Raw genomic sequence first — 115,343 nt, forward strand, 5'->3', positions numbered from 1 at the left:
GCAGTTCGAGCGCATGCTCTTCCTCGATCGTTGCGCGGTCGGCCGGGTCCGGCACGATCACGGTTTCGCGCAGATTTTCGGTGGTTTGGCCGGCATTGCGGAGAATCTCCGCCTGCAGCTGCTCGAGCCGGTTCTTGAAGAAAGCGAGCTGATCGTCGTTCATGTAATCCTTGTCGCTCATCTTCAGGATTTCGGCTTCAGTCAAGAGTCGTTTCGTCGTCATCTGGCTTGCTTCTTCAATGTGAGGCAAACGGTGAGATTTGCCCGCACTTTCGTGTTGCCCGCAAAGGCGCTTCAAAGACACTTCGAAGACGCTCAATTCTCGCGCCGGCGAACACGGACGATGGGCTGTCGTGACGCCGAAGCGCCGATGCGGGGCCGAACTCCTCTGGAAACCGATCTACAGATACAGATACTCCCGAGGCGATGCTCCGTTGCAGCGCGCGTTATGAGCCAGCGTGCCTGCCGGCATATCGGCGTGTTACCCGGATAAGATCTTCCGGCGCCGTCGCTGCCCGGCACGTTTGCGCGCTGACCGGGCGATTCATTCTGTTTCTCCAGCGGGGCTGTATTGTAACTGAATCACAACGCAGCCCCGCAATCCGTGGCAATCACTGTCACGACCCCGGATATCGTCAAAATATAACGCGGCAATCGTTAAAAAGCGATGGTCCTGCGTACGTTAGACCGCAGGATCTTCACGTGATTCAGGGCGCCGCTTCCCTATCTACTCCATACTCCGCGCCTCAGGTCCGGGGCGCCGCGCGAACGCGTGTTACCGCACACAAGCGGCACACGAGCTCAGGCAACGTCAGGCAAGGCACGCGTCCAGCCCATCGGTGATCAGATCCTGCGGCAGCTCGATACCGATGAAGACCATCTTGTTGGTCTTCTTCTCGGCCGGTTGCCACTTTGATGCAAGATCGCTGCCCATCATCTGATGCACGCCCTGGAACACGACCTTGCGATCGACGCCCTTCATATACAGCACGCCCTTGTAGCGCAGCAGCCGCTCGCCGTAGATTTGCAGAATACCGCCAAGGAAGTCTTCCAGCTTGTTCGGATCGAACGGCCGATCGCTGCGATACACGAACGATTTGATCTTGTCGTCGTGATGCGCGTGGTGATGGTTATGGTGAGCATGGCTGTGATCGTGGCCTTCGTGATCGCAATGGCCGTGCTCATGGTCGCAGTTTGCGTGGTCATGATCATGTTCGTGCGCATGATCGTGCGCATGATCGTGATCGTGTTCGTCTTCGGCGAGGAAGTCCGGGTCGATCTCGAGCTTCGCGTTCAGGTTGAAGCCGCGCAGGTCGAAAATTTCCTTGATATCGGCGTCGCCAAAGTTCACAACCTTGATCGCGGCCTTCGGATTCATATGCAGCACGCGGTGCCGCAGGTCGTCGAGCGTTGCTTCATCGACCAGATCGGACTTCGTGATGAAGAGCCGGTCAGCGAAGCCGACCTGGCGTTGCACGACCTCGTGCTCGTTGAGCTGATGATTCGCATGCTTCGCGTCGACCAGCGTGATGATCGCGTCGAGCAGGAATTCGTCGGCGATGCTGTCGTCCATGAAAAACGTCTGCGCGACCGGACCCGGATTCGCGAGGCCGGTGGTCTCGATCACGACGCGCTCGAAATCGAGCTTGCCGGCCTGCTTTTGCGCGGCGAGGTCCGCGAGCACGCGTGCGAGGTCGCCGCGGATCGTGCAGCAGATGCAGCCATTGCTCATCTGGATGATCTGCTCATTGGACTCCTGCACGAGAATCTCGTTATCGATGTTCTCTTCGCCGAACTCGTTTTCGATTACGGCGATCTTCATGCCGTGCTGCTCGTTCAGGATGCGCTTGAGCAGCGTCGTTTTACCGCTGCCGAGAAAGCCGGTGAGGATTGTGACGGGGATCATGTTGGTCGCCATATCGTGTCGCCTGTGCTGTTTGTGCGTGGTTCCATCTGATTGAATGAGGCCCACACGTGAATCGGGGGCGGGAACCCGCCGGCCGCGGCGGGGCGGTATCGAGCCGAATATTGAAGCATATCTGCGAGGATGCTGCCGCGCGCCGGTCTGAAACGGAATGCTGGACAACGCGGGTGCCGGCCTGAGTTCGCCAGGAACTACCCCGGCCCGACCCGGCCCGGCGCCCCTGACCGGGGCCGCCGTCACTCGCCTGCCGAAAACACCCAGAACTATGGGCGATCACGCAATTTGCAACAATAGGCCTTTCAGGTATTCACCTTCCGGGAAGGCCGTCAGCAACGGATGGTCGACGCCGGCGCCCAGCCGCTTGAGAATCCGGGCGTCGACACGCGCATCGGCTGCCGCGCCGGCGACGATCTTCTGGAACAGATCAGCATCGATCGCGCCTGAGCACGAATACGTGAACAGCAGCCCGCCCGGGCGCAGCAGCCGGAAGCCGCTCAGGTTGATGTCCTTGTACGCGCGCGCCGCACGGTCGACGTGTTCGCGCGACGGCGCGAACTTCGGCGGGTCGAGCACGATCAGGTCGAAACGTTCGCCGTCGTCGGCCAGGCGCCGCAGCGTCTTGAACGCATCGGCGTCGAGCCAGGCCGCCCGCTGCGCGTCGAAGCCGTTCGCGACGACGTTCTGCTGCGCGAGCGCCAGTGCTTCCCCGGACGAATCGATTGACACGACCCGCTTTGCGCCGCCCTTGAGCGCCGCGAGCGAAAACCCGCCGGTGTAGCAGAAGCAGTTCAGCACGTCGCGCTCATGCGCGAACTGCTGGACAAGCGCGCGGTTGTCACGTTGATCGACATAGAAGCCTGTTTTGTGCCCGTTGTGCACGTCGACGTGGTAGCGCACGCCGTTTTCGTTCGCGATCAGCGTATCCGGCGGCGCGTCGCCAGCGAGCACACCGGTTACCGGCTCGAGGCCTTCCTTGTCGCGAATCGACACGTCGGAGCGCTCATAGATGTTCGGGCAGCCGGTTGCACTGGTCAGCGCGGCGACGATCGCATCCTTCCACGCCTCGACGCCCGCCGCCATAAACTGGCAGACCAGCTGGCCGCGCGCGTCATGATCGTCGGCGATGTAGTAGTCGACGATCAAGCCAGGCAAGCCGTCCGCTTCGCCGAAAATCAGCCGTACCGCGCCGGTATCGCGCACCATCGCCTGCCGGTGCGCGAGCGCGCGCTGCACGCGGCGCTTGAAGAATGCATGGTCGATCGGTTCGGCTTCGTCGAAGCTCCACACACGGGCGCGAATCTGCGAATGCGGGCTCCACGCCGCGCGTGCGAGGAAGCGCCCGTCGTGTGAGCGCACCAGCACCGTGGCGCCAATGCCCGGCTTGCCGTCGACGCGGTCGATCGCGTTCGCGTAGACCCACGGGTGGCGGCGCAACAGCGATTTTTCCTTCGACGGTTTAAGCGTGACGGTATTCATGAGGTTGAGTATTCAGCAGAACAATGTACCTGCGAAGCGCGTGCGAATCGCTCAGGAGTGGTCAGACTGGTGGACACGTTGCGCGCGTGATCCGCTTGCGATGCAGGCTATTGCACGCGCCCGTTGCCGAAGTGCGCCATGTTTTTTGACGTTGGCGTCACCGCGCTATTCCCGCTTTTTCGCACGCGGGTGCGTCTGATCGTAAACCTGCGCGAGATGCTGGAAATCGAGCGCCGTATAGATTTGCGTCGCCGTGATGCTGGCATGGCCGAGCAGTTCCTGCACCGCGCGCAAATCGCCGCTCGATTGCAGCACGTGGGTGGCAAACGAGTGGCGCAGCACGTGCGGATGCACGTTCGCCGGAATGCCTGCAATAAGCGCCGCGCGCTTCACGCGCTCGCGCACGACATTGGGCGACATCCGCTTGCCTCGCGCGGACAGGAACAGCGGGTGCGGATCGAGCTTGACGAACTCGCCGCGCACCGCGAGCCATGCGCGCAACGCATCGAGCGCCTTGCTGCCGACTGGCACGATGCGCCTGCGATTGCCCTTGCCGAGCACTTCGACTTCCGCCGCATCGAGCTTGAGCCATCCCGCGGAACGATAGCCATCGGCCTCGGCGAAATGAACGTCGAGGCCGACCAGTTCCGCAAGGCGCAAGCCCGACGAATAGAACAGTTCGAGCATCGCGTGATCGCGCAGGCCTTCGGTGTTCGCCTCGGCCGGTGTTTCCATCAGCTTGTGCGTATCGTCGACCGACAGCGCCTTCGGCAGCGTTTTCGCCTGCTTCGGCGCACGCACGGTCGCGACCGGGTTCGCCGGCAATTCGACGTGTCCCGCGAGCCAGCGATAGAACGCGCGCCATGCCGATAAGCGGTGCGCAATCGAGCGCGCGGTCAGCCCGCCCGCATGCGCGCGCGCGACCGCGCCGCGAATATCGATTGCGGTCAGGCTTTCGAGCGGACGGCCGTTCGCGAGCTTGTTCAACTCATCGAGTTCATGCGTGTAGCCGCGCAGCGAATGCGCGGACAGCCGCCGCTCATGTTCGAGGCTCGATAGGTACGCGGCGATCGGATCGGCGAGCGTCACGATACGAACCTTCGCTCAGCGCGCGGGCGGCGAGTCATCGGCGCGGATGAACGCACGGCCGGCGCGCGATCAGCGCGGCAGCAGCCGGCTTAACGCCGCGCTGGCGAGCGTGCCGATCTGCATGAGGAAGTCGGTCGCCATGCCGTCGTGAAAGCGCCGCGGGTCGGTTGAGCCCATCACGAGCAGGCCGAATACATTGCCGGTTTCGTCCCGTTCAGGGTCGCGCAGTGCGATCAGCGAGATCGATTCGATCGTGTCGCTGCCGGCGCCATTCGTGCTGTTTGCGCCGCTTGTGCTGCTCGTGCCGTTATGCGCTTCGACCGCGTCCGACGCTTCACCCGGCGCCGCCGTTACCACAGGCCCGAGCCACTGCGCGGCCTCGAAGCCCGTATTTGCGCCGCAATACGGCGTCGCAAGGCTGCCAGCGAAGAGTCGCACTTCCTCGCCGACCTGGCGCGTAAAGTCCGCTTGCTGATACTGCTCCGCGACATCCCATACGCGCAGCGCGGTCTGCGGCACGTCGAATACGTCGCGCAAGCCGTGCGAGATCGCGCGCGGCAGCGCGTACGGATCGCGCTCGGCCATCACGCGCGCAGTCCAGCGGTTGAACTTTGCCGAGATGCTGTCGTTTTCGTGGCCGTAGCGAAGCAGTTCGGCGAGGCGCCGCTCGAGCAGTTTGTTCTTGTCGCGCAGCATTTCCATCTGCCGCTCCTGCAACGACACCGCGGCCTTGCCGTGCGGGTTCGCCAGACGGATGGTGGCGAGCAGTTCCGCGTGATCCGCAAAGAATTCGGGGTTGGCGAGCAGGTAGTCGGCGACTTCGCGATCGTTCATGGTTTTTGCCAAAAAGCCGCGCAACGCTCGTCGCCGCGCGGCGGTCAAGGTAATCAGTCGGCGAGCTCGATCTCGCCTTCAAACACAGTCGTGGCCGGGCCGGACATCAGCAGCGGCTCGTTGCCGCCTCGCCACGTGATGGTCAGCATGCCGCCGTGAGTGTGCACGCGGACCGTTGAATCGAGCAAGCCGCGCCGGATGCCCGCGGCCACCGCCGCGCATGCGCCGGTGCCGCACGCGAGCGTCTCGCCGGCGCCGCGCTCGTAGACGCGCAGTTTGATTTCGTTGCGCGATACGACTTGCATGAAGCCCGCGTTCACGCGCTCCGGAAAGCGCGGATGCGTTTCGACGACCGGGCCGTCCGCTGCGACCGGAAATGATTCGACATCGTCGACCACCTGCACCGCATGCGGATTGCCCATCGATACCACCGACACCCAGCGCGTCGCGCCGTTGACGTCGATCGGCCACAGCGTATCGGCGCCGTCGCGGCGGCCTTCGAGTTCGCCGTCAGGGCCGTTCGTATCGAACGGCACGCGGGCCGGCTCGAACACCGGCGCGCCCATGTCGACGACCACTTCGCCGTTTTCCTGCATCGTCAACGTGATGACGCCCTTTTGCACCTGCACGCGCACGCTGCGCTGGTCGGTAAGGCCGGTATCGCGTACGAATTTGACGAAGCAGCGTGCGCCGTTGCCGCAGTGCTCGACCTCACCGCCATCGCAATTGAAGATGCGATAGCGGAAATCGACACCGTCGACGGTCGGTTTTTCGACCAGCAGCAGTTGGTCCGCGCCGACGCCGAAATGCCGGTTCGCGAGCGCGCGTACCTGCGCAGGGTTCAGCGTAAGGGGATGCGTATAGCCGTCGAGCACGACGAAGTCGTTGCCCGCGCCATGCATCTTGGTGAATTTGAGTTTCATGCCGCTATTGTAAGTGACTGCGAAAGCGCCGCCGTATGCCGTGCAGCGCAGTGACCACGGCGCGCCGCCGGGCGGGCAGCTGCGTTTGCGGTTCAGTATGCGTTCTGGCAGCGTCGTCGCCTGTCGCGATCGCCGCCGCCGGACGACACCCGAACCTCCTGCTCAGTAAAAGCCGGGTTCGCCGGGCGGGCGCGTCTTGAAGCGCTTGTGCACCCAGTAATACTGCTCGGGAATGTGCGGAATCTGCTCTTCGAGAAACGCATTCATACGGCGCGCGTCGACTTCATCGTCGCCGGTCGGGTAGTTGTCCCACGGCTTGAAGACTCTGAGCCGGTAGCCTTTGTAATTCGGCAACACTTCACCGATAAACGGCACCACCTGCGCTCGCCCGACCTTCGCCAGACGTCCCACAGCGGTAAGCGTACAGGTCGGCACGCCGAAAAACGGCACGAACGTCGAATTGCGCATGCCGTAGTCCATGTCGGCGCCGAGCATCACCGGCTTGCGCTCGCGCAGCCACCGCAGCACGATGCGCGCGCTGTCCGCGCGGCTTGCCATTTCCGCGTCGAAACGGCCGCGCGCCGCTTTTGCGACCGCTTCGAGCTCCGGATTCGACATCGGCTGATACAGCGACCCGCACGGCCGCCGCAGCGAATAGTTGAGGAAGATCGAGCCCGCCTCGATGCCGACAAAATGGAAGCCGAGAAAGAGCGTGGGCGGGAGATTCGGGTCGGTCAGGTCGATTTCGCTATCGAGCTGCACCAGTTTTTCGAGTTTTTTCGCGGAGCCGAACCACTGGACGCTGCGCTCGAGATAGCTGCGAATCGCGTGCCGGAAGTGCTTTTGCGCGACGTCTTCGCGAACCTCGTCGCTCCAGTCCGGAAAACACAGCTTCAGGTTGACATGGACGATGCGGCGGCGCCGGCTTGGGATCTGGTAAAGCAGCCAGCCGAGGCCGTCGCCGAGCCGCGCGACGAGCCCGTATGGCAAAAGCGCGAAGAACTTCAGCAGCCCGATGGCCAGTTTCGGCCCGAGGCGGCTCAGCATGCATTTCCTCGACGCGAACCTGCAACGGGGCGCGCGCGGCGCGACCGGGCGAATGACGGGGCCAACAGCGGATAGGAATGCAGCACGCGTGGTTACTCTGTGACGATTGGAAGAAGTCGCTATAATAAGGGCTTCGCCGAGTTAATAGACAACTTGCGGGGCGAAGCCGGAGCGTTTTGTTTCACAGCGCGACCGGTAAGGAAATCCGCTAAAGCGTCGCCGCTTCAGGCTCTGGAAGTTGGCTACGTGAAACTCAAACCGTAACCACATAACAAGGAGTCTGCAACGTGGCAAACGACTATTTCTTCACCTCCGAATCCGTTTCCGAAGGCCATCCGGACAAGGTCGCGGACCAGATCTCGGACGCAATTCTCGACGCGATCTTCGCGCAGGACAAATACTCGCGCGTAGCGGCGGAAACGCTGTGCAACACCGGCCTCGTCGTGCTGGCAGGTGAAATCACGACGACCGCCAACGTCGACTACATCCAGGTTGCGCGCGAAACCATCAAGCGCATCGGCTACGACAACACCGACTACGGTATCGACTACAAAGGCTGCGCGGTGCTCGTCGCATACGACAAGCAGTCGCCGGATATCGCGCAAGGTGTCGATCGCGCGCACGACAACAACCTCGATCAGGGCGCGGGCGACCAGGGCCTGATGTTCGGCTATGCGTGCGACGAAACGCCCGAACTGATGCCGCTGCCGATCCACCTGTCGCACCGTCTCGTCGAACGTCAGGCGAATCTGCGCCGCGATGGCCGTTTGCCCTGGCTGCGTCCGGATGCGAAGTCACAGGTCACGATCCGCTACGTCGACGGCAAGCCGCATTCGATCGACACCGTTGTGCTGTCCACGCAGCACGCGCCGGAAATCGAACTGTCGACGCTGCGCGAAGCGGTGATTGAAGAAATCATCAAGCCGACGCTGCCGGCCGATCTGATCAAAGGCGATATCAAGTTCCTCGTGAACCCGACCGGCCGCTTCGTGATCGGTGGTCCGCAGGGCGATTGCGGTCTGACGGGCCGCAAGATCATCGTCGATACGTACGGCGGCGCGGCACCGCACGGCGGCGGCGCGTTCTCGGGCAAGGATCCGTCGAAGGTCGACCGCTCGGCCGCGTATGCGGGTCGTTATGTCGCGAAGAACATCGTTGCCGCGGGCCTCGCGTCGCGTGCGCTGATTCAGGTTTCCTACGCGATCGGCGTTGCGCAGCCGACTTCGGTGATGGTCAATACGTTCGGTACGGGCCGTGTGTCGGACGCGACGATCCAGCGTCTCGTGCTCGAGCACTTCGATCTGCGTCCGAAGGGCATCGTGCAGATGCTCGACCTGTTGCGCCCGATCTACGAGAAGACGGCCGCTTATGGTCACTTCGGCCGCGAAGAGCCGGAATTTACGTGGGAAGCGACCGACAAGGCACTCGCGCTGGCCGAAGCCGCTGGTACGGAGCCGGTTGTCGCGATCGCCTGACGAAGAACCGGCGGCTTCAGCGTTTCGCATAGCGCTGCGGCGTGACGCGAAGCGAGCAATCGCTGTTCAAGGGTTCACCCAACGTTCACGCTTTTTTTGCACCCTGCAGGCGCGCCGCGTTTGCAGGGTGTTTTCGTTTACGGCGCAACGGTGCGAACCGCGCGCCGGACGAACCGAATCGAATCGATTCGAAATGAAGTGAACGACTGTGAACGTGTGGAGCTAGCGTGCGAATGCAAACCAGCCGGTACTGGTCGTCGACGTGCGCCGCGGCTTACGGCTCATGCCGCGTGCGACGTTCAGAGCGCGCACGGGGTTCAACGCGCCTGCCGTACCTGCGACGCGCAATGGCATCGGACGACGCAGCAATAGCGTACGCAACGAAAAGCGGCGCGATGCGCGTTGCATTTTCAATGATGAGAAAAAAGTACGAAACCACGCGCGGACGCCGTCGACGGGACGCGCGTCGCGCCATTGTTCGGTGAGCGCGCGCGTGCGCGCCGTGTGGTGGCGCAGTGCGCGCACGACACGGCCACGTGCCGGACGTGAGGCAGTCAATGCTGCGCGAGTGAGTCGAGTGCTCAGGAATGTGTGCATGGCGTGTGTTTTTTCAGGCGGTGTGATGCGCGCACGGTTAGTGCAGCAATCGTGCCAGCGTTCTGATGCAATGGCGGGCTCGTGTGCCCCGGTCGCAATAGCCTGACGAATGACGGAAGACCACGCAGACGGCGATGTCAAGCCGCGCGCGCAACTGATAAGCGATGATTGCAATCGACATCCATGCAGGCTACACGCGATCGATGACGCCCGGAAGTCGGGTTTTTACCCTTGCGATCAAAGTCGTTGACCCATATTTCGCCGTGCTTTCGTATGTTTCGCCTCGCGCATGGATCGCGCCCTTTGCGATTGTCAGGACCGAAGTTGTGCATGATTGCATCCGCATCGTGCGGCATGCGCTGATCCGATACTGCCGGCATGATCAGGTGCGTTTTACAATCGAACTTCGGCAGTCGAACGCAATCGGAAATATTCATGTCCGTCCAATCGAAGAAAGAACAGGTGGAAGTCCTGCGCGAACAGGGCTTCGTTATCGTGCCCGGCGTTTTGTCGCCCGAGCGCTGCGGCGAACTGAAGCAGATCGCGCAACGGCAGTTGCAGGAAGCGTCCGCGCCGATCGAATTCGAGGCGGATTTGCGCTACCCAGGTGCGCCCGATTCAAAGTACGCACCCGGCGGTCACACGGTGCGCCGCTTACTCGATGCGTATGCGCGCGATGCGCACTTTCGCGAATGGGCGACGTCGCCGGATATTCGCAGCTGGATGGAGTTGTACTTCGGCGAAGAGCCGCGTCTTTCGCGCGCGCATCACAACTGCATGATGACCAAGCACCCCGCGTACGGCAGCCTCACCGGCTGGCATCGCGACGTGCGTTACTGGTCGTTCGAGCGCGACGATCTGGTGTCGGTGTGGTTCGCACTGGGTCAGGAGACTGTCGATAACGGCGCGCTGTGGTTTGTGCCGGGTTCTCATACCGCCGCGCTCACATCCGAACGTTTCGACGACGCGAAATTTTTCCGCTCCGATCTGCCCGAAAACCAGGCATTGATCCAGACTGCGGTGTCGCCGGAATTGAATGCCGGAGATGTCGTGTTCTTCCACTGCAACACGCTGCATTCGGCGGGTAAGAATCTGACCAATGACGTGAAATTTTCGCTCGTGTTCACGTACCACGGTGCGAGCAATGTGCCATTGCCCGGCTCGCGCTCGGCGTCGAAACCCGAAGTAGCATTCTGAGCTGCGACGGCGCGTGCGCTGTTTGCCATCGCATGCCAGCCGCGCCGGCGGCCGATCGAGCGCACGTGCGACGCGACGGACAACCGGCAACCTCAAAACCGCGACAAACGACGGCAAACCACCGCAAACGACCAACCATTCCGCTAGCGCCGGCCCGACATCGTGAGGCCGACCAGCCCGGCAATGGTCGCAACCACACCGCCCGCCAGCAGAAAGATCGTCTTATTGGTTGGCGCGCCGGTGAACACCCGCGATACGTCGTTGCTAAACGAGTGAAACGACTGTCCGCCAAAATACAGCAGCACGACGCCGCCGACGAGCAACGCGACTGATATCGCTCTGGTCATTGCAAAGTCCTCCCGGTTGTTAATTTGCCGCCGCAGTGTAGGGGAGCGACGCGAACGCGTCCATTCCCCGCGATCCCGCAGTGTGGGCTGCCGCCGGACTCGTGTGCAGCGCTCACGCCGATTCGCTACCATAACGAACCTGGCGCATTCGTCGTACGAACTTTCGTACGAATAGGTGCAATGCGCGTGTAGCGCGCCGCAAAAGCAATGCCGCGCTCACTTCCCGCAGTTCCCCCCGCGGTTTCCACCGAGTATCAAGGATTCGAGCCATGGCTTACGAAGCAGCTTCAGCACGCTATTCCGACATGCAGTACCGCGTTTGCGGCAAGTCCGGCCTCAAGCTGCCGGCGTTGTCGCTCGGTCTGTGGCACAACTTCGGCGACACTACGCCGCTTTCGACGCAACGCGAAATTCTGCGTACCGCGTTTGACCTCGGCATCACGCACTTCGACCTCGCGAACAACTACGGGCCGCCGTATGGCAGCGCTGAAATTAACTTCGGCCGCCTGCTCAAGGAAGATTTCAAGCCTTACCGCGATGAACTGCTGATCTCGTCGAAGGCCGGCTGGGATATGTGGCCGGGCCCATACGGCCAGGGCGGCGGCTCACGCAAGTACGTGCTCGCGAGTCTCGATCAGAGCCTGCAGAGGATGGGCCTCGACTACGTCGATATCTTCTACTCGCATCGCTTCGACGCGGATACGCCGCTCGAAGAAACCGCTGGCGCGCTCGCCAGCGCGGTGCAGCAGGGCAAGGCGCTGTATATCGGCATCTCTTCGTATTCAGCGGCCAAGACGCGCGAGATGGTCAATCTGTTGCGCGAGTACAAGGTGCCGCTGCTGATCCATCAGCCGGCGTACAACATGCTGAACCGCTGGATCGAGCACGAACTGCTCGATACGCTCGAAGCAGCCGGCGCCGGCACGATCGCGTTCACGCCGCTCGCGCAAGGTTTGCTGACCGGCAAGTATCTGACCGGTGTGCCGGCGGACGCGCGCATCAACAAGGCGGGCGGTAGCTCGTTCAGTCAGCAGCATCTGAGCGCGCAAAACACCGAGCATGTGCGCAAGCTGAACGAGATTGCGCAGCGTCGCGGCCAGAGCCTCGCGCAAATGGCGCTTGCCTGGGCGTTGCGCGATCCGCGCGTGACATCCGTGCTGATCGGCGCGAGCAAACCCGAGCAGGTGCGCGAGAACGTCGGCGCGCTCGCCAAGCTGTCGTTCACGAAAGATGAACTGGCGGAAATCGATCGGCACGCGATCGAGGGTGGAGTCAATCTGTGGGAGAAACCGTCGACCGATCAGCGAGTCTGAGCGCGACACGCTCAGATCGTCCGATCATCGGAGCCGCCGGAAGGCGGCTTTTTGCCTTCTGAAGAGCGCTTGCGCCGCTATACCAGCGCAGGCAGACCTTCGACCAGCACCACCGCGAATACGACGCCTAGCAGCGCGCCCAAGACGCGTAGCGAGTTGTGCTTGAGCGCCGAGTTGCAGGGCAAAGCGCCAAGAAAAAGCGCGCCGGCTAGCGCCATCGGGATGACCAGGATGAAATCACTGATCGTGAAATAGGTCATGTTCGTCTCCTTCTCTATTACTTGTCGAGCGGTCGCGAGGTCGTTCCTGTTCTTATCATGCGACCGCAACGCTCGAATTGAGTATAGGTGAGGATGCGGATGCCAAAAGCGCGTGCAGGTGCGGGAAACACCTGTTGATGTTGACGGGAGAGTCAGGCTGCGCGGGGCTGAGCGGGGTTTCGGAGGGGTCTTCGCAAGGTCGCGAAAAGCGTAACGCCTGCTTGCAACCAGCTTTCGGATATGCGCGTTGACGCGCGTTCGACGCGCGTTCGACGCGCGTTCGACGCGCGTTCGACGCGCGTTCGACGCGCGTTCGACGCGCGCGGCGCGATCGGTCGGCACTCGCTTACGCCGCGCCGACAGCATCTTGCGATGCAGGCCAGCTACACAGGTCTGCCGTTACCCGCGCGGTGCTTCCGCTGAGCTGGCGGCCGGTTTATCGTCCGCATCGGGCGGATGGACAATCTGCTCGTCGGTCGGCAACTGCGATACATCCCAGCCGCCGCCGAGCGCCTTGATCAGCGCGACGCTCGCGGCCATCCGGCGGCGCGCGATGGTGACCGCCTGCACTTCGTTCGTCAGCGCCGTGGTTTGCGCGACGACCACGTCGAGATAGGTGATCGCGCCGTTCTTGTAGCGGTCGTTGAGGATCGCGAGCGAGCGTTGTGCGGCCGCGACCGCTTCATCCTGCGCCGTCGCTTCCTGCTCGAGTACGCGCAACGCGGCAAGGTTGTCTTCGACCTGGCCGAACGCGTCCAGCACCGTTTGCCGATACTGCGCGACGCTCTGGTCGTAATTCGCTTGCGCCTGCGCTTTCTGCGCCGAACGCGCGCCGAAGTCGAGCAACGTGCCCGCGATCGTCGGCCCAAGCGACCAGAAGCGGCTCGGTGCCAGCAGCCACTGACTGTAGTCGGTGGCTTCGAGACCGCCGGTCACCGAAAGCAGCAGGTTCGGGAAAAAGGCTGCGGTCGCGACACCGATCTGCGCGTTGGTGTCGACCATTTGCCGTTCCGCCGACGCGATATCCGGGCGTCGCTCGAGTAGCGTCGACGGCACGCCCGCCGGCGCGACCACCGGCACCGCAACGAGCGGGGCGATCGGCAGCGAGAACGTCGCGGGTGGCTGGCCCGACAGAATGGCGATCGCGTGCTCGAGTTGTGCCCGCTGCACGCCAAGGTCGATGCGCTGTGCCTGCGTGGTGCGCAATTGCGTTTGCGCCTGCGCGACGTCCGCGTCGGTCGCGATACCGCCGTTCAGCCGGTTCTGCGTGAGTTCGACCGCGTCCTTGTACGCCTGGATCGTATCGTCGAGCAGTTGCTGTTCGCGGTCGATCCCGCGCAGTTCGAAATAGTCGGTCGCGAGTTCGGCCTGCATCGACAGCAGGATGCTCTGCACGTCGGCGGCGCTCGCCTGCGCATTGGCCTTCGCGCCTTCGACACTGCGCGACACGCGGCCCCAAAGGTCGGGCTCCCACGTCGCGTCGGCGCTGACCAGATAGTCGCTTAGCGTGCGCCCCGCGTTCGATTTGAACTTGATGTTCGACGACGATTTTGCACGCGAATAGTCGCCGGAGTACGTGACAACGGGGAAGAATTGCGAGCGGAATCCCGCGACGGCCGCGCGCGCCGAACGGAAGCTGGCTTCCGCTGCCTTCACGTTCTGGTTGGCCTTGGCGACCTGCTCTTCGAGCGCATTCAGTGCGGGGTCCTGATAAACCTCCCACCATGCGCCGCGTAAATGCGTATCGGCAGGCTCGGCGGGCTTCCAGCCGGTGCCCTCGAGTTCCTTGTAAGTGGCGGGCGTCGGCGCGCTCGGGCGCACGTAGTCGGGCCCGACTGCGCATGCATTCAACAGCATGGCGGCCGCGATTGCCGCGGCGGCGCTCGTCGGCCGTGCACGCAGGACCGAACCGATGAACGAGCCCGCGCCTTCGCTGGTACGAACGGCTGCAGTGGCAAGCGTAGCGAATGCGCGCGGGCACGAACGAACAGGACGCATGCGCACTACCCCGCCGCCGGTGCTTGTGCGTTGGCAGCGCCACTTGCGGCACCACCCGCCGCACCGCTCGCTGGCTTCGCGCCACCGGCCTTCGTTTGCACGATGCGCACCGGCGCACCGTCGACGATCGAGTCCTGCGGATTCAGAATGACCTGCTCGTTGCCCGCGAGACCGGACGCGATCGCGACCCGCGTGCCGTAGTCGGTGCCAAGCGACACCTTCACGAGCCTCACGCGCTGCTGTTCGTCGACGATCGCGACTTTCACGCCGTCCGGGCGGAACAGCAGCGCGTTGCCGGGCAGCGTGAACGGCGTCGCCTGCGCACTCAGTGCGAAGTGGACCTGCGCATACGCGCCGGGCAACAGTTCACCGTTACGGTTATCGACCGCGACTTCTACCAGCATCGTTCGCTGCGTCGGATCCACCGCGCCCGACGTGCGCGCGACGGTGCCCGGGTAATGCTTGCCAGGTGTTTCGGTGAGTGTCAGATAAGCGGCTTCGTTCGGATGGATCTGCTGCGAATACGCTTGCGGCACATTCACGTACACGCGCAGCCGGTCCGCCTGCGCGACATGAAACAGTTCCTTCGCCGGGCCACCCGCGCTGCCCGCATCGATCAGCGCGCCCACATCGACGTTGCGCGCGGTCACAATGCCATCGAATGGCGCATAGACCTTCTGGAACGATTGTGTTTTTTCGAGCCGCGCGACGTTAAAGCGCGCCGCATCGAGCGTGCCCTTCTTCGCCAGCATGTCGCCGACTTTCTCATCGGTCTCCTGCTTCGACACCGACTTGTTCTTCAGCATGTCGGTCCAACGGTCCGCCGTTGTTTTCGCGAGCTCGTAGTTCGCCTGCGCATTGGTGACGTCCGCGCGCGCGGCACGCAATTGATCGTCGACTTCCGGTGTATCGATCTCGGCGAGCAGTTGCCCTGCCTTCACGTGGGTGCCGATGTCGGCGTACCACTTCTTCAGGTAGCCATTCGTGCGTGCGTAGATCGGCGTGTCGAGATAGGCCTGCACGTTGCCCGGCAGCACGAGGTCGAGTGTCGCATTCGATTTTTGCGGATGCACGACCTCGACGGTCAACTTCGCCGCATGCTCGGCGTCGCGCTCGAGCGTCGCATGCGCATCGTGGCGCGACCAGATGCCTTGCACCGCCAGCGCCAGCACGACGATGACCGCGAGCACGGCGATCCAGCGCCCGCGTTTCGTTGCCGCCGCGGGCGTGGCGCCGCGGGTGACCGCGGATTCATCAACAGGCTTTCCTTCCATCAATGCTCCATCATCAACGGTCAGGCGCTGGCGCGCATCACGGTTTAGGAACGACATGCCCGGCGGCGCGATGCCGCCGGTCGGCAAGCCGCCGGTAAATCATCGAAAACACGACGGGTACGAACACCAGCGTCGCGAGCGTGCCGATCGTGAGACCGCCGATCACCGCGCGACCGAGCGGCGCATTCTGCTCGCCGCCTTCGCCCAGACCGATCGCCATCGGCACCATGCCGATCACCATCGCCAGCGCGGTCATCAGCACCGGACGAAAGCGCGTGAAGCCGGCCTCGATGGCGGCCCGCACCGCATCGCCATGCAGCAGCAGTTGCTCGCGCGCGAAGCTGACCACCAGAATCGAGTTGGCGGTCGCGATGCCGATACACATGATCGCGCCGGTCAGCGCTGGAATAGACAGCGTTGTATGCGTGAGGAACAGTATCCAGACGATGCCCGCCAGTGCGCCGGGCAGCGCGGTAATGATGATGAACGGATCGAGCCACGACTGGAAGTTCACGACAATCAGCAGATAGACGAGCACGATCGCGAAGACGAGCCCGGCGAACAGGCCGCTAAACGAGTCGTTCATCGTCTGCACCTGGCCGCGCACGCGGATTGACGACGCATGAGGTAGATCGGCTTTGGACGCTTCGATAATTTTGTTGATGTCGTCGGACACCGCGCCGAGGTCGCGGCCGTCGGCGGTGCCGTAAATATCGATCGTGGTCTGCGCGTTGTAGTGCGTGAGCACCGCGTTGCCGGCTTCGCGCCGCATCGTCGACAGCGCGCCAAGAATGTTCGTGTGGCCGTTCGCGTTGAGCGGAATATTGGCGAGCGACTGCAGCGAGTCCATCGTGTACTGCGGCGCTTCGGTAATCACGTTGTAGCTGACGCCATTGCGCGGATTGAGCCAGAACGTCGGGGTAGTCTGCTGGCTGCCGGACAGCGTGATCAGCAGATTGCGCGCGACGTCGCTTTGCGTGAAGCCGGCCTGTTGTGCGCGCGTGCGGTCGACGTCGATAAAGATGCGCGGCAGGTCCGCCGGCTGCTGGATGCGCGCATCGGCGAGACCGGGCACGTTGCGCAGCTTGTTCAGCAAATTGGCCGCAAACACCCGATTGGCTTGCACATCGCGCCCGACAATCTGGATATCGATCGGCGACGGGCTGCCGAAGTTCAGCGTCTGGCTGACGATATCAGCCGGCAGGAACGAGAACTGGACGCCTGGAAACTCGTCGGTCAGCGTGCGACGCAATGTGCGCACGTAGTCGGCGGTCGGACGATGGTCTTCGTTCAGCGTGATCAGCACATCCGAGTCCGACGTGCCGATCGTGCCGGTGTTGCTGTACGACAGGTTGATGCCCGACACCGGCAAGCCGATATTGTCGATGATCGAGTGCAACTCGTTGGCCGGAATGAGCTGGCGAATTCGCGCATCGACGCGATCGGTGACGACCGCGGTTTCCTCGACGCGCATACCGGTTTTCGCGCGCAGATGCAGCGCGATCGTGCCCGCGTCGACCGATGGGAAAAAGTCGCGGCCAAGGAACGGGATCAACAGCAACGACAGCAAACAGCAAATGAGAAACCCGGCGACAAACACGCCGGGTTTTGCAACGCGTGCAACCAGGAACCGCCGGTAGCGCTCACGCAAGTTCGCAAAGCCGCGCTCGAATGCGAGATGCACACGCATGAACGGATTGCGCGTCGGTGTGCGCGTGTGATGCAGGTCGGCCGGCCGATGGTGAGAGCGCAGCAAGTACTTCGCCAGCGTCGGCACCAGCGTGCGCGAGAAGAAATACGACGCGAGCATCGCGAACACGACCGCTTCGGCAAGCGGGATGAACAGATAATGCGCGACGCCCGACAGCAGGAACATCGGCACGAACACGATGCAGATCGACAGCGTCGATACCAGTGTCGGCACCGCGATCTGCTGTGCGCCGTCCAGAATGGCCTGTTCGAGATTCTTGCCCTGCTCGAGCTGGTGGCTGATGTTTTCGATCGCCACTGTCGCATCGTCGACCAATATCCCGACCGCAAGTGCGAGCCCGCCGAGCGTCATGATGTTGATCGTCTCGCCGAGCGCCGATAGTGCAATGATCGACGTGATCATCGACAGCGGAATCGAGATCGCGATGATCAGCGTCGCACGCCAGTTGCCGAGAAACAGCAGGATCATCAAACCGGTCAGGCACGCGGCAATCAGCGCTTCGCGCAACACGCCCTGCACCGATGCGCGGACGAACAGCGACTGATCGGCGACCGGATCGATTTTCAGCGACGCGGGCACGAGGTTGCGCAGATCCGGCATCATGTTCTTGATGTCGTTGACAATCTCCAGCGTCGACGTATTGCCGCTTTTGTTGATGGTCAACAGCGATGCGCGCTGGCCGTTCACGCGCACGATATTGGTTTGCGGCTGGAAACCGTCGCGTACATGCGCGACGTCGCGAATATAGATGGTGCCGTTCGCGGTCGTTTTGATCGGAATGTTGTTCAGGCCCGCCAGTGAATCGGGGCTCGCGTTCAGCTGCACTGAATATTCCGTCGAGCCGATTTTCGCGGTACCGGTCGGCACGATCAGGTTCTGCGCGGTGATCGAGTTCACCACGTCTATCGGCGACAGATTGCGTTCCTGCAGCTTGCGCGAATCGATGTCGATCATGATCTGACGCTGCTTGCCGCCGTACGGCAGCGGCACCGACGCGCCCGGCACGGTCGCAAGTTCGGTCTTCAGGAAGTTATTACCGAAGTCGTACAGTTCCTGCTCGGTGAGCGAAGGAGACGACAACGCGAGCCGCAGAATCGGCACGGTCGACGCGTTGTAGCGCAGGATGTTCGGCGGCGTGATGCCCGGCGGTAGTGAACGCAGTTGCGATTGCGAGAGCGCGGTGACTTGCGCGAGCGCTTCCTGAATGTTTGCGTGCGGCTGGAAAAAGATCTTTACGACGGCCACGCCATATAGCGAAGTCGATTCGATGTGCTCGATATCGTTGACCGTCGTCGACAAGCCGCGCTCGTAGTTGAGCACGATGCGCTTTTCCATCTCGTCGGCGGGCAGCCCCTGGAACGTCCAGATCACCGACAGCACCGGGATGTCGATGTTCGGGAAGATGTCCGTGGGCGTACGCAGGATGGTCAGCGGCCCGACGATAAGCAGCAGCAGCGCGAGAACGACAAACGTATACGGGCGCCGCAGCGCGAGGCGAACAATCCACATGTACGGTGCGGTCCGTTTGGGCCGAAAAGGACGACGCCGCCGACGGCGGCGGGCGTGTGCGCAATTGTGGCTGCAGACCACCGCGCGCGACAGGAATATAACGCGTATCGTAGTCTACATGTCCAATTCTGAGAGTTACCCTGCGAACGGTTTATGATGGGCTGTTTACTGCACGTTACAGTTAGCGTTTCGTAAGTCGATTCGATCGAAACAGCGGTACATATGCCTCTTTCTTCGGCTTTTGACAGTGCGGGCAAAATGGTAACAATGCGTTTGCCGCGTGATGAAGATCGGGTGCGTGCACAACTTTTCGACCGAGGCGGCGTTTTTTTATTGTCACATTGACCGGCGCAGTGCTCCCAAGCCGGCAGACGCAGAACGGGGAAATATCATGCAAGTCGGTTCTATTGTCCGATCCGTGCATATCGCTGTGCCTGCGGGCGCACGCGGGATCGTCATGCGCATTCTCGGCGACATGGCGATGGTGGCGTGGTATGCCGGTGAGCCCGGCACGTCGCCGCAACTGAACACGGAACCTTTTTTCCTTGAAGATCTGATCGACACGGGAGAACTGGTGCGCCCGGCGGGCGCGCCGCTGCATTGAGCGCGACTTGGCGGCTTCGGTCGCCCTTTGCGCGTCGCGCGCGTCCTCACCTCTGCTTTCAGGTTCGTGTTCCGCATCGGCGCTACGAACGCTCGTGTTTGACGGCGGCGCGGCGCACAATGCGGGCATGAACGAAGACACTCAAGACCTCGCGGACGGCGCCGCCGTCCCGTTCGCCCGGCTGACGCCGGAATGCATGCTCGACGCGATCGACAGCGTGCTGGCTAGCGCCGGCGCGCGTACCGACGGCCGCATGCTGCCGCTCAACAGCTACGAGAACCGCGTCTATCAGGTCGGCATCGAAGATGCCGCGCCGCTCGTCGCGAAGTTCTATCGGCCGCAACGCTGGTCAGACGCCGCGATCCTCGAAGAACATGCATTCGTCGCGGAGCTTGCCGCGCGCGAAATTCCCGCCGTGCCGGCGCGCGTGTACGAAGGCCGCACGCTGCACTCATTCGAAGGTTTTCGCTTTGCGCTGTTCGAGCGGCGCGGCGGCCGCGCGCCTGAACTCGAGCAACGCGACACACTCGAGTGGCTCGGGCGCTTTATCGGCCGGATTCACGCGGTCGGTCGAACCCAACGCTACGCGGAGCGGCCCACGCTCGACATCGCGACATTCGGCTACGAGTCGCGCGACTTTTTGCTGACGCAACGCTTTGTGCCGGAAGACCTGCGCGAAGCGTGGCTCACCGTGGTGAACCTCGCGCTCGAGGGCGTCGAGCGGGCGTTCGAGCGTGCGGGAGAGATCGCGCCGCTGCGCATGCACGGCGATTGCCATCCGAGCAACGTGCTGTGGACCGATGCAGGCCCGCATTTCGTCGATTTCGATGACAGCCGGATGGGGCCCGCCGTGCAGGATTTATGGCTGTTGTTGCCGGGTGAGCGCGGCGACGCATCGCGTGCGTTGACTGATCTGTTGGCCGGCTACGAGGATTTCTGCGAATTCGAGCCGCGCGAGTTGCATCTGATTGAGGCGCTTCGTACGCTGCGGCTGATTCACTACTCGGCGTGGCTCGCGCGGCGTTGGAACGACCCGGCGTTTCCGGTTGCGTTTCCGTGGTTCAACACGCAGCGTTACTGGGAAGACCGCATTCTCGAACTGCGCGAGCAGATCGGCGCGATGCAGGAAGGGCCCCTGTGGCCGGTTTGATCTGTGTCGCGCGACCCGCTCCGCGGCGCGTTCGACTCACGGCGCCTCGGCGATGACCTTCTTCGCGCTCCGGGACGCGGCGCCACGCGCACCACTTCCGGTGGCGCTCGAAGCACTTGCAGCACCCGAGGCGCTCGCGGCGCCTGCCGCACCTGCGCGCGCGACGCCCGGCAGCGTCGATTTGACGATGACCTCCGCGCGCACGTCGCGGCCGATCGTCTCGATGCCTGCGCGCATCTGCGCAAACTCGTCCGGTGAGCACACTTCGCTAGTAAAGCGCGTACTGCCGTCGCGCGTCATGGTGACGACATTGGCGTCGGGATCGTAGTGATAGGTCGAGCGGAAATCGACGAAGCGGTCTTCGGTGTGCGCGGCCTCCGGCATGTCGAGCACGCGGAAATTGGCGGGCAGTACGATGCGCGCGCGCTCGTGGAGCTCGACGTTACGGCAGACGAAGGGCTGCGTGCGCTGCCGCTCGCCGAGCCAGTACCGGGCATCGGACTGAAAGCCGCCGACGAAGCTCGTCAACGCGGGAATCGATGCGGCCGCGCCGGGCATCACGAAGTCGTCGAGCGAGCCTTTCATCGTGATGATCAGAGGGCCGCTGGCGGCGTTGAGTGCGTTAGTCGACAACGTCGCGTTACCGGTCAGGTTGGCCGCGCGCAACTCGCCCTGAATCGCTTCTTCACGCTGCGCGGGTGTTTGCAGGCGCAGCATCGTGCGCCCTTGCTCGGCGGCCCAGCCGGTCGCTTGCAGACGGTAGACGAAATTCGCCGAGCCGTCGGCCGCGATGGTGATCGACAGGTCGGTGTTGCGCACCATCGACGCGGTTGCTGGCGTGCGGCCGAGTACGCCCTGATCGACGAGGACCGTGGGCCGGTCCATATCGGTCGACGGCAGATAGCCGAATTCGACGTTCGGCGCGGTCGAGTCCGCATAGAGCTGCAGGTCCGGCAGCCACGTGATGACGTGATTCACCACGCCGAAACCGGGCACCGACGGCAGCGTATAAACGGTGCCGCTGTTGATCAGCGCCGGCTCGTTGTGTATGCCGACCGCACTGAGCAGCGCGCCGTATAGCGCGACATGGTCCTTGCAGTCGCCATAGCGCAGCGCGAGGATATCGACCGCGCGATGCGGCACGACCGCGCCACGTCCGACGTTGACGGCCACGTAGCGGATGTTCTTGCGGACCCAGTCGTACAGCGTTTTCGCTTTGGCTTGCGGCGTGCTGTCCTTGTCGGTCAGCGTGCGCGCGAGACCGACGATGGCCGGGTCCGATGCGCTCGGGTCGACCGCCGACGACTTATACGTGGCCGCAAAGGCCGCGTAATCGCGGAAGGTCGACACCATCAGCCGGTCGCCATAGCTGACGTATGAAATCGAGCCGTATTCGAGTCGTCCGAAGCGCGCCTTGTCGTAGCGGAACTCATAGCGTGTGCGTCCGTCGCGGGTGCGGGGCGGCTCTTTGACGAAGCCGCGGGCGTCCGCGTAGAGCGGCATGTCGGCGGGCAAATCGTAGATCAGGCGGAAGTTGTGGGTTGGCGCGAGATCGGGCGGCGTGAAATCGCTGAACGAGCCGGGCACGATCGGCACCTGCTGCGTCTTCCGGTACTTCAGGTGAATGCGGGCGCCGGGTTCCACCGCAGGAAACACGATGACCTTTTCGAGGATGTCCTGAAACATCGGTGCGTCGAACGAGCGCGCCTCCTGCACGTCGTGAATCTGCCCGGGCTGCACGTCGTGGCGCACGCCGTCGGCGCCGATTGTGTATGCGTCGATCACGTCGACGCTCGCCATGTTGCGGTTGAACCAGATGTAATGTTGCGCGACGCGCGCGACGCCGGCCTCGGTGTTCACGCGCAGCGTCAGTTCGTCGAGCTTCACATACGAGCCGTCGGCGTTGACGGTGAACGTTTGGGTCTCCTGCTCGTTCGTGTACGGTTCGACGGGATTGGTCGGGCCGACCGCGGAACGCGACACCGGCTCGTTCGCGATGCGTTCGGTTACGCCACGGGCGCCGGCATCGGCGCGGGGACCGTCAGCGTCGCCGCTGGCGCCAGTGGCCCAGCTACCCGCGGCGCCGGCGCCGGCGGTCCAGAGGCTGGCCGCGATAAAGACGAGCACGAGAGGACGCATGGGATCGTACGCGAGCGCGCTGACGGATTGCGGGTTGAGCGGACTTCACACTTAAAAGGCCCACAAATCGGTTGTCAAGCGGGGAACGTACGTAGCCATCACATAGACTGATGCGATGCTTAATGCATGCCGACTGCCTGCGACCGGCAGTCTTCGCTATGACCTGGCGCTCAGCACGCCGAAGTTGCTGATCTTCACTTCCCCTTCAGGAAAACGCGCGACGAGTTCCAGCTCACCGCCGAGACCACGAATGTGGTCGCGCAGCGTCGAGATGTACATATCAGTGCGCTGCTCGACCTTCGCAATGCTCGGCTGCTTCACGTGCAGCACGACTGCCAGCTCTTCCTGCGACATGCCTCGAGCCCGGCGCAGCTCGTTCAATGCCATTTCGGCCATCAGACGGTTCGCCTTGTCATTGGAGCGGGCTTGAGACTCGGGCGACATCCTCGCCCGCAGTTCAGCAAATTTCCTGGCCATGTTCGACTTCCTCCAAGTTCGATTGCGCGAGATGCTCGCGATACAGCGCGTCGGCGCCGGGGACATTCCGCTCGTACCAGCGAGCGTCGCCGGTCTTGTCGCCGCCCATCAGCAAAATGGCGGTGCGGGTGGGGTCGAACGCATACAGCACGCGCAACGGCCTGCCGTCATGCTGGACGCGCAACTCACGCATATTTCCGTAACTCGAGCCCTTGACCTGACTCGAATGCGGATGCCGCAAGTACGGACCGTGCGCCTCGAGCAGCCGTACGGATGCCGCGACTGACTCCTGTTCCGATTCACTCAAATCAGCCCACCAGTCACCGAACGTGTCGGTGTATTCGACGTCCCAGTTCATAAAAATATAGCCCCTGAAGAATATTCCGTCAATGGAATGATTGACCGGAATACTCACGCGCAACGGTCCCGTTGCAGAGAGGCTCATGCTAGGGACGTTGCGATCAAAGAGGCAGTCAGCCGAATGGCTAACGTTGAGCGGAAGCGGAAGGGAAAACGGAAAAGAAGATGACCGGCCGCGGCATCTCGCGCGGCCGGATCGAATCGCGCGTTACGCGTCGCGTGTGCTGAATTCGGCAGGCATGCCGCACACCTCACCGCCGTTTGCGGCGATTTCACGTGCGGCCTTCGCGCCTTCGACTTGCAGCAGCGTTGGCAGTGATACGCCATTCTTCGCCGCCGTGACTTCGGCGAGAATCGACACCGCGATTTCAGGTGGCGTGCGGCTGCCGATATAGATACCGACCGGACCATGCAAGCGCGCGAGTTCGGTATCCGTCAGATCGAATTCCTTCAGCCGTTCGCGGCGCGCCGCATTGTTGCGCCGCGAGCCGAGCGCACCGACGTAAAACGCCGGCGTCTTCAGTGCTTCCATCAGCGCGAGGTCGTCGAGCTTCGGATCGTGCGTCAGCGCGATCACGGCGCAGCGTTCGTCGAGCTTCATCTCGAGCACGGTGTCGTCGGGCATCGTGCGCACGATTTTCGTACCCGCCACGTTCCACTCGTCCGTGTATTCTTCGCGCGGGTCGCAAACCGTGACCTGATAGTCGAGCCCGACCGCGATATTGCACAGGTAGCGCGAAAGTTGCCCGGCGCCGATTACCAGCATCCGGTAACGCGGCCCATGAATGGTCAGCAGGCGCAGGTCGTTGAAGTCGACACCGTCGGTGGCTTGCGCGGCGCCGTAGTGAACCGCGCCGGTCGTCATGTCGAGCGTGCGCGCGACAAGCCGCCCGTCCTCGACCGCGTGGCACAGCTCGGCGATGCCGCTTTGCTTGCTGAGCGGCTCGAGCACCAGCTGGATCGTGCCGCCGCACGGCAAACCGAAACGGTGCGCTTCTTCGGCGGAGATGCCGTACTTCACGGCTTCAGGATGCGTCTGCTCGATGCCGTGACGGCGAACCCGATCGATCAGATCGTCTTCGATGCAGCCGCCTGATACCGAGCCTACCACCAGCCCATCGTCGCGCACGGCGAGCATCGCGCCTTCCGGCCGCGGCGATGAGCCCCACGTCTTGACGACCGTGACCAGCAACGCACGGTGACCTTCGTCGAGCCAGCGCGCACTGGATTTCAGGACTTCGAGATCCACGCTGTCCATGATTTCTTCCTCTTCGGTTCGGCGCCTTCGGATGAGGCTTCCGTTGCGCCGGTCTGTTCGTCTGCCTGCTTGTCGGATGTCGACGAGGCATCGCTTTCAGCGGCCGCGGCGCCTTCGCCGCCCCCCATCACCTGCGCGCTGAAGCGCTTGAAAAATTCGCCGGCGAGCTTGCGTGCCGCGCCGTCGACGAGCCGCGAGCCGATCTGCGCGAGCTTACCGCCCACTTGCGCGCTCGCCGTGTAGGTAAGCATGGTCGCGTCGTCGCCATCCGGCTCGAGCTTTACATGCGTGTTGCCTTTGCCGAAGCCCGCTGCGCCCCCCTGGCCTTCAAACACAATCGTATACGTATGGGGCGCGGCGATGTCGGTCAGCAGCATACGCCCTTTGAAGCGCGCCTTCACGGGACCGACCGAAGCTGTCAGCGACACCGTGTACGCGTTTTCGCCGTCCGCATCGATGCTGTCGCAACCAGGAATCGACAAGCGCAATATTTCGGTGTCGTTCAACGCTTCCCATGCACGCTGTTGCGAGATGGGCAGCTTATAACTTTCTGTCAGTTCCATTGCGTGCCTCCTGCGGGGATCGTTGTAGGTGATGCGCGGCGAGGAGCCGGCGCTGTCGTGTCGCCGTCATGTCGCCGACATGCGCGCGAGCTGCGCCAGATCGCGTCCAAATGCGCTCAGACTGTCGAGATTATGAACCGGCCGGTGCGCGTCCACATGCGGCAGGATCGCCTGTACGCCGCGCGCTTTCGGCGCGAACTCGCTATAGCGTAGCAGCGGATTGAGCCAGACGATGCGGTGTGCGAAGCGCCGCAGACGGGCCATTTCAGCGGCTAGAAGGTCGATCGCTTCGTGATCGAGGCCGTCGGTGACGAGCAGCACCGTTGCCCTGCCGGTCAGCACGCGGCGTGCCCAGCGCCGGTTGAATTCGGCGAGCGCCGCGCCGATCCGCGTGCCGCCGGACCAGTCGACCACCTGGTCCGCAAGCGCTGCGATCGCCACATCCGGGTCGCGCTCACGCAATGCGCGCGTCGCATTCGTCAGACGGGTGCCGAATAAAAACACTTGCAGCCGTTCGCGCGATTGCAGCAACGCGTGGCAGAAGTACAGCACGGCGCGTGAGTAGCTGCTCATCGAGCCGGAAATGTCGAGCAGCAACACGAGCGGCGGTTTGCGCTCCACCGCGGCGCGATATTTCCATACCGTCCAGTCGCCGCCTGCTCGCACCGCGTGGCGCGCGCTCGCGCGCAGGTCGGCGTGCGTGCCGCGCGATGCGGCTTTCAGCCGGCGTGTGCGTTCCATCGCGAGCGGCAGCCGGTGACTGCGAATGATATGGCGCAGCGTGCGCCATTCGTCGGCCGTCAGCGTATCGAAGTCGCGGTGACGCAGCCGTTCTTCGGCGCTGAACGTCACGTGTGCGTGCAGCTCGTGCTGTTCCATCGGCGGTGCGTGGCGCTCGCGATGCTGTGCGGGTGGACGTGCGGCGAGCGCGTCGGCGAGGCGGTTGTTGCGTTTGGGCGGCGGCATCGTAGTGCCCACTTTCGGCAGCAGTAGCGCGCGCATCTTGCCTGACCAGTCGGGGTCGCGCCAGAACAGGTCGAAGGCGGCGTCGAACAGATCCCGTTCGTCAGGTGCGCGCACGAGCAGTGCAGCGAGCGCAGCGTGCACGTCGTCGCGGCGGGCGACGCCGATGCAGTGCAGCGCTTCGAGCGCATCGACCGCCTGCGCGGGGGACATCGGCAGACCTGCGGCGCGCAAGAGGCGCACGAAGTGCACGACGTTGCGAGCGAGCATCGGGAACGCTTCGATGCGGGACAGGCTCGTGGTCCCGACCGCGGCGTTCACGAACCGCGCCGGGTCTTGCATGCCGCCGCTCGTGGCGCGCCCGGTGGTCGCGGCGGCATCCTTGTCCGGCGTCGTGTCCATCGGCGTCACTCCGCTGCGGCGAGGCATTGCGCGATCTGTTGCGGGTCCATTCGCGCAAGATCGTCCTGATACTTCAGCAGCACCCCCAACGTATCCTGCACTGACTGCGGATCGAGTTCGACAACGCTCAGCGCGGCCAGCGCGCGACACCAGTCGATCGTTTCGGCGATGCCCGGCGCCTTGAACAGGTCCATGCCGCGCAACTGATGCACGAAGCCCACCGCGTGCCGCTGCAGCGCGTCACTGGTTTGCGGTGCGCGCGCGGCGACGATCGCGAGTTCGCGCTCGCGTTCCGGGTAGCCAATCCACTGGTACAGGCAGCGGCGCTTCAGCGCATCGTGCACTTCGCGCGTGCGGTTCGACGTCATCACGACGAGCGGCCGCTGCTGCGCGCGCACGGTGCCGTACTCCGGAATCGACACCTGAAAGTCGGACAGCAGCTCGAGCAGGAACGCTTCGAACGGTTCGTCCGCGCGGTCGATTTCATCGATCAGCAGCACGCGACGCGCGCCGGGGTGATGCTCGTCAGGCATCAGCGCTTGCAGCAGAGGGCGCTTCAGCAGGAATTCGCTACGGTATAGCGTGTCATTGCCGGGCTTTTCGCCGGCGGCTTCGGCGACACGCAGCGCCATGATCTGTCGCGGGTAGTCCCATTCGTATAGCGCGCTCGCGGTATCGAGGCCCTCGTAACACTGCAACCTCAGTAGCGACGTGCCGAGCATGCCGGCCGCGGCTTTCGCGAGTTCGGTCTTGCCGACGCCGGGCTCGCCTTCGACGAACAGCGGGCGCTCCATCCGCAGCGCGAGAAACAGTGCGGTCGCGAGCTCCCGGCTCGCAAAGTAGTCCTGGTCGGTGAGTTGCGCGAGTGTGTCGTCGATCGAAGCGGGTTGCATGGTTTTTTCGGGCTCGCGTGCGCTCGGTGCGGAAACGGAACGGCCCGGACGCGCCGAGCCATGCATCGGCAGACGGTCGGGCGCGAGCTTGCAGCCCGCGCCTCGCCCGCGTCTAACCCTTCGCCCGTTCCACCGCCCGCGCGGCCAGGATCGGAATCAGATGTGCACGATATTCTGCGCTCGCGTGCAGATCCGTGTTGAGGCCGTCCGCCGACACTGTCACCGCGCGGGCCGCCGCCGGTGAGAAGTCGGTCGATAGTGCCTGCTCGAGTTCAGTCACACGAAACACCGACGGCGCCGCGCCGGTCACCGCGACCCGCACGCCGCTCGCCTGCTTCGCGACGAACACGCCGACGAGCGCGAAGTGCGACGCCGGGTTCCTGAACTTTTCATAGGCCGCGCGTTCCGCAAGCGGAAACTCGACCGAGACGATCAGCTCGTCGGGCGCGAGCGCCGTCTCATACATGCCGACGAAAAAGTCTTCGGCGGCAATCCGGCGTCGATCGGTGACGACGGTGGCGCCGAGGCCGAGCACCGCGGCGGGATAGCACGCGGCCGGATCGTCATTTGCGAGCGAGCCGCCGATCGTGCCAAGCGCGCGCACCTGGCGATCGCCGATATGCGCGGCAAGGTCGGCGAGCGCAGGCAGCGCGCGGCGCACGTCGGCATGGCTTGCGACGTCCGCATGACAGACCGCGGCGCCGATCGATAGCGTGTTGCCGTCCGCGCGGATTTCCTTTAACGCCGGAATGCGCGTGACGTCGATCAGCTTCGAAGGCTGTGCGAGGCGCAAGCGCATCGTCGGCAGCAGGCTCTGGCCGCCGGCCAGGAATTTCGCTTCGCTGTCCGCGGCGAGTGCCGACACCGCGGTTTTCGGATCGGCCGCGCGTTGATAGTCGAACGTGTACATGTGGGCTCCTCCGCTCAGGCGCGTTGTGAAGGTTGTGCGGCTTCTATCGCGGACCAGATCCGATGCGGCGTCGCCGGCATCTGCAGGTCGGTCACGCCAAGCGGCGCTAGTGCATCGATGATGGCGTTGATCACCGCCGGCGGCGAGCCGATCGCGCCCGCTTCGCCGCAGCCTTTCACGCCAAGCGGATTGTGTGTGCAGGGCGTGCCCTTCGCGGTCTCCACGGTGAAGTCCGGCAGATCGGACGCATGCGGCATCGCATAGTCCATATACGAGCCCGACAGTAGCTGACCGGTTTCGTTGTCGTACACGCAGCGCTCGAGCATCGCCTGGCCGATCCCTTGCCCGAGCCCGCCATGCACCTGCCCTTCGACGATCATCGGATTGATCACGTTGCCGAAATCGTCGACCGCGGTGAAGCGTTCGATCCGCGTCTCCCCTGTGTCGACGTCGACCTCGACTTCGCAGATATACGCACCGGCCGGATACGTGAAGTTGGTCGGATCGTAGAACGCGCTTTCGTCGAGTCCGGGTTCGAGCTTGTCGAGCGGATAGTTGTGCGGCACATAAGCGGCGAGCGACACGTCGGTGAAGGTCTTCGTGCGATCGGTGCCGGCCACGCGGAACGTGCCGTCCTTGAACTCGATATCGTCAGGCGACGCTTCGAGCAGATGCGCGGCGATCTTCTTCGCTTTCGCTTCGATCTTGTCGAGCGCTTTCATGATGGCCGAGCCGCCGACCGCGATCGAGCGCGACCCGTAGGTGCCCATGCCGAACGGAATCCGGCCGGTGTCGCCGTGCACGACTTCGACGTTGTCGATCGATATGCCGAGCCGGTCCGCGACCACCTGCGCGAAGGTCGTCTCATGGCCCTGGCCATGGCTGTGCGAGCCGGTGAACACGGTGACCGAGCCGGTCGGATGCACGCGGATCTCACCGGCTTCGAACAGGCCCGCGCGCGCACCGAGCGCGCCGGCGACGTTCGACGGCGCGAGTCCGCATGCTTCGATGTAGCACGAGAAGCCGAGGCCGCGCCGCTTGCCTTTCTGTTCCGATGCTTGCCTGCGCGCGGCGAACCCTTCGACGTCCGCAAGCTGGATCGCGCGCGCGAGAAGCGTTTCGTAGTCGCCGGTGTCGTACGTGAGGCCGACCGGCGTCGCATACGGGAACGAACGGATAAAGTTGCGGCGGCGCAGTTCGGCCGGATTCACATTCAGTTCGCGCGCGGCCGTCTCGACCAGACGTTCGACCACATAGGTCGCTTCGGGGCGGCCTGCGCCGCGATACGCGTCGACCGGCACGGTATTCGTGAACACGGCTTTCACTTCAGCGTAGATCGCGGGCGTCGCGTATTGGCCCGCGAGCAGCGTCGCGTATAGCACCGTCGGCACGCTCGACGCAAACGTCGACAGATACGCGCCCATATTCGCGATCGTATGAACGCGCATTGCGAGGAACTTGCCGTCCTTGTCCATCGCGAGTTCGGCCTTCGTCACGTGGTCGCGGCCGTGTGCGTCGGACAGGAACGCCTCGGAGCGCTCCGCAGTCCATTTGACCGGGCGCCGGACCTTCTTTGACGCCCATGTCACCGCGACGTCCTCCGCATACAGGAAGATCTTCGAACCGAAGCCGCCGCCGACGTCCGGCGCGATCACACGCACCTTCGACTCCGGCAGCGCGAGCACGAACGCTGCCATCAGCAGCCGCTCGACGTGCGGATTCTGGTTGGCAACGTACACGGTATAGCTGTCGTCGTGCGGCGACCACGCGGCGTTCACCGCGCGCGGCTCGATCGCATTCGGCACGAGCCGGTTGTTGACGATGTCGAGGGTTGTCACGTGCGCGGCTTTCGCAAAGGCCGCGTCGGTCGCCGCCTTGTCGCCATGGCCCCACGTGAAGCAGGTGTTGTCCGGTACTTCTTCGTGCACAGCCGGCTGGCCGGCATCCGCGGCATGCGCGGTGTCGACGTTTGCCGGCAGTTCGTCGTAGTCGACTTCGATCAGTTCGAGCGCGTCCTTCGCCGCGTTGATCGAGTCGGCGATTACCAGCGCCACCTGGTCGCCGACATGGCGCACCTTCGTATGCGCGATCACCGGATGCGGCGGTTCGTTCATCGGCTTGCCGTCGACGCTGTGGATCAGCCAGCCGCACGGCAGACCGCCGACCTTGTCCGCCGCGAGGTCCGCGCCGGTGAAGATCGCGACGACGCCGGGCGACTGCTTCGCCGCGGTCGTATCGATGCTTTTGATGCGCGCATGCGCGTGAGGCGAGCGCAGGAACACCGCATACGACTGCTGCGGCAATGTCACATCGTCGGTGTATTGGCCGTTGCCGGTCAGAAAACGCGCGTCTTCCTTGCGTTTGACGGAGGCGCCAATCATGCGATGGGTTTCGGGTGCGTTCATTGTCGGGCTCCTCAGGCAGTGGCCTTGGCGGCGTTTTGCGTGGAACCCGCGCCGGCCTGCATCGCGGCCGCGCCCTCTACGATCGCTTTGACGATGTTGTGATAGCCCGTGCAGCGGCACAGATTGCCGTCGAGTTGCGCGCGCACGTCGGCTTCGCTCAGTTGCGGGTGCGTCGCGACCAGTGCGGTCGCGCTCATCACCATGCCAGGCGTGCAGAACCCGCATTGCAGCCCGTGACAATCCTTGAACGCGGCCTGCATCGGATGCAGTTCGCCGTTCTTCGACAGTCCTTCGATGGTCGTGATGTCCGCGCTATCGGCCTGCGCCGCGAGCATGTTGCACGATTTGATCGCGCGGCCGTTCAGGTGGATCGTGCACGCGCCGCACTGCGCGGTATCGCAGCCGATGTGCGTGCCGGTCAGCCGCAGCTGATCGCGCAAAAATTGAACAAGTAGTGTATTAGGCTCGACGTTCGCGGTAACGGGCGCGCCGTTCACCGTCAGACTGATGCTGATCGCCATGAACTGTCTCCTTTGCGACCGGAGTTAGCGCTTTAGCGCTCACTCCGGTCCCACGCCGTATTGCTCCCGGTTGGCGCTTTGGCGCTTACCAGGACTTATGCGGCGGTCGACCGGAGTTAGCGCTTCACCGCTTACTCCGCTGCCATGCGGGTGGGGATTGAGACCGGCACGAGCCCACATTCACTACCTACCGCCTGCCTGCTGAGGGTCCGGCTCGGTTGGTGCTATTAGTGATTTGCGACGCGAAAAGTAAAGCACAAATCTCCCGGGGCGGCTATCGGGGGAAATCGTCGCGGTCCTGAAGAAGGCGCGGTTCGAGCGCTCGAACGGGTGACGGGCGCAGCATGAGAACGGCGCGCCGCTTCACGCTGCGCGCCGTTCTCACGGGTATGAAATGGATTGAAAAGGAGCGTCTGCGCGCGTTGTCCGCTTTAGTGCGGATGCACACCATGCGCGAGTTTCGAGCGGCGGCGTGAGTAACCGAAATAGATCGCGAGGCCAATCGCGATCCAGACCACGAACGCGGCCCACGTGACGCCTTCGAGGTTCACCATCAGGAACAGACATGACGCGACGGCGAGCGCCGGCACGACCGGCACGCCAGGGCAGCGGAACGCGCGCGGCAACTCCGGGTGCGTGCGGCGCAGGATCAGCACCGCGATCGATACCATCGAAAACGCCGACAGCGTGCCGATGTTGATCAGCTCGGCGAGCACATCGAGCGGCACCAGCGCACCGATCGTGCCGAAGAAGAGCCCGCAGATCCAGGTTGTCAGGAATGGCGTGGCGAAGCGCGGATGCACGCGCGACAGCGCGGCGGGCAGCAAGCCGTCGCGCGACATCGCGAAGATGATGCGGGTCTGGCCGTATGCCATCACGAGAATCACGGTCAGCATGCCGAGCACGGCGCCGAGGTCGATCAGGCCCGCGACCCAGTTCTGTCCGGCCTCCTGCAATGCAAAGGACACCGGATGCGAGATATGCGCAAACCTGGCGGACGGCACGATGCCGGTGACGACCGCGGCAACCGCGACGTACAGCACCGCGCACACGCCCAGTGACGCGATGATGCCGATCGGCAGATCGCGTTTCGGATTCTTGACTTCCTCCGCCGCCGACGATACCGAATCGAAGCCGATAAACGCAAAGAACATCACCGCGGCCGCGCCGAACACGCCCGGCCAGCCATTGGGCATGAACGGGTGCCAGTTCGCCGGTGTGACGTGGAACACGCCGACTGCGATCACCAGCAGCACGACGATCACCTTGATCGCAACCATCAGATTATTCACGCGCGTCGACTCGCGCACGCCGATCGACAGCAGCGTGGTGATGGCCATCATCACGAGGAACGCGGGCAGGTTGAACAGTGTGACGTGGCCGGGCAGCGCGCCCGGCGCCGCGGTTAGCGCGACCGGCAGCGAAATGCCGAAGCCCGCGAGCAGCGACTGCAGATAGCCGGACCAGCCGACTGATACCGCTGACGTAGCCAGTCCGTATTCGAGCATCAGGTCCCAGCCGATGATCCACGCGGCGAGCTCGCCCAACGTCGCATAAGAGTACGTATAGATCGAGCCGGCGACGGGAATCGTCGAGGCGAACTCCGCGTACGCGAGCGCCGCGAAGCCGCACGCGATCGCGGCGATCAGGAACGAGATCATCAGCGCCGGGCCGGCCTGAACCGCGCCGGTGCCGGTCAGCACGAAGATGCCGGTGCCGATAATGGCGCCGACACCGAGGAATGTGAGATCAAGCGCACCGAGCGCTTTCTTGAGGCCGGCGCTTTGCGCGCCGGCGATCATATGCTCGACGCTTTTCTTGCGGAATACAGACATTAACGAAGGGTCTCCAGTGCAGCGAGTCGACCCGAGCGGGCGCGTCAGCACGCGCTCCGGTCCGACGCCAGGCAAGTGCGCGCGGCGCGCGCAGACTGCCGGGGAACCTTCGATTTTAGCTGATGCGCAATAGGTGATTTCGCGATGACTTCCGAGCGCTCAGCAGAACCTTCGGAATGCAGACCGGGACCGATGCGAGGCTTCGCGCGGGAGCGGGACGTCGCGCAAGGCCTCAGGCGGTCATCGCGGGATTCAGATCGACGAGCCGGTTCGTCATCACGTAGAAGGTGAGCTCCGCGTTGTTGCGCAGCTTCATTTTTTCAAGCAGCCGCGTGCGATACACGCTAACCGTCTTCACCGACAGTGACAGCGCAACTGCGATATCGGTGAGCCGCTTGCCGGACGCGAGCATGCACAGCGTCTGATATTCGCGGTCGGACAGCTTTTCGTGCGGCATCTGCTCGCCGTCGAACGACACGTAGTTCGCGAGCGCTTCGGCCATCGCCGGGCTCACGTACTTGCGGCCCGCGGCGACCTGCTGGATCGCGGCTATCATCTGCGCGGCGTCGATCGTCTTCGACAGATAGCCGGCGGCGCCCGCCTTCAGCGCGCGAACCGCGTACTGGTCTTCGCGATACATCGAAAACATCAGCACCGGCACGCGCGGCACCTTGCGCTTCAGGCGTTTGAGCACCTCGACGCCATTCAGGTCGGGCAACGAGATGTCCAGCAGGACCACGTCGTACGGGTGCCGGCTGGCCTGCATCAGCGCTTCCGCGCCAGTCTGGGCCTCCGCGACTTCATGTGCGACACCGCGGTCAAGCAGCAACTGGCGCACGCCCTGGCGAACCACGGCGTGATCTTCGGCGAGGAGGATGCGCAGGTTCATCGTCGCGTCGTGATCATTCATCAGCGTGCGGCGCGGCGCCGCACGTTGGGTTGGGGGGTGGACAGCAGCGCGCGCCATGCGAATCGCGCGTGAATCGCGGTGCCCGGTCGTGCGTTTCGCGCGTTCGGTGTGGGCTGCTGCGGCCGGCACGCATTCGCGACGCTGAGCTCGCCATCGAATGCTTCGCAGCGTGCGCGCATGCCGGACAGACCGAAGCGTTGTTCACGCTGACGGGATGTGCGCTTCAGGCCAATCCCGTCGTCGGCGACGACCAGAATCAGATGTTCGGCGTCGGTCTCGAGCCGCACGTCCGCGCCCGATGCGCGGGCATGCTTTGCGACATTGTTCAAGGCTTCCTGCGCGACGCGGAAAACCGCCAGTGCGGCATCGCCTGGCAGGCGCGTCAAACGTGCGTCGGCGGCGCACACGAAGCTCGTGCGCAGGCCGGTGCGCGCCGCGAAGCTGCCGGTCCATTGCGACAGCGTGTGCACGATCCCGCTGTCGAGCGCCGGCGGATGAAGCTCGTCGATCACCTCGCGCGTCGCGCTGGCGACCGCATCGAGCGAGCGCCTGGCGACTGCGAGCGACGCCGCGCATTGCGGCGGCGCACCGGCGGGCAGCCAGGTATCGATATTGGCAAGTGCAAAGCGCGCTGCGGTGAGTTCGGCGCCGGCGTTGTCGTGCAGTTCCTGCGCGAGATGGCAGCGCGCCGCTTCGTGCGCATGGGCGACCTCAGTCGCCAGTTCGCGCACGCGGGCGCGCAGCCGCTCAATTTCGGCGAGTTCGGCTGACAGCGGGGCGAGGTCAACCGCGCGGCGCAGGGCAGCATCCGCGCCGGCCGGTCGCGTGCCGGCAAGGTGTCGCGATGCGGCGCGCGCATCGTCGGCATCGCCTGCGATCGAGTCAGGCGTGTGTGCGCCGATCAGTACCACGGTCGACGTATCCATGCTTTCCCTGTCAGAAAATTGCCTGGCCGGCGAACCGGCTGTGTGTCGACAATGCAAATACAGAAAAACGCATGCGAACCCTTGGCCTCCCAGACGTGTCCGGCTCCGGCTTTGCCTTGACGGACAATCGCTACGCGGGGGCGTAACGAAATTTACATTCGGTAACAACTCGACGACATCCCGATCGTAGGTGCCGTGTAGGGGTACTGCGCCGCGATCATATCCTAAAAAAAGAAAAATATGCAGGCACAGCAAGGCCTGGCGCGTAAATTCCACCCTTCAAATCCCATTTCCCAGGGCGAGATTTGTAGGAAAAATGCTTACAGGTCATAGACGTTCCGGTGTGTCAATTTGTAACGTTTGCCCGTGCGGCATGACACAGCAGCACATCATGCGTTTTGGTTTATCCAAATTGCATGATGCATAAAGCAAATAGAAGGGAAAAGGCGTGGACGTAAAAAAAGACCGGGAATGTCCCGGTCTTGTTGTTTTTACGTCGAGTGCGGCGCGGTAGCTGCAGGCGCGGGCTTGACGAATATCAGCCGACGAACGCCTTTTCGACCACGTAGTGGCCCGGCGCATTGTTGCTGCCTTCTTCGAAGCCCAGGTTGTCGAGCAGCTCGCGCGTGTCGCGCAGCATATGCGGGCTGCCGCACAGCATCACGCGGTCATTGTCCTTCGAGAAGTGCGGCAGATCGAGGTCCGCGAACAGCTTCTGCGTTTCGATCAGCTCGGTAATCCGGCCGCGGTTCTCGAACGCTTCGCGCGTGACCGTCGGGTAGTACACGAGCTTGTCGCGGATCAGCTCGCCAATGTGCTCGTGCGCCGGCAGATGGTCGGTGATGTATTCCTTGTACGCGAGTTCGTCGACGAAGCGGCACGTATGCGTGAGCACGACCTTGTCGTAGCGGTCATAGACGTCCGGGTCCTTGATGATCGACATAAACGGCGCGAGGCCCGTGCCGGTCGACAGCAGCCACAGCGTTTTGCCCGGCAGCAGATTGTCGGCCATCAGCGTGCCGGTCGGCTTCTTGCCGATCAGCACCGGGTCGCCAACCTTAAGATGCTGTAGACGCGATGTGAGCGGGCCGTCCTGCACCTTGATGCTGAGGAACTCGAGATTCTCTTCGTAGTTCGCGCTTGCCATGCTGTAAGCGCGGATCAACGGCTTGCCGTCCACCTCGAGGCCTACCATCGTGAACTGGCCGTTTTCGAAGCGGAACGACGCATCGCGCGTGCAGGTAAAGCTGAAAAGCGTATCGGTCCAGTGGTGGACGCTCAGGACGGTTTGTGTATTCAGGTTGCTCATGGCTTCTTGGATGAGGCAGAAACTGCGACGGCCTGATCGAAACTGAACGGCCGACACGGCGGCGCGCGACCCCCTGATCGTTATAACGGGGACATGCCGCGCAGGAAAATAATGCGTAATCCGCTATTTTACCGCGATACCGATTCGCAGGCCGGCGGATGGTCACGGTGCTACCGCGACCGGTGCGCGGCGGCGACGGCCACAACACTTACGGTGCGGTCGCACGGACCTGGTGCGGGGATCGCGGCGACGCGCTGACGCATGAAGCGCACCGCCCGGTATGCGCGATGACAGCCGCGAACGCGTGCTTGCCGGACAGGCGGCGCGCGCAACGCTACGCGCTGCTGCCGCGCGGATTCGAACGGCGGACCGCGTTCGGCGCTGCGGCGCTGACCGCATGCGCACCGACTCGGCCAACGGGTCACGCGATGATACCGAAACCGGCCGCGCGCCGGTGTATTGACCCTGCTCGCGGAACTGGAACCAGGAGCGGCAGCCCCGGACCGAAACCACTCTCGCGACTGGGGAAAGATGACCGCGCGTGCGCGAGTCGATCGCCGTTGCGTCGCCCGGCTTTCGTTTCGCCTAGCGGTCAGCCGCGAGTTTCGCGCCGAGACCGATCAGCGCCGCGCCGCAGAGCGCGTCGAACGGCCTGCGCAGTTTCCGGTATCCGCGCTGCGTGCGCTCGGTGCCGAACATCAACGCGACGCTGCCGTACCACCCGGCCGACAGCAACGAGATCATCGCGATCACGATCGCGCAGAACCAGACTGGCGCGTGTGCCGGCATCATCGTCGCGAACACGCTGGTCCAGAATGCGCAGGACTTCGGATTGGTCAGGCAGGTGACGAGCCCGGCGCGCCATGCGCGAAAGTGAGCGCCGGCATCGTCCGCTAAACGCATCGACGGCGTTGCCGATGTTGCGGGCGTGATGCTGTCACCGCTGCGCGCGAAGCTCGAACGCAGCAGCCTGAAGCCGAACCAGACGAGATACAGCGCGCCGGCGATGCGAATGCCGTTGTACACCCAATCGATTCTTTGCAGCACTGTCGCGAATCCGAGCATCGCCAGTGTTGCCCAGATGGTCGACGCGGTTCCGACACCGAGCGCGGACGCCGCGCCAAGCCGGCGCCGCCCGGCCAGCGATAGTTGCGTGATCATGAAAAAATTGGGACCCGGGCTCATCGCCGCGAGCATATAGACGACCGCAATCTGCAGCAGGACGGGAAGATAGGGATGGCTATGCATTCTGAACAAGGGTGCGCCAGAAAGATCGGCAAATGTGCGATCTTACCTGTCCCGCGCGCCGTTCAGTCCGCCTTCTAGTCCGTGGTTTGGGCCGCCGGTGAGTCCGCGGTTTAGTCCGCGGTTTAGTCGATACGCAGTCGTGCCATATAAGGCAAGTGATCGGAAAGCCACGCGGTTTCCTGCGCCGGCTGGATCCACTCGACCGGTTTCATTCCGCGTACGAACATTTTGTCCAATGCCAGTGCCGGTGAAAACGCCGGAAAGGTGCGGCCCGATTCGCCGAGTAACGTCGCAACCTCATGCAGGCCGAGTTCGGCGAACAGCGGCACCGAATCGTTACGCCAGTCGTTGAAGTCGCCGGCGAGCACGAGCGGTCCGTCGGGCGCTTCCTTTACGATCCAGTGCGCGATCCATTGCATCTGCCGCAGACGCGCCTGCCGTGTCAGCGCGAGGTGCGCGCATAGCAATGTGACCGAGTGTCCGGCGAACGTCGCGCGCGCGACGAGCAGGCCGCGCCGCTCGAACCGGTGCGCGGAAATATCCCAGCGCCCGCCGAGGTCCAGCGGATGCGGCGACAGGATCGCATTGCCATGCCGCCACGACGGTTTGAACACGTTCGGGCCGAGTGCAATCTGCATCTCGAGCGCGCGCGCGATTTCGGTCGCCTGGCAATGCCAGATGTCGTCGGTGGGTTCGCCGAGCGGCGCGCCGAAGTTGCTTGCCAGCACCGGCGCCGGCATCCGGCGCGCCATCGCTTCCTGCAGGAAATACGCGTCGGCGTGCGTCGACTGCACCCAGCGCTGCATCGCTTGCCACGCCTGAAATCCGAGCGGCGAGCGGCCTTTGTGCAGATTCCAGCTCACCGCGATGAAGTCGCGGTCAGGCAGCGCGATGGTGGGCCCGGGCTCACCCTGCTTGTCCTGCTGTTTCGCGTCGATCTGTTCGGAATCGCCTCGCCGCGCAGTTTCGCGTATCAATTCTTCGGGGTTTCGCATGCCGCGTTGTCCACGTTGTTCATTGCTGTGCCGGGGTGTTGGCGACGCTCGCGCTTACGCGATAGACGAGTTGCGGATCCTTGTCGATGATCTGCCAGGATGCCCAATCGCCGGGCGGCGCCCGGAGGCCCGGATGGCTCGCACTGACCTGGCGGGGTTGCGGCGGCAGCTTGCAGCCGCTTGGCGACGTGCGCTGCGGGCCGGCGTCCTCGAGCGTTTCCTGCGCATCGACCGCGAGCGTGACGCCGCTCGCGTCCGCCACGATCGGCGTGACCGTCACGGTGCGCTGCAGATCGATGCTGCCCGCCGGCTGATCCTTGCAGCCGACGTCGTGCTGGACGACATGATGATGCGTGTCCGTGCGCGCCTGGCCGACGGTCGTGGTGCCGTCGAATGCGTCGATCTGCTCGCCGTTCTGCATCACCTGCAACTTCCATTGCACGACCGGCGCGGTCGTGCCGGACTGCTGCGCGAACGCGAACAGCGGCGTCAATAGCAGTGCGGCGGGCACTACGGCGGCGATGCGGGCTTTCCACATGAACGAAGTCTCCGGAATCATTGCGGCCGCGCTTGTCCGACAGCCAATCATCTTACGCCTGATGTCAAGAACTTCTCTGACCCCGGATCCACACCCGGGTTCAGCAACAATATCTGACAGATTGTGACGCAGTCACGCGCAATCAAGCGGTATTAGCAGCAACCCCTTAGCGCTGCTGGCTTGCAAGCCTGTTGTGCATCGTTACACTGAAATCGGACCGGCGCAGTCGGGCGCCGTGCGCAACAACGAGCAATACGAGCATGACGGGGTGAGCGATGACAACGGCGATGGTCAAACAGGAGATCGCGGTAGCGTCTTTCAGCAAGGTGTACGACCTTGAGCAGGTCGAAACCGCGCTCAACGATCTCAGCGACGGCGCGAACGAAGCGCTGCGCGCGACGTACGAAAAGATGCTGAAGGTCGGCAACCTGCGCTTTTGCGTGAAGCCAAACCGGATGCCGTCGATCGACGATCTGATCGATACCTTGCCGAACTTCGCGGAGCCGCTCGATGACGTGCGCAAGCAGGTTGCGCTGTGCATCGAAACGGACGACCGGCTCGAGCTGATGCCGATTCTCCTGCTCGGCGACCCCGGCATCGGCAAGACGCATTTTGCGAAGCAACTGGCGCGCTTGCTCGGCACGTCTTATCACTACGTTGCAATGGGCGCGCTCACGGCGGGATGGATTCTGTCGGGCGCGTCATCGCAGTGGAAAAACGCGAAGCCGGGCAAGGTGTTCGACGCGCTGGTGCACGGCAGCTATGCCAACCCGGTGATCGCGGTCGACGAAATCGACAAGGCAAGCGGCGATTCGCAATACGACCCGCTCGGTGCACTGTACGCATTGCTCGAACACGATACCGCGCAGACATTTATCGACGAATTCGCGGAGATTCCGATCAACGCCGGCCACGTCATCTGGATCGCGACCGCGAATGACGCGCGCGCGATTCCCGAGCCGATCCTGAACCGGATGAACATCTACGAAATTCCTGCGCCGGACCGGGACGGCGCGCGCCGCATCGCGCAGTCGATCTACGACGAGATTCGCGGCGCGCACGGCTGGGGCCTGCGTTTTCCCGCATGCCTGTCCGAGCCGGCGCTCGACCAGCTGCAGCGCGCATCACCCCGCGAGATGCGGCGCGCGATTCTGAATGGATTCGGCGCGGCGCGCATCGACGGTCGCGACGCAATCGACGCGGGCGATATCCGGCTCGATTACCAGACGCGGCGCAAGCCGATCGGGTTCTGAACAGTCACGAAGCGTCGACCGGAAAAGCGAATGAAAGACGGGATAGAGGCTTGATCTGCAACGGTAAATTCCCTTTATTGGCGTGAGAGGGCGATAGCGAAGCGTTTGCACGCAAGCATGGGTGCGCAAACGATTGCCGTTGGCGGTGACGCTGCTGATTCAAATCTTCGCGCGCGATAAATTATCCAATTAGTCGGCTTTCCCACACATCGACGGCATCGACGGCGTACACTCCATCGACGCGGTACGCGTTGAAGATCGCCATGCCCGCAGCCTTTCCGGCTTCGGGCATTTGCGTCTCTGGAGCCGTCGTACAATTTTGCAGTGTGTGCATGAGGCGTGCGACGGCGCAGGGAATCGGCAGGTATCGGCAGTACCCGGTCGACCGTACGAAATCTTCATCTTCACCGGGTGGACGAGACAGAACGCGGTGCATCGCAGGCCGCGTCAATGGACATGGATCAAATCGAATGTGTGGTGGTCGGCGCGGGCGTGATCGGTCTCGCTATCGCGCGCGCGTTGGCAGCGCGCGGGCGCGAAGTGATCGTGCTCGAAGCGGCCGAGGCGATCGGCGTCGGAACGAGCTCGCGCAATAGCGAGGTCATTCATGCAGGCATCTACTATCCGCGCGGCTCGCAAAAGGCCGCGCTGTGCGTGCGCGGCCGCGAACTGCTGTATGAATACTGCGCGGCGCGCGGGGTGCCGCATCAGCGTTGCGGAAAGCTGCTCGTCGCGACCGCGCGCAACCAGATTCCGCAACTCGAAAGCATCCTCGCGCGCGGCCGCGAAAATGGCGTGCTCGACCTGATGCGGATCAGCGGCGCGGAAGCACAGGAACTCGAGCCCGCGCTTCAATGTGTCGACGCGGTGTTTTCACCGCAAACGGGCATCGTCGATAGCCATCAGTTGATGCTCGCGCTGCAAGGCGATGCCGAACGCGACGGCGCCGTGATCGCGTTTCATGCGCCGGTCGAATCGATCGAGGCGTCGAATGGGCGCTTTACCGTGAAGGTCGGTGGCGCTGCGCCGACCACGATCGGCACAGCGTGCGTGATCAACAGCGCGGGGCTTCACGCGAATGCACTTGCGCGCAAGATTCGCGGCCTGAATCCTCGTTACGTGCCGCCGCTTTATCTCGCGCGCGGCAATTACTTCAGCATGTCGGGCCGCGCGCCGTTCAGTCGGCTCATTTATCCGATGCCGAACGAGGCGGGTCTTGGCGTGCATCTGACGATTGACCTCGGCGGCCAGCCGCGCTTCGGCCCTGACGTCGAATGGGTGGATGCGATCAACTATGACGTCGATCCGCGCCGCGCCGACTCGTTCTACGCGGCCATTCGCGCGTACTGGCCGGCGCTGCCCGATCACGCGCTGCAGCCCGCGTACGCCGGCATCCGGCCGAAGCTGTCGGGTCCCGGCGAGCCAGCCGCCGATTTCCTGATCCAGGGCGCGGCGGCGCACGGCGTGCGCGGGCTCGTGAACCTGTTCGGGATCGAGTCACCTGGGCTGACCGCGTCGCTTGCGATCGCGCAGCGCGTGTGCGAGCTCGCGGGGCGCGCGTAACGGGCGACTGCGTCCAAGTGTCGCAGGCTGCGCGGTAACGGGAAACCGCGCGGGAGCACTGCGTGCAGAACCGCACCGCGAGGCGCGCGGAGCACGGCGCGGGAAACTGCGCGGAAAAACTGTGTGGAAAATTGCGGCGCAACTTCGGATGCAACGTCGACGCAACCACGGCGCACGTGCGCATCCGACCTTGCGGATTCGCTTATGACCGGCATCGAAGACGCACGCCGGCCAGCTTCGTTGCTATGCTTGGGCACCGCTGTCGATAGAACGGCGGACCCGTCAAGACAAAACGGAGCGAGTCCCCATGAAATCTTCCCCATCCCGTCGTACGTTTCTGATCACGAGTATCGGTGCTGTCTCGGCACTGGCGTTATCGCGCGAGGCGCTGGCCGACGCACCGAAGGTCGCCGAAAGCGACCCGACCGCGCAAGCGCTGGGCTACAAGCTGGATGCAACGCAGGTCGATAAGGCCAAGTTCGCCAGGTACGCAGCCGGTCAAGACTGCGGCAACTGCAGTTTCTACCAGGGCAAGGCCACCGACGCATTCGCGCCCTGCCCGATGTTTGCCGGCAAGCAGGTGGCGGCGAAGGGCTGGTGCAGCGCGTATAACAAGAAAGCGTAAGAGACAGGAAAGCGTAAGAGACAGGAAAGCGTAAGAGACAGGAAAGCGTAAAGGGGCGGCGTTGCCCGGTGGGTATCCATCGATAGTCGGCCGGTTACGCGCTGACTGACCGATGCATCGAGAAGAGTCCGCCGCGTGGCGTGCGGCGGACTTTCTTTATCTGAAAGCGCCGGGGATGATCGAAAGCGTTCACCGTCTCGCGAACATGCGAGTACGCGCCCGGGCGCACCATCGCGTGCTACTCGCGAGCGTGCATCAGCGGCGGCCGCCGGTTGAACCAGGGTCGCGCCGCTTCGAGTTGCGCGGCAAGCCGCAATAACGTCGCTTCGCCGCCATTGCGCGTCGCGAATTGCACGCCGATCGGCAATCCGCGCGTGTTCCAGTAGAGCGGCACCGACATCGCCGGCTGTCCGGTCAGATTGAACAGTTCCGTGCAGCCGGCCCAGGCAAATGCCTTGTCGGCCGTTTCGTTCAACAGTTTTTTCATCAATGCTTCGATGCGAAGCGTGCTGACCACGCGCATTTGCAACGTTTCGAATGCGCTCGGCTGCATCTCGCCGATCTTGATCGGCGCGGAGGCCAGCGTCGCGCACAGCAACACGTCGTAGCGGTTCAGCAGATCGGTGAGTTTCGCGGTCAGCTTGCGCTGCTCGTCGAGCGCATCCGGTAGCGCGCGTTCGCCGAATTTGCGGCCGATGTGCGCCATCGTCCAGGTCGTGACTTCGAACTCGTCGCGTGTCGGCTTGCGTCCGGTGATGCGCTCGGCGTTGAACACGGCCGACTCCGCGACCACCGCGCCGATCATCAGATACGCGTTGCGCACCGTGGAGAAGTCGATGCCGAGCGATACCGGTTCGATCCGGTGTCCAAGCGACGTCGCGAGGTTCGCCGCGTCTTCGAGTGCGGCGCGCACATCCGCGGATAAGCTCGGCGCGAGCATCGGATCTGTCACATACGCAATGTGCAGCGGTTTGCCATGCAGTGCGGCGAGCGCGCCGAGAAAGGTGCCCGGCGCGCCGGGCGGCCGGTCCGCATTGCCCGCGGTCAGATCGAGCAGCAGCGCGCTGTCGCGCACGCTGCGCGATACCGCAAGGGCGCTGCTCAGTTCGCCCGGCATCGGTTCGCCGAACGGCGGCTGCCGGCCGCGCGAAGGCTTGAGCCCGAACAGGCCGCAACACGACGCGGGAATCCGGATCGAGCCGCCGCCGTCCGATGCATGCGCGAGCGGCACGATACCGGCCGCGACCGCCGCCGCGGCGCCGCCGCTCGAGCCGCCTGGCGTGTGGTCGAGACTCCACGGATTGCGGCACGGGCCAAACAGTTCGGGTTCCGTATAAGGCATCAGGCCGATCTCGGGCGTGTTCGTCTTGCCGAAGATATTCAGGCCGGCCGCACGCGTCAGTGCAATGAGCGGCGCGTCCTCTTTTGCGACGAAATGGCGATAGTGGCGGCTGCCCATCGACATCCGCAAACCGGCCACCGGCGTGGACAGATCCTTGATCAGATAAGGCACACCCGCGAGCGGTCCAGCGCCCAGTTGCTCAGGGCTGCCGCCATTGGCGAACTCGCGTGCCGCGCGACGGCGCGCGGCATCGTAATCTTTCACGACGATCGCGTTGATCGCGGGATTAGCCGCTTCGGCGCGTGCGATCGCGACGTCGAGTAACTCGCGCGCGCTGACCTCGCGTTTTTTCACCAGTTCGGCAAGGCCGATGGCGTCGTGGGCAAGATAGTCGGAGTGCACCGCTTGAACGCCTCCCGAGCGAACGGCCGACAACAGGGACGGGTAAAACGGACCTGCTGCGCAGCGCGCGAAGAAACGCGCCGCGCCGTCAAGCTTAACCGAACGCGTCGCTTACAGACGTTCGCCGAGGAACGTTAGTGTGCGGCCGTGTGCCAGCGCGGCCGAATGCTGGTGATAGCTCGCGCGGTCGGTGCAGTTGAAGCCGTGATCCGCGTTCGGGTAGATATGAAAGTCGACATTGTCGCGTCCGGCAAAGCGCTCCTTCACCTGGCCGACCGCCGACATCGGGATGCCCGAATCGAGCTCACCATAATGGAACTGCATCGGCACGTTGATCTTCGGCGCGACATCGAGCTGGTTCTGGATGCCGCCGCCGTAGTACGACACCGCTGCATCCACGGTGCCTTGCGCGGCGGTCAGATACGCGAGCCGGCCGCCGAAGCAGAAACCGATCGCCGCCACCTTGCCGGTCACTTCGGGCATCGCGCGCAGCGTGGCCGCGGTCGCGCCGATATCGGCGACGGCCAGATCGACGTTGGTCTTCTGCAGCAGTTCGATACCTTTGTCGCGGTCGGCGCCGGCGTAGGTCAGCTCGACGCGCGGCTGCGTGCGCCAGAAAATATCCGGCGCGATCGCGACGTAGCCGTCCTGCGCATATTGCTCGGCGACCGCGCGAATATGGCTGTTCACGCCGAAGATTTCCTGAATGATGATAACGGCAGGACCTTTGCCGCTTTTCGGCAGCGCCAGATAGGCGCCAAAGCTATCGGAACCGGCGGGGATGTCGATCCAACGGGAAGTCACGCTCACGGTCATTCTCCTCTGCTAATCGGTCGGCCAAAGGTGGCCGAAAAACGGCGCCCAGTTTGCCACCAAAAGCAGCGTACTGCAGTGACGCCGGAGCAGCGCGGCGGGCGCTCCGCTCCAGCGTCACGGCGCATTTCCCGTAAGCCGATCAGAGCAGGCCCCGCGATTCGATTTGTGACTGACCGCAAAATAGACCTGAAAATGAGAAAGGCCATGCGTCACGCGCCGTGCCGGAACGATTCATTAATGAAACGTCTTTGAGAAACGCGGTGCGCGGCGGCTGCGGCATCGGTCGCGCATTCGCCGGTTCCGGCCAAACCGCCCGTTGCGGGCGAAACTGATCTTCTTGATGGTTGACTAGCGGGTTAATCGCCGGTGGCGCCCAACTGGTATCGGCGTATTAACGGCCTTTTGGCGAGCGCCTTTAGAGAAAAGGTCATCCATCACCTGCTGTTGGACTGAAGCGTCGCTCTAAACACGCGGCTAAACGCCGCTCCGAACAAGCGCCCGTCGGAGGTTTCGCGTTGTCGCCACAGATGTTTCAGCGAGCATGTGGGATAAACACTATTGGTAGTGATCCCACTTACTCAAAAAAACCCCACAAATTAATTTGATGGCCTACACTTGCGCGCTGGTACGAAAGGCCGCCTGTCACAAACGGGTTGGACCGCGTGCTTGCCAAGTGCATAACGATGCATCCGGCGGAGTCGTCCACGGGATTTGAGCGACACGTGAAGGAAGCGGGGCACAAGGGCGATTACGTTGTTTTGACCGAAACTGGAGACTTACATGAACATCAAGATTCAAAAGCTGTTGCCGATCAGCGCCGCCGCGGTGCTGTTCGCGACGATGGCAACGGGAGCGGCCGCGGACCAGACCGTCAAGATCGGTCACGTGGCACCGCTCACGGGCGGCATTGCACACCTGGGCAAAGACAACGAAAACGGCGCACGCCTCGCGGTTGAGGAAATCAACGCGAAGGGGCTCACGATCGGTGGCCAGAAAGTCACGCTGCAACTCGACCCGCAGGACGACGCGGCTGACCCGCGTACGGCCACGCAGGTTGCGCAGAAGCTCGTCGACGACAAGGTCGTCGCAGTGGTGGGCCACCTGAACTCCGGTACGTCGATCCCGGCTTCGAAGATCTACAGCGATGCGGGCATCGTGCAGATCTCGCCGTCGGCAACCAACCCGGCCTACACGCAGCAAGGCTTCAAGACCACGTACCGCGTGGTTGCGACCGACGCGCAGCAAGGTCCGGCACTCGCGAACTACGCAGCCAAGGGCCTGAAAGTGAAGAGCGTCGCGATCGTCGACGATTCGACCGCTTATGGCCAGGGCCTCGCGAACGAATTCGAAAAGACCGCGAAGGCACTGGGTCTGAACGTGATGTCGCACGATGCGACGAACGACAAGGCCGTCGACTTCCGCGCGATTCTGACGAAGATCAAGGGTGAGAACCCGGACGCGATCATGTACGGCGGCATGGACGCCACCGGTGGCCCGTTCGCGAAGCAGGCGAAGCAGCTCGGCCTGCGCGCGAAGGTGCTGGCAGGCGACGGCGTGTGTACCGACAAGCTGTCGGACCTCGCTGGCGACGCTACCGACAACATCGTGTGCTCGGAAGCCGGTATGGCGCTCGAGAAGATGGATGGCGGCAAGGCATTCGAAGCGAAGTACGAAAAGCGTTTCGGCCAGCCGATCCAGATCTACGCACCGTTCACGTATGACGCTGTGTACATCATCGTCGATGCGATGAAGCGCGCGAACTCGACCGACCCGGCGAAGATCCTCGCCGTGATGCCGAACACCGACTACAAGGGTGTGATCGGTGAAACCACGTTCGACTCGAAGGGCGACCTCAAGCACGGCGTGATCTCGCTGTACAACTACAAGTCTGGTAAGAAGACGCTGCTCGACGTCGTCAAGATGTAAGAGCGGTATTGGCGGATGGCGGGCTTGCCCGCCGTTTGCCCTTTTCGTCGGCGCGATAGCGCAACGAAGGCACGCGGCTTAAAGGCTCGCGTGCCTTTTTTATTGGGCGAGACCGCGAGTGGCGGGGAACGTAAGCCGCGTCCGTGAGCGCGGATGCAGGCGCGCCACGCGTGGCTGACTACCCTATCGTTCGACCTGCGTAACGTCAGATATTCAGACGCCGCAGCACTTTCGGTCCCGCGATCGCAATCAGCGCCGCGCACACGGCGACCACTGAAAGACCGATCGGCAGCGTGGTCACCTGCGCAACGCCGCCGATGATCACCGGCCCGAGCAGCAGACCAAAGTATGCGAGCCCGGCAACGTGCGCGAGTCCTTCGGCTGCGTGAATGCCTTTGACTCGAGCCGCTGCCGCGAACAGCACCGGCATCATGTTCGCGAGGCCCAGGCCCATCAGCGTGAAGCCGGTCATCGCGGTGATCGCGTGCGGCAGCAACAGCGCGCCGATCATCCCGGCGCATGCGAGCGACGCGCTTGCCATCACCAGTTGCGGCGCGCCGAATCGGGCGCGCACCGCGTCGCCGGCAAAACGCGCGGCTGCCATCCCGCCGGAAAACGCCGCATACGCCGCGCTTGCCACCGCGGGCGTCGTGATCACCACGTCGCGCATATAAACCGTTGCCCAGTCGTACATTGCGCCTTCCGCGATCAGCGCGATCAGCGCGACGAGACCGAGCGCCCATAGCGCCGGCGAGCGCCAGCGGTTCGCGCGCGGCGTGTGCGCGTCCGGATGTTCTGCATGCGGCACGTGCGGCAGCACGGACGGACACGCGACAAGCAGCACGACCGCGCTTACCGCGGCGGCCAGCAGCATGTGCACGACCGAGGTCATACCGTGCGCGAGCAGCGCACCCCCGGCTGCCGCGCCGGCCATGCCGCCGACGCTGAACATGCCGTGCAGCGCCGACATGATCGGCCGGCCGAGCGCCTGTTCGACCGCGCTGGCTTCGGCGTTCATCGCGACATCGAGCGTCGCCATGCCGGCGCCGAAGATCGCGAGCACGACCAGCAGCATCCAGTAAGTGGGCACCAGCAGCATCAGCGCCGCGCAAACCGACATCGTCAAACCGCCCGCGAGGCAAGCGCGGCGCGTGCCGACCCGGGCGATCCATGGACCGTTCGCGGTCATCGCGGCGATCGAGCCGCCCGCCACCGCGAACAGCGCGAGAGACAGCAGCGCCGGATTCAGCTCAAAGCGGTCCCGGACGGTCGGCACATGGATCCCCCACGTGCCGTACATCATGCCGGCGATAAAGAACAAGGCCATCGTCGCGTAGCGCGCGCGGTTGCGCGCGGCCACGGGCAAATCGCGATGGGCGGCGGGAAGCATGGCGACGTCGGGCGGTCGGTCGGACACGGGCGATCTCGGCGGAGAGGGAGGGAAAGCGGGGCGAAAGCAAACTCCCGATTCTAGCGAAGCAGGCGGCGCCGCGCTGACACGCGGCTGCACTAATATCGATGTCGGCTGTGCGCAGCCGATGACGTGCGTGCCGCGTTCGCGCGTCGATCGCATCGGGTGCCGTCGCATGGCCAGATCGTCCACATCGTCGGCGCCGGCCGGTACGATGCACCTGACGTACATCCCCGAGGCCGCCTTGAAGATTCCCGCTCACGCCCCGCTCGATCTGCTGCACCGCGTTGCCGCAGGCACGCTCGCGACGCACTCGCGGCAGCCGCAAGGCTTCCCGTATCCGTCGATCCTGCCGTTCGCTCCAGACGAGCGACATCAGCCGACCATTCTGATTAGCCGGCTTGCCGAGCACACGCGCAACCTCGAGGCTGACCCGCGCGCCGGATTTCTGGTCGCGGACGCGCCGGACGGCGACGTACTCAACGCACAACGCGTCACGTTGCTCGGCACCTTCGAGCGAATCGAACCGGCGCCGGCGGCGGTGCGCCGTTACCTGCGCTATCAGCCGGACGCGGAACGCTATCTCGCGCTCGGCGACTTTTCGTTCTGGACGTTGTCGCTCGAGCGGATCCGCTATATAGGCGGTTTCGGCACGATGGGCTGGCTCGACGGCCGCGACCTCGACTTGCTCGACCCGCTGCCATGCGATGAAGAAACGGCTTTGCTGGAACGCTTCGCCACTCACCCGCGGCGCCGAACCGAGATTGAACTGATCGGTGTCGACCGTTATGGCGCCGATTTCCGGGTTACCGGCGCACGTATGCGCTACACGTTCAAAGGCTCGCCCGCAGCTGATTCTGTCGCGTTACACACGGAATTCGAGGCCTTCCTCGGTAGTGTCCTGGTCGGCTGAGCCGATTACTCCACAATGCTTAAAAATCTGAGATTGCAGCGGGAAAGTTTTCATCCAATGAAATGATTTCCCGCTGTCGCGCAGAATACGTTTCATCATCCGAGAGTAGATTCAGAATCCATTCATTGATGCTGCTACTTTTCTGACAAAATGGGAATCCGACTCGGTCGTCGTGAAGACGTGCTTTCGACAGTTCGGTGAAAATTTAAGAAACAGCAATTAATTAATTTGGGCTTGCACCTATTCCGTGCTTTATATTCTGTGTTAATCTCGCCTGCAAATTCCGAGGCATGATCACCTTCAAAGGACTAAATCGGCTTAGACCGGACGTCCATTTATCCAAATGACAAGGGAACCTATGTCTTCCTACAAGGAACTGCTCGCGCAGCGCGAGAAGCTTGAAAAGCAGATCGAAGAGGCGAAGGCACGTGAATATGCCGAAGTGCTGAACGAAATCAAGCAAAAGATGTCCGACTATGGCATTACCCTCGCGGAACTCGGCGGTGGTCGGGCAAAGCACGCGAAGCCAGGTCGTGCGCGTACTGGAGTTGCGCCGAAGTATCGCGATCCGGATAGCGGGAACACCTGGTCCGGCCGTGGCAAACCGCCGCGCTGGATTGCCGGTCAAGATCGTGAAAAGTTTCTGATTCAGAAATAATCAGAATCACCGGCATCCGTTGCCGGTCATCAAAACCGCGCCTGCTGGAATTGGGGCGCGGTTTTTGTTTGCCTGCGTAATCACGTGAGTCGTATCGCGGAATCGCCGCACATTCGAAGCAACCCGCGGCTGATCGCGTCGCGAAAAAACGGATGCGAATGCTTCGTGTTCAGATAACCACATGATTCAAAAGAAATTTCCGTCTTCTTAACTGACGCAAAACGAACCGGCGGGTAGAATGAAAGCATTGCGCAGCTCCCCATTCCTATGCCGTCCAGCACGACTGTCCACTCCGCGGAAAAACATCACGTAGCACGTAAAAGCACGTTCGTGAGCATCGTGCTCAATATCGTATTGATGTCCGCGCAAATCGCGATCGGTGTGTTCGCGCATTCGCAGGCGTTGATCGCTGACGGCATCCATTCGCTTGCCGATCTGGTTTCTGATTTTGTCGTGCTGCTCGCGAACCGCCATAGCGGCGCCGAGCCCGACGCCGATCACAATTACGGACACAGCCGGTACGAAACAGTCGCGTCGCTGTTTCTCGGCGCACTGCTCATTTCAGTCGGCGTCGGCATGCTGTGGCGCGCCGGTACACGGCTCGCCGATCTGCAAGATATTCCGCCGGTGCACGTCAGCGCGCTGGTGGTCGCGCTGGTCGTGCTGGTTTCGAAAGAAGGGCTGTTTCGCTACATGCTGCGTGAAGCGCAGCGCGTTCGTTCGGCGATGCTGATTGCGAACGCATGGCACGCGCGCTCGGATGCGGCGTCGTCGCTGGTGGTGGCGCTTGGCATCGTCGGCAGTCTGTTCGGTATGCGTCTGCTCGATCCGATCGCGGCGGCGATCGTCGGCTTCATGGTCGCGCGGATGGGCTGGGTGTTCGGCTGGGACGCGCTGCAGGATCTGTCCGATCGCGCGCTCGATGAACCGGCTACCGCCGACGTGCGAGCGCTGTTGTTGTCGACCCCCGGTGTGCGCGACGTGCATCAGCTGCGTACGCGCAAGATGGGCGACCTCGCGCTGGTCGACGCGCATATTCTCGTCGATCCGTTCATTTCAGTATCCGAGGGGCACTACATCGCGGAGTCGGCGCGCACACGCATCCTGACCGACCACCGCGTGCTCGATGCGCTCATCCATGTCGACCCGGAAAACGATGCGATCGCGCAACCGCCGGCGGGGCTTGCGCCGCGCGAGCGCATCGTGGCGGAAGTCGAAAAGGCGTTCGCCGAACATGGCCTGACGCCCGCGGCGGTGAACCTTCACTATTTGAGTACGGGGCTCGACGTCGAAGTGACATTGCCGGCCACATCGCGCGACGCTTCTGACGACGACGCGCGACGCCTTGCGCATGTGGATCTTCCAGAATTGCAGCGCCGCCTGGGCGCGCGCAAGCTCGATGTGCAGCGCGCGATCGACATGCAGGCGCCGGCGGCCGTCGCCGAACGGCGCGCGAGCGAACTATAAATCGACGGACTGGAAGAGCGTGCTGCTGCCGGTTCGCCGGCACGCGGGACGCTAAGCCCGACCGCACCGCGTGTGCGTCAATCCTGCGTCAAAGCGGCAGTTGCGTATCGAATTTGATTTCGCGCAGCACCACACTGGTGCGGACCTGCGCGACGGCCGGAATCTTGAAAATCCGTTCATGCAGGAACGTGTCGTACGCCTTGATGTCCGGCGCGACGATTTTCAGGATGTAATCGGATTCGCCGGTCGTGCTGTAGCACTCAGTCACTTCCGGACAAGTGGCGATTTCCTTCTCGAATTGCTCGACGCCGCCTTCCGTGTGCCGCGTCAAATGAATATGCGCGAGTGCGCAGACATGCAGCCCGAGTTTTTCGCGATCGAGCAGCGCGGTATAGCGCTGGATGATGCCCGATTGCTCCATATCCTTGATGCGACGCCAGCAAGGCGTGCTGGACAGGCCGACCTGATCGGATATCTCCTGCACCGAACGGCGGGCGTCCAGTTGCAAGAGGCGCAGGATCTTCTGAGAGAACGTATCGAGTGTCAACTGCGGCCTCCGTTGGCGTCGCCGTATTCCGTAATGGTAGAGGCGACGAAAACGAAACGCAATCGAAACACCAGTTTATGAGGCGTATCGCCTAATTTGCGGGTTAGTCAGCGGCATTTCGTCCTGAGCCGTCCCCATCACCCGCATCAAGCGCAACGCCAGTCTGCGCCGCACGCAGTTCCGTCAGCATGTTGCAGAAGAGCGCGCCCTGTTCGATCGCGTCGTCGAGCGCGACATGCGTGTGCGGCAAGTCGTCGAACCAGTGCTTCGGCAGGCGCGGCTTGATGCACTTGCGATACGGCAAGCCGGTCATCGCGAACGCGAGCGTCTTAATGTCGAGCGCGGACCATGAGAACGGGCAGCGCCCGGTGAAACGCATCATGTACCAGAACATGAAGGTGAAATCGAAGCCGGCAGGCATCGCGACGAATACCGGTTTGCCGGGTAACGCTTCGACCCATTCGACATACGCGACCAGTGCTTCGGCGGGCGCGCGCAGATCCTTGCGGCACGCGGCCCACGCGTCAGGCTGCGTTTTCCACCACGCCTCCTGAACCGGATGCGGCGCGGCGCCGTCGAGCAGAACGAGGTTCGCCGAGAAGGTGCCGATCAACTGCTTGTCGGCCGTGTATGCAGCCGACGCGAAGCTCAACATCGAATGCGGACCTGGAATCGGACCATCTGCCTCGACGTCCGTGCTCACATAGATTTCGCCGTTCATACGCGGACTCCGTCGGCCACGTACGGATTGGTGCGGCGCTCGTCGCCGAAGGTCGACGTCGGACCATGTCCTGGCACGAACGTGACGTCGTCGCCTAGCGGCCAGAGCTTGTTGCGGATCGAGCCGACGAGGTCGCCCTGATTGCCGCGCGGAAAATCCGTGCGGCCGATCGAACCGGCGAATAGCACGTCACCGACCAGCGCGACGCGATGCGCGCGGCTAAAGAACACGACGTGGCCCGGTGTATGTCCGGGGCAGTGATAGACCTCAAGCGTCTCATTACCGAACTGCGCGCTGTCGCCGTCGTGCAGCCAGCGGTCGGGCTCAAACGCTTCGGCCGCCGGAAAGCCGAAGCGCACGCTCTGCTCGGGCAGCTTGTCGAGCCAGAAACGTTCGTCCGGATGCGGGCCTTCGATCGGCACGCCGTAATGCCCGGCCAGTGCCTTCGCGCCGGCGCAATGGTCGACGTGGCCGTGAGTCAGCAGGATCTTGTCGACGCTGACGTTCTGACGCGCGATCTCGCGCTGGATGATGTCGAGATCGCCGCCCGGATCGACGACCGCGGCGCGGCCCGTCGCCTCACAAACGAGCAGCGAACTGTTCTGCTGAAATGGCGTGACGGGGATCAACGTGACTTTCATGAGACGGCATGCGGCGGCAAAAGACCGATTGTACCGGCGCGCGCTTTTCGCCGCGTAGCGGTCCCGCGGCGTGCGGTTTGAAGCGGCCGCGAGCGGACATTCTTACAGCCTAAGTAAAGATTATGTAAAAACTGGTGCGGTTTGGCTACCCAAGATTCTGTTTTGGGTATAATGCGCCCATCGTGTGCGGGAGACCGCACTTTCACCGGTTGACCCATCCCGGTTCGACGTCGGCAATCTGGTCGTCGGAAACGGGAATGGAGGTTGCCTTCAAGTAAGTGCCGTCGTTGTCTGACGGCAAATCCGAGCATCGAGAGCTTCGATGCACACGTCTTGTCCAGCCAGGCGCCGCGCGCCTGCAACGGCCTTGCTGCCGTGACGCTGGATGGGGCCTACGCCGCCGTTCCTACGTACCGCTGTCCGGGTGCAAGAACGAGTAGCCGTGTTCGACGGCGGCGTGTGGGGTCTGGCCAAAACCTGCGGGGACAGGTTGCGTCAGACGTGAAAACTAACCGTGCGGTAGCGGCCGAACTGGCCGTGTACGGGCTTGATCGCTCTGCGCCTTGAGCGCGGCGCGTGACCGTGCCTGCCGCCCGGGTCGCATGCAACACGCAGCCATTCGCGTGATGCGGCTCGAATTTGTAACATCGTTCGTCTTATGAAAACTCGGTTAACCCGACGTATTGGGGGCCTTTTTGCCTTTTCGATTCTGGCTGGCTGCGCGGTGCCGCCCGGACAGTCGGATCAGGTGGGCAGCGCGCCGCTGAGCACCAAGGCGGCGCACAGCACGACCGCGACGGCGCCGCTAGCCTATGGCGCCGCCAGCGATCTGCCGGCCTCCGCCGCCAACGAGAAGGGCAAGTTCGCCGACGCTGACGCGCTGACGGATGACGGTCCTAACGTGGCCAACTTTCACCAGACCGGCCGTGCATCGTGGTACGGCAAGCTGTTCCATGGCCGCCGCACCGCGAACGGCGAGCGCTTCAATATGAATGCGCTGACGGCTGCGCACCGCACGCTGCCACTTGGCTCATACGTGCGCGTGACGAATCCGGCGACCAACGATTCGGTCGTCGTACGGATCAACGACCGCGGACCGTACGCGCGCGGCCGCGTCATCGACCTGTCGTATGCGGCGGCGCGGGTGCTTCATCTGCAGCACGCCGGGACCGCGCGTGTGCAGATCGCCGGTCTCACGCCGCGCGAGGCGAAGGCTGAACAGGCGGAAATGCTCGCCGCAAACGGCGAATCGGGTGACGAGAAGTAACGTCATGCGACGATTGCGCGCGCGGCTTGCAGGTCGCGTCAGCGCATTCGAACCGATGTCGGGCCGCTTCGGCGGCCCTCAGTCTTTTTTGAGCTCAAGCGCGCGCGAATACAGTGCGTTGCGCGGCGCACCGGTAATCGCCGCGGCCACCTTTGCCGCCGTACTCACCGGCAGCTCGTCGAGCAGAATGCCGAGCAGCCGGTCGTGATCGTGCTCGCCCGCGGCTTGCGGCGCCGCGCCCTCCACCACCAGCACGAATTCACCGCGCTGCCGGTTCGGATCTTCCATGAGCCACGCTGGCCCTTCGGCCAGGGTGCACCCGTGCAACGTCTCGTGTAACTTCGTCAACTCGCGTGCAATCAGCAAGCGCCGCGTACCGTCGAATGCCGCGGCGAGCGCGTCGACCGTTTCGACGATCCGATGCGGTGCTTCGTAAAACACCATCGCGTGCGGGTGCTCGGCCAACTGTTGAAGCTGCGCGGCGCGTTGCTTTGATCTGGTCGGCAGGAAGCCGAGGAACGAGAACGTCGCGACCCAGTCGCCGGCCGCGCTGAGTGCAGTTGCCAGTGCACTGGCGCCGGGCAGCGGCACGACCGGCAGGCCGGCTTCGCGTACTGCATCCACCAGCTTTGCTCCTGGGTCGGAGATGCCGGGCGTGCCTGCGTCCGATACATACGCGACCCGCTCGCCCGCTTGCAGATGCTCGACGATGCGCAGCCCGGCGGTGCGCTCGTTGTGCTGATGCACGGCGACGAGCGGCTTCGAGATACCGTAGCGCGCGAGCAACTGGCCGGTGTTGCGCGTGTCTTCCGCGGCGATCCGGTCCGCGAGCCCGAGCACATGCAGCGCGCGCAGCGTGATGTCGGCGCTGTTGCCGATCGGCGTCGCGACGACGTAGAGCGCGCCGTGCGGGTAGTGCTGCTGTTGCGCAAGTTCGGAGAGAGGAGTCATGACACTGAAGACGCAGACTGACGGAACAAGCCCGACATTGTGCCACCGCACTGGGACAGGCAAGACGGTGCGTGCGAATGCGGTCGCGCGCGCACGCGATGGTGCCGGCGGCGCTCAACGCGGCGCGCGTAACCGTGGCGATATCAACCGGGGCGACGTTGACCGTGACGGCACTTGCCGCAGCACGGTTTGCCCGCTTGACGTCAAGCGTGCCCACTTCAGCCGTGGCCGCATGAGTCGCGGCGACATCGACCTGGTCGAGATCGACCGCGGCACGGACCGCGGCGATACCGATCGCGCCGACATTGACCGCACCGGCGCCGACGATAACAACACGATCCAGCAAGACAACTTTCCGCGCAGCGCGCGGTCGACAACCCGCAAGGCCGGGCTGCGATCGAAGCACGGCACCGTCAGCGTCGGCGCAAAGTTCGAAGCGCACGCGCTCGGCTTCCTGCAGCGGCAGCGCTTGCGCCTCGTCGCTCGCAATGTGGTGTGTCGCGGCGGTGAAATCGATCTGGTGATGCGCGATCCATCCGGAGCACTCGTGTTCGTCGAAGTGCGGGCACGCTCGCAGACGCGCTACGGCGGCGCACGCGCAAGCGTCGGTTGGCACAAGCGGCAGCGCATCGTGCGCGCCGCGCAGTATTATCTCGCCGCTCATCCGCACGAGACCGCCGCGTGCCGCTTCGACGTGATCGCGTTCGAAGCCGGGCGGCTCGTCTGGCTGCGCGATGCGTTTCGCGCGGACGACGTCTGAAGTACGAGATATCTGCTGGCGCGCGCACGCGAGTACGCTAAACTTGCGAACGCGCATCGGGTATCGAACGCCGTGCCGCGCGAAAACGATCCGACGTGCAAAGCGTTCACGCGAGTCGCCGGCACCGGGCGGCGCACGTGCCGTAGCAGCCGGTTGCAACCAGTGACACGCGTTGCGAAAGGCCCGACGCGCTCGGACGCGCGGCATCAAACGCGCAGCACAAGATAGAGAGTCGATGTCAGTCGAACGTATTCAACAGCACTTCCGCGATAGCGCGGCGGTGAAACTCGCTGCAGTGGAAACCCTCGCGCTGCCGATTGCCGCCGCAATCGACACGATGTTCGGCGCGCTCGCGAACGGCAACCGCATTCTCGCGTGCGGCAACGGTGGCTCGGCGGCAGACGCGCAACACTTCGCGGCTGAACTGATCGGCCGTTTCGAACGCGAGCGGCCGGGCCTGCCCGCGGTTGCATTGACAACCGATACATCCGTGCTGACCGCGCTCGCCAACGACTACGCGTACGACCAGATCTTCGCGCGGCAGATTCGCGCGCTCGGCCAGCCCGGCGACGTGTTGCTGGCCATCACCACGTCCGGCAACTCGGCGAACGTGCTCGCGGCGATCGACGCGGCGCGCGAACGAGAAATGATTGTGGTCGCGCTGACAGGTAACGGCGGCGGCAATGTGAGCAGCGCGCTGACCGATATCGATATCCATATCTGCGTGCCGTCCGGGCGGACCGCGCGCATTCAGGAAGTGCATCTGCTGACCATCCACTGTCTGTGCGACGGCATCGATGCAATGTTGCTGGGCGAGGAATGACTTCGAAGGAGAGGGAGTTGATGAGCGCATACCGCGTGAAAAGTACGCTTGTGAGGACCACGCTCGTGGTGGGATTGGCCGCTGGCCTGGCGGCGACGCTGCAAGGCTGCGTGCTGGCGGTGGGTGCCGCGGCGGGTGGCGGCGCGCTCGTGGCGACCGATCGTCGCACGCTCGGCGCGCAAACCGAAGATCGCGAAATCCAGGTAAAGGCGATTTCGCAGATCAACGATGGCCTGCTCGGCCAGGGCCACGTGAACGTGACGGTGTTCAACCGGCGTGTGCTGCTGACTGGCGAAGTGCCCGACGATGGGTCGAAACAGAGAGCGGAGGCGATCGTGCGCGGGATCAATAACGTGCACGCCGTCGTCAACGAGTTGACCGTCGCGCAGACGACGGATTTCTCGTCGCGCACCAACGATACGTATCTGGAAGGCCGCGTGAAAACCGCGCTGATCGCGGAAAAGAATCTGTCCGCAAATAATTTCAAGGTGGTGGCGGAGAATGGCGCGATTTATCTGATGGGCCTCGTCACGCCGGACGAAGGCGCGCAGGGGGCGAACGTCGCGAGCCGTGTGCCGGGCGTGACCAAGGTCGTCAAGGTGTTCCAGTACATCGAGCCGTCGGAGGCGGTCGCGGCGGCGGCTGCGGCCGCCGCGGCGCCGAGCGCGTCGTCGCCGTCGGCGGCAGCAGCGCCTGAAGGCGTGACGACCGGTGCGGTGCCGGATGCGTCGGTGTCGTCCAAGCCGCTGGATCAGCAGCCGCCGGCGCCGGTGTCGAACTCGAATGTGCAACCGGGCAGCCCCCAGGTCGTTAAGTGAGGCATCGAATCACCCGCAGCGCGCATCGCGCGATCCGTGCCGGCGCGATGCTCGCGCTCTCAGCGGTGGCGATCGCGGCGGCGCCAGCAGCACGAGCCGCCGATATGCAGCACGGTCTGAGCATCGCGCAGCGCAACGCGTGCCTCGGTTGCCATGCAATCGACCGCAAACTGGTTGGACCGTCGTTTCAGCAGGTGGCGAGCCGCTACAAAGGCAACGCGCAGGCCGAAGCCATGCTCGAGCGCAAAGTGAAAGACGGCGGTTCCGGTGTGTGGGGCATGATTCCGATGCCTGCGCATCCGGCGATGAGCGATGCCGATATCCGCACGGTCGTCGAATGGGTGCTGGCTGGCGCGCCTTCGAAATGACGGCATCCCACTTGTCAAATCCAAAAACGCCTGTGCTAGAATTGCCGGATTCGTTGGGGCGGTAGCTCAGCTGGGAGAGCGTCGCGTTCGCAATGCGAAGGTCGGGAGTTCGATCCTCCTCCGCTCCACCAACAAACATTGGCAAGATCCGACAACCCCGTAAGCTCACCGCTTACGGGGTTTTTTTTCTTACGGATTTTGTGTTCTTACGGGTTCTGTCTTTATAGGCCTGTCGTTCGTGGGTCGCGCGGGGGGCGCGAACCGCAGCAGCCTTTCGAACTCCGCTTGTCAAAGATCGATCGTCTTCCGTGCGCCGTTCCGGTCAATCAGTATCCGCAGTTTTCCCTGTGGAATGCTGTCAAGCCGCTCGCGCAGTTCCTCGATATCAGCAGGGGACGGCTTTTGCCCGTTGACCTCCAGTAACACGTCGCCACGTTTCAATCCGTACTCGGGGAAATCCTTCGGCGTGTCGTCGCCGATTTCGATACGGCCGTTGACGTACATCAGCGGGATACCTCGCAGCCGCTCACCATCATCGCGGGTAAAGTTCTTCGCGTTGTAGCAGAACACCATTTCGGCCGGAATCAACACGTAGTTGTCAAAGCGCGAGAAAAACCCCATACCGAGATTGTTGAGTCCGCCCGCGCTTTCCTGAAAGCGTAGTCGCCCGACTGCCTGGCCGCCGAGTGACAGACCATCCACCAGGTATCCGGCTGAATCGCGTCCGCCGTTTGCGGTCACGATTCGTGAGCCGCCAATCGGCCTGATGTCGTTGCCATCCTTGTGCAATGCTTCGAGCAGGTCGAGTGGCGCGAATGAGTCGAGCGCACCGGTGTCGATTCTGAACGGTACCCAGTTGCCGCTCTGCAGATCGAGCTGGATTTCGGGCGGTTGTCCGTAGGCGCTCTGATACGGAACGCAATGCTGATACCGGTTCGTCGAAGGGACGTCGGATAGAACCGTCAGAGTCCGGTTCATGTTGTCCACTTGCCAGGTCAGTTGGCGGAACACGTCAGCGCCAATCAGCCCATCGATTTGCACGCCGGTGGCTTTTGTCATCAGAGACAGATCGAGCCCAATCCACGGCGTAGCGCTTCGGATCATATGGTTGCCGATTCCGAGCGGCAGCGATTGCCAGAACGTCACATCCTGTTTTCCGAGTGTGCCGCTGATGGTGCTCACACCTTCGGCAAAGCCTTGATGGAGCCTTTCGGGCACTTCGTTATCGTCTGCGCGCCGGGTGATCGTCGACGCAACGTGAGGGTCGATGATCGTATAGCCGGCTCCCGTGTCCAGCATGAATCGATAAGTCTTGCCCGCGATCGACACCGGAACGATCAGCGAATAGCGGGAAATCGGCGTGGTCAGCGCCGGTTGCGGAAAGGCCGGTGACGCGGGCGTCGTGTCCCCGTGGTTCGTGCACCCCGCGATCGCTACAGCTATGGCAATCGTCATCGTGGCTTTCCCAATTCGTGTCGTCATCGTGGATCGTTAGTAAGCAAGACCGGCGCGATTGTCGTTGCGCGCGCGAATCGCGGACATCGGACAAGTCCGAACCGCGACCCGATACGGCAGGCCCCAAACATCCGCATTGGTGCAACCTCGCGTACCCGCTACGTGCGGTCGCATTCATTGCACTGTCCAACTCCTCTAGAAAATGCGAATCCAATCGCCTACGCTGTAACGAGCCAGCTTTCCGGTGAGAGAGCCAGCCACGGTCTCCCATCCGTTGCACTGCAAAACAGTCGAATAGAGCAAGCAATGGTTTGAAACCGGACGCGTCCGCGTCCGGGCGGGTTACGCCATCGGGTATCCGGCATCGCTTAAGCGGAGCGGCGCCGGGCATTGATTCGCATGACGAAACCCGTGGGTGATAACAACCAAGGAGACACTCATGCATTCATCCCGCAATGCAGTAGCCGTGGTGTCCGTATCGCTTACGCTGGCCTTCGCGTCGAACTCCGCGTTCTGCGCGGATGAAGTGCAAGGTGGCGCGACGACGACCACCGCGCCGATGCCCACTGTGCAACCCGTCACGCAACAGCAACTCGATGCCGCGGCCGGCAATACGTCCGACTGGCTGCACCCGAACGGCTCATATACGCAGACCCGCTATTTTCCCGGCAAGCAGATCAATCGCACGAACGTGTCGAAGTTGAAGCCGGTGTTTATCTTCCAGACGGCGGTCAACGAGTCGATGGAAACCGCGCCGATCGTGTCGCACGGCGTGATGTTCATCACGACGTCGTTCAATCACGTCTATGCGGTCGACGCGGTGACCGGCAAGGAGTTCTGGCATTACAAGCACAAGATGGGACCGGTCACGACATTCTGTTGCGGGCCGAACAATCGCGGCGTCGCGATTTCAGGCGACCGGGTCTTTATGGGCACGCTCGATTCGAAGCTGGTCGCGCTCGATGCGAAGACCGGCAAGCTGTTATGGGAAACGCAGATCGCCGACCCCGAGCAGGGCTATTCGGAGACGATGGCGCCCACGGTTGTCGAAGACAAGGTGCTGATCGGCACGAACGGCGGCGAGTACGGTATTCGCGGCTTCGTGAAGGCGTTCGACGCGAAGGATGGTCATCTGCTGTGGACCTTCTACACGATTCCGGAGACCGGCCAGGAAGGCGTGTGGGCGACCGCTGACGCGACCGGCCGCGATATGAAGCGCGACATCGCGAAGGAAAAGCAGCAACTCGCGTCAAAAGGCGGCGACTTCTACAAGACGCTCGGCGGCGGCGTCTGGATGACACCCGCGGTCGACCGCAAAACGCGCACGGTGTACTTCGTGGTCGGCAACCCGTCACCGGACCTGTATGGCGCGATCCGGCCGGGAGACAACCTCTATACCGATTCGCTGGTCGCGGTCGATCTCGACTCCGGCGCGTACCGGTGGCACTCGCAATACGTTGCGCACGATGTGTGGGACCTCGATGCGGCAAGCCCGCCGATTCTCGTCGACGCGCGTGACAAGAACGGCCAGATGGTGCCGGCCGTGATCCACGGCGGCAAGACCGGGCACGTCTACGTAAACGACCGCGCAACCGGCAAGCTGATCCGCTTCTCGCAAGCCATGATTCCGCAGGAAGACATGTGGACGCTGCCGACCGAAGCCGGCGCGCGGATGCTGCCCGGCGCGAACGGTGGCGTGGAATGGTCGCCGATGGCGTTCGATCCGCAGACGCGTCTCGCATACGCGGCCAACCTGCACCAGCCGATGACCTACCAGGTCGCCGAAGTCGCGTACCCGGGCGGCAGCAAGCTGTGGCTCGGCGGCGCGTTCAAGACGATTCCATCCGAGCAGCAATGGGGCAAGCTGTCGGCGGTCAACGTCGACACCGGCAAGGTAGCGTGGGACGTCAAGACCGACCAGCCGCTGATCGGCGGCGTGCTTGCGACCGCGGGCGGCCTCGTATTCAACGGCGAGGGCAACGGCTACTTCCGTGCGTACGATGCATCGACGGGCAAGAAGCTGTGGGAGTTCCAGTGCGGTGCGGGCGTAAATGCGCCGGCGGTGTCGTATTCGGTAAATGGCAAGCAGTATGTCGCGGTCGCGGCGGGCGGCAATACGCAGCTCGACTTCAAACGCGGCAATACGGTCCTCGTATTTGCATTGCCGTGATGGTGCCGATGAAGGGCGGACCGGCTATCGCGGACGCGGTCGGGCGCTTGCCGTGGCGGCGCCGCGCCGGTGCCGCGTTGGTGCGGCTGGCACGGCTGACGTTCGCGTTTTGCGCGGTTGCGGCGCTGCCGACGCTCGCGCGTGCCGACGCCGAAACAGGCAAGGGCAAAGCGCAGGTCTGCGTCACTTGCCACGGACCGCTCGGCAATTCGACGAACCCGGGCTATCCAGTCCTTGCGGGTCAGACGCAGCGCTACCTGTACCTGCAACTGAAGGACTTCAAGGAAAACCGGCGCAGCGACCCGCAGATGTCGCCATTTGCCGCGACGCTGTCACGCGAAGACATGCAGGATCTGGCCGATTACTTTTCGCAACAGCGACCCGCGCCGGTCAAGGTCGACGCGGACGCGGCGAGTATCGACGCAGGCAAGCGCAAGGCGGCGGAGGTGTTGTGCACGATGTGTCATCTGGGCGGTTTTAGCGGCCAGAACGAAATACCACGCGTGGCGGGGCAATATCCTCAATACATTGCGAAGCAGTTGCGGGATTTCCGTTCGCACACGCGCACAAACGATGCCGGAAACATGACGAGCGTGACTCGCAATCTGTCGGATGACGATATTCGCAACCTGGCTGCTTACGTCGCGAGTCTGCAATAGCGATCGGACAGGTGAAGATCGACAGATCGACGGTCAGCCGAAGAGAGGGGACGCATCAGATGAGATTCTCGCGATGGACGATGTGCGCGGCCGCGTTGCTCGGCATCGGCGGCGTGCTGTCGATGCCTGCGCGCGCTGCCGACGACAGCGTGAACCAGCAATTGCTGAACGCGGCGCGCAGTGGCGACACGGGCGCGGTCGAAGCCGCGTTGAACCAGGGCGCGGTGATCGACTCGCGCAACCGGATCGGTGACACGCCATTGATTACCGCGTGCAAGAAGGGCTCGACCGCGCTGGCGCGCACGCTGATCGACCACGGTGCGAACGTGCGTCAGGCGGATGTGGCTGGCATCACGCCGCTGATGGCCGCGGCGTACGGTGGCGATACGGAAACGGTCGGTCTGCTGTTGTCGCACGGCGCGGATACCGGTGCGCAAGACCGGGTCGGCAAGACTGCGATGGAATATGCGGCGGGGCAAGGCAACACGGCTTCGGTCAAGCTGCTGCTGGACGCGGGTATGGATGTCAACCGCCGCTACAAGAACGATCTGACCGCACTGATGTGGGCTGCGGGTTACGACCGCGCGGAGACCGTCAAACTGTTGCTTGCGCGCGGCGCAGATCCATCGTTGCGCGACAACCGCGGCATGACGGCGATGGACATTGCCGCGCAAACTCACTCAGGTCAGGTGAGCGCGCTGTTGTCGCCGCATTAGCGGACGTGAGTGGCGAATGATCGGTCCACTGCGAGAACCGGGGGCGAGGCGCGAGCAACCGTGAGTCACAACCGCGAACCCGGCGCAAAGCCACCGCGGCCGCGCATCAACCGTTCGCGCCAACCGTAAACACCGCCACCGATCCACTCAACCGTGTCGCCTGCTCATCGAGCGAGCCGGACGCGGCCGCGGCCTGTTCGACAAGCGACGCGTTCTGCTGCGTCACTTCGTCGATCTGGCTGACCGCCTGATTCACCTGTTCGATGCCGCGCCCCTGTTCGTCCGAAGCGGTCGCGATTTCACCGATGATCGACGCGACCTGCCGGATCGCCTGTTGCACCTGAGCCGTCGTGCGCCCCACCTCCTCGGCCTGGCTCGACCCGGAACGAATCGTCGCGACCGAGCGTTCGATCAGCTCCTTGATTTCCCGCGCCGCGGTCGACGAACGTTGCGCGAGACTACGCACCTCCGACGCGACGACTGCAAAGCCCCGCCCCTGTTCGCCCGCTCGTGCCGCCTCGACCGCCGCGTTCAGCGCGAGGATATTGGTCTGGAACGCAATGCCTTCGATCAGCGACGTGATTTCCGCGATCTTCGCGGAGCTCGCCGCGATTTCGCTCATCGTGCCGACCATCCGCTCGACCGACTGATTGCCTTCATCGGAGATATGCGATGTGCTCAGCGCAAGCGAACTGGCCTGTTTCGCGTTATCCGCGTTCTGCTGCACGGTGGCCGTCAGTTGCGCGAGGCTCGCCGCGGTCTGCTGCAGTGACACGGCTTGCTCTTCGGTGCGCGTCGACAGATCGAGATTACCCGCGGCGATCTGCCTGGACGCGATGCCAACCGCGTCGCTCGAGCGCCGCACCTCGGCAACGACCTCCGCCATCCGCTCCAGCAACCGGTTCAGCGCGGCGGCCGTCCGCCCGATTTCGTCGATCCGCTCGACGCGCGCGTGCCGCGACAGATCGAGCGATTCGCTGACCTTTTGTAGCGTGTCCTGCAGACTGTTGAGCCCGTTGCCGATCAGCCGGTACAGGTGAGCGCCGAATGCGCCGGTCGCGATGATCGCGGCCGCGACGATCGCGATCATCCAGCCAAATACCGTCCTGAACTGCGCGGCGTTTTCATCGCGGATCGAACGGCTGAGCGCGATGTCGTAGTCGAGATGATCGTGCAGACCTTTATCGAGCGCGAGCGCGGCGGTGTGCACCGCGCCGCCGTCGTGCAGCATCGACAGCGCGCCGTCCCGGTCGCCGGCACGCAGTTTGTCGAAGTACTGGTTGCGCGCACTGCGGTACGCGTCCATATGCGCGCGATCCGCCGCGAGCATACGTGCGGCGGTTTCGTCGGCTGCTGCGTAGGACGTCAGGTCCGCATCGAAACGCTTGTCCGCATCCGCGATCAGCGCGGCGATATTGGCACGGCTAGCGTCGTCGATGCCGTCGACCACGTAACGGTACGCGTTCAGGCGCATGTCGGTGACATCGCCGACGGCGGTCGAAATCGATCGGAGGCCCGGAATCGTGCGCGTTTCAAGGCCGTCGATGCGCTGATTCGATGCATACAACTGTGCGAGTCCGTAACCGCCGACGAACACCAGCGCGACAAGCGCAACGGCGAGCGTGATCACAAGTCGTCGAACGATGGTCATGGCGTGCTGTCGAATCGAATCGCGGGTGCAAAGCGGGCTGTCGAAGACGCCGCACCCGATAGCCGCCCCGACGCCCTCGTTTACGGGCCGGCGGCAGCCAGCTTGAGCGCGTTTTGCGAAAAAGGCGCTGCCCGGCCCGTCGGACTTCGCACTGCAAGCGCCGGCTTCGCGCATCCGCCACGTCGGTATCTTTCAGATCACCTGGCGTTGCCCATCATTTCGCGCGCGCGACCCTCGCGCAGATTTCATTCTGTCAGCCGGAAGTGCTCTCACAAGCAACCATTGTCGGATGGGGCTAGGCTGCTCGAACGCTTGCGCGATTTTTCCTGCAACCAGCGGCACTCTCCCGAGACTTCCCATGCCCCCCCGCCGAGGACGCTCGATCGAAGTGGACTTTTTCCGCGGTGTCGTATTGATCGTCATCGCTCTGGATCACATTCCTGGCAGCGTGTTGTCGCATTTGATGCTGCACACATATGCGCTATGCGATTCGGCTGAAGTGTTCGTATGCCTCGGCGGCTACGCGTCCGCCGCCGCGTACGACGCGGTATTGGCCAAACGCGGCACACAGGCCGCGCGAAGTCGCTTTTTCAGGCGCAGCGTCGAGATTTACCGCGCGTATCTGCTGACGGCCGTGCTGACGCTGCTGTCCGGCGCGGTGCTCGCGCTGTTCCACCTGAACCGGCCAATGGTCGAGCTGACCGGCTGGCCTTCGTTTTCGGCGACTCCGCTGCGCGAGACGTTCGATATTGCCGTGCTGCGCCGGCAGCCGTATCTGTCGAGCGTGTTGCCGATGTATGTGCTATTTCCGCTGGCCGTGCCATTTATTGTGCCGCTCGCGCGGCGCTCGGCGAGCCTGGCACTTGCTTTGAGCATGGTGGTCTGGCTCGCGGCGCGGCCGCTCGCGGCACTGCTGCGGATCGACGACGTCGGCGATTGGGCTTTCAATCCGTTTGCATGGCAGTTGATGTTCGTGCTCGGTATTCTGTGCCGGGTGAGGCCGGTCGATGACGGCTTCCTTGCGACGAATACCGGGCGGTGGCTGACGCGCATCGCGCTCGCGGCCGCGCTCGGCTTTGCGACGGTCAAGCTGTTTATCCTCACGCAACCACTGCCCGGTCATCTGAAACAGAACCTGTCGACTGAACGTGTGATCAATTTCATTGCGATTGCCTGGCTCGCGGTCGTGCTGGTTCGGAGCGGCTTTATCGCGCGCCTCGCGCAACGTTTGCCCGGCATCGTGACGGTCGGACAAATGGGGCTTGTCTGTTTCGTCGGCGGCACGGTGATTTCGCTGGTCGTCGATACGGCGACTCCACGGGCGCTGCATGGCGTTGCGCACGATCTCGCTGCGTTCGCCGGCGACCTCGTCGCGATTATCGCGGTGCTGACGCTGGCGCGCGTATGGCGCGACTGGACGCGCAACGCAAGGCGCCCCGCGGTGCAAGGAGCCGACGTGTGACACGCGCGCGCGCGATGCCGCTTCACACCGCGCGCGCGTTCGCGCGCGCGGGCGTGCTGCTGCTCATCGTGGTAACCGGAATCGAAGGCTGCGCCGCGCAGACGGATAATGCGGCGCGGCAGACCGCACAGCAGACCGCTCAGCCCACCACCACACAACCAATCACACAGCCAATCACACAGCCAATCACACAGCCAACCGCACAAGCGGCGTCTGACACGACGTCGTTGCGCTGCGCCGAACTGACCGGCGTGCTCCTGCCGCCGAAAACCATCGCGTTGCCGACCAATGGCGTGCGTATCGATTCCGCGGCGTTGATTCCGGCGAGCGCCGCCGGTAACGAAGCAGGCGACTATTGCCGGATCACCGGCAGCATCAAGGGGCTGAAGGCCGGCACGTCCGACATCCGCTTCGATCTGAATCTCCCGCGGAACTGGAATGGCCGCGCGCTGCAACTCGGCGGCGGCGGATACAACGGCGTGGTGGTGAGTGGCCTCGGCACGATGCCGTTCTCGCCGGAGCATGCGCCGCTCGCGGAAGGCTATGCGACCTTCGGCGACGATTCGGGGCACGTCGGCAATTCATCGATGGCGGCGTTCGGACTGAACGACGAAGCGGTGATCAACTTCGGCTACGCGCATCTGAAGAAAACCCGGGATGCCGCGGTCGAACTGATCACGCGCGCGTATGGCCGCAAGCCCGACAAGGTCTACTTTGCCGGCGGCTCGACCGGCGGCCGCGAGGGCTACACGGTGATGCAGCGCTTTGCGGACGACTACGATGGCGTGATCGCCGATTCGCCAGCGCTTAACTTCACCGGCGTGCGGCTGATTGGCGTGAAGATCGGCGAAGCCGAATACCGGACGCCAGGCGGCTACGTACCGCCGATGCTGCTCGAACGCGTGTATCAGCGCTCGCTTGCGGTATGCGACAAGCTCGATGGCGCAGCGGACGGCATCGTCAGCGATGTGCGCGCATGCCGCAAACGCGAAGCCGAAGTGATCGACGCGTTACGCTGCCCGCCGCGCGCGCAGCCGAACCGTCACGCGAACCTGCATACCTCGCGCGATAACGCAGACGGCAGCGCACCAGGCAACTCACCGCGCGCCGCACACGACGCACACGACGCACACGACGCACACGACGCACACGACGCACACGACGCACACGACGACTCATGCCTCACCAATACGCAACTCGCGACCCTCTTCGTGTTACGCGACGGCTTGACGCTCCCGTACGAGCTCGCATGGAACGTCGGCGGCTACCATGGCTATAACGTATTCGAAGGCACGCGTCTGACTGGCGGGCTCGGACTCGGGCACGAGCCCGAGCGCGGGCCGGCGCCGACCTTCGCGACCAACGGTTACCTGTTCACGCAAGGCGACGGCTATCTGCGTTACTTCATCGCGCAGGACGCGTCGTTCGATTCGCTCGGCTTCGACGTGCAGCATCCGGGCCGCTACGAATCGCAACTCGTCGAACTGTCGGAGACGATCGGCGCGATGAATCCGGACCTGACGCGCTATATCGGGCGCGGCGGCAAGCTGATCACGTTGCAAGGACTCGCCGACGAAGTGATCAGCCCGAACCAGACAATCGCATACCGCGATGCGCTCGTCGCGCGTTACGGACAGGCGCGTGTCGACTCGTTCATGCGGCTCTACATGGTGCCAGGCTATCAGCATGGCAGCGGCGTCTTCGTGCCGTCGGTCGATCTGCTCACCGCGCTCGACAACTGGGTCACGCATGGCGTGTCACCGGAAACGCTGATGGCCACCGATATCGCCGCGGCCACCAATGGCCGCACGCGGCCGCTGTGCCGGTACCCGTTGTACCCACGCTATCTCGGCAAGGGCGACATGAATCGCGCGAGCAGCTTCGTCTGCGCGCAGCCCTGATTCCGCCGCCTTCAATTTGCCCGCGATTCGCGGCTCACCTGTACTATTGGTTGCTCACACAATCGGTTCATCGAAACGCCGCCACCGTTGCGCGGACTCGGTAACGATTGCCCATAGGGTGCGCGCAAACGATTTGCGCGAAAGTAAATCAAGCAATACTTACTTGTTGTCCTTCCCGGAGAGTCCATGAACAAACCGAAAGGCGGCGCTCTAGTCGAGGTGCTGACGCAGCAACGCGATACCTTATTGAGCGACTGGCTGAATCAGCATTTGTCGATTGCACTGCGCCGAGGCTTGACGACCGAAGCAGAAATGTCGGATCAGTTCCGCAATTTCCTGAACGTGTTTGTCGACACGTTGACGAACGCGGAGACGTTCGACGCGAGCCGCCCCGAGTGGGAGCCAGTGCGTACGTTTCTCGCGGACATGTCCGGGCTTCGCGCGCGGCAAGGCTTTACGCCGGTGGAAACCGCGACCTTCGTGTTTTCGCTGAAGGCGCCGCTTTACGCGCGGCTGCGCCACGCGTTGAACGACAATCCCGCGGCGCTCGCCGAAACCAGCTGGGCCGTGAATCTGCTGCTCGACGCGCTCGGCCTCTACACGACCGAAGTGTTCCAGCGCAGCCGCGAGTCGATCATCCTGCGCCAGAGAGAAGAACTGCTCGAACTGTCGACGCCGGTCGTGCAACTGTGGGAAGACATTCTTGCGCTGCCGCTGATCGGCACGCTCGATTCCGCGCGCACGCAGGTAGTGATGGAAAGCCTGCTGCAGAAAATCGTCGACACGGGCGCGTCGATTGCGATTATCGATATCACCGGCGTGCCGACGGTCGACACGCTCGTCGCGCAGCATCTGCTCAAGACGGTGGCTGCCGCGCGGCTGATGGGCGCCGATTGCATCATTAGCGGAATTCGCCCGCAGATTGCGCAGACCATCGTGCATCTGGGTGTCGATCTCACCAACGTGACGACCAAAGCGACGCTCGCCGATGCGTTTGTCGTTGCACTGCAACGTACCGGTTCGAGCGTCGCGGCAGTGCGCGGCGCGAACTGAGCCGAGGGGCGCTGCCATGGACCGCATTCCGATTTTGCGGATGGGCGACTGCCTGATCGTGTCGATTCAGGTGGATATGCACGATCGCCTCGCGCTTGCGCTGCAAGACGACCTGACCGCGCGCATTGTCAAAGATTCAGCGAAGGGCGTGCTGATCGACATCTCCGCGCTCGATATCGTCGATTCATTTATCGGCCGGATGATCAGTAACACAGCGGCGATGGCGACCGTGCTCGATGCGGAAACGGTCGTGGTCGGCATGCAGCCGTCGGTGGCGATCACGCTGGTCGAACTCGGCCTGACGCTGACCGGCGTACGCACCGCGCTCAATGTCGAGCGCGGCATGGCGCTGCTGCGGCAGCGCCGCCGTTGATCTCGGATCGACCCGCTTATGGATCCAACCGGCATCACGGTGACGTCGACGATGGAGATCGGTGTGCGCTCGGACCAGGAAATTGTCCGGCTGCGGCAGATCGTTCGCGATCAGGCGATCGCGCAAGGCTTCTCGCTCGTCGATCAGACGAAGTTCGTCACGGCCGCAAGCGAGCTGGCACGCAATACGCTGTTGTATGGCGGCGGCGGGGACGCGCATCTGAATGTGATCGTCAACGGCACGCGCAAAGGACTGAGGCTGACCTTTGTCGATCGCGGCGCTGGCATCGCGGATATCGAGCGCGCATTGCAGGACGGTTTTACAAGCGGTTCGGGGCTCGGCCTCGGACTCGGCGGCGCGCGCCGTCTGTCCGACGAGTTCGAGATTCAGTCTGAACCGGGTAAGGGCACCACGGTCACGATCACGAAATGGAAATATCGTTGAACGGTTTGCGAGGCATGCATGCGTCGTTCGAGATTGCCGACGCGAGCAGTGTCGCGTTTGCGCGCCGCGGCGCGAGCGATGCGGCGCAAAGGTGCGCGTTGAGCGAAACCGACATGGGTCGGCTGGCGCTGATCGTCACCGAGGCGGCCACCAATATCCTGAAGCATGCGCAGCACGGTGAGCTGCTGGTTCGGGAGCTGCCGCCATTGCCGGCGTCGCGCGATGGCGCCGCACCGCCAGGCGGCACTTGCGGTGTCGAAGTGCTGGCAATCGATCGCGGGCCCGGCATTGCAGATGTACACGCTGCATTCGACGACGGCCGTTCAACGGCCGGTACGCCCGGCACCGGTCTCGGTGCGATCCGGCGGCTGTCGGAGCAGATGTCGATCTATTCGCAGCCGCAGTTGGGCACGATTGTGCGCGCGACCGTGCGCGGCCACGCGCCGGGTGGGGCCGACACGCGCAGCGCGCCGCCGTCGGCGTCGGGCACCGATATCGGCGGAGTCTGCGTGCCGTATCCGGGCGAAATGGTGTGCGGCGACGCGTGGGGTGTCGAAGCCGATCAGCATGGGTTGACGGTAACAGTCGCCGATGGCCTCGGTCACGGACCGGACGCGCATGTGGCCGCCGCGGGCGCGGTGCACGCGGTGCATCGCCGCGCGGGCCGCTCGCCCGCGGCGCTGATGCAGTACGCACACGACGCGCTGCGCCCGACGCGCGGCGCCGCAGTCGCGATTGCGCGCGTCGATCTCGCGCGCTCGCAGCTGTCGTTTGCGGGCACCGGCAATATTGCCGCATCGGTGTCGGGCGCGGGCCGCCCGGCGCTTGTCTCCGGCGCACGAGCGGGCACGATGCCACTCGTCGCCGCGCCGTCCCACAGCGAGCGCAGCCACTGGCAACTGACATCGCGCAACGGCATCGTCGGCCACACGATGCGCGATGCGCAGGAATTCGAAGTGCCGTGGACGCGCAATGCAATGCTGATCCTGCATTCCGATGGCATCGGCACGCGCTGGGACCTGGCTGCTTATCCCGGCCTGCATCTACAGCCCGCGGTGATGATCGCGGCGGTGCTATATCGTGACTTCGCGCGCCACCGCGACGATGCAACCGTGGTGGTGGTGAAAGCAGACCAGGGAGTACATTTCACGCATGGCAACGCAGATACTACGAATCCGCCTCGAGACTGAAGAGGACGTGGTGGCGGCGCGCCGCCGGGCGCGCGGCATCGCGGCCGGCTTCGGCTTTTCGCCGCTCGATCAGACGCGCATTGCGAGCGCGGTGTCCGAGATTGCGCGCAATGCGTTCGAGTATGCAAATGCAGGCGAAGTGATCTTCGCGATAGACGCGCATGCGAAGCCGCAGGTATTTCTGATCGATGTACGCGACCGCGGACCCGGCATTCGCGATCTGGAATCGGTGCTCGACGGCACCTACCGGTCGCCGACCGGTATGGGCCGCGGCATTGCTGGCAGCCGGCGGCTGATGGATCGTTGCACGATCGAGTCTTCAGAGGCCGGTACGACGGTATCGATGGCGCGCGTGTTGCCGACGGAGCGCGACGAGATCGCGCCAGTCGGCATCGACGCGATCGTCAACGCATTGATGCAGGAGCCGGCGCGGCCGCGCGCGGCGGCGGCGCCATCCGACGCGGCGATGCGCGATTCGCTCGACGAAATGCAGGAGCAAAACCGCGAACTGCTGTCCACACTGAACGAGCTGCGCGACCGCCAGGACGAGCTGACGCGGCTCACGCAGGAGCTCGAAGCGACCAACCGCGGCGTCGTTGCGCTCTACGCGGAACTCGACGAACGCGCCGACGAGCTGCGCCGCGCCGACACGCTGAAAACCCGCTTCCTGTCGAATATGAGCCATGAGTTGCGCACGCCGCTCAGTTCGATCCGCGCGCTGACGAATCTGCTGCTCAACCGGCTCGACGGCGAGCTCAGTGGTGAACAGGAACGCCAGGTGCTACTGATTCGCAAGTCCGCGGAAGATCTCACCGAAATCGTCAACGACCTGCTCGATCTGGCAAAGATCGAAGCCGGCAGAACCGACGTGTTGCCGACGTCGTTCAAGCCGTCCGGGCTCTTTGCGGCACTGCGCACGATGCTGACGCCGCTGCTGGCCGATCCGGCGGTACGGCTGATTTTCGAGGAGACAGAAGGACTACCGGCGATCTTCACCGACGAAGCAAAGCTCACACAGATACTGCGTAATTTTGTCTCGAACGCGCTGAAATTTACCGAGCGCGGCGAGATCCGCGTCGGCGCGCGGCTCGAGCCGGACGGCGAGCACATCACGTTTACGGTCGCGGATACCGGCATCGGCATCGCGGAGGAGCACCAGCAAGTGATATTCGAAGAATTCGGGCAAGTGCAAAGTCATTTGCAACAGCGGGTGAAAGGCACCGGGCTCGGCTTGCCGCTGTGCCGCAAGCTCGCCGCGCTGCTCGGCGGGTACGTCGGCGTCGACAGCCGCTTCGGCGTCGGCTCGACCTTTTATGCGACGCTGCCGGTGCAACTCGTGCCGGTGGCCGACGCCGGCGAACTCGCTGGCGAGGACGCCGGGTTGCGCGTTGCAGAAGGGGCGCAAGTCGCGGCTCGCGGGGACCGCGCATGAGTGCCGCTGCCCCCCTTGTTCTGAACGTCGACGACAACGACGGCGCCCGCTACGCGAAAACGCGCGTGCTGGTGCATGCGGGCTTCGACGTGATCGAAGCGGCGACCGGCCAGGGCGCGCTCGACCAGGTGCGCGCGCGCCGGCCCGCGCTCGTGCTGCTCGATGTGAAACTGCCCGATATCAACGGCATCGAGGTGTGCTCGCGCATCAAGCATGACCCGCTGACGCGCTCGACGCTCGTGCTGCAAACATCGGCCGCCGCGGTGCAATCGCTCGACAAGGTTCGCGCACTCGACGGCGGCGCCGATAGTTACCTGACTGAACCGATCGAGCCCGCCGAACTGGTGGCGAACGTGCGCGCGCTGTTGCGCCTGCATCGCGCGGAAGAGGCGCTGCGCGATGCGGACCGCCGCAAGGACCAGTTCCTCGCGACGCTCGCGCACGAACTGCGCAATCCGCTCGCGCCGATCCGCAACGCGGTCGAACTGATGGACCCGAAATACAACGCGGCCGACGCGATCGTGCGCGACGCGCGGATGATTGCGCGCCGCCAGGTCGAGCATCTGAGCCGGCTCGTCGACGACCTGCTCGATGTGTCGCGTATCACGCACGGCAAGATCGCGCTGCGGATGGAAACCGTCGATATCGCGTCGGCGGTTGCGACCGCGGTCGAAACGAATCAGCCGTCGATCGAGCGCAAACATCACACGCTGCGGGTGAATGTGCCGGCTACGCCGTGCGCGATTCGCGGCGACCCGATCCGCGTCGCGCAGGTGATCGGCAATCTGCTGTCGAATGCGGCGAAGTACACGCCGGACGGTGGCGCGATCGGGCTCGACGTGCGCGTGGTCGATGGGTCGGTGGCGATTCGCATCACCGACAACGGCATCGGCATTCCGCCCGCGGAACTGGGCGACGTGTTCAATCTGTTCATGCAGTCGGCCGATTCGCTGTCGCACTCCGAGGGCGGCCTCGGCATCGGGCTGTCGCTGGCGCGTACGCTCACCGAATTGCACGGCGGCTCGATCGAAGCGCGTTCCGAAGGCATCGGCCGCGGCTGCGAGTTCGTCGTGCGGCTGCCGCTCGCGGTGACGCCGCAGTACCCGGCCGCGGCCGAGAACGAGTCGGCGGCCGCTGCGCCGCAGTCGGCGAGGCGCGTGATGATCGTTGACGATAGCGTCGACGGCGCGGAATCGATGTCGGTGCTGCTCGACATGCTCGGCCATCAAGTGTGTGTGATGTACGACGGCGCGTCGGCGCTGGCGGCGGCGCCTGAATTCAAACCGGAAGTCGTGATCCTCGACATCGGCCTGCCCGACCTCGACGGCTACCAGGTTGCCCGCGCGCTGCGCGCGCAACCGGCCACCGCTGGCGCGCTGCTGATCGCGCTGACCGGTTACGGCCAGGAAAGCGACCGGCAGCGCACGCGCGCGGCGGGCTTCGATCACCATCTGGTGAAGCCAGCGTCGCTCGAAGACATCGAGCGTGTGATTGCGGCGGATGGCGCGAACGGGCAGCCACGCAACCCCGGTTTCGAACTGCGTACTGATCCGGCCAGTTGAGTTGGCGGATGAACCGAACGGCGAGCCGACGGCTGAGCGGCCGGACGCGTCGCTGAAAAGAAAGGAGCTCCGCACGCGCGGTCTGTGACGCGCGCTGCCGGAAGCACGCGGAGGCCGCACGCGGCACGCGGCACACGCAGCGCGCACAGCGCACGCGGGCGATCGCGCGCAGGGCACGTCAGGAGAAGGCGTTGATGAAACCAGACAACTCGATGGCGGCGGGCGCGCAACTGGCCGGCGCGACCGCGGCCTTTTTGCGCGGCGGCGGCGAGATGGGCGCGCTGATCGCCGCCTACGACTGGTCGGCCACGACGCTCGGTCCGCCCGATGGCTGGCCGCAAAGCCTGAAGATCGCGATCCGCATCATGCTGACATCGCGCCAGCCGATCTGGGTCGGCTGGGGACCCGACCTGCTGTTCTTCTACAACGACCCGTACAAGTCGATTATCGGCGGCAAGCATCCGGCCGCGCTCGGGCAGCCGACGTCGACGGTGTGGCGCGAGATCTGGCACGAGATCGGGCCGCTGCTCGACACCGCGCTGGCCGGCACCGAAGGCACGTACACCGAGCAGAAGCTGTTGATCATGGAGCGCAACGGCTACCCGGAGGAAACCTACTACACGTTTTCGTACAGCCCGGTTCCGGACGATCACGGCGGCACTGGCGGCATCATCTGCGCGAACAACGACGACACCGCACGCGTGATCGGCGAGCGGCAACTGGCGTTGCTGCGCGAGATCGGCGCGTCGACGACCAACGCGCGCACGTGGCGCGACGCGTGCGAGTCCAGCATGCGCGCGCTGGCGACCGACCCGCAAGACATTGCGTTCGCGATGTTCTATTCAGGCGAACCCGGCAGCGCGAGCGTGTCGCTCACCTGCGCGTGCGGCATTGCCGCCGGTCATGCGGCCGCGCCCGAGTCGATGCATGCGGACCGGCATCCGGTGTGGCCGTTCGCCGAGGTGCAGCGCCGCCAGATCATCAAGCTGGTCACGGGTCTCGCCGAACGCTTCGGTGATTCGATGCCGCCGCTGCCAAGCGGTCCGTGGACGCAGCCGCCGAGCCAGGCGGCGGTGCTGCCCGTGCAGCCGAGCGGCCAGCGCGGGCCGGGCGGCGTGCTGATCGTCGGGCTCAACCCGTTCCGGCTGTTCGACGATAGCTATCGCGCGTTTTTGAACCTCGTCGCGCGGCAGATCGGCGGCGCGGTCGGCTATGCGCACGCGTACGACGAAGAGCGCAGGCGCGCCGAGGCGCTTTCCGAGATCGACCTTGCGAAGACCGCGTTCTTTTCGAATATCAGCCACGAGTTCCGCACGCCGCTTACGCTGATGCTTGGGCCGCTCGAAGAACTGCGCGCGAACGGCGAACTGGCCGCGAACGAACGCCGCGATCTGATCGAAGTCACCCATCGCAACAGCTTGCGGCTGTTGAAGCTCGTCAACGCGCTGCTCGATTTTTCGCGTCTCGAGGCGGGCCGTATCCAGATTCATCGCGAGCCGACTGATCTCGCCGCGTTCACCGCGGAACTCGCTTCGCTGTTCCGCTCGGCGGTCGAGTCGGCGGGCATGACGCTGGTCGTCGACTGCTCACCGTTGCCTTGTCCAGTCGAGATCGACCGCGACATGTGGGAAAAGATCGTGCTGAATCTGCTGTCGAACGCGTTCAAGTTCACGCTGTCGGGCACGATCACCGTCAGCGTGAAGCCGGTTGCGGACGATAAGGTCGAAGTGTGCGTGTCGGATACCGGTATCGGCATTCCCGAACACGAATTGCCGCGGCTGTTCGAGCGCTTTCATCGCGTCGAAGGCGCGGCCGGCCGCTCGGTCGAAGGCAGCGGCATTGGGCTTGCGCTCGTGCAGGAACTGGTGCGCTTGCATGATGGTGCGATTCGCGTCGACAGCAAGCTCGGCATCGGCAGCTGCTTCACGGTTGCGGTGCCTGCCTGCAGCGAGCAGGCGATGGCGCTAGCGGGCGCGTCGGGTGGCGCGGCTCGCGCGGCTCGCGCGACGTCCGTGGCCACCAGCAAGCACGCGCAATCGTATGTCGAAGCGGCGCTGCGCTGGCTGCCCGATAGCGCGAGCATCGCCGATCCCGACGTCGAAGCGGACGACGCCTGGCGCGCGGCCGCCGAGGCGCTCGATGGCACGACGCCTGTCGAAGGCCGCGCGGCGCGCGTGCTGGTGGTCGACGACAACGCGGACTTGCGCGACTACATGTGCCGCATTCTGAGCGCGGCGGGGCACGACGTGCGGGTCGCCGACGATGGCGTCGCCGCACTCGACGCGATCCGCGCAGCAGTGCCGGACCTCGTCGTATCGGACGTGATGATGCCGCGGCTGGACGGTTTCGGCCTCGTGCGCGAACTGCGCGCGGACCCGCAATGGCGCGAGACGCCGGTGCTGCTGCTCTCCGCGCGAGCGGGCGAGGAGGCGAAGGTCGGCGGCCTGGAGTCGGGCGCCGACGACTACCTGACCAAGCCGTTTTCCGCCCGTGAGCTGCTTGCGCGGGTGGCCGGCAATCTGCAGCTTGCGCGGCTGCGCCGCGAATCGCGGCAGCGTCTTGCCGACGAAACCCGCACGCTCGAAATCCTGAACCGGATCGGCACCGCGGTCGCGGCGGAACTCGATCTGAACCGCGCGGTGCAGACCGTCACCGATGCGGCGACCGAACTGACCGGCGCCGCGTTCGGCTCGTTTTTCTACAACGTGCAGGACGAAGACGGCGGCCGCTATACGCTGTACACGCTGTCGGGCGTGCCGAAAGACGCGTTTTCGAAGTTTCCGATGCCGCGCAATACCGCAGTGTTCGCACCGACCTTCAACGGCGAAGGCATCGTGCGTTCCGACGACATCACGAAGGACCCGCGTTATGGCGAAAACGATCCGTACTACGGAATGCCGGCTGGCCATCTGAAAGTGGTCAGTTATCTCGCCGCGCCGGTGGTGTCGCGCACCGGCGAAGTGCTAGGCGGTCTGTTCTTCGGCCACCCGCAGCCGGGCGTGTTCACCGCGCGCGCCGAACGGTTTCTCGCGGGCATTGCCGCGCAGGCGGCGAGCGCGATCGACAATGCGCGGCTTTATCGGGCCGCGCAGAACGAGATCGCTGCACGCTCGAAAGCGCAGGCCGCGCTGCATAACCTGAACGAAACACTTGAAGTTCGCGTCGCCGAGGCGGTCGCGGATCGCGATCGTTTGTGGGAGCTCAGCGAAGATCTGCTGGTCGTGGCCGGCCTCGACGGCGCGCTGCAGCGCGTGAGTCCGTCGTGGACCCGCGTGCTCGGGCATCCGACGTGGTCCCTCACGACACAATCGTATTTCGATCTGGTTCATCCGGACGATCTCGAACTCGCGAACGCACGGATTCACGACTTGCACATGACGGGTGCGCCGGTCCGCTACGAAAACCGGTTGCGGCGCAGCGACGGCACGTGGTGCTGGATCGCATGGACGCTCGCGCTCGATCCGGACACCGAGCGGATTCACGGCGTGGGCCGCGACGTCACCACGGATCGCGAAACCCAGGAAGCGCTGCGGCACGCGGAAGAGGCGCTGCGTTTCGCGCAAAAGATGGAAGCGATCGGCAAACTGACCGGCGGTGTCGCGCATGACTTCAACAATCTGTTGCAGGTGGTGGGCGGCAATCTGCAGCTGCTCTCGCAGGATGTCGCGGGTTCCGGGCGGCCTGCGCAGCGGGTGCGCAATGCACTGGCCGGTGTCGCGCGCGGCGCGAAGCTCGCGTCGCAATTACTCGCGTTCGGCCGGCGCCAGCCGCTCGCGCCGAAAGTCGTGAACCTCGGGCGCTTCGTGCGCGGCCTCGACGATATGCTGCGGCGCGCACTTGGAGATGGCATCGAGATTGAGACGATCGTCTCCGGCGGGCTGTGGAACACGCTCGTCGATCCGTTCCAGGTCGAAAACGCGTTGCTCAATCTGGCGATCAACGCGCGCGACGCGATGGATGGCCAGGGCAAGCTGACCATCGAAGCGGGCAATGCAGCGCTCGACGACGCATACGCGAAGCGCAATGCCGATGTGCTGCCGGGGCAATACGTAATGGTCGCCGTTACGGATACCGGCACCGGTATGACGCCCGAAGTGCAGGAGCACGTGTTCGAGCCGTTCTTCACGACCAAGCGCGAAGGCCAGGGGACCGGCCTCGGCTTGAGCATGGTGTATGGCTTCGTCAAGCAGTCGGGCGGGCATGTGAAGATTTATAGCGAGCCCGGCCATGGCACGACGATCCGCCTTTATCTGCCGCGCGTGCGCCAGCAGGAAGATCTCGAGACCGACATCGATGCCGGACCGGTGAAGGGCGGCGCCGAAACCATTCTCGTTGTCGAGGACGATGAGGACGTGCGCACGACAGTCGTCGAAATGCTGTCGAGCCTCGGCTATCACGTGCTGCGCGCGAAGGATGCGCAAAGCGCGCTTGCGATCGTCGAAAGCGGTGTGCCGATCCATCTGTTGTTCACCGACGTGGTGATGCCCGGACCATTGCGCAGCACCGAGCTTGCGCGCAAGGCGCGCGAGCGGCAGCCGGCGTTAGCGGTGCTGTTTACGTCGGGCTATACGGACAACGCGATCGTGCACGCGGGACGCCTCGATGAAGGCGTCGAACTGTTGAGCAAGCCGTACACGCATGAAGCGCTCGCGCGCAGAATTCGCAATGCGCTGCGGGCGCCGGGCGTGAAGCATGCCGGCACGCCGACGCTGCAGGCGGCCGATTCGCAAACCGTCACGCTGGTCGACCGCCACAGCAACGACACCTTCGATGCGGTGCGCGGGCTGCGCATCCTGTTTGTCGAAGATGACGAGATGGTGCGCGCGAGTACCGCCGAAGTGCTGCGCACATTCGGACTCGACATCTTCGAAGCGGCCGGCAGCGACGCCGCACAGCGTGTGATCGCTGCGCAACCAGTCGATGTGCTGCTCACCGATATTGGTCTGGCCGGTAGCTCGGGCGTCGATCTCGCGCTCGAAGCGAAGCGGCGTCAGCCGCAATTGCGCGTGATCTTCGTCAGCGGCCATCCGGTCGAACTCACGCCGGATCAGCAAGCGGTGCTGGGCGACGCGCTGCAATTGCGCAAGCCGTACGATCCGCTCGATCTGATCACCGCGTTGCGCGCATGCGTGTCGAGGGACTCGCCAGATTTACCCGGGTAATATTGCAATCCGATTTATACCCGGGTAAAATATGGACGGCTCAATCCGGGAGACGTTCGATGGCTACGCCTACCGCAACCTGCACCGCATTCGAAGGCGTCCGGCGCATCGCGTCCGGGTCGTTGAAGGACGTCGCGATCGCGGTCAAGCGTTCGCATGACCGGGCGGGCGGCGAGCCGATCCTCGTCTTCGACGATGCGACGAGCCGGCCAGTCGAGTTCGATCTGCGCGGCAGCGTCGACGATGTGCTGGCGCGGCTGGCGGGCGCAGACACGGATCGCAAGGCCGATGCCGGCGCCGATGCCGGGGAGCACGCCGCCGACGCGGCCGTTTCCCCGGTTGAAACCACACGCGGACGCGGCCGGCCGAAACTGGGCGTGATCGCCCGTGAAGTGACGCTGCTGCCGCGTCACTGGGAATGGTTGAATGGCCAACCCGGCGGCGCGTCGGTTGCGATGCGCAAGCTGGTCGACGCCGCGCGCGCGGCGGGCTCGGACAGGGAGCGCGTGCGTCACGCGCAGGAAGTGACGTATCGCTTTATGACGGCGATTGCCGGCAACCTGCCGGACTACGAGGAAGCCACGCGCGCGCTGTATGCAAACGACCGCGCGCGCTTCGAGCGAATGACCGACGGCTGGCCCGCCGATCTCCGCGCGCATGCGAGAAAGCTGGCGGCCGCTGCGTTCTGAACTGGTCAAGTAATGCGGACAGTTTGATCTGCTGCAAGTTGATTCGCCGACAGCCTGGAATGCAAACGCACTGCCCGTTTTAACTTATGGTTCTAAATTCTTCCAATTTTATCGAATATGCCTATTATAAAAATGCGGCTGATAAAACAGGATGATCAGGCAATACGTTGATTTAATTGGGTGGAAACAAAAAGAAATGTGGTGAGTGGGCATGCCGCTGCGATTTCGTTTGCTTTCCTGAAAGTCTGCCGCGAGCAATCAATGACATAAAGTGCACGTGGCCTCGCGGCCAGCTGGCTGCGCCGGCAGGTCACTTATCCTTGGTGATTCGAAGTCGCCAAATGATCAACCAGATACACGGAACCTTCGCCCCGCCCCCCCGTTTAAACGGAGGTGAGTGCTGCATTGGTATCACATTGAACAGGTGAGCCGAAATGACGCCGCATATTTTGAAAGCGATTTTTGCCCCGCTGCTGCTGATTATTTCGGTTTCTATTGAAGCCACCACGGTGGACATGCCGCCGCCAACGAAAAACTTCAACCTCCGCACGTTACAGAACAACCAGACCTATCGGGGCATCCTGATTAACTATAGGGTTGGGAGTTCCATGCGTGGCCACGCTTCCAGCGTCGAAGCAAATGTCGATGCCGCGGCGGGGCATGCGTCTCTTTCAGCGGCGATAGCCTTGCATGCGCATTACGTGCGCCAGCTTGCGACAGGCGCGGAACTAGTGCATATGAATCGCGATTTGTCGGCGTCTGAAACGGAGGCACTCATCAGGCAGATTGCCGCTGATCCTGCCGTGAAGTATGTGGAACCCGAGTATTTGATGAAACTGGATGACATCAGCTTGCCTGTCGATCTTGATCTTGGTTTTCCTCGCTATCAGTGGGATTATCTTCAGGCCAATGGGGCCGGTTTTCTGGATGATTCACTACGAACTTCTGTTCCAGACTGGGGTGGTGCCGAGATCCAGCACGCGTGGCAATTGTCCAATGGTGCGGGCATTACGATCGCTAGCCTCGATACGGGTGTGACCGTGCACCCCGATCTCGATCTAAGTCTCGCCAATGCCGGGTATGACTTCATCAGCAGTGCGGACATATCGGGCCGTCCTGCCGATGGCCGGATTCCGGGCGGCTGGGATACGGGCGACTGGGAGACCGCCGGTGAATGCGGCGAGGGTGCGGCCGCAAAGAACAGTTCCTGGCATGGCACGCATGTGTTTGGCACGGTCGGCGGTGAACTTACCAACAATATTCTCGGGCTGTCAGGCACCGCGTATGGCGCGCAGGTGGTGCCGATACGCGTGGTGGGGCATTGCGGTGGCAGCAATGCCGATATCGCTGATGCCATCGTGTGGGCATCGGGGGGCAGCGTGCCAGGGGTGCCGGCCAATCGACACCCGGCTCAGGTGCTGAGCCTGAGCCTGGGTGGACAAGGTACCTGCGATCCGGACGGTGCGTTGGGCCAAGCTATCAGCGCGGCGCTTGGCCGGGGAGCCGTTGTCGTTGTTGCTGCGGGAAACGCTAATGTCGATGTGTCCACCGTCGAACCAGCAAACTGCTCCGGTGTGGTGTCAGTCGCTGCCGTAGGTATCAGCAGTCAGCGCGCATTTTATTCCGACTATGGGGCTGTTACGCTAGCCGCGCCGGGCGGTGACCGAACTTCACCCACGTCAGGTTTTATATGGTCGGCCTTTAACAGTGGGACTACCGTACCGGGCACGCCAAGCTATCACGGCAGTGTGGGAACCTCACAAGCAACGCCTCATGTTGCGGGTATTGTTGCCATGATGCAGAGCTATCGTCTCATCCTTCGAAAGCAGCTACTCACGCCTGCGAAAGTGATTGCGTTGTTGCAATCGACAGCCACGCCGCCCAATGTCACGCCGGATAAGCCTATCGGGGCAGGTATCGTCAATGGCTATCGGGCCGTGCAGGCCGCCGGGAGTCAACCGTGAAGAAATTCAGGTCATGCGGGTAACAATTCCGCGAAAGCGGCGTCGAGGCAAAAAAAACCGCTCGCACCGGGGAGTGCGAGCGGAAAGTCGGAGAGTTACAACATCGCATACGCCACTCATGTATGGGGTCGCGCAGCCAAGGCAGTGTAGTGGCGGACCCCGCTGCCGATAATCAGACTAGTCCCAATCCGGGACGCAAGTGCTTAAGCACAAACCGAAGTTACCTGCCTTGTCAGTGCAATTACCTCTCCGTACACTCGCGCGTAGCTCAGCCGTCCTATGCGGCCGATCGATGCTTAAGTGACGCGGCTTCAGCGACGCGGCGCAAGCGATAACCAGACCAACATTCACGCCGTATAGAGAGGAGAACCCCGCATGGCCGATTCCTACTTCCCCCGCTGGCGCCTTCAGCAACGCAGCGACGGTCGCGTGATCGCAACCGACGAGCGCTTGCCGCTGCCGCAGATGTTCGCGATGGGTGTTCAGCATGTGGTCGCGATGTTCGGCTCGACTGTGCTTGCGCCGCTGCTGATGGGCTTCGATCCCAATCTGTGTATTTTCATGTCGGGCATCGGCACGCTGTGGTTCTTCGTGGTCACCGGAGGGCGCGTGCCGAGCTACCTTGGGTCGAGCTTCGCTTTTATCGCGCTGGTGATCGCGGTGACGGGTTACGCCGGACACGGGCCGAACCCGAATATTCCGATCGCGCTGGGCGGGATCATCGCGTGCGGCGTGGTCTACATGATCATCGGCGCGATCGTTGCGGCGTTGGGCACCGCGTGGATCGAAACGCTGATGCCGCCGGTCGTGACCGGCTCGATCGTCGCGGTGATCGGCCTGAATCTCGCACCGATCGCGGTGAGAAGCGTCAGCGCGACCGCGTTCGATGCATGGATGGCGCTGGTCACCGTGGTCTGCGTTGGCGCGGTAGCGGTGTTCGCGCATGGCATGGTGCAGCGGCTGCTGATTCTCGTCGGCCTGCTGATCGCCTATGTGATCTACGCGATCGTCGCGAACGGATTGGGCATGGGCACGCCGATCGACTTTTCGATCGTCGCGCATGCGCCGTGGTGGGGGATGCCGCACTTCATGGCGCCGGTGTTCGTTCCGCACGCGATGGCGCTGCTCGCGCCGGTCGCGGTCATTCTGGTCGCGGAGAACCTCGGCCATATCAAGGCGGTGGCCGCGATGACCGGGCAAAACCTCGATCGCTATATCGGCCGCGCATTTATCGGCGATGGCTTCGCGACCGTGCTCTCCGGGTTCGCGGGCGGCACCGGCGTGACCACGTATGCGGAAAACATCGGCGTGATGGCGGTCACCAGGATCTACTCGACGCTCGTGTTCGTAATGGCCGCGGTGATCGCGCTTGTTCTTGGCTTCTCTCCTAAATTTGGCGCTGTGATTCAGACGATTCCTGGGCCTGTGCTGGGCGGTGTATCGATCGTCGTGTTCGGTCTGATCGCGGTGACCGGCGCGCGGATCTGGGTCGTCAATAAGGTCGACTTCTCGGACAACCGTAATCTGATCGTCGCCGCGGTGACGCTCGTGCTCGGCGCCGGCGACTTCTCGCTGAAGATCGGTGCGTTTGGGCTCGGCGGAATCGGCACCGCGACCTTCGGCGCGATCATTCTCTATGCGTTGCTCCGCCGCAGGCCCGCGCAGGAGCCGGTAGTCTGACGTTCGCGGTCGTGCGATTGGCTTTGCTTCCGCCTCGTCCTGGCGGGGCGCGCTTGATCCTGCAACGGTCCTGCTTGTTGCCGTTATTTGCGCTTGTCCGGTTTCCGGCTTGCCCGGCTTGTTCGCGGTGTTCGCGCCGGTTCGCGCTGGTTCATTTATGTTGCCGCATCGCCGAGCCTGCCGCGATCCCTGGTTGCCGCCAGCGGCAGCCTGCCTAATCTGTAGAAGTGCACATCTCGCACACCGGCGGCAAGTCGCGCCTATTCATCACGCAAGCGCGACGCACCGCCGCAGTGCGTCGCGCCCCATGCTCGACACGCTAACCTTACGGCCGGTGCAAGCGTCATCGCGAACCATGCACGATAGTGCGCTACCGTGCGCATGGAGCTTGCTTAACATGAGATGACATTGCACATTCGATAACGGGCCGCCGGAACGCGTCCGTGGCGGATACAGCTTCGCTTCGCGTGAGAGGAATGGATGATCACAGCGCAACAGGAAAGAACGGCCGCGGCGCCGCATGGTTTCGAATTGAGTGTGGCTTCGGGGCTGCAGCGCTACTCGGTGCAGCACAGCGGGCTCACGTTGACGAGCGTGTTTCAGCCGATCTTCAGCCTGTCGCATATGCGCGCGGTCGGCTACGAAGGTTTGCTGCGCGCGCACGACGCGTTCGATCGCGCGGTTTCGCCAGTCGATGTATTCGGCGAAGCGGCTCGGGTCGGCGATGTGCTGCATGTCGACCGGCTCGCGCAAGCGCTGCATATGGAAAACTTCCGGCTGCTCGGCGCCGAGCGCGAATGGCTGTTTCTGAACGTGCATCCGGGCGCACTGACGGACCCTTATCATTCGGCGTCGCTGCTTGCCAACCTCGCGCGGCTCGATCTGTCGCCGCGGCGTGTCGTGCTCGAGGTGCTCGAGCAGGGCACCGACGATGTCGAACGTCTTGCCGAAGCGGTACGCCAGTTCCGCGAGCGCGGCTTCCTGATCGCGCTAGACGACTTCGGCGCCGGGCACTCGAATATCGAGCGCATCTGGCAGTTGAATCCAGATATCGTCAAGCTCGATCGCATCATGTTGTCGCAGGCCGCGCATCGCGCGGATGTCGCCGCGATTCTGCCGGGCCTCGTCGCGCTACTGCACGAGGCGGGCAAGCTGGTGCTGATCGAAGGCGTGGAGACCGAGCATGAAGCGCATCTGGCGCTGTCATGCGACGTCGATTTCGTGCAGGGGTTTTACTTTGGCCGGCCGGCGCCGGGGCCTGCGGATAGCGCACACGCCGCGCAGTGTATTGGCGAACTCAGCGAGCGCCACCAGTCGCTTACCGAAGCCCGCGAGCGGCATATGACGAACCGGCTCGCGCCGTACCTTCGCGCGTTCGAGCGCGCGGCGGAGCGGCTTGCGGCCGGCGAGCCGCTCGATGAAGTGTGCTGGAACTTCCTCGCGCTCGACGATGCGGCGCGCTGCTATCTGCTCGATGCGCGAGGACGGCAAGCCGGCCGCAACGTGGTGCTGCGCGCGGACCGCGCAGCGCACGAGACACGCTATTTACCGCTGACCGACGCGCAAGGCGCGAACTGGCTCAGGCGCCCGTACTTCCGCAGCGCGATTGCGGATCCGGGGCGCGTGCACGTGACGCGGCCGTATCTGTCGATCAACGAAGCGGTGCCATGCGTGACGTTGTCGGTCGCGGCGCATGTTGGCGACCGCCTGTGCGTGTTGTGCGGCGACATCGACTGGTTCGACGACGAGCGGTTCTGACATCATGTCGTTTTCGATAACGACGTGTGCGTGCGATGCCTGAATCTTCTGCGAAAGCCCGCGCTGAAAAGCGCATTCTGCTCGAAGTCATCGCAACGACGCTCGCCGATGCGCAAGCCGCCGAGCAAGCCGGCGCGGACCGGCTCGAACTGATCACCGCATTCGGCGAAGGCGGTCTCACGCCGAGCATCGGGATGGTCGAAGCGGTCATCCAGGCGGTGCGCATTCCGGTGAATGTGATTGTGCGGCCGCATAGCCGCTCATTCGTGTTCGACACGCATGACTACGCGGTGATGCTGCGCGATGTGCGCGCGATTGCGGCGGCACGCGCGCACGGCATCGTGATCGGGATGCTGACGCCAGCGGGCGATATCGATCGCGATGGGCTCGCGCGCGCGGTGGATGCGGCGGATGGTCTGCCGATTACGTTTCACCGCGCATTCGATGAGGCGCGCGATTTGCCGCGCGCGTTCGACGTGCTGCTCGGGTTCGACACGGTGACGAATGTGCTGACTTCGGGCGGCGCGCGGTCGGTATTGCTCGCGGAGCAGACGGTCCGCGCGTTGGTCGCACAGGCTCGACAAACGCATTGCACGGTGCTGGCCGGCGCGGGGCTGACGGTCGATGCGCTGGCGGGTTTCGTCGCCGCGACTGGCGTGCGCGCGGTGCATTTCGGCAGCGGCGTGCGAGTGGGCGGCGATAGCGCGGCTCCGATCGATCCGTGTAAGGTCGCGCAGGCGAGAGCGTTACTCGATGGGGCAGCTGATGCGGCTACATGAGCGCATGATCACATGGGCATCCCGTATCAGCGCCCGCACTCACCTCGCGACGACAACCGGAATCCCCTTTAGTACACCCGCGCCCTTCGCCTGATCGAGCGCGTGCTGCACGGCCGCGCCGGTCGCGACATCGAGCTTCAGCCGTGCCGCCAGTTCCCGTTCGCTACGCTTCACCGCCGCGAGATTCGCGAGTTTTACGTGACCATAGCCGCGCACCCGCGCATGCAAGTCCGCGAGCTTCGCGATGTCCTCCGCGGTATCAATGGTGAGGATCGTCAGTGCGCGTTCGATCGTCGTCTGATAATCGTCGGCGAGTTGCCGCTCCATGCGGCGCTCGGCGGTACGTCCGAACGGATCGAGCGGGGTGCCGCGCAGCCGCCGGCATGCCGCCAGCACTCGCAGCACCGGCCACATCCATTGACCAAACGTCCGCTTGCGCGGCTGCGCGTTCGCACCGCCGCGGCCTGGCGCACGCGACAGTGCCGGCGGCGCCATATTGAACTTCACGCGAAAGTCCTTGCCCGCGACGCCTTCGAATTGCGCTTCGAGCGCCGCGCGGAACGCCGGGTCCGCATAGAGTCGCGCGACTTCGTATTCGTCCTTCACCGCGAGCAGGCGATAGAACGTCGTCGCGACGGCGCGGGTCACGCGCTCGCCCGTCAAGTCGGGCTGGCCGCACGCGCGGCGCTCGGCACGCCGCGCCGCGTCGACGAGCGTGCGGTAACGCGTGACGGTGCGAGCACCGCCGTACGCGGCGAGACGCGCCTCGCGATCGGCGATCAACGCGTCGAGCGTGCCTGTGCTATCCATGGCCACGCCCTGCGGCGTCGAGCCCGCGTGCCGTTGCTGCCACAACGTTTCGAGCGATGCCGGATCGGCGGCGACGAGCCGTCCGATCGAAAACGCGAGCTGGTTCATCTGCACCGCGACGTTGTTCAATTCGATCGCGCGCATCATCGCCGCGAACGACACGGGCACGAGTCCGAGTTGCCACGCGTAGCCGAGCATCAGAATGTTCGCGCCGATCGTATCGCCGAGAAAACGTGTCGCCCACGCCTGCGCGTCGCATGACGACAGCCGTTCGTCACCCGCGGCATTGCGCATCTTGTCGAGCAGCGCGCTCGCGTGCAGGTTCGCATCCGGATCGCGTACGAACGTCGCATTCGGAATCGCGTGCGTATTCACGACGATGCGCGTGCGTCCGTGACGCACCGTCTGCAACGCTTCCGCGCTCGCGCCGACCACCATATCGCACGCGAGCAGCACGTCCGCCTGCTGTGTGTCGATGCGCACCTGGTTCAGCCATTCGTCGCGTGCGGCAAAACGCACGTACGACAGCACCGAGCCGCCCTTCTGCGCAAACCCCATGAAATCGAGCACCGACGCGCTCTTGCCTTCCAGATGCGCGGCCATGCTGATCAATGCGCCGACCGTCACCACACCGGTGCCGCCGACACCGGTCACGAGGATGTCGTACGGCGCCGCATCGAGATGCGTGGCGGGCTGCGGCAGCGCATCGACGCGCGCCGCCAGCGCTGCCGCGTCGAACGCGACGCCCGCGGCCTTCTTCAGCGCCGCGCCTTCGATCGTGACGAAGCTCGGGCAAAAGCCGTTCACGCACGAATAGTCCTTGTTGCATGAAGACTGATCGATGCGGCGCTTGCGGCCCAGCGGCGTTTCGACCGGCTCGACCGACAGGCAGTTCGACTGCACGCCGCAATCGCCGCAGCCTTCGCATACCGCTTCGTTGATAAAGAGCCGCTTGTCCGGATCGGGGAATTCGCCTTTCTTGCGGCGACGGCGCTTTTCGGCCGCGCAAGTCTGGTCGTAGATCAGCACCGTGACGCCGTCGATATCGCGCAATTGCCGCTGCACGGTGTCGAGTTCGCTGCGGTGATGAAACGTCGTGCCCTTCGGAAAGAGCCCGTGGTGGCCGTCGTACTTTTCCGGTTCGTCGCTGACCACGACGAAGTGCGACACGCCCTCCGCTTCCACCTGCCGCGCGATTTGCGGCACCGAGATGCTGCCGTCGACCGGCTGTCCGCCGGTCATCGCGACTGCGTCGTTGTAGAGGATCTTGTAGGTGATCGTCGCTTTTGCCGCGACTGCCTGGCGGATCGCCAGAATGCCCGAATGAAAGTAAGTGCCGTCGCCGAGGTTCTGGAATACGTGGCGCGTCCGCGTGAACATCGAATGCGCGGCCCAGTCGACGCCTTCGCCGCCCATCTGGATCAGCCCGGTCGTATCGCGCTCCATCCACGACGCCATGAAGTGGCAGCCGATGCCGGCCTGCGCGATCGAGCCTTCCGGCACTTTCGTCGATGTGTTGTGCGGGCAGCCGGAGCAGAAGTAGGGTGTGCGTCGCACCGCATCGGCTTCGTTCGACAGGATCTGCGGCGCGACCAGATCGACGACGCGCTCGCGCCGGTCCAGTGCCGGCTTGTGGCGCGCGAGCCAGCTCGCGAACACCGGCAGAATACGCGACGGCCGCAATTCGCCGAGCGCGGACAGTAGCGGCGTGCCGTCCGCCGCGTGCTTGCCGACCACAATCGGCCGCGCGCCGCTTTGCCGGTTGTACAGGTATTCCTTGATCTGCTGCTCGACCACCGGGCCTTTCTCTTCAATCACCAGGACTTCCGACAGACCCCCGACGAACGCATCGATGCGCGTCATTTCGAGCGGAAACGACAGGCCGACCTTGTAGATCCGCACACCGGCCGCGTCGAGATCCGCGACGCTCAGGTCGAGGCGGCGCAGTGCTTCCATCAGATCGGGATGCGCCTTGCCGCACGTGACGATGCCGACGTTCGCATGCGGACTGGGCGCAATCCACTTGTCGATGCTGTTGATGCGCGCGAAGTGCCGTACCGCGTCGAGCTTCGCGGCGAGGCGCGCTTCGATGGCGAGGCTCGGCAGATCGGGCCAGCGATTGTGCAGGCCGTCCTGCGGCGTCGCGAAGCCGGTGCAGACGGCCCAGTCGGTGCGCAGCGCATCGAGGTCGACGCTCGAGCCGGACTCGACCGTCTCCGAGATCGCCTTGAAGCCGACCCATGCACCCGAAAAACGCGACAACGCCCAGCCGTACAGTCCGAACTCGAGCATATCGGCGATGTTCGACGGATTCACGATCGGCATTTGCCACGCGATCATCGCGAAGTCGCTTTGATGCGGCATCGACGACGACACGCAGCCGTGATCGTCGCCCGCGACCACCAGCACGCCGCCGTGCGGCGACGAGCCGTACGCGTTGCCGTGCTTCAGCGCATCGCCCGCGCGATCGACGCCGGGGCCTTTGCCGTACCACATCGCGAACACGCCATCGACGGTGCGCTGCGGGTCGGCTTCGACGCGCTGCGTGCCGAGCACCGCGGTGCCGCCCAGTTCTTCGTTGATCGCCGGCAGAAAGCGGATGTCGTTGGCGGCGAGCAGCTTGCCCGCTTTCCACAATTGCTGATCGACCATGCCGAGCGGCGAGCCGCGATAGCCGCTGACAAAGCCGGCGGTATGCAGCCCTTGCGCGTGATCGAGCGCGCGCTGCATCAGCACGAGACGCACCAGTGCCTGAGTGCCGGTCAGGAAAATACGGCCACGCGTCGCGGTGAGATTGTCGGACAGCCGATAGTCGGCGAGCGCGGGCGTGCCGTGGGCGAGATCGGCAGGCAGGCGGGCGGTCATGGAGTCTCCTTGTTACACGCGTGGCCGATTTTGCGTGATGTTCTGCGTAATCGGCCCAACATTTGCACGACGAAAGAGACTCTATTTTTCCGCCTGAAACAGAAAAAATTTTTACTAAGTTTGCGCGATCACGGCACGGCGGCGCGATGACCGAGGCGAATTCCGCTATTTTTGAGATAAATCTGCCGGGACGCGGGCGGCGCGTTGGGCGGCATCAGCGGGTGGCACCAGCGGGCGGCATTGGCTCGAACGGCAGCACATGGTCGAACTCGGTGTAGTCGACGTGACTGACGTTGCCCTCTTCGCGAATGATGTCGACATAACGGTGCTGCCAGCGGATATCGCTCGCGCGCCACGAATATCGCGCCTGCATCGTCTGCGCGGTGTTTTCGTCGGAGCCTTCGATGGTCAGCAGCAGTTCCGCGTCCTGCTTTGCGAGCGACTCGGTGTTCGCGCCGAATAGCGGGCTCTGCTCATCGATCACATGCATCAGGTTCCAGCCGAACACAAACAGCGGATGCTGATCGCGCACGAGCGGAAGATCGAGAATTCGCCGGATCCGGTAGCCTTCCTGCGTTGTCTCGACGCGCATCAGGCGCAGTCTTGCGCGCGCTTCGGCGATCACGTTCTGGCGCGCATTGGCCGCGCGCACCATCAGCGTCGGGCGGCCCTCGACCGGATGCACGACCGCGAGGCGCGCGAAGATGATCAACGCGCGCGGCCGCGAGAAACGCGCGAAGACCAGCCCGGTGGCGAGCGCAATGCCCGACATGCCGACGAAAATTTCGAGCGTCGCGACCAGATGCGCGTAGATGGTCTGCGGATGCATGTCGCCATAGCCGACCGTCGCGAGGGTTTCGACGCTAAAGAAAAATGCGCCGATAAAACCGTGTGGATTCTGATTCGCGATCGAATCATGGCCGAGCATGTAAAGCGATGCAAACGCGGTGTTGAGCACGAGGAACAGCGCGGCGAGCGAAGCGAAGAAGGTGGGCCACTTCATCGTCAGCGCGCGGTGATAGAGGTCGTGCCAGACGCGCATCGGCAGCCCGTGCGTGACGATGGTGTGCGCGCGCACGCGCAACGTGCGGTCGATCCGGACGCTTTCGGAGCGCCGGCCGCTGCGTTGACGGGGAGAGTTCGGCTCGTCTGGCCGATCGGACGTGCCGCGCGCCATCGCATCCTCGGGGATATGAAAACGCGCAAAGCGTAGCACGCGACGCATAGGCGTCAGATGGATTTGTGTGATCGCTCGGCGGCGATTACAGCGGGGGTAGCGACGACAACGGCGGACGGGCGACCACAGCGGTGGGGCGGCAGCCACGGACAACGGCGGGGCGCGGCCACCACGCGAGCGGGCGCAGTGCCAACCATCACGCGTACAGCGGCAACGACGGCGTGCGCGGCGACATGCGGCAATCAGCTGGCGCCGCGCGCTCTATGTTCAGCCGGTTCGCACGGCCATGCGCACTTCACGGAAACGCACGCGGCTTCGGAATGCCCGCGCCGTGGTCGATATCCGCCACCGCATGCTGATGCGCGGATTCGACCGCTTCGGCTTCGGTCGCATAGCCGGTGTCGCCGCCGACCGTCGTCCAGCGCTGCACCGCGTGATCGCGATGCCGGATTTCGTACTCGGCGTCCCAGCGGGCGCCCTGCAGCGCGAGTGGCCGCACGTGAATCGAGTACACGCCGTAGAGGAAAAGCGGTTCAGTCATGTTCGCCTCCGCCTGTTGAGCACGACAAGTCGCGTGCAGACGAATCGATGTCAGGTCGCTCGAAGTTCGATGCGAGTGCACACATCGTCGCTGCGGCAAATCACGCGAATCAGGCGGGACAGGACGCGGCACGCCGCGAACGCACGCCGCGTTCGCCCGCTAGAGTTCGATTTCGCCGAGAATCCGATGGGCAAGCGCTTTCGCTTCTTCGAGCGCTTCTTCGGAGCTGGCCGATACGCTGTCGACTTCGTAGACCGTGTTCTCGGTCTCGTCGCCTTCGTCGCGTTCGAGCGCGACGACGCCCTGATAGCGTCCACCGTCTACCGGGCGCACGCTTGCGGTGGCCGTATAGAGTCCCTTGGTGTAGGTGACGTCCTCCATGATGCCTCTCCTGCAGGAAGGAGATTCCATCGTAGCACGCCGTTTGATCGCTTTCAGACCGGCGCGCGCGACTCAGTCGTTGAGCAGCGAGACCACTTCGTCGAGGGTCGGCGAATGCGCGCCCGCATGCCGGCAAGCGGCCGCGCCGGCGGCCAGCGCGAACGCGAGATGCTCGTTCCACTTGCGTTGCGGCGCGCTCATCAGGCTGAACAGCAGGCCACCGATCGACGCATCGCCGGCGCCGACCGTGTCCGCCACTTCGACGCGCGGCGGCGCCGCTTCGACGATCAGCCCGCCGTCGATCAGCGTCGCCTTGTCCGCGCCGCGTGTCACCAGCACGACCGCGTCCGGATTCATCGAACGCAACTGGTCGAGCGCATTCGCTTCGCTGGTCTTGAACAGCAGACGCAGGTCTTCGTCGGAGACCTTGATCAGATCCGCGAGCGCGGCCATCTTGCGCAGCGTCGGCTCGTAGCCGTGCTCCATCAGATTGCGGTAATTCGGGTCGAAGCTGATCTTCACGCCACGCGCGCGCAGTTCAGCCGCGAGGTTTGCGAGGGTCGTGCCGAGCGGCTGCCGCACGAGGCTGATGCAGCCGAAGTGCGCCCACTTGACCTGGGACATCCAGCCGTCCGGCAGCCGTCGCGGATCGAACGCGAGATCCGCGCCGTTCTCGCCCATAAAGAAGTACGCGGGCGGATGCGTTTGATGAACGATCGCGAGCAGCGGCGGATGGTCGACGCGCTGCATGAAGCGCATGTCGAGGCCGGCGGCGACGCTCGCTTCCCACAGTTCGTCGGAGAAGCAATCGGTGCCGAGCGAGCCGGCGCAGGCGGTCGGCAAGCCGAGCCGCGCGACCGCGCGCGCGACGTTCCAGCCCGCGCCGCCCGGGCGCGACAGCCAGTGCGAGTCGCCGGTGCGTACGAGGTCGGTCAGAATGTCGCCGGCCGAGACGAAAACGGGTAATTCAGTGCTGGCGGTCATGGTGCTCACCGTGCGGTTCGATTCAGAGGGTTGGCGTCCGGCGCGCTCGCGTCCGCGGCTTCCAGTGCGGCCTCGCGCTCGGGCAGCGCGTGCATCAGCACTTCATAGCAGGCGCCCATCGTGTGATAGTCGGTCTTGCCCGCAGGGCTTTTCTCGTCGCTGTACTTGCGGTTGTCGCAAGTCAGGATGCGATACCACGCGCCGTAGCGGTGATCGACGAAATGCGCCCAGCTATAGCGCCACAACTCGTCGTACCAGTCCCAGAAGCGTTCGTTGCCAGTGCGCTTGCCGAGCAGCGCCGCGGTCGCGAAGGTCTCGGCCTGGACCCAGAAATACTTGTCGTGATCGCAGATCGTGTAGTCCGGTCCGAAGCCGTAATAGAGGCCACCGTGATCGTTGTCCCACGCGAACGTCATCGCTGCGTCGAACAGTTCGATCGCGCGCGGCAGCAGCCACGGCAGCGGACGGTGCCGCTCGAGAATGAGCAGCAGCTTCGCCCATTCGGTCTGGTGACCCGGCTGGAAGCCCCATGGGCGGAAGATGTTCGAACTGTCTTCTTCGTTGTAGTGCCAGTCGACCGACCAGTCGGCGTGAAAGTGCTCCCATACGAGGCTTTGCGACAGCTTCGCCTGACGGATCGTGATGTTGGTCGCGACACGTTCCGCGCGGTCCAGATAGACAAGGTGGCCGGTCGCTTCATAGGCGGCGAGCAGCGCTTCGGTCGTATGCATGTTCGCGTTCTGGCCGCGGTAGCTGCTGACGTGCCAGTCGGGTGTTGCCTCATCGGCATAGAGACCCGCGGCCGGATCCCAGAACCGGTGCTCCATCAGATCGAAGGTCGCGGCGATCATCGGCTTCGCTTCTTCGATGCCGGCCATGTACGCGTGCGCGTACGCAAGCAGCACGAATGCGAGACCGTAGCAGTGGCGCGTGCCGTCGAGCGTGCGCTTGTGACCGTCGCGCCACTCGAGCTCCCAGTCGTAGCCTTCGTTGTGCGAGTCCCAATGCGCATCGCGCAAGAACCTGAGACCGTGCCGCGCGTATTCGAGATGCTGCGCGTCGCCAAACTGGCGATACGCCATCGCGTAGTTGAACACGTAGCGGCAACTGCTGACCAGGTGTCGCGTCGTGCGGTTGTAGATCGTGCCGTCGTCGCGCAGAAAATGGTGAAAGCCGCCGCTCGGATCGAACACGTTCGGCGCATAAAAACGCAGTGTGTGCCCGATATGCGCGAGCAGGAAGTCGCGCTCGCGGAAGCTTGCGACCGGCGGCGTGTTGGCCGCGGACGTCGACGGGTCGGAAAGTAGCGTGTCGGATTGGGTCATGACGGATTCACCGAGGTACTGGCGCGGACAACGAGGTGGACGGGCAGGCGTACTTCGAGTTCGGCAGGCGAGTCTTCGAGCAGCAGCTCGACGCCGCTGCGGCCGAGTGCTTCTTTATCCACCGCGATGGTCGACAACGGGGGCGTCGCGTGCGCCGCGGCAGGTATGTCGTCGAAACCGATGATCGCGATGTCGTCGGGGACCCGCAGGCCGCGTGCAACGCAGGTGCGCAATGCAGCGAGTGCGGCGGCGTCGTTATACGCGAACACCGCGTCGGGCCGCGGACCGGGCGCGTCGAGCAGGCGCTGCATGGCCAGCGCGCCGCCGGTCGCAGGGTCGAGACCCGCATCGATGGTCACTTCGAGCGACGGATCGAATAGCAGTCCGGCTTCGAAAAACGCTTTGCGGTAGCCGAGCGCGCGCTGCGCGATGCTGTAGTGCGCAAGCGACCCGCCGATAAACGCCACGCGCGTGCGCTTCTGCTCGAACAGATGCCGCATTGCGAGTGTCGCGCCGGCCGCGTTATCCAGATTCACCGAGCGCAGGCCGGGCGCCCATAGGTCGATCAACACGAGCGGGCGTTGCATCGCGGCGAGCGTCGCGAGCGTCTCCGGCTCGACGAAGCCGGCCACCGCGATCGCGTCCGGTGCATGCAGCCGCATTTGCTGGACCACATCTTCGGTCGGTCCGGCGGTCAGCACCGACGGCACGATGCCGCGCTCGCGACACGCATCTTCGACGCCGTGCAGCACATGAGAAAAAAACGGGCTCGCCGCGAAGTTGTTGTGCTGACGATGCAGCAGGAACGTGAGCCGGCGGATGCGCGGGCGCAGTTGAGCGGCGTCGTAACCGAGCCGGCGCGCCGCTTCGACGACGCGTACGCGCGTCGCGTCGGACAGGCCCGGCTGGTTTTTGAGCGCACGCGAGACCGTGCCGATCGACACGCTGGCCTCGCGAGCGACGTCGCGAATGGTGGTTGCCATCGAAGTGATGACGCCGGACGTGAAAGCGACACGGCAGCGTTTGTTCAAGTTCGGGCGATTGTATAGTAAAACTCGCCGAAAAAGCCCGTTGAAATGCGCTCGAAGCACGCGTGAATACCCGTATATGAACGATTTCAGCCGATATTTGCGTGTTTAGTAAAAATGCTAAACAGATGGCTGCAAATAGCGGGTAAAACGCGTTGCGGATGCGCGGCGCTCGGGCGCGCGCGACCGCAACGCGTGCTTCGGTTCGCCAGTACGCGGCGGCAAATGCAATCTGGGGCTGCGCAGAGGTGCGGCCGGCTATCAGACGATCGCGAATGATCAAGCGAAACGCGCGGTCCGGTGCGCGTGCTGCGCGCCTAGTCCAGCGTCGCGTGCGACGCTTCGGTGCGGCCGTGCATCAACGCCTCGCGCGCGTGCGCATCGATCAGCACCAAACCGGATGACTCATGTTTCGCGCGGCGTTTCGCGAGCGCCGCAATCGATGCGATGTCTTCGCTGGTGCGCGGTGTGCGTTCGCTATTGGGCTGCACATGCACGCAGCCAATCGCCATTGTGACGAAGCCGAAAAAGGTCGGATTGCCGCGCCGGTCCTCGCCATGAATTCCGCCCGCGACACGATCGTCGGGCGCGTAGAAGCGCTGCGCGCCTTCGTTGAACGCGAAGATCGCGCGCTGCGCGCGGTCGATGCAATCGTCGCTCTGAAACAGGATCAGAAAATCGTCGCCGCCAACATGGCCGAGGAAGTCGCGCGTCGGCTCGCAGACGTCCGCCAGCACCGCGGCCGCGAACTTCAACACCTCATCGCCCTGCCAGTACCCGTACTGATCGTTGAAAGGCTTGAAGTGATTCAGGTCCACATAGCACGCGTAGAAACCGGCGCCGTTGGTGAGCAGCCGCGCAATGTGCGAACTGATCGGGATGTTGCCCGGCAGAAAAGTGAGCGGGTTTGCGTAACGTGCCGCTTCGATCCGTACCTCGGTGACGGCGCGCACGAGGTTCTCGCCGGTGCCGAGACCCGCGTATTTGCCGTTGTCGGTGATCACGAAGCCGTCGGCCAGATAACGCTGGTCGTCGCTGGCAAGCAGCTTCGCCATCTGTTCGACTGTCATCGATTTCTCGATGATCACCGGCGATTCATTTGCAAACAGCATGCATGGCCGCTTGCCGAACAGCTCACGGTGATACGGCAGCGCGTAGCGGTCCATAAACGCGCGCCGGTTGATCAACGCAACCGGCACGTCACGTTCGACGACCGCCACCGCGTGCAGATCCGGTAGCCGGTTGAACAGCTCGAGCACATCGTTATTGGTCGCATGGCGCGGCAACGCGGGCGCTTGCACCATCATCTTTTCCGACGCCATGCCGCCCGACGGCGACGCGGTCAGCGTGCGCGTCGCCTCCGGGAACACCGCGATATGGCCGGCGCGGATCGCTTGCCGCGCATCGTTGGCGACTTTGCGCGGCGGCCGCGCATGCGGTTTGCCGAAGAAAAAGCCCTGTCCGCAGCCAATGCCCATATCGCGCACGACGATCAGATCGGCTTCGTTTTCGATCCCTTCCGCCACGAGCGTCGCGCCGCTCGCATTCGCGAAGTACTGCATCGCCTTCACCGCTTCGAACTTGAGCGGGTCGCTCGCGATGTCGTGGATGAAGAAACGGTCGATCTTTACGACGTCGGGCCGCAGCCGCACCCACAGATTCATGCTGGCGTTCGCCGTGCCATAGTCGTCGAGCGCGAATTGCGCGCCCGCGGTGCGTAGTGTCGCGATCGCTGGCAGCACGTTACTGACGTCGGGAATCGCACTTTGCTCGGTGAGTTCGACCACGATGCGGCTCGCATCGACACCGGAGCGGCGCAGCAGCGCGAAAGTTTCATCACGCGCGTCGGCGAGCTCCCGGATCGCGCCGGCGCTGAAGTTCAGGAACAGCTTGCCGTCGTATTCGAGCCGCGCGAACGCTTCGATGCAGGCGTGCGCGGCGGCGCGCTCGAGCGGCACCACCGCGTCTTCGGCGAGCGCCTGAGCGAACAGCGCAAACGGCGCTTCAAGATCGGACCCCACCGGTCCGCGTATCAATCCTTCATAACCGATGATCGCGCCGCCGTCGAACTTGACGATCGGTTGAAAGACGGCGGACAAACTGCGCTTTGCGATCAGATCTGCGACACGGGAAGTATGGGACCGGACGGGCGGGCGAAGTGACATGGCGGATAGCCAGACAAACTAGGGACTCTCGGCATATCGGCGGCGCCGCTAAAGACTTGAATGAAATTTTCATGAAATCCGCATAAACGCCGCGCAAACGGAATGGTGCTTTTGCCTATGCCATCTGGCCAGGCTGACGGCAAACGTGTGCGCGCGGTCAAATAACGCCCGCAACACAACATACGACGCAACGACGACGGCAGGCGAAAAGAAAGCCGCATCAAGCGGCTTTCAGGGAAACAAATTCAGGGAGAGAGCTATGAAGGTGTTATCAGGGTCGAGGGCCAACCCGGCCGCCGCTTACGCGAGCCGCTGCGTTCTGCTGAGCGGTGCGCTTCTGGGCGTTCGTTTCGCGCGCACCCCAGCGTTGCGCGAGAGCGGCGCAGGTCATCAGCTGGATCTGGTGGAACAACATCAACGGCAGCACGGCGGCGCCGACCGCATGCGTCGCGAAGATCACCTTCGCCATCGGCACACCGGCGGCGAGACTCTTCTTCGAACCGCAGAAGATGATTGTGATCTGGTCGGCGCGGTTAAAGCCGAGGCGCTTGCCGATAAACATCGTGAGCGTCAGCGCGAGCGCGAGCAGCACCGCACACGCGAGCAGCAGCCCGCCAAGCGCAGAAAGCGGAATGTGATGCCACAGGCCTTCGGTGACCGCTTCGCTGAACGCCGCGTAGACGACGAGCAGGATCGACCCTTGGTCGACGTACTTGAGCACGTTGCGGTTGCGGTCAATCCAGCTGCCGATCATCGGGCGCAGCAACTGGCCCGCGACGAACGGCACGAGCAGCTGCAGCACGATGTTCCACACCGTATGCCACGGCGACACACCACCGGCTGCCTGACTGGTGACGATGACGCTGACCAGCGCGGGCGTCACGAAGATGCCGAGCAGGCTGGAGGCGGACGCGCTGCACACGGCGGCTGGGACATTGCCCTTGGCTATCGACGTGAAGGCGATCGACGACTGAACCGTCGACGGCAGCGTGCAAAGGAAGAGGATGCCGACATAGAGCGTTGGCGTGACGATCGGCGCAAGAAGCGGCTTGAGCGCGAGACCGAGCAGCGGAAATACCGCGAACGTGCTTAGCAGCACGACCGCGTGCAGTCGCCAGTGTGTCGCGCCGGCCAGGATCGCCTCGCGCGACAGCTTCGCGCCGTGCAGGAAGAACAGCAGGCCGATCGCAATGTCCGTCACCCAGTTGAATGCCACCGCTGCCTGCCCATGGACGGGCAGCAGGCTGGCGAGAATCACCGTGCCGACGAGGCACAGCGTGAAGTTATCCGGAAGCAGTTTCGGGCGAGCCATCTTGAAATCTCGATGCGAGGAAAACGCGCTGCATTAGGGAAAACCAGTATTTTCCATGCATTTGGATTAAATATGCAAATTCATTTACCGAATTGATTGATGCGCGACGCGAATGAAAGCACGTGTGAAAGCTTCCGGCTTCCCCGCCGGCAATTGCGGGTCGCGTCCATGTCATACGTTCCGGGTCAGCAAACGTGCTTGGATCGGACGTGTCGCGGACGGTGTAAAACACGTGTGTCGCCGGCCCGCCGTGCGTTTGAGACAAGGTCCCTGGCGAGAAAAGGACCCGGTAACATGGTGTTACAACCCTGCTCACGGCATAACATTTTTTGCCTCGACAGTACCAGGTGCCACCCATAAATTACTGCTGAACAGGGCGATTGGGATGACTGATGAGCGCCTGTTTTGCCGATCGACCGGCGCTACAGGTGTTCAAGGTATTCGCGGCGGTTTTGCCGTATCCGACGGGTAATTCGCGCGGCCGCAACGGTCTTCCGGGCAGAAGCTTCAAGTCTGTCTTTCAGCAGGTGAATAAACGTGAGCGCTGGGTATTCTCGAACGAAGGTTTGGCTTGCGGGCGCGATTTTCGCGGCCGCGGCTTCGTTCGCCCAGGCAAACCCGATGGCGGTCCCACGGCATGCCGTTTTGCACAGCGCGGATGTGTCGTACCGCGAGTATGACGCGACGCTGGTTACCTCGCCGCGCACGACGGCGTTCGACGGCGCCGATCGCACCGAATCGCGCCCGGGGATGCAAGTCGCCGGCGTCCAATATGCGGGCGCCATCACGCAGGTCAGTACCGAGACGCGCAGCGCGGCGCGCCCACCGTCCAATACGCAGACCATGCACACGGGCTCGATCCGTGACGACGTCGCGCGTTACAACGAAGAGCGTGTGTCCCGGCAGATTGCGCGTCCGCCTGTTGATGGCGGCCGGCCGCAAGGATCGTCTCCTTACCGGAACTAGCAGTCGGCGGCAGCGCGACGGATATCGCGATGTCGCGTACCACGCCGCACCCTTCGACCTCGCGCTTTACCCCCCGCGCTCTCACCCGTCTATTTCCCACGTTAGTGCGTGAATGGATGCGCGCGCCGCATCGGCCGTCGGCATCGGTTTTTCGATCGCATCGCACCGACCGCGCGAACGATTTTCCCGCCGCATCGCCATCCCTCAGTCAACCAAACTAGTCAGCCCGCTATACCCGCAATAACACCTCCTGTTTTTGTCCAGAAAAATGGCCGGCAAAGATGGTCCAGCCCAGATTGGCTCGACCTCCGCACCCGTCAACTACGCCGGATCGGCGAGCGCCCCGCCGCACAGCCCTATTCCCATTGACAAAGACAGGAGAACCCATGAGAACAGCGATCAGTCGCTCGTTCGGCCGCGCGTTACGCACGCTGCTGAAGACGAGCGTAGTCGTGACGCTGGCGGCAGGTGCGGGTTTGGTACAAGCGCAGTCGAGTGTGCAGCTTGATGGGCAGGTGGACGAATGGGTCGGCGCCCAGAAATTTCCGGGTGGCGAGCGCGCGTGGCAAGTGTCGGGCGGCGGGATGTCGACGTCATATTGGGGAATGAAGGGCGCCGAAGATCTCGGCAACGGCTACAAGGCGATCTTCACGCTCGAAAGCTTCTTCCGCGCGCAGAACGGCCAGTCCGGCCGCTTCGACGGCGACACCTTCTTCGCTCGCAACGCGTATGTCGGCATCGAGTCGCCGTACGGCACGGTGAGCGCCGGCCGTCTGACCACGCAGTTGTTTATCTCGACGATTCTCTTCAATCCGTTTAGCGATTCGTACGTGTTCTCGCCGATGGTGTACCACGTGTTCCTTGGCCTCGGCACGTTCCCGACCTATACGACTGACCAGGGCATCGTTGGCGACTCGGGCTGGAACAACGCGATTCAGTATTCGTCGCCGGGCATCAACGGACTATCCGGCAGTGCGATGTACGCATTCGGCAATACGGCTGGACAGAATGGCGCGAAAAAGTACAGCGTGCAGTTTCTCTATTTCAACGGACCATTTGCGGCGACCGGCGTCTATCAGTACGTGAACTTCAACAGCGATCCGGCCGACCTCGATACGCTCGTGTCCGGTATGAAAAGCCAGGGCGTCGGCCAGTTCGGCGCGACCTACGACCTCAAGTTCGTGAAGTTCTACGGCCAGTACATGTACACGAGGAACGACCAGCAGATGGGCAGCTGGCACGTCAATACCGCGCAAGGCGGCATGACTGTGCCAGCCGGACCGGGCATCGTGATGGCGTCGTATGCGTGGTCGCGCGACAGCGGCGGCCTCGATCAGACGCGCCAGACGTGGGCAGTCGGCTATGACTACCCGGTGTCGAAACGCACCGATCTGTACGCCGCGTATCTGTACGACCACTTCTCCGGCCAATCGACCGGCGACACGTTCGGTGTCGGCGTGCGCACGAAGTTCTGAGCGGCGTCGCGGCGAACGCCCGCCGGTTGCACTTTGCCGACCGCTCTTTGATAAAGTCGACAGGAACCGATCGATTGATTCCTGTTGAGAGCGAGTTGCCATGGATACGCTGGTCAGCATGAAGGTGTTTCGCCATGTCGTCGAAGTCGGCAGCTTTGTCGGTGCCGCGGAACGGATGGACATGTCGGCGGCGATGGCGAGCAAGCACGTGATGCACCTCGAGCAGCAGCTGGGCGCGCGCCTTCTGAACCGCACCACGCGCCGCGTCGCGACGACCGAAGCCGGCCGTGAATACTACGAGCGGCTGAGCTTTGCGCTTGCCGAGCTCGACGAGGCCGAGCAGGCGGTCGGCGCGGCCAGCGTGGTGCCGCAAGGGCGGTTGCGCGTGTCGTCGCTGTCGGCCTTCGGCCTGCGTCATGTGATGACGGCAACGGCCGACTACGCGACCCTTCATCCGCAAGTCACGGTCGACATCACGCTGTCGGACCGCGTGGTCGAGATGATCGACGAGGGCTTCGATGTCGCGATCCGCGCGTCGCCAGCCGGATTGAAGTCGTCGTCGCTGATCGCGCGGCAGGTGGCGACCGCGCATATCGTGCTGTGTGCGTCGCCCGACTATCTGAAGCGCAATGGCGTGCCACAGACGCTCGCGGACCTCGCGCGACACAACTTCATCGAATATTCGGGCATGTCCGCACAGGAACTCGTCACGGCGGCGAACGGCGGCAGCGCGCCGCTGCGGCTCAACGGCAACATGGTCGTCAATCACCTCGAGGCGCTGCGCGTAGTCGTGCTGCAAGGTGCGGCGATCGCGCTGCTCGGCACCGAAGTGGTCGGCGACGATCTGGCCGCGGGGCGTCTCGTGCCACTGCTGGTCGACCAGTTGCCGCCACGCGAGCTGCCGATTCACGTGATCTACGCGAGCAGGCGGCATGTGTCGGCCAAGGTGCGCTCGTTCGTCGACTTTCTGGCGGAGCGCTTCGCAAATGAGTCGCTGTGGCCGACGCTCGAGCAAGTGCGCGCGCTCGCGGCGAGTTGACGTCGCACATTTGCGCTGAACCGTTTCGATATACTGCAACCAGCACCCGTCAGGCGTGAAATGCGGCGAGCGCGGCTGCAACGTGCGCTCGCCGGTCACGCCGATATCGAATCCGGGGGAGACATGACTGATCTTTCCACGCCGCAATGTGCCGGCGGCGCCACGCTATCCGTGCATGCGACCGCGAGCCCGTCACCGCAGCGGGCCGTGCGGCCCGCGCGTCTGCGGTTCGTCACGGCAGCCGCGCTATTCGATGGCCACGACGCATCGATCAACATCATGCGGCGCATCTTGCAGGCGAGCGGTGTCGAGGTGATCCATCTTGGACACAACCGCTCAGTCGATGAAGTCGCGACCGCCGCGTTGCAGGAAGACGCCGATGGCATCGCGGTATCGAGCTACCAGGGCGGGCATATCGAATACTTTCGCTATCTCGTCGATTTGCTGCGCGCACGCGGCGGCGAGCGGATCAAGGTGTTCGGCGGCGGAGGCGGCGTGATCGTGCCCGAAGAGATTGCCGAGCTCGAGCGCCATGGTGTGGAGCGGATCTATTCGCCGCACGACGGCCAGCGTCTGGGCCTGCAAGGGATGATCGACGATATGATCGCGCGCTGCGCGTCCGCGGCGCACGTCGATAGTGAAGACGTCGGCCGCCGGGGCGCCGCGCAACTGGCCAGCGATATCGCGCTCGCGCTTCGCGCCGGCGGCATCGCGCACGACCAGCAACGCGAGCGGGACGCACGAGACGAACACGATGCAGCCGGACCCGCTGCCGACCACAACGGCCTCGTGTTTCGCAAACTCGCACAACTGATCTCCCGCCTCGAAACCGGCGGTGAGCCTGAAGCGGTGCGTGCCGCGCTCGCCGGCCATGCGCAGATATCGCACGCACCGGTGCTCGGCATTACCGGCACTGGCGGCGCGGGCAAATCTTCACTGACCGACGAACTGATCCGCCGTTTTCGCCTCGACTACGACGACGCGCTGACGATTGCCGTGCTCGCGATCGATCCGTCGCGCCGCAAGTCCGGCGGCGCATTGCTCGGCGACCGCATCCGGATGAACGCGATCGGCAACTGGGGCGCCGGCTCGCGCGTGTTCATGCGTTCGATGGCGACACGCGATGCGGCGAGCGAGATTGCCGACGCGTTGCCCGACGCCATCGCTGCATGCAAGGCGGCGGGCTTCGATCTGATCATCGTCGAGACGTCGGGTATCGGCCAGGGCGACGCGGCGATCGTGCCGCACGTCGACGAATCGCTGTACGTGATGACGCCGGAGTTCGGCGCGGCGAGTCAGCTCGAAAAGATCGATATGCTCGACTTTGCCGACTTCGTCGCGATCAACAAATTCGACCGCAAAGGCGCGGCCGATGCGCTGCGCGATGTCGCGAAGCAGGTGCAGCGCAACCGCGGCGAGTTTTCGACGGCGCTCGCCGGCATGCCGGTGTTCGGCACGATCGCGTCGCGCTTTAACGATGACGGTGTCACCGCGCTGTATCAGCAAGTCGCGCGTGCATTGCGCGAACGCGGACTGCGTGCGGGCGATGCGCGGCTGCCATTGGTCGAAGGCTTGCGCCATTCGAGCGGGCGTCATGCGATCGTGCCGCCCGAGCGCGTGCGTTACCTGTCGGACGTCGCGCAGACCGTGCGCGATTATCGCGCGCGCGCCGAAGCGCAGGCGCGCGCCGCGCGCGAGCACTGGCAGTTGACGGAAACGCGCCGCATGCTGGCCGAACACGAACGCACGTCGTCGCCGAACAAGTCAGACGCGACTGCCGTCACGTCCGACGATGGTCACGCACAACGGCTCGACGCGCTGATCAAGGCGCGCGCCGCGCAACTCGGCGAACGCGAAAAAGCGCTGCTCGACGCGTGGCCGGAAACGGTCGCCACGTACTCAGGCGACGAACACGTCGTGACGATTCGCGATCGTGAAATCCGCACCGCGCTGACGGTCGAGACGCTATCGGGCACCATGGTCCGCAAGGTGTCGCTGCCGAAGTTCAGCGACCCGGGCGAGATTCTGCGCTGGCTGATGCTCGAGAACCTGCCCGGCTATTTTCCGTTTACGGCGGGCGTGTTCCCGTTCAAGCGCGCGAACGAAGACCCGACGCGCATGTTCGCAGGCGAGGGCGATCCGTTTCGCACCAATCGACGCTTCAAGCTGTTATCCGCAGGCATGCCGGCCAAGCGGCTTTCGACCGCGTTCGATTCGGTCACGCTGTACGGCGAAGAACCGCACGAGCGCCCCGATATCTATGGCAAGGTCGGCAATTCGGGCGTGTCGGTCGCGACGCTCGACGATATGAAGGCGCTCTATGACGGCTTCGATCTGTGCGCACCGGACACGTCGGTGTCGATGACGATCAACGGCCCCGCGCCGGCGATCCTCGCGATGTTCTTCAATGTCGCGATCGACCAGCAGATCGAGCGCGCGCGTGCACGTGCGCAACAGGAGGGCCGCGAGCCAGGCGTCGACGAACTTGCCACTGCGCGGCGGTTCGCGCTCGAAAATGCGCGCGGCACCGTGCAGGCCGACATACTGAAAGAAGACCAGGGGCAAAACACCTGCATCTTCTCGACCGAATTCAGCCTGAAAGTGATGGGCGATATCCAGGCGTACTTTGTCGAGCACGGAGTGCGCAATTTCTATTCGGTGTCGATCTCCGGCTACCACATCGCAGAGGCGGGGGCGAATCCGATTTCCCAGCTTGCGTATACGCTCGCGAACGGCTTCACGTATGTAGAGGCGTATCTCGCGCGCGGCATGTCGATCGACGACTTCGCGCCGAATCTGTCGTTCTTCTTCTCAAACGGGATGGACCCGGAATATACAGTGCTCGGCCGCGTGGCACGGCGTATCTGGGCGGTCGCGCTGCGCGAGCGCTACCGCGCGAACGAACGCAGTCAGAAGCTGAAATACCACGTGCAGACGTCAGGCCGCAGCCTTCACGCTCAGGAAATCGACTTCAACGATATCCGCACCACGCTGCAAGCGCTGATTGCGATCTACGACAACTGCAACTCGCTGCATACGAATGCATTTGACGAAGCGATTACCACGCCGACTGAAGAGTCAGTGCGTCGCGCAGTCGCGATCCAGCTGATCATCAACCGCGAATGGGGCCTCGCGAAGAGCCAGAATCCGAACCAGGGCAGCTTTGTGATCGACGAACTGACCGACCTCGTCGAAGCCGCGGTGCTGGCGGAGTTCGATCGCTTGACCGAGCGTGGCGGCGTGCTCGGCGCGATGGAAACCGGATATCAGCGTGGCCGCATTCAGGATGAATCGATGCTGTACGAGCATCGCAAACATGACGGGTCGTATCCGATTGTTGGCGTCAATACGTTTCTCGGCGCGCATCCGCATGAAGCGCCGGTACCGGTCGCGCTCGCGCGATCGACCGAAGAAGAAAAGCAAGGTCAGCTCACGCGGCTACGTGCATTTCAGACACGGCACCGCGAGGCCGCGCCTGCCGCGCTCGAACGCTTGCAACAGGCGGTGATCGACGATCAGAACGTGTTTGCGGTGCTGATGGATGCGGTGCGCGTCTGCTCGCTCGGGCAGATCACGCATGCGCTGTTTGAAGTGGGTGGGCAGTATCGACGCAGTATGTAGCGCGAAAAAAATATTGGGCTATCCTGGTCTCACTAACGAAATGCGAAATGATGGTGGCTCAATCACGCGCCTTCCCTGAACAAGCTGCGAAAAGGGAGCGCTACGAGGAGACCGCCAGGATGAGAGTAGGCCTACCCAGTCAGCAGCAATGGCCGGATCAGGATGAAGCGAACGGCACGCGCGGTCAGCAGGAAGGCGTCAAACGTACAGGCAGTCGAGTGTCGCCCAGCTTCCGGAAAAAGGATTCGGGCTCCGGAACAGCTCGGCGCGCCGCGCCAGCCTCGAACGTCGCAACAGCGCCGGCTCCGGCAACAGCGCCGGCCGCCGCAACTGCCGGCATCCCTGCAGACAACTCGACTCATGACGAGAACAACCGCCTAGCGACGCAACTCGTCGTATCGAACGAGCTTCTGTCAGCGTCCCGGTCGTTTGCGAACTCGACCGATGCGATCGATAGAGATCTCGCGCAAAACAACGATACGACCGATCACGCGATAAAGGCGGCCGGCGCGCTGTCCGATATGCACGCTCTCCTTTCGATGGAGAAGCCGCCGCCCGACATGCAGCAGAAAATCGATCGCGTCGCGCTCGCATTAGACGGCTCAACGAAGGACGATTCGCCGCGGACAATCGGCGAACGAGCGAAGGTCGATCTATCGGCGCTTGGCCAGCAATCTGACCTGAGCCGGTACGGTACCTATGGAAAGAACGCAAGCGCATACGCGCGCAATGTGATCTTCGGATTGTCGCGCTTCAGCAATTCCGAATTGCTGGCCAGCAAGGGCTGGTTCAAGGACTGGCGCGCCGGTGCGAAAAGCTTTCAGGCATGGATTGGAGACGAGAGGCGTCTCGGCGCACTGCTCGCGACACGTGCGGACGCAGCCGGGAGCACGTTTGTGAAAGGAAGCCTGTCTTTCATTAACGGGTTGAACAAGCTCAGCAAGGGTGAGGATCCGGCAAAAGACTTTGCCACAGCGGGCGCGACGATCGCCCAGGGTGTTAACGAGACGGTCGTCGGCGCGGGAACCGATCTGGGCAACTACCTTGCAAAGACACGGGCGGCGGCCGCCTCATCGGGAGAGTCCGGCCCAGCCGAAGGCGCCGGGCAGACCGGCAGCACCGGGTCCACAACCGAGTTGAAAGATTTCGATTCGCCGGATCCGCTGGATGCGCAAATCGACGAACAAAGCACCGGCGGGCATGGTCATGTTGACGAACAGGTTGCCGCGCAGCAAAGCAGTCTGCAGGACGACGTGATCAGGCGAGTCGAGGGCAAGCACCCGGACGTGAAGCAACTGGAGCTGCAGGACGCGGTTGCCGACATCGCTCCGGAGCACATCGAGCTTGAAGAGCTGGGCAAGTCGGTTAAGCGTTCGATAGCCGATGCCGCGCGAGACGCGCACGAAAACATCAAATCGATCGATGAAAAAGCAGGCGACGTCGTATCCGGACTCAAGGCTCAGGGATTCGATTCCGTTGAAGCGGCCCGGCGTTCGGATAGCGAAGCTGCGCGGCAGCTTTGCAGGCAACTGGACGATTACGCGCGCCTGAAGCGTGAAGCGTACGACCACTTCAACCTCGCGGTGGCCGAGCGCGAGGAGGCGTTGGGTATTGCGAAACCGGCCTTTGCCGAGCTGGGCGAGGTATTGAAGACGACACCGGCAAGCGAGCGTGGCGGGAAAGTTCAGGCTTGGGCGGACAAATATGGAAAGTTCTTTGCCGAGAAGCAGGACGCGTTTCTCGCGAAGACCAATACGTGGCCGGACTGGATGAAAATTTCCAAGCCGTTGCGCATGCAACTGATTCCCACCGGGATCAACACGGCGCTTGGCGCGGTTCCATTCGGCTTTGCACTCGACGACTACCTGAGGAAACAGCAGGCAGGCAAAGTCACGACGAAAGATCAATTGGCGTTAGGCGCTGCGACGTTGAATCTCGCGGCAGGTCCGCTCGGATTCGTGCCGGTGGCCGGGCCATTTCTGTCATTTGCGCTGGCGACGGCTGGCGCGATCTGCGGCGGACTTTCGGATCAGTACGATCAATGGAAGTACCAGGAGTATGTCGGCCGCCTTCAGGCGAAGTGTCGCGACGCGTACAACGCAAAACACCCGGATCAGGAGGTGGCGGAGCCGTTCGACGGTGGTTGATTGGCGCGGCGCGCCGGACGCTCGGATTGTCTGCGTCGGGGCCGCGCGTACTGGCGCGTTTAGCGCGCGATGCCGAGGCGCGCCTTCGCGTCGTCGTATTCGTGCTTGAGCCGCGCGACCAGTTCGGCGACGCTCGGTACGTCGTCCATCAGACCGACGCCCTGCCCCGCACCCCAGATGTCGCGCCATGCCTTCGACTTATCGCCGGCGAAGTTCATCTTCGATTTGTCCGACTCGGGTAGCGCATCCGGATCGAGCCCCGCGGCGACGATGCTCTCGCGGATGTAATTGCCATGCACGCCGGTGAAGAGATTCGTGTAAATGATGTCGGCGGCGTTCGCATTGACGATTGCGTGCTTGTAGCCGTCGACTGCGTGCGCTTCCTGCGTCGCGATAAAGCGCGTGCCCATATACGCGAGGTCCGCGCCCATCGCTTGCGCGGCCAGAATCGAGCCGCCGTTCGCGATCGCACCCGACAGCACGATCGGCCCGTCGAAGATGCGCCGCACCTCGCCGACAAGCGCGAACGGCGACGTGGTGCCCGCGTGGCCGCCTGCGCCGGCAGCGACGAGGATCAGCCCGTCGACGCCCGCTTCGAGCGCTTTTTGCGCATGACGCAGATTGACCACGTCGTGCAGCACGATGCCGCCGTAGTTGTGCACGGCATCGACAATTTCCTTTGCCGGCGCGCGCAGACTCGTGATGAAAATCGGCACCTTGTGCTCGACGCACACGCGCACGTCGTGTTCGAGTCTTTCGTTCGAATGGTGGACGATCTGATTGACCGCAATCGGCCCGATCACCGCATCCGGGTGCGCAGCTTTGTGTTCGGCAAGCGCGGATTGAATTTGTGTGAGCCATTCGCCGAGCCGTTCCGCGGGACGTGCGTTGAGCGCCGGAAAAGCCCCGACGATGCCGGCTTTGCACTGCGCGAGCACGAGTTCCGGATAGCTGACGATAAACATCGGCGATGCGACGACCGGTAGCGTAAGGTTTTGCAGAACGGCTGGCAGTGCCATGGCGAAAGTCTCCTGAGCGTCGGGCGGGCGAGTCTGCGGGAATGAATCGGTTAGATACGGCTGCGCGGCAGGCCGGCATGTTCGATGAGTGTAACGGGCCGCAACCGGTCGACTAAAACGACTTAAGTACGATCGTTCGATTATAGGCACGTAGTGTGACGAGAGTGTGGGGTCGAAGGTTGGAAGGAGAGTTCGGTTTCTATGCCTGCGTGGGCTATCCCACCTCATGCAGACACGTTGGCCTTCTACAATGCGCAGACTCACAACGACAACGAGGCTGCACCGATGTTCTTCGAGAACTTCAGACCGTTTCACGTCGCGGCGGATGGCGTCGATATCCACGGCGTCAAGGGCGGATCGGGGCCGCCTCTGCTGCTAATGCATGGGCATCCACAAAGCCATCTGATCTGGCATCGGTGTGCGGCACGTCTGGCCGAACATTTCACCGTGATCGCGACCGACCTGCGCGGCTACGGTGCGTCGGACAAGCCACCGACCGACGCGTCGCATAAGCCGTATTCGAAACGCGCGATGGCTGCCGATCAGGTCGCGGTAATGCGTCATTTCGGCTTCACGCGCTTTCTCGTCTGCGCGCACGACCGCGGCGCGCGCGTCGCGCACCGGATGGCGCTCGACCATCCGGACGCAGTCGAGCGTCTGATGCTGCTCGATATCGCGCCGACCCTCGCGATGTACGAGAACACCGATCGCGCGTTCGCGACGCTGTACTTCCACTGGTTTTTCCTGATTCAACCGGCGCCGTTTCCGGAGACGCTGATCGAAGCCAATCCGGCCGCTTACGTCGACCGGGTGATGACGACGCAGACCGGACTCGCGCCGTTCGCACCGGAAGCACTGGATGCGTATCGCCACGCACTGCGGCAGCCCGCCGCGGTACACGCAATGTGCGAGGACTACCGCGCGGCCGCGACGATCGATCTCGAGCATGACCGCGCCGATATCGAACGCGGCAATCGCATCGGCTGCCCGTTGCGCGTGTTGTGGGGCGCGCAAGGCGTGATCGAGCAATGCTTCGAGCCGCTCACCGAGTGGCGCAAGGTGGCGCGGGATATCAGCGGCCGCGCGCTGCCGTGCGGCCACTACATTCCTGAAGAAGCGCCGGACGAATTGCTTGCCGAGATGCTGTCGTTTTTCGAGGCTATCGATTCGTAGCAGCCGCAGCACGCGCGGCCAGCGGTGGCAGGCGGCGTGGCACCGGCGTCGATTTGATGATCGCGGTGCTGGTTTCCGCGCGCTCGGTGACTTTCGACAGAATCTCGTCGAGCTGCTCGATCGAGCGCAGATAAAGCCGGCAAATAAAGCAATCGTCGCCGGTTACCTTGTCACATTCGACAAACTCCGGAATACGCCGGATCACCTCTTCGACCAGATGCAACTGGCCGGGCAGCGGCTTGACCCGGACAATCGCCTGCAACGTATAGCCGAGCGCGCGCGGGTCGATGTGCACGGTGAACTGTTCGATCACGCCCGATGCTTCGAGGCGGCGCACGCGGTCCGCAGTGGCCGGCGCCGACAGGCCGACGCTACGCGCAAGTTCGCTGACCGGCTGCCGGGCGTCCTCGGCGAGCGCGGACAGCAGCGCGCGGTCGGTATCGTCGAGCGGCGCGGCGGACTGCACCTGTGCGGTCGATGCGGTAGAGCTGAGGCGTTTTGTCATTTGAGCCTTCGATTGACAGGTCGGCATGCATGTTGACCTAAGTTTAGCCATGTATTCCGGGCGGCGCATTCATTACACTGCGTTCATTGGTGCGAAAATGTCCGCAAGGGTTCAGGAGGAAATCATGGCGTCGAATAACGACATCCGGCGCGGCGCGCTCGAGATGACCCTCGCAATGCTGATGTCAGGCACGATCGGCTGGCTGGTCGTGTCATCGCAGCAGTCGTCGCAGAATGTCGTGTTCTTTCGCTGCCTGTTCGGCGGCGCGACGCTGTCGCTCGTTTGCGCGGCGCTCGGTCTGTTCCGGCGCAAGCTGTTCACGTGGCGTATCGTTGCGCTCGCAACACTTGGCGGCGTGGCGATCGTGGTCAACTGGGTGCTGCTGTTTGCCGCTTATTCGCGCGCGTCGATTTCGATGGCGACCACGGTCTACAGCACGCAACCGTTCATGCTGGTCGCGCTCGGCGCGTTCGTGTTTCGCGAGCGCGTGACGGCGTCGGCAGTCGCATGGCTCGCGGTCGCGTTCGCCGGGCTCGTGCTGGTCGTGAAAGTCGAACCGGCGGTGCTTGCGGTGCCGGGGCAATATCTGCAAGGGGTTGCGCTTGCGGCGGGCGCCGCGTTTTTGTGGGCCGTGTCGTCGATTGTCACGAAGTATCTGAAGTCGACGCCGCCGCATCTGATTGCGTTGATCACGACCGCAACGGGCGCCGTGCTGCTCGCGCCGTTCGTCCGCTTCGATGCGTTGCCGGACAGCGGCGTGCACTGGCTGCAGCTTGCGACGCTCGGCGTCGTCAACACCGGCGCGATGTATGTGCTGATGTACGGCGCGATCCAGAAGCTGCCGACCGCCATGACCGGCGCGCTGTCGTTTATCTACCCGGTGGTGGCGATCGTCGTCGATCGGGTCGCGTTCGGGCAAAAGCTCGCGTGGATTCAGGTGCTAGGCGCCATGCTGATTTTGCTGGCTGCCGCAGGCGTCAATCTGGGGTGGCGAGTCGTGCCGGCGCGCCGGTTGTCATCGACCTGATCCTCGTCCACTTGACGTGTCCGGATGATACGGATTGCAGAACATAGCAAGCGATTCTTTTGTTCCGCACGGCTGTAAAGCGGGTGCAAACGGGTGCGCGACCGCGCCGGGCCGACGTCCGTAGGGAAACCCCCGATGCGAAGATATGCGTTATGGAAGTATCATTTGCATCGACGCTGATCACGTCACACACAAGTCACATAAGTGTTACGCCGCTCGCCAAACTTGCCGAGCGGCTTTTCTTTTTGGGCTTTTCTTTTTGCACCTTCTCTTTTTAGCCCGTTGAAGTTCAGGCCACGCGTGCGCTCACGCGCTCGCCGTCGATACGCAGTGGTCCCGCTTCGCCGGCGAGATCTTCGATAATTTGCCGCACCAGCTTCGGCCATGTATTGCGCGGTGCCAGCATCGATGCGGCAGCGCGCATTGCGCTTGCGTTTTCGAGCATGTCGGTCAGCGCGTCGAAGTGCGTCGCGCGCACATCGAGCAGCCTGAACACGAGCAGCACCTTGAGCGCATTCTTCGCGTTGCGCGCCGGGTCCGCGCGCAGCCACGCGACACGTGAGAACGCGCGTTCAAGTGCCTGTTTCACGTGAACAAACGGTGCACCGTGCCCGGGAATCACCGTTGCGACATCGAGGCTCGCGATCAGTTCGAGCACCGCGTGCTGTTCGGCAAACCCGCTATCGCCATCCAGTTCCGGGAAAATCACGCCAAATCCGTTTTCCCACAGTGCGTCCGCACTGATCAGCACGCGTTCTTCCGCACAGTAGAGCATCAGCGAATCCGGATCATGGCCCGGTGCACCGAGCACTTGCCAATCGAGTGCGCCCAGTTCGATGTGTATCCCGGGCGTGAGCGTGCCGGTGGCGGAAAAAGGCTCGCAAAACTGGCCCGTTGCGCGGAAGGTCAGACGCGATTCATCCCATCGACGCACCGTGTCCGCTTCCGCTACGGGAATCAGTGTTTCGCACCGCCATGTTTGCTGCAGCAGCGCGTTGCCGCCGCAATGATCCGAATGCAGATGCGTGTTGACGATGTAGTCGAGCGCGCGTGCGCCGAGTGCGTGCTGCACGAGCGCGACGGTTTGCGGCGCGTGCGTCGCGTACCCTGTGTCGACCAGCGCGGTGCGACGGTCATCGACGAGCAGTACATTGTTCGACGATAGCCAGCCCCGTTCGAACACGCGTATCGATGCGGGCAGGTCGATCATCGCGCGCTGCCTTCGTCGGCGTGCTGCGCGGCAGGTTCCGCTTTCGGCATGACCAGGACCGTTGCGTTCGCAAGCATCACCGTTTCGTTGCGCTGGTTCATCGCGTTGCCGTCGAGTTGAACGAGATCGCCGTTCAGGCTTGGTTTCCACCATGCACTGCGCACTTGCCAGGTGAAAGTCAGCGTGTCGACGCTGCGTACGGCCTGCTTCAGCTTGATGTCGAACTCGAGGCCAAGCGGCTGCGCGTATTGCGAAAAGTGCGTCGCGACCAATGCCATCAGATACGCGCTCGGCTGCGTACCCGATGCGATCAGGCCGCCGAAGCGGCTTTGCGCCGCGTATGCATCGTCGTGATGTAACGGGTTCTGGTCGTTGACCAGCGTGGCGAACGATTTCACGGAATCCGCGGTCAGCACTAGCGTCGAGCTGAACCTTGCGCCGACGGTAACGACGCGCGGCGGCGCATTCATCGCAATGTCCCGCGTTGCGCGATCAGATGCCTATGCCGTGTTTCGAGCGCGTCCCAGACCGCGCGTTTGGTCGCTTCGTCAAATAACGACCAGTTCGCGATCTCGTCGATCGTGCGCAAACACCCGTCGCACCAGCCGGTCGCTTCGTCCATCCGGCAGATGTTGATGCACGGCGATGGCACCGCCACCGGCGGATCGTCCGTGCGGGACGCGTCGGTCGTCATACCGGCTCGCGCAAGGCGACGTCCGCGACCGGCGCGCCGGTCAGCGCGACCAGTTCCCGCGGCGACAGGTTGAACACCGCGTGCGGATGCCCCGCGGCGGCCCACAGACTCTCGAGCACGAGCAGATCGGCGTCGATCAGCGTGATCGGCGGCGTAGCGTGACCGATCGGACACACGCCGCCGATCGCGTAGCCGGTTTTTTCGCGGACGAACTTCGCGTCCGCGCGGCCGACTGCGCCGACGTGCGCGGCAACCTTGTGTTCATCGACCCGGTTTGCGCCGCTCGCCACGACCAGCACAGGCGCATCGTCGTCGCGGCGGCGAAACAGGATCGACTTCGCGATCTGCGCGACTGAGCAGCCAAGGCCAGCGGCCGCTTCGGCGGAGGTCTTGCCGGTCTCCGGCAGCATCACGATCTGGCCGGCGTGGCCGCGCTCGCGCAACAACAGCGCGACGCGGCGCGCGGCATCTGGCAGCGCGTCGAGATTGCCGGCGGCGGTGGAGTTCGGAAACGAAGCGTGGTCTGTCATTGTTTGCACTACCGGTTCTGGAATGGATTCAAGCGCAGCGTGGCTGGTCGCTGCGCGCCTTCGCGAGCAGAGCCTTGCCCGCGCGCGATACGTTCGGCCGTCCGATCGACGTCGAGATGAAGTCGCCGATCCCGACCACCTGCGCGAGATCGACGCCGGTTTCGATGCCAAGCCCGTCCATCAGATAGAGCACGTCTTCGGTCGCGACATTGCCGGTTGCGCCTTTCGCGTACGGGCAGCCTCCCAGCCCCGCGACCGACGCGTGAAAGATCGCGATGCCATCCTGCAGCGCCGCGTAGATATTCGCCAGCGCTTGACCATAGGTGTCGTGGAAGTGGCCGGACAGCCGCTCGCGCGGAAACACCTGCGTGACCGCGGCAAACACCTCTTTCGTGCGTTTGGGCGTGCCGACGCCGATCGTGTCGGCAATGTCGATCTCGTCGCAGCCGAGCGCCGCGAACCGTTCGACGACGTCGACCACTGACGCAACCGGCACTTCGCCCTGATACGGGCAGCCGAGCGAACACGAGACGCTGCCGCGCAGCCGCAGTCCATTTTCCTTCGCCGCGTGCGCGACGGGCGCGAAACGCTCGATGC

Annotated in this window: 97 protein-coding genes and 1 tRNA gene (2 of these 98 only partly in view); 42 read left to right on the forward strand and 56 right to left on the reverse strand. The window is 63.6% G+C overall.

The window, feature by feature from the left end; genetic code table 11:
- The 7 genes from dksA to BX592_RS15015 all read right to left on the reverse strand — a co-directional run.
- Positions 1–223, reverse strand: the 5' portion of a protein-coding gene (gene dksA / locus BX592_RS14985; RefSeq protein WP_134192613.1) for an RNA polymerase-binding protein DksA. It extends 197 nt beyond the left edge of the window; the window shows 223 of its 420 coding nt (coding positions 1–223); its start codon is at positions 221–223; the stop codon falls past the left edge of the window.
- Between the two features lie 588 nt (positions 224–811).
- Positions 812–1,906, reverse strand: a complete 1,095-nt coding sequence (locus BX592_RS14990) for a CobW family GTP-binding protein (RefSeq protein WP_208327904.1) — start codon at positions 1,904–1,906, stop codon at positions 812–814.
- A gap of 291 nt (positions 1,907–2,197) precedes the next feature.
- A complete protein-coding gene (locus BX592_RS14995) occupies positions 2,198–3,400 on the reverse strand; it encodes a class I SAM-dependent rRNA methyltransferase (protein ID WP_134192615.1) in 1,203 nt (400 codons plus the stop codon).
- A 165-nt stretch (positions 3,401–3,565) separates the two neighbouring features.
- The gene (gene xerC, locus BX592_RS15000; RefSeq protein ID WP_134192616.1) at positions 3,566–4,489 is read right to left on the reverse strand and encodes a tyrosine recombinase XerC; all 924 of its coding nucleotides are present in this window, start codon (positions 4,487–4,489) and stop codon (positions 3,566–3,568) included.
- Between the two features lie 69 nt (positions 4,490–4,558).
- Positions 4,559–5,323 carry a DUF484 family protein gene (locus tag BX592_RS15005; protein ID WP_134192617.1) on the reverse strand — a complete coding sequence of 255 codons (765 nt, stop codon included), beginning with the start codon at positions 5,321–5,323 and terminating at the stop codon, positions 4,559–4,561.
- Between the two features lie 53 nt (positions 5,324–5,376).
- A complete protein-coding gene (gene dapF / locus BX592_RS15010; RefSeq protein ID WP_134192618.1) occupies positions 5,377–6,246 on the reverse strand; it encodes a diaminopimelate epimerase in 870 nt (289 codons plus the stop codon).
- Positions 6,247–6,408: 162 nt separating this feature from the next.
- On the reverse strand, positions 6,409–7,347 hold the full coding sequence (locus BX592_RS15015) for a lipid A biosynthesis lauroyl acyltransferase (RefSeq protein WP_279589191.1): 939 nt from the start codon (positions 7,345–7,347) through the stop codon (positions 6,409–6,411).
- Between the two features lie 233 nt (positions 7,348–7,580).
- Between BX592_RS15015 and metK the strand changes: the two genes are divergently transcribed.
- On the forward strand, positions 7,581–8,768 hold the full coding sequence (metK, locus tag BX592_RS15020) for a methionine adenosyltransferase (protein ID WP_134192620.1): 1,188 nt from the start codon (positions 7,581–7,583) through the stop codon (positions 8,766–8,768).
- A gap of 222 nt (positions 8,769–8,990) precedes the next feature.
- On the opposite strand, the gene BX592_RS34415 is transcribed toward metK, so the two are convergent.
- Together BX592_RS34415 and BX592_RS15030 are read right to left on the reverse strand one after the other, a co-directional pair.
- Positions 8,991–9,365, reverse strand: a complete 375-nt coding sequence (locus BX592_RS34415) for a hypothetical protein (RefSeq protein WP_134192621.1) — start codon at positions 9,363–9,365, stop codon at positions 8,991–8,993.
- 137 nt (positions 9,366–9,502) lie between these two features.
- Positions 9,503–9,802, reverse strand: coding sequence for a hypothetical protein (locus tag BX592_RS15030; RefSeq protein ID WP_134192622.1), 300 nt, complete (start codon positions 9,800–9,802; stop codon positions 9,503–9,505).
- Between BX592_RS15030 and BX592_RS15035 the strand changes: the two genes are divergently transcribed.
- Entirely contained in the window at positions 9,801–10,562 is a 762-nt protein-coding gene (locus BX592_RS15035) for a phytanoyl-CoA dioxygenase family protein (protein ID WP_134192623.1), read from the forward strand. The two genes, BX592_RS15030 and BX592_RS15035, sit on opposite strands and share 2 nt — an antisense overlap.
- 143 nt (positions 10,563–10,705) lie before the next feature.
- Here BX592_RS15035 and BX592_RS15040 read toward each other — a convergent pair whose 3' ends face one another.
- Entirely contained in the window at positions 10,706–10,909 is a 204-nt protein-coding gene (locus BX592_RS15040) for a DUF3185 family protein (RefSeq protein ID WP_134192624.1), read from the reverse strand.
- Positions 10,910–11,178: 269 nt separating this feature from the next.
- On the opposite strand from BX592_RS15040, the gene mgrA reads away from it, so the two are divergent.
- Positions 11,179–12,222, forward strand: coding sequence for an L-glyceraldehyde 3-phosphate reductase (gene mgrA / locus BX592_RS15045; RefSeq protein WP_134192625.1), 1,044 nt, complete (start codon positions 11,179–11,181; stop codon positions 12,220–12,222).
- Positions 12,223–12,299: 77 nt separating this feature from the next.
- On the opposite strand, the gene BX592_RS15050 is transcribed toward mgrA, so the two are convergent.
- From BX592_RS15050 to BX592_RS15065, 4 genes are all read right to left on the reverse strand, one after another.
- Positions 12,300–12,482 carry a hypothetical protein gene (locus tag BX592_RS15050; RefSeq protein ID WP_134192626.1) on the reverse strand — a complete coding sequence of 61 codons (183 nt, stop codon included), beginning with the start codon at positions 12,480–12,482 and terminating at the stop codon, positions 12,300–12,302.
- 399 nt (positions 12,483–12,881) lie between these two features.
- On the reverse strand, positions 12,882–14,339 hold the full coding sequence (locus BX592_RS15055) for an efflux transporter outer membrane subunit (RefSeq protein ID WP_243849549.1): 1,458 nt from the start codon (positions 14,337–14,339) through the stop codon (positions 12,882–12,884).
- Between the two features lie 146 nt (positions 14,340–14,485).
- Positions 14,486–15,754: an efflux RND transporter periplasmic adaptor subunit gene (locus BX592_RS15060; protein WP_134192628.1), complete on the reverse strand. Its 1,269-nt coding sequence runs from the start codon at positions 15,752–15,754 to the stop codon at positions 14,486–14,488.
- 37 nt (positions 15,755–15,791) lie between these two features.
- A complete protein-coding gene (locus BX592_RS15065; protein WP_134192629.1) occupies positions 15,792–18,974 on the reverse strand; it encodes an efflux RND transporter permease subunit in 3,183 nt (1,060 codons plus the stop codon).
- A 391-nt stretch (positions 18,975–19,365) separates the two neighbouring features.
- Here BX592_RS15065 and BX592_RS15070 point away from each other — a divergent pair, with 391 nt between their 5' ends.
- On the forward strand, positions 19,366–19,578 hold the full coding sequence (locus tag BX592_RS15070) for a hypothetical protein (RefSeq protein ID WP_134192714.1): 213 nt from the start codon (positions 19,366–19,368) through the stop codon (positions 19,576–19,578).
- A gap of 127 nt (positions 19,579–19,705) precedes the next feature.
- Complete coding sequence (locus BX592_RS15075) at positions 19,706–20,728, forward strand: serine/threonine protein kinase (RefSeq protein WP_134192630.1); 1,023 nt, start codon at positions 19,706–19,708, stop codon at positions 20,726–20,728.
- Positions 20,729–20,764: 36 nt separating this feature from the next.
- On the opposite strand, the gene BX592_RS15080 is transcribed toward BX592_RS15075, so the two are convergent.
- The 17 genes from BX592_RS15080 to BX592_RS15160 form a co-directional block, all read right to left on the reverse strand.
- A complete protein-coding gene (locus tag BX592_RS15080) occupies positions 20,765–22,867 on the reverse strand; it encodes a DUF3857 domain-containing transglutaminase family protein (protein WP_134192631.1) in 2,103 nt (700 codons plus the stop codon).
- Positions 22,868–23,023: 156 nt separating this feature from the next.
- A complete protein-coding gene (locus BX592_RS15085) occupies positions 23,024–23,344 on the reverse strand; it encodes a helix-turn-helix domain-containing protein (protein ID WP_134192632.1) in 321 nt (106 codons plus the stop codon).
- On the reverse strand, positions 23,325–23,702 hold the full coding sequence (locus BX592_RS15090; protein ID WP_134192715.1) for a type II toxin-antitoxin system RelE/ParE family toxin: 378 nt from the start codon (positions 23,700–23,702) through the stop codon (positions 23,325–23,327). The genes BX592_RS15085 and BX592_RS15090 overlap by 20 nt, the downstream gene beginning before the upstream one ends.
- A 210-nt stretch (positions 23,703–23,912) precedes the next feature.
- On the reverse strand, positions 23,913–24,962 hold the full coding sequence (locus BX592_RS15095) for an XdhC family protein (RefSeq protein ID WP_134192633.1): 1,050 nt from the start codon (positions 24,960–24,962) through the stop codon (positions 23,913–23,915).
- Positions 24,935–25,525 carry an SRPBCC family protein gene (locus tag BX592_RS15100; RefSeq protein WP_134192634.1) on the reverse strand — a complete coding sequence of 197 codons (591 nt, stop codon included), beginning with the start codon at positions 25,523–25,525 and terminating at the stop codon, positions 24,935–24,937. The genes BX592_RS15095 and BX592_RS15100 overlap by 28 nt, the downstream gene beginning before the upstream one ends.
- 66 nt (positions 25,526–25,591) lie before the next feature.
- The gene (locus tag BX592_RS15105; RefSeq protein ID WP_243849555.1) at positions 25,592–26,758 is read right to left on the reverse strand and encodes a vWA domain-containing protein; all 1,167 of its coding nucleotides are present in this window, start codon (positions 26,756–26,758) and stop codon (positions 25,592–25,594) included.
- Positions 26,759–26,895: 137 nt separating this feature from the next.
- Entirely contained in the window at positions 26,896–27,783 is an 888-nt protein-coding gene (locus BX592_RS15110) for an AAA family ATPase (protein WP_134192635.1), read from the reverse strand.
- 112 nt (positions 27,784–27,895) lie between these two features.
- A complete protein-coding gene (locus BX592_RS15115; protein WP_134192636.1) occupies positions 27,896–28,693 on the reverse strand; it encodes an FAD binding domain-containing protein in 798 nt (265 codons plus the stop codon).
- 14 nt (positions 28,694–28,707) lie between these two features.
- Positions 28,708–31,098, reverse strand: coding sequence for a xanthine dehydrogenase family protein molybdopterin-binding subunit (locus tag BX592_RS15120; RefSeq protein ID WP_134192637.1), 2,391 nt, complete (start codon positions 31,096–31,098; stop codon positions 28,708–28,710).
- Between the two features lie 11 nt (positions 31,099–31,109).
- Complete coding sequence (locus tag BX592_RS15125) at positions 31,110–31,619, reverse strand: (2Fe-2S)-binding protein (RefSeq protein WP_134192638.1); 510 nt, start codon at positions 31,617–31,619, stop codon at positions 31,110–31,112.
- A 431-nt stretch (positions 31,620–32,050) separates the two neighbouring features.
- Entirely contained in the window at positions 32,051–33,454 is a 1,404-nt protein-coding gene (gene bcaP / locus BX592_RS15130) for a branched-chain amino acid transporter BcaP (protein ID WP_134192639.1), read from the reverse strand.
- Between the two features lie 232 nt (positions 33,455–33,686).
- On the reverse strand, positions 33,687–34,343 hold the full coding sequence (gene rqpR, locus BX592_RS15135; RefSeq protein WP_134192717.1) for a response regulator transcription factor RqpR: 657 nt from the start codon (positions 34,341–34,343) through the stop codon (positions 33,687–33,689).
- Positions 34,344–34,363: 20 nt separating this feature from the next.
- Positions 34,364–35,290: a sensor histidine kinase gene (locus tag BX592_RS15140; protein ID WP_134192640.1), complete on the reverse strand. Its 927-nt coding sequence runs from the start codon at positions 35,288–35,290 to the stop codon at positions 34,364–34,366.
- 538 nt (positions 35,291–35,828) lie between these two features.
- The gene (locus BX592_RS15145) at positions 35,829–36,599 is read right to left on the reverse strand and encodes a ferredoxin--NADP reductase (protein ID WP_134192641.1); all 771 of its coding nucleotides are present in this window, start codon (positions 36,597–36,599) and stop codon (positions 35,829–35,831) included.
- Between the two features lie 585 nt (positions 36,600–37,184).
- Complete coding sequence (locus BX592_RS15150) at positions 37,185–37,847, reverse strand: LysE family translocator (protein WP_134192718.1); 663 nt, start codon at positions 37,845–37,847, stop codon at positions 37,185–37,187.
- Between the two features lie 122 nt (positions 37,848–37,969).
- Complete coding sequence (locus BX592_RS15155; RefSeq protein ID WP_243849550.1) at positions 37,970–38,842, reverse strand: endonuclease/exonuclease/phosphatase family protein; 873 nt, start codon at positions 38,840–38,842, stop codon at positions 37,970–37,972.
- 19 nt (positions 38,843–38,861) lie between these two features.
- Positions 38,862–39,380, reverse strand: coding sequence for a hypothetical protein (locus BX592_RS15160; RefSeq protein ID WP_134192642.1), 519 nt, complete (start codon positions 39,378–39,380; stop codon positions 38,862–38,864).
- A gap of 275 nt (positions 39,381–39,655) precedes the next feature.
- Between BX592_RS15160 and BX592_RS15165 the strand changes: the two genes are divergently transcribed.
- The 3 genes from BX592_RS15165 to BX592_RS15175 all read left to right on the forward strand — a co-directional run bounded on the left by BX592_RS15165 (position 39,656) and on the right by BX592_RS15175 (position 42,821).
- Positions 39,656–40,633, forward strand: coding sequence for an AAA family ATPase (locus BX592_RS15165; protein WP_134192643.1), 978 nt, complete (start codon positions 39,656–39,658; stop codon positions 40,631–40,633).
- Between the two features lie 456 nt (positions 40,634–41,089).
- Positions 41,090–42,196 (forward strand): NAD(P)/FAD-dependent oxidoreductase, encoded by a 1,107-nt coding sequence (locus tag BX592_RS15170; RefSeq protein ID WP_134192720.1) that lies wholly within the window; start codon positions 41,090–41,092, stop codon positions 42,194–42,196.
- A 307-nt stretch (positions 42,197–42,503) separates the two neighbouring features.
- A complete protein-coding gene (locus BX592_RS15175; protein WP_134192644.1) occupies positions 42,504–42,821 on the forward strand; it encodes a high-potential iron-sulfur protein in 318 nt (105 codons plus the stop codon).
- Positions 42,822–43,059: 238 nt separating this feature from the next.
- Here BX592_RS15175 and BX592_RS15180 read toward each other — a convergent pair whose 3' ends face one another.
- Together BX592_RS15180 and BX592_RS15185 are read right to left on the reverse strand one after the other, a co-directional pair.
- A complete protein-coding gene (locus BX592_RS15180) occupies positions 43,060–44,565 on the reverse strand; it encodes an amidase (RefSeq protein ID WP_134192645.1) in 1,506 nt (501 codons plus the stop codon).
- 111 nt (positions 44,566–44,676) lie between these two features.
- Positions 44,677–45,375 carry a dienelactone hydrolase family protein gene (locus tag BX592_RS15185; RefSeq protein WP_134192646.1) on the reverse strand — a complete coding sequence of 233 codons (699 nt, stop codon included), beginning with the start codon at positions 45,373–45,375 and terminating at the stop codon, positions 44,677–44,679.
- Between the two features lie 786 nt (positions 45,376–46,161).
- Here BX592_RS15185 and BX592_RS15190 point away from each other — a divergent pair.
- A complete protein-coding gene (locus BX592_RS15190; protein WP_134192647.1) occupies positions 46,162–47,307 on the forward strand; it encodes a branched-chain amino acid ABC transporter substrate-binding protein in 1,146 nt (381 codons plus the stop codon).
- Between the two features lie 205 nt (positions 47,308–47,512).
- Here the strand turns inward: BX592_RS15190 and BX592_RS15195 are convergent, their stop codons facing one another.
- Complete coding sequence (locus BX592_RS15195; protein ID WP_134192648.1) at positions 47,513–48,724, reverse strand: MFS transporter; 1,212 nt, start codon at positions 48,722–48,724, stop codon at positions 47,513–47,515.
- 238 nt (positions 48,725–48,962) lie between these two features.
- Between BX592_RS15195 and BX592_RS15200 the strand changes: the two genes are divergently transcribed.
- The 3 genes from BX592_RS15200 (at position 48,963) to BX592_RS15210 (ending at position 51,756) form a co-directional block, all read left to right on the forward strand.
- Positions 48,963–49,631: a HugZ family pyridoxamine 5'-phosphate oxidase gene (locus BX592_RS15200; protein ID WP_134192721.1), complete on the forward strand. Its 669-nt coding sequence runs from the start codon at positions 48,963–48,965 to the stop codon at positions 49,629–49,631.
- A gap of 358 nt (positions 49,632–49,989) precedes the next feature.
- Positions 49,990–50,289, forward strand: a complete 300-nt coding sequence (locus BX592_RS15205) for an H-NS histone family protein (protein WP_134192649.1) — start codon at positions 49,990–49,992, stop codon at positions 50,287–50,289.
- A gap of 267 nt (positions 50,290–50,556) precedes the next feature.
- The gene (locus BX592_RS15210; protein WP_134192650.1) at positions 50,557–51,756 is read left to right on the forward strand and encodes a cation diffusion facilitator family transporter; all 1,200 of its coding nucleotides are present in this window, start codon (positions 50,557–50,559) and stop codon (positions 51,754–51,756) included.
- Between the two features lie 88 nt (positions 51,757–51,844).
- Here the strand turns inward: BX592_RS15210 and BX592_RS15215 are convergent, their stop codons facing one another.
- The 3 genes from BX592_RS15215 to BX592_RS15225 form a co-directional block, all read right to left on the reverse strand.
- Positions 51,845–52,303 carry an Lrp/AsnC family transcriptional regulator gene (locus BX592_RS15215; RefSeq protein WP_134192651.1) on the reverse strand — a complete coding sequence of 153 codons (459 nt, stop codon included), beginning with the start codon at positions 52,301–52,303 and terminating at the stop codon, positions 51,845–51,847.
- Positions 52,304–52,406: 103 nt separating this feature from the next.
- Positions 52,407–53,024: a 3'-5' exonuclease family protein gene (locus BX592_RS15220; protein WP_134192652.1), complete on the reverse strand. Its 618-nt coding sequence runs from the start codon at positions 53,022–53,024 to the stop codon at positions 52,407–52,409.
- Positions 53,021–53,665 carry an MBL fold metallo-hydrolase gene (locus BX592_RS15225; RefSeq protein ID WP_134192653.1) on the reverse strand — a complete coding sequence of 215 codons (645 nt, stop codon included), beginning with the start codon at positions 53,663–53,665 and terminating at the stop codon, positions 53,021–53,023. Before BX592_RS15225 ends, BX592_RS15220 begins: the two co-directional genes overlap by 4 nt.
- Before the next feature lie 658 nt (positions 53,666–54,323).
- Between BX592_RS15225 and BX592_RS15230 the strand changes: the two genes are divergently transcribed.
- Complete coding sequence (locus BX592_RS15230; protein ID WP_134192654.1) at positions 54,324–54,932, forward strand: septal ring lytic transglycosylase RlpA family protein; 609 nt, start codon at positions 54,324–54,326, stop codon at positions 54,930–54,932.
- A 78-nt stretch (positions 54,933–55,010) separates the two neighbouring features.
- Here the strand turns inward: BX592_RS15230 and rsmI are convergent, their stop codons facing one another.
- Positions 55,011–55,883: a 16S rRNA (cytidine(1402)-2'-O)-methyltransferase gene (gene rsmI, locus BX592_RS15235; protein ID WP_134192655.1), complete on the reverse strand. Its 873-nt coding sequence runs from the start codon at positions 55,881–55,883 to the stop codon at positions 55,011–55,013.
- Between the two features lie 232 nt (positions 55,884–56,115).
- Here rsmI and BX592_RS15240 point away from each other — a divergent pair, with 232 nt between their 5' ends.
- From BX592_RS15240 to BX592_RS15260, 5 genes are all read left to right on the forward strand, one after another.
- The gene (locus BX592_RS15240; protein ID WP_134192722.1) at positions 56,116–56,643 is read left to right on the forward strand and encodes a YraN family protein; all 528 of its coding nucleotides are present in this window, start codon (positions 56,116–56,118) and stop codon (positions 56,641–56,643) included.
- A gap of 235 nt (positions 56,644–56,878) precedes the next feature.
- A complete protein-coding gene (locus BX592_RS15245) occupies positions 56,879–57,466 on the forward strand; it encodes a phosphoheptose isomerase (protein ID WP_134192656.1) in 588 nt (195 codons plus the stop codon).
- A gap of 20 nt (positions 57,467–57,486) precedes the next feature.
- The gene (locus BX592_RS15250; RefSeq protein ID WP_134192657.1) at positions 57,487–58,284 is read left to right on the forward strand and encodes a BON domain-containing protein; all 798 of its coding nucleotides are present in this window, start codon (positions 57,487–57,489) and stop codon (positions 58,282–58,284) included.
- A gap of 47 nt (positions 58,285–58,331) precedes the next feature.
- The gene (locus BX592_RS15255; RefSeq protein ID WP_134192723.1) at positions 58,332–58,652 is read left to right on the forward strand and encodes a c-type cytochrome; all 321 of its coding nucleotides are present in this window, start codon (positions 58,332–58,334) and stop codon (positions 58,650–58,652) included.
- Positions 58,653–58,707: 55 nt separating this feature from the next.
- Positions 58,708–58,783: transfer RNA gene (locus BX592_RS15260), tRNA-Ala, on the forward strand.
- 157 nt (positions 58,784–58,940) lie between these two features.
- Here the strand turns inward: BX592_RS15260 and BX592_RS15265 are convergent.
- The gene (locus BX592_RS15265; protein ID WP_166676361.1) at positions 58,941–60,107 is read right to left on the reverse strand and encodes an aspartyl protease family protein; all 1,167 of its coding nucleotides are present in this window, start codon (positions 60,105–60,107) and stop codon (positions 58,941–58,943) included.
- Positions 60,108–60,546: 439 nt separating this feature from the next.
- Here BX592_RS15265 and BX592_RS15270 point away from each other — a divergent pair, with 439 nt between their 5' ends.
- From BX592_RS15270 to BX592_RS15280, 3 genes are all read left to right on the forward strand, one after another.
- The gene (locus tag BX592_RS15270; RefSeq protein WP_134192659.1) at positions 60,547–62,277 is read left to right on the forward strand and encodes a pyrroloquinoline quinone-dependent dehydrogenase; all 1,731 of its coding nucleotides are present in this window, start codon (positions 60,547–60,549) and stop codon (positions 62,275–62,277) included.
- Between the two features lie 8 nt (positions 62,278–62,285).
- Positions 62,286–62,936, forward strand: a complete 651-nt coding sequence (locus tag BX592_RS15275) for a c-type cytochrome (protein ID WP_134192724.1) — start codon at positions 62,286–62,288, stop codon at positions 62,934–62,936.
- 122 nt (positions 62,937–63,058) lie between these two features.
- A complete protein-coding gene (locus BX592_RS15280; protein WP_134192725.1) occupies positions 63,059–63,652 on the forward strand; it encodes an ankyrin repeat domain-containing protein in 594 nt (197 codons plus the stop codon).
- 106 nt (positions 63,653–63,758) lie between these two features.
- Here the strand turns inward: BX592_RS15280 and BX592_RS15285 are convergent, their stop codons facing one another.
- Positions 63,759–65,303, reverse strand: a complete 1,545-nt coding sequence (locus BX592_RS15285) for a methyl-accepting chemotaxis protein (RefSeq protein ID WP_134192660.1) — start codon at positions 65,301–65,303, stop codon at positions 63,759–63,761.
- A gap of 358 nt (positions 65,304–65,661) precedes the next feature.
- Here BX592_RS15285 and BX592_RS15290 point away from each other — a divergent pair, with 358 nt between their 5' ends.
- The 14 genes from BX592_RS15290 (at position 65,662) to BX592_RS15355 (ending at position 86,752) form a co-directional block, all read left to right on the forward strand.
- Positions 65,662–66,765: an OpgC domain-containing protein gene (locus BX592_RS15290; RefSeq protein ID WP_134192661.1), complete on the forward strand. Its 1,104-nt coding sequence runs from the start codon at positions 65,662–65,664 to the stop codon at positions 66,763–66,765.
- A complete protein-coding gene (locus tag BX592_RS15295) occupies positions 66,708–68,666 on the forward strand; it encodes a tannase/feruloyl esterase family alpha/beta hydrolase (RefSeq protein ID WP_377681557.1) in 1,959 nt (652 codons plus the stop codon). The genes BX592_RS15290 and BX592_RS15295 overlap by 58 nt, the downstream gene beginning before the upstream one ends.
- A 186-nt stretch (positions 68,667–68,852) precedes the next feature.
- Positions 68,853–69,719, forward strand: coding sequence for an STAS domain-containing protein (locus BX592_RS15300; RefSeq protein WP_134192662.1), 867 nt, complete (start codon positions 68,853–68,855; stop codon positions 69,717–69,719).
- A 16-nt stretch (positions 69,720–69,735) separates the two neighbouring features.
- A complete protein-coding gene (locus tag BX592_RS15305; protein WP_134192663.1) occupies positions 69,736–70,092 on the forward strand; it encodes an STAS domain-containing protein in 357 nt (118 codons plus the stop codon).
- A gap of 18 nt (positions 70,093–70,110) precedes the next feature.
- Positions 70,111–70,536 carry an anti-sigma regulatory factor gene (locus tag BX592_RS15310; protein WP_134192664.1) on the forward strand — a complete coding sequence of 142 codons (426 nt, stop codon included), beginning with the start codon at positions 70,111–70,113 and terminating at the stop codon, positions 70,534–70,536.
- Positions 70,521–71,726: an ATP-binding protein gene (locus tag BX592_RS15315; protein ID WP_134192665.1), complete on the forward strand. Its 1,206-nt coding sequence runs from the start codon at positions 70,521–70,523 to the stop codon at positions 71,724–71,726. The genes BX592_RS15310 and BX592_RS15315 overlap by 16 nt, the downstream gene beginning before the upstream one ends.
- Positions 71,689–73,158 carry an ATP-binding protein gene (locus tag BX592_RS15320; protein ID WP_134192666.1) on the forward strand — a complete coding sequence of 490 codons (1,470 nt, stop codon included), beginning with the start codon at positions 71,689–71,691 and terminating at the stop codon, positions 73,156–73,158. Before BX592_RS15315 ends, BX592_RS15320 begins: the two co-directional genes overlap by 38 nt.
- Entirely contained in the window at positions 73,155–74,720 is a 1,566-nt protein-coding gene (locus BX592_RS15325; RefSeq protein ID WP_134192667.1) for a response regulator, read from the forward strand. Before BX592_RS15320 ends, BX592_RS15325 begins: the two co-directional genes overlap by 4 nt.
- Before the next feature lie 194 nt (positions 74,721–74,914).
- Entirely contained in the window at positions 74,915–79,882 is a 4,968-nt protein-coding gene (locus tag BX592_RS15330; RefSeq protein WP_134192668.1) for a response regulator, read from the forward strand.
- Between the two features lie 59 nt (positions 79,883–79,941).
- Positions 79,942–80,571, forward strand: coding sequence for a DUF2239 family protein (locus BX592_RS15335; RefSeq protein ID WP_134192669.1), 630 nt, complete (start codon positions 79,942–79,944; stop codon positions 80,569–80,571).
- Positions 80,572–81,005: 434 nt separating this feature from the next.
- Complete coding sequence (locus tag BX592_RS15340) at positions 81,006–82,535, forward strand: S8 family serine peptidase (protein ID WP_134192670.1); 1,530 nt, start codon at positions 81,006–81,008, stop codon at positions 82,533–82,535.
- Between the two features lie 375 nt (positions 82,536–82,910).
- On the forward strand, positions 82,911–84,215 hold the full coding sequence (locus tag BX592_RS15345; protein ID WP_134192671.1) for a solute carrier family 23 protein: 1,305 nt from the start codon (positions 82,911–82,913) through the stop codon (positions 84,213–84,215).
- 480 nt (positions 84,216–84,695) lie between these two features.
- Entirely contained in the window at positions 84,696–85,973 is a 1,278-nt protein-coding gene (locus BX592_RS15350; RefSeq protein WP_134192672.1) for a sensor domain-containing phosphodiesterase, read from the forward strand.
- Positions 85,974–86,008: 35 nt separating this feature from the next.
- Positions 86,009–86,752: a copper homeostasis protein CutC gene (locus tag BX592_RS15355; protein WP_134192673.1), complete on the forward strand. Its 744-nt coding sequence runs from the start codon at positions 86,009–86,011 to the stop codon at positions 86,750–86,752.
- Positions 86,753–86,791: 39 nt separating this feature from the next.
- Here the strand turns inward: BX592_RS15355 and BX592_RS15360 are convergent, their stop codons facing one another.
- The 9 genes from BX592_RS15360 to BX592_RS15400 form a co-directional block, all read right to left on the reverse strand.
- Positions 86,792–90,427, reverse strand: coding sequence for an indolepyruvate ferredoxin oxidoreductase family protein (locus BX592_RS15360; RefSeq protein WP_134192674.1), 3,636 nt, complete (start codon positions 90,425–90,427; stop codon positions 86,792–86,794).
- Between the two features lie 214 nt (positions 90,428–90,641).
- Positions 90,642–91,604 (reverse strand): ion channel, encoded by a 963-nt coding sequence (locus BX592_RS15365; protein ID WP_134192727.1) that lies wholly within the window; start codon positions 91,602–91,604, stop codon positions 90,642–90,644.
- Positions 91,605–91,899: 295 nt separating this feature from the next.
- The gene (locus tag BX592_RS15370) at positions 91,900–92,145 is read right to left on the reverse strand and encodes a hypothetical protein (protein ID WP_134192675.1); all 246 of its coding nucleotides are present in this window, start codon (positions 92,143–92,145) and stop codon (positions 91,900–91,902) included.
- Positions 92,146–92,304: 159 nt separating this feature from the next.
- The gene (locus tag BX592_RS15375; RefSeq protein WP_134192676.1) at positions 92,305–92,526 is read right to left on the reverse strand and encodes a hypothetical protein; all 222 of its coding nucleotides are present in this window, start codon (positions 92,524–92,526) and stop codon (positions 92,305–92,307) included.
- 72 nt (positions 92,527–92,598) lie between these two features.
- Entirely contained in the window at positions 92,599–93,510 is a 912-nt protein-coding gene (locus BX592_RS15380) for a carbohydrate kinase family protein (RefSeq protein WP_134192677.1), read from the reverse strand.
- Positions 93,511–93,515: 5 nt separating this feature from the next.
- On the reverse strand, positions 93,516–94,835 hold the full coding sequence (locus BX592_RS15385) for an AGE family epimerase/isomerase (RefSeq protein ID WP_134192678.1): 1,320 nt from the start codon (positions 94,833–94,835) through the stop codon (positions 93,516–93,518).
- A complete protein-coding gene (locus BX592_RS15390; RefSeq protein ID WP_134192679.1) occupies positions 94,832–95,818 on the reverse strand; it encodes a LacI family DNA-binding transcriptional regulator in 987 nt (328 codons plus the stop codon). Before BX592_RS15390 ends, BX592_RS15385 begins: the two co-directional genes overlap by 4 nt.
- 362 nt (positions 95,819–96,180) lie before the next feature.
- Positions 96,181–98,028 carry an EAL domain-containing protein gene (locus BX592_RS15395; RefSeq protein WP_134192680.1) on the reverse strand — a complete coding sequence of 616 codons (1,848 nt, stop codon included), beginning with the start codon at positions 98,026–98,028 and terminating at the stop codon, positions 96,181–96,183.
- Between the two features lie 271 nt (positions 98,029–98,299).
- Entirely contained in the window at positions 98,300–99,340 is a 1,041-nt protein-coding gene (locus BX592_RS15400; RefSeq protein ID WP_134192681.1) for a bile acid:sodium symporter family protein, read from the reverse strand.
- Between the two features lie 621 nt (positions 99,341–99,961).
- Here BX592_RS15400 and BX592_RS15405 point away from each other — a divergent pair.
- From BX592_RS15405 to BX592_RS15425, 5 genes are all read left to right on the forward strand, one after another.
- Positions 99,962–100,306, forward strand: a complete 345-nt coding sequence (locus BX592_RS15405) for a hypothetical protein (protein WP_134192682.1) — start codon at positions 99,962–99,964, stop codon at positions 100,304–100,306.
- Between the two features lie 386 nt (positions 100,307–100,692).
- Positions 100,693–101,781 (forward strand): porin, encoded by a 1,089-nt coding sequence (locus tag BX592_RS15410; RefSeq protein WP_134192683.1) that lies wholly within the window; start codon positions 100,693–100,695, stop codon positions 101,779–101,781.
- Positions 101,782–101,881: 100 nt separating this feature from the next.
- Positions 101,882–102,820: a LysR family transcriptional regulator gene (locus BX592_RS15415; protein ID WP_134192684.1), complete on the forward strand. Its 939-nt coding sequence runs from the start codon at positions 101,882–101,884 to the stop codon at positions 102,818–102,820.
- A gap of 123 nt (positions 102,821–102,943) precedes the next feature.
- Positions 102,944–106,441: a fused isobutyryl-CoA mutase/GTPase IcmF gene (gene icmF / locus BX592_RS15420; RefSeq protein ID WP_134192685.1), complete on the forward strand. Its 3,498-nt coding sequence runs from the start codon at positions 102,944–102,946 to the stop codon at positions 106,439–106,441.
- Positions 106,442–106,560: 119 nt separating this feature from the next.
- Positions 106,561–108,588, forward strand: a complete 2,028-nt coding sequence (locus BX592_RS15425; protein WP_134192686.1) for a hypothetical protein — start codon at positions 106,561–106,563, stop codon at positions 108,586–108,588.
- Between the two features lie 59 nt (positions 108,589–108,647).
- On the opposite strand, the gene BX592_RS15430 is transcribed toward BX592_RS15425, so the two are convergent.
- Positions 108,648–109,607, reverse strand: a complete 960-nt coding sequence (locus BX592_RS15430; RefSeq protein WP_134192687.1) for an NAD(P)H-dependent flavin oxidoreductase — start codon at positions 109,605–109,607, stop codon at positions 108,648–108,650.
- A gap of 285 nt (positions 109,608–109,892) precedes the next feature.
- Between BX592_RS15430 and BX592_RS15435 the strand changes: the two genes are divergently transcribed.
- On the forward strand, positions 109,893–110,780 hold the full coding sequence (locus BX592_RS15435) for an alpha/beta fold hydrolase (protein WP_134192728.1): 888 nt from the start codon (positions 109,893–109,895) through the stop codon (positions 110,778–110,780).
- Here the strand turns inward: BX592_RS15435 and BX592_RS15440 are convergent.
- Complete coding sequence (locus tag BX592_RS15440) at positions 110,767–111,285, reverse strand: Lrp/AsnC family transcriptional regulator (protein ID WP_134192688.1); 519 nt, start codon at positions 111,283–111,285, stop codon at positions 110,767–110,769. The genes BX592_RS15435 and BX592_RS15440 overlap by 14 nt on opposite strands.
- Positions 111,286–111,409: 124 nt before the next feature.
- Between BX592_RS15440 and BX592_RS15445 the strand changes: the two genes are divergently transcribed.
- Entirely contained in the window at positions 111,410–112,312 is a 903-nt protein-coding gene (locus tag BX592_RS15445; protein ID WP_134192689.1) for a DMT family transporter, read from the forward strand.
- A gap of 289 nt (positions 112,313–112,601) precedes the next feature.
- Here BX592_RS15445 and BX592_RS15450 read toward each other — a convergent pair whose 3' ends face one another.
- The 5 genes in view from BX592_RS15450 to BX592_RS15470 are tightly spaced (at most 28 nt apart) and all read right to left on the reverse strand, a layout consistent with a single transcriptional unit that may run on beyond the window.
- The gene (locus BX592_RS15450; protein WP_134192690.1) at positions 112,602–113,522 is read right to left on the reverse strand and encodes an MBL fold metallo-hydrolase; all 921 of its coding nucleotides are present in this window, start codon (positions 113,520–113,522) and stop codon (positions 112,602–112,604) included.
- The gene (locus BX592_RS15455) at positions 113,519–113,992 is read right to left on the reverse strand and encodes a MaoC family dehydratase (protein ID WP_134192691.1); all 474 of its coding nucleotides are present in this window, start codon (positions 113,990–113,992) and stop codon (positions 113,519–113,521) included. Before BX592_RS15455 ends, BX592_RS15450 begins: the two co-directional genes overlap by 4 nt.
- Positions 113,989–114,216: a DUF1289 domain-containing protein gene (locus BX592_RS15460; RefSeq protein ID WP_134192692.1), complete on the reverse strand. Its 228-nt coding sequence runs from the start codon at positions 114,214–114,216 to the stop codon at positions 113,989–113,991. Before BX592_RS15460 ends, BX592_RS15455 begins: the two co-directional genes overlap by 4 nt.
- Complete coding sequence (locus BX592_RS15465; protein WP_134192693.1) at positions 114,213–114,746, reverse strand: YbaK/EbsC family protein; 534 nt, start codon at positions 114,744–114,746, stop codon at positions 114,213–114,215. The genes BX592_RS15460 and BX592_RS15465 overlap by 4 nt, the downstream gene beginning before the upstream one ends.
- 28 nt (positions 114,747–114,774) lie before the next feature.
- Positions 114,775–115,343 carry the 3' portion of a hydroxymethylglutaryl-CoA lyase gene (locus BX592_RS15470; RefSeq protein ID WP_134192694.1) on the reverse strand. The gene runs 358 nt beyond the window's last position, so the window shows 569 of its 927 coding nt (coding positions 359–927); its start codon lies beyond the right edge, outside the window; it ends in the stop codon at positions 114,775–114,777.

The sequence above is a fragment of the Paraburkholderia rhizosphaerae genome (assembly GCF_004366595.1).
Classification (GTDB): domain Bacteria; phylum Pseudomonadota; class Gammaproteobacteria; order Burkholderiales; family Burkholderiaceae; genus Paraburkholderia; species Paraburkholderia rhizosphaerae.

Excerpts from the sequence above, each read along its gene's own strand:
- BX592_RS15040 (WP_134192624.1), bottom strand. The coding sequence starts at position 10,909 with ATGACCAGAGCGATATCAGTCGCGTTGCTCGTCGGCGGCGTCGTGCTG.
- BX592_RS15170 (WP_134192720.1), top strand. The coding sequence starts at position 41,090 with ATGGATCAAATCGAATGTGTGGTGGTCGGCGCGGGCGTGATCGGTCTC.
- BX592_RS14990 (WP_208327904.1), bottom strand. The coding sequence starts at position 1,906 with ATGATCCCCGTCACAATCCTCACCGGCTTTCTCGGCAGCGGTAAAACG.
- BX592_RS15105 (WP_243849555.1), bottom strand. The coding sequence starts at position 26,758 with ATGCTCGCTCGCAACGTCGTGCACTTCGTGCGCCTCTTGCGCGCCGCA.
- BX592_RS15060 (WP_134192628.1), bottom strand. The coding sequence starts at position 15,754 with ATGGAAGGAAAGCCTGTTGATGAATCCGCGGTCACCCGCGGCGCCACG.
- BX592_RS15245 (WP_134192656.1), top strand. The coding sequence starts at position 56,879 with ATGTCAGTCGAACGTATTCAACAGCACTTCCGCGATAGCGCGGCGGTG.
- BX592_RS15430 (WP_134192687.1), bottom strand. The coding sequence starts at position 109,607 with ATGGCACTGCCAGCCGTTCTGCAAAACCTTACGCTACCGGTCGTCGCA.
- BX592_RS15290 (WP_134192661.1), top strand. The coding sequence starts at position 65,662 with ATGCCCCCCCGCCGAGGACGCTCGATCGAAGTGGACTTTTTCCGCGGT.
- BX592_RS15265 (WP_166676361.1), bottom strand. The coding sequence starts at position 60,107 with ATGACGATTGCCATAGCTGTAGCGATCGCGGGGTGCACGAACCACGGG.
- BX592_RS34415 (WP_134192621.1), bottom strand. The coding sequence starts at position 9,365 with ATGCACACATTCCTGAGCACTCGACTCACTCGCGCAGCATTGACTGCC.
- BX592_RS15285 (WP_134192660.1), bottom strand. The coding sequence starts at position 65,303 with ATGACCATCGTTCGACGACTTGTGATCACGCTCGCCGTTGCGCTTGTC.
- BX592_RS15380 (WP_134192677.1), bottom strand. The coding sequence starts at position 93,510 with ATGACCGCCAGCACTGAATTACCCGTTTTCGTCTCGGCCGGCGACATT.
- mgrA (WP_134192625.1), top strand. The coding sequence starts at position 11,179 with ATGGCTTACGAAGCAGCTTCAGCACGCTATTCCGACATGCAGTACCGC.
- BX592_RS15445 (WP_134192689.1), top strand. The coding sequence starts at position 111,410 with ATGGCGTCGAATAACGACATCCGGCGCGGCGCGCTCGAGATGACCCTC.
- BX592_RS15395 (WP_134192680.1), bottom strand. The coding sequence starts at position 98,028 with ATGTCACTTCGCCCGCCCGTCCGGTCCCATACTTCCCGTGTCGCAGAT.
- BX592_RS15220 (WP_134192652.1), bottom strand. The coding sequence starts at position 53,024 with ATGAACGGCGAAATCTATGTGAGCACGGACGTCGAGGCAGATGGTCCG.
- BX592_RS15075 (WP_134192630.1), top strand. The coding sequence starts at position 19,706 with ATGAACGAAGACACTCAAGACCTCGCGGACGGCGCCGCCGTCCCGTTC.
- BX592_RS15325 (WP_134192667.1), top strand. The coding sequence starts at position 73,155 with ATGAGTGCCGCTGCCCCCCTTGTTCTGAACGTCGACGACAACGACGGC.
- BX592_RS15345 (WP_134192671.1), top strand. The coding sequence starts at position 82,911 with ATGGCCGATTCCTACTTCCCCCGCTGGCGCCTTCAGCAACGCAGCGAC.
- BX592_RS15110 (WP_134192635.1), bottom strand. The coding sequence starts at position 27,783 with ATGCAACCCGCTTCGATCGACGACACACTCGCGCAACTCACCGACCAG.
- rsmI (WP_134192655.1), bottom strand. The coding sequence starts at position 55,883 with ATGACTCCTCTCTCCGAACTTGCGCAACAGCAGCACTACCCGCACGGC.
- BX592_RS15165 (WP_134192643.1), top strand. The coding sequence starts at position 39,656 with ATGACAACGGCGATGGTCAAACAGGAGATCGCGGTAGCGTCTTTCAGC.
- BX592_RS15030 (WP_134192622.1), bottom strand. The coding sequence starts at position 9,802 with ATGAATATTTCCGATTGCGTTCGACTGCCGAAGTTCGATTGTAAAACG.
- BX592_RS15415 (WP_134192684.1), top strand. The coding sequence starts at position 101,882 with ATGGATACGCTGGTCAGCATGAAGGTGTTTCGCCATGTCGTCGAAGTC.
- BX592_RS15160 (WP_134192642.1), bottom strand. The coding sequence starts at position 39,380 with ATGTGGAAAGCCCGCATCGCCGCCGTAGTGCCCGCCGCACTGCTATTG.
- BX592_RS15410 (WP_134192683.1), top strand. The coding sequence starts at position 100,693 with ATGAGAACAGCGATCAGTCGCTCGTTCGGCCGCGCGTTACGCACGCTG.
- BX592_RS15300 (WP_134192662.1), top strand. The coding sequence starts at position 68,853 with ATGAACAAACCGAAAGGCGGCGCTCTAGTCGAGGTGCTGACGCAGCAA.
- BX592_RS15385 (WP_134192678.1), bottom strand. The coding sequence starts at position 94,835 with ATGACCCAATCCGACACGCTACTTTCCGACCCGTCGACGTCCGCGGCC.
- BX592_RS15450 (WP_134192690.1), bottom strand. The coding sequence starts at position 113,522 with ATGATCGACCTGCCCGCATCGATACGCGTGTTCGAACGGGGCTGGCTA.
- BX592_RS15295 (WP_377681557.1), top strand. The coding sequence starts at position 66,708 with ATGGCGCGACTGGACGCGCAACGCAAGGCGCCCCGCGGTGCAAGGAGC.
- BX592_RS15370 (WP_134192675.1), bottom strand. The coding sequence starts at position 92,145 with ATGACTGAACCGCTTTTCCTCTACGGCGTGTACTCGATTCACGTGCGG.
- BX592_RS15460 (WP_134192692.1), bottom strand. The coding sequence starts at position 114,216 with ATGACGACCGACGCGTCCCGCACGGACGATCCGCCGGTGGCGGTGCCA.
- BX592_RS15405 (WP_134192682.1), top strand. The coding sequence starts at position 99,962 with ATGGCGGTCCCACGGCATGCCGTTTTGCACAGCGCGGATGTGTCGTAC.
- BX592_RS15250 (WP_134192657.1), top strand. The coding sequence starts at position 57,487 with ATGAGCGCATACCGCGTGAAAAGTACGCTTGTGAGGACCACGCTCGTG.
- BX592_RS15375 (WP_134192676.1), bottom strand. The coding sequence starts at position 92,526 with ATGGAGGACGTCACCTACACCAAGGGACTCTATACGGCCACCGCAAGC.
- dapF (WP_134192618.1), bottom strand. The coding sequence starts at position 6,246 with ATGAAACTCAAATTCACCAAGATGCATGGCGCGGGCAACGACTTCGTC.
- BX592_RS15435 (WP_134192728.1), top strand. The coding sequence starts at position 109,893 with ATGTTCTTCGAGAACTTCAGACCGTTTCACGTCGCGGCGGATGGCGTC.
- BX592_RS15365 (WP_134192727.1), bottom strand. The coding sequence starts at position 91,604 with ATGGCGCGCGGCACGTCCGATCGGCCAGACGAGCCGAACTCTCCCCGT.
- BX592_RS15070 (WP_134192714.1), top strand. The coding sequence starts at position 19,366 with ATGCAAGTCGGTTCTATTGTCCGATCCGTGCATATCGCTGTGCCTGCG.
- BX592_RS15330 (WP_134192668.1), top strand. The coding sequence starts at position 74,915 with ATGAAACCAGACAACTCGATGGCGGCGGGCGCGCAACTGGCCGGCGCG.
- BX592_RS15270 (WP_134192659.1), top strand. The coding sequence starts at position 60,547 with ATGCATTCATCCCGCAATGCAGTAGCCGTGGTGTCCGTATCGCTTACG.
- BX592_RS15175 (WP_134192644.1), top strand. The coding sequence starts at position 42,504 with ATGAAATCTTCCCCATCCCGTCGTACGTTTCTGATCACGAGTATCGGT.
- BX592_RS15315 (WP_134192665.1), top strand. The coding sequence starts at position 70,521 with ATGGAAATATCGTTGAACGGTTTGCGAGGCATGCATGCGTCGTTCGAG.
- BX592_RS15005 (WP_134192617.1), bottom strand. The coding sequence starts at position 5,323 with ATGAACGATCGCGAAGTCGCCGACTACCTGCTCGCCAACCCCGAATTC.
- BX592_RS15305 (WP_134192663.1), top strand. The coding sequence starts at position 69,736 with ATGGACCGCATTCCGATTTTGCGGATGGGCGACTGCCTGATCGTGTCG.
- BX592_RS15240 (WP_134192722.1), top strand. The coding sequence starts at position 56,116 with ATGAGTCGCGGCGACATCGACCTGGTCGAGATCGACCGCGGCACGGAC.
- BX592_RS15115 (WP_134192636.1), bottom strand. The coding sequence starts at position 28,693 with ATGTACACGTTCGACTATCAACGCGCGGCCGATCCGAAAACCGCGGTG.
- BX592_RS15275 (WP_134192724.1), top strand. The coding sequence starts at position 62,286 with ATGAAGGGCGGACCGGCTATCGCGGACGCGGTCGGGCGCTTGCCGTGG.
- BX592_RS15255 (WP_134192723.1), top strand. The coding sequence starts at position 58,332 with ATGCTCGCGCTCTCAGCGGTGGCGATCGCGGCGGCGCCAGCAGCACGA.
- BX592_RS15425 (WP_134192686.1), top strand. The coding sequence starts at position 106,561 with ATGAGAGTAGGCCTACCCAGTCAGCAGCAATGGCCGGATCAGGATGAA.
- BX592_RS15225 (WP_134192653.1), bottom strand. The coding sequence starts at position 53,665 with ATGAAAGTCACGTTGATCCCCGTCACGCCATTTCAGCAGAACAGTTCG.
- bcaP (WP_134192639.1), bottom strand. The coding sequence starts at position 33,454 with ATGTCTGTATTCCGCAAGAAAAGCGTCGAGCATATGATCGCCGGCGCG.
- BX592_RS15155 (WP_243849550.1), bottom strand. The coding sequence starts at position 38,842 with ATGCGAAACCCCGAAGAATTGATACGCGAAACTGCGCGGCGAGGCGAT.
- BX592_RS15100 (WP_134192634.1), bottom strand. The coding sequence starts at position 25,525 with ATGGAACTGACAGAAAGTTATAAGCTGCCCATCTCGCAACAGCGTGCA.
- BX592_RS15280 (WP_134192725.1), top strand. The coding sequence starts at position 63,059 with ATGCCTGCGCGCGCTGCCGACGACAGCGTGAACCAGCAATTGCTGAAC.
- BX592_RS15065 (WP_134192629.1), bottom strand. The coding sequence starts at position 18,974 with ATGTGGATTGTTCGCCTCGCGCTGCGGCGCCCGTATACGTTTGTCGTT.
- BX592_RS15140 (WP_134192640.1), bottom strand. The coding sequence starts at position 35,290 with ATGGATACGTCGACCGTGGTACTGATCGGCGCACACACGCCTGACTCG.
- BX592_RS15355 (WP_134192673.1), top strand. The coding sequence starts at position 86,009 with ATGCCTGAATCTTCTGCGAAAGCCCGCGCTGAAAAGCGCATTCTGCTC.
- BX592_RS15350 (WP_134192672.1), top strand. The coding sequence starts at position 84,696 with ATGATCACAGCGCAACAGGAAAGAACGGCCGCGGCGCCGCATGGTTTC.
- BX592_RS15205 (WP_134192649.1), top strand. The coding sequence starts at position 49,990 with ATGTCTTCCTACAAGGAACTGCTCGCGCAGCGCGAGAAGCTTGAAAAG.
- BX592_RS15055 (WP_243849549.1), bottom strand. The coding sequence starts at position 14,339 with ATGCTGTTGAATGCATGCGCAGTCGGGCCCGACTACGTGCGCCCGAGC.
- BX592_RS15095 (WP_134192633.1), bottom strand. The coding sequence starts at position 24,962 with ATGGACAGCGTGGATCTCGAAGTCCTGAAATCCAGTGCGCGCTGGCTC.
- BX592_RS15465 (WP_134192693.1), bottom strand. The coding sequence starts at position 114,746 with ATGACAGACCACGCTTCGTTTCCGAACTCCACCGCCGCCGGCAATCTC.
- BX592_RS15320 (WP_134192666.1), top strand. The coding sequence starts at position 71,689 with ATGGCAACGCAGATACTACGAATCCGCCTCGAGACTGAAGAGGACGTG.
- BX592_RS15360 (WP_134192674.1), bottom strand. The coding sequence starts at position 90,427 with ATGACCGCCCGCCTGCCTGCCGATCTCGCCCACGGCACGCCCGCGCTC.
- BX592_RS15145 (WP_134192641.1), bottom strand. The coding sequence starts at position 36,599 with ATGAGCAACCTGAATACACAAACCGTCCTGAGCGTCCACCACTGGACC.
- BX592_RS15190 (WP_134192647.1), top strand. The coding sequence starts at position 46,162 with ATGAACATCAAGATTCAAAAGCTGTTGCCGATCAGCGCCGCCGCGGTG.
- BX592_RS15080 (WP_134192631.1), bottom strand. The coding sequence starts at position 22,867 with ATGCGTCCTCTCGTGCTCGTCTTTATCGCGGCCAGCCTCTGGACCGCC.
- BX592_RS15090 (WP_134192715.1), bottom strand. The coding sequence starts at position 23,702 with ATGAACTGGGACGTCGAATACACCGACACGTTCGGTGACTGGTGGGCT.
- BX592_RS14995 (WP_134192615.1), bottom strand. The coding sequence starts at position 3,400 with ATGAATACCGTCACGCTTAAACCGTCGAAGGAAAAATCGCTGTTGCGC.
- icmF (WP_134192685.1), top strand. The coding sequence starts at position 102,944 with ATGACTGATCTTTCCACGCCGCAATGTGCCGGCGGCGCCACGCTATCC.
- BX592_RS15050 (WP_134192626.1), bottom strand. The coding sequence starts at position 12,482 with ATGACCTATTTCACGATCAGTGATTTCATCCTGGTCATCCCGATGGCG.
- BX592_RS15120 (WP_134192637.1), bottom strand. The coding sequence starts at position 31,098 with ATGAACGCACCCGAAACCCATCGCATGATTGGCGCCTCCGTCAAACGC.
- BX592_RS15335 (WP_134192669.1), top strand. The coding sequence starts at position 79,942 with ATGGCTACGCCTACCGCAACCTGCACCGCATTCGAAGGCGTCCGGCGC.
- BX592_RS15455 (WP_134192691.1), bottom strand. The coding sequence starts at position 113,992 with ATGAATGCGCCGCCGCGCGTCGTTACCGTCGGCGCAAGGTTCAGCTCG.
- BX592_RS15310 (WP_134192664.1), top strand. The coding sequence starts at position 70,111 with ATGGATCCAACCGGCATCACGGTGACGTCGACGATGGAGATCGGTGTG.
- BX592_RS15390 (WP_134192679.1), bottom strand. The coding sequence starts at position 95,818 with ATGGCAACCACCATTCGCGACGTCGCTCGCGAGGCCAGCGTGTCGATC.
- BX592_RS15035 (WP_134192623.1), top strand. The coding sequence starts at position 9,801 with ATGTCCGTCCAATCGAAGAAAGAACAGGTGGAAGTCCTGCGCGAACAG.
- BX592_RS15085 (WP_134192632.1), bottom strand. The coding sequence starts at position 23,344 with ATGGCCAGGAAATTTGCTGAACTGCGGGCGAGGATGTCGCCCGAGTCT.
- rqpR (WP_134192717.1), bottom strand. The coding sequence starts at position 34,343 with ATGAACCTGCGCATCCTCCTCGCCGAAGATCACGCCGTGGTTCGCCAG.
- BX592_RS15400 (WP_134192681.1), bottom strand. The coding sequence starts at position 99,340 with ATGGCTCGCCCGAAACTGCTTCCGGATAACTTCACGCTGTGCCTCGTC.
- BX592_RS15150 (WP_134192718.1), bottom strand. The coding sequence starts at position 37,847 with ATGCATAGCCATCCCTATCTTCCCGTCCTGCTGCAGATTGCGGTCGTC.
- BX592_RS15125 (WP_134192638.1), bottom strand. The coding sequence starts at position 31,619 with ATGGCGATCAGCATCAGTCTGACGGTGAACGGCGCGCCCGTTACCGCG.
- BX592_RS15440 (WP_134192688.1), bottom strand. The coding sequence starts at position 111,285 with ATGACAAAACGCCTCAGCTCTACCGCATCGACCGCACAGGTGCAGTCC.
- BX592_RS15210 (WP_134192650.1), top strand. The coding sequence starts at position 50,557 with ATGCCGTCCAGCACGACTGTCCACTCCGCGGAAAAACATCACGTAGCA.
- BX592_RS15230 (WP_134192654.1), top strand. The coding sequence starts at position 54,324 with ATGAAAACTCGGTTAACCCGACGTATTGGGGGCCTTTTTGCCTTTTCG.
- BX592_RS15340 (WP_134192670.1), top strand. The coding sequence starts at position 81,006 with ATGACGCCGCATATTTTGAAAGCGATTTTTGCCCCGCTGCTGCTGATT.